Source organism: Dinoroseobacter shibae DFL 12 = DSM 16493 (assembly GCF_000018145.1).
GTDB classification, from domain to species: domain Bacteria; phylum Pseudomonadota; class Alphaproteobacteria; order Rhodobacterales; family Rhodobacteraceae; genus Dinoroseobacter; species Dinoroseobacter shibae.
The window spans coordinates 1-110,281 of record NC_009957.1 but is presented as its reverse complement, the minus strand read 5'-3'; the positions used below and the strand labels follow the sequence as shown (position 1 = coordinate 110,281).

At 60.6% G+C, this 110,281-nt stretch carries 118 protein-coding genes and 3 pseudogenes; 62 read left to right on the top strand and 59 right to left on the bottom strand.

The window, feature by feature from the left end; all coding sequences use genetic code 11:
• Nucleotides 1–44 precede the first annotated feature (44 nt).
• Genes DSHI_RS22920 through DSHI_RS20365 form a run of 3 tightly spaced genes read right to left on the bottom strand, consistent with a single transcriptional unit; the run spans nt 45 to nt 2,474 of the window.
• Complete coding sequence (locus DSHI_RS22920; RefSeq protein ID WP_222481198.1) at nt 45–350, bottom strand: SHOCT domain-containing protein; 306 nt, start codon at nt 348–350, stop codon at nt 45–47.
• Nucleotides 286–1,752 (bottom strand): ATP-binding protein, encoded by a 1,467-nt coding sequence (locus tag DSHI_RS20370; RefSeq protein ID WP_009807480.1) that lies wholly within the window; start codon nt 1,750–1,752, stop codon nt 286–288. The genes DSHI_RS22920 and DSHI_RS20370 overlap by 65 nt, the downstream gene beginning before the upstream one ends.
• Nucleotides 1,752–2,474 carry a response regulator gene (locus DSHI_RS20365; protein WP_007803380.1) on the bottom strand — a complete coding sequence of 241 codons (723 nt, stop codon included), beginning with the start codon at nt 2,472–2,474 and terminating at the stop codon, nt 1,752–1,754. Before DSHI_RS20365 ends, DSHI_RS20370 begins: the two co-directional genes overlap by 1 nt.
• Before the next feature lie 188 nt (nt 2,475–2,662).
• On the opposite strand from DSHI_RS20365, the gene DSHI_RS20360 reads away from it, so the two are divergent.
• From DSHI_RS20360 to DSHI_RS20330, 7 genes are all read left to right on the top strand, one after another.
• Nucleotides 2,663–3,136 carry a rhodanese-like domain-containing protein gene (locus tag DSHI_RS20360; RefSeq protein ID WP_008327269.1) on the top strand — a complete coding sequence of 158 codons (474 nt, stop codon included), beginning with the start codon at nt 2,663–2,665 and terminating at the stop codon, nt 3,134–3,136.
• A gap of 88 nt (nt 3,137–3,224) precedes the next feature.
• Nucleotides 3,225–3,662: an ion channel gene (locus DSHI_RS20355; RefSeq protein ID WP_012187040.1), complete on the top strand. Its 438-nt coding sequence runs from the start codon at nt 3,225–3,227 to the stop codon at nt 3,660–3,662.
• 161 nt (nt 3,663–3,823) lie between these two features.
• A complete protein-coding gene (locus tag DSHI_RS20350) occupies nt 3,824–4,273 on the top strand; it encodes a DUF6010 family protein (protein ID WP_012187041.1) in 450 nt (149 codons plus the stop codon).
• Between the two features lie 3 nt (nt 4,274–4,276).
• Nucleotides 4,277–4,939: a TVP38/TMEM64 family protein gene (locus DSHI_RS20345; protein ID WP_012187042.1), complete on the top strand. Its 663-nt coding sequence runs from the start codon at nt 4,277–4,279 to the stop codon at nt 4,937–4,939.
• A 1-nt stretch (nt 4,940) separates the two neighbouring features.
• A complete protein-coding gene (locus DSHI_RS20340; RefSeq protein WP_012187043.1) occupies nt 4,941–5,927 on the top strand; it encodes a cation diffusion facilitator family transporter in 987 nt (328 codons plus the stop codon).
• A 6-nt stretch (nt 5,928–5,933) separates the two neighbouring features.
• Entirely contained in the window at nt 5,934–6,926 is a 993-nt protein-coding gene (locus tag DSHI_RS20335) for a sterol desaturase family protein (protein ID WP_012187044.1), read from the top strand.
• Complete coding sequence (locus tag DSHI_RS20330; RefSeq protein WP_012187045.1) at nt 6,841–7,293, top strand: DUF411 domain-containing protein; 453 nt, start codon at nt 6,841–6,843, stop codon at nt 7,291–7,293. The genes DSHI_RS20335 and DSHI_RS20330 overlap by 86 nt, the downstream gene beginning before the upstream one ends.
• A 5-nt stretch (nt 7,294–7,298) precedes the next feature.
• Here the strand turns inward: DSHI_RS20330 and DSHI_RS20325 are convergent, their stop codons facing one another.
• The gene (locus DSHI_RS20325; protein WP_012187046.1) at nt 7,299–7,865 is read right to left on the bottom strand and encodes a Crp/Fnr family transcriptional regulator; all 567 of its coding nucleotides are present in this window, start codon (nt 7,863–7,865) and stop codon (nt 7,299–7,301) included.
• Between the two features lie 75 nt (nt 7,866–7,940).
• Between DSHI_RS20325 and DSHI_RS20320 the strand changes: the two genes are divergently transcribed.
• Nucleotides 7,941–8,369, top strand: coding sequence for a hypothetical protein (locus DSHI_RS20320; RefSeq protein WP_012187047.1), 429 nt, complete (start codon nt 7,941–7,943; stop codon nt 8,367–8,369).
• Here DSHI_RS20320 and DSHI_RS23165 read toward each other — a convergent pair.
• Together DSHI_RS23165 and DSHI_RS22460 are read right to left on the bottom strand one after the other, a co-directional pair.
• Nucleotides 8,341–9,295, bottom strand: a protein-coding gene (locus DSHI_RS23165) for an IS630 family transposase (protein WP_422703591.1) whose coding sequence is annotated in 2 segments (ribosomal slippage) — nt 8,341–8,955 and nt 8,957–9,295 — 954 coding nt in all. Because the reading frame shifts where the segments join, the coding sequence is not laid out codon by codon here. The two genes, DSHI_RS20320 and DSHI_RS23165, sit on opposite strands and share 29 nt — an antisense overlap.
• An 85-nt stretch (nt 9,296–9,380) precedes the next feature.
• Nucleotides 9,381–9,569 (bottom strand): hypothetical protein, encoded by a 189-nt coding sequence (locus DSHI_RS22460; RefSeq protein WP_157865443.1) that lies wholly within the window; start codon nt 9,567–9,569, stop codon nt 9,381–9,383.
• A 55-nt stretch (nt 9,570–9,624) separates the two neighbouring features.
• Here DSHI_RS22460 and DSHI_RS20305 point away from each other — a divergent pair.
• Nucleotides 9,625–9,771 (top strand): annotated as a pseudogene (locus DSHI_RS20305) (ubiquinol-cytochrome c reductase iron-sulfur subunit N-terminal domain-containing protein); the annotation flags it as partial.
• A 389-nt stretch (nt 9,772–10,160) separates the two neighbouring features.
• Here DSHI_RS20305 and DSHI_RS20300 read toward each other — a convergent pair.
• Both DSHI_RS20300 and DSHI_RS22030 read right to left on the bottom strand, forming a co-directional pair.
• Entirely contained in the window at nt 10,161–11,189 is a 1,029-nt protein-coding gene (locus DSHI_RS20300; RefSeq protein ID WP_012187049.1) for an IS110 family RNA-guided transposase, read from the bottom strand.
• A 102-nt stretch (nt 11,190–11,291) separates the two neighbouring features.
• Nucleotides 11,292–12,049 (bottom strand): IS5 family transposase gene (locus DSHI_RS22030; protein WP_085930427.1). Its coding sequence is split into 2 segments (ribosomal slippage): nt 11,292–11,728 and nt 11,728–12,049, totalling 759 coding nucleotides; the frame shifts between segments, so codons are not numbered across the junction.
• A 110-nt stretch (nt 12,050–12,159) separates the two neighbouring features.
• On the opposite strand from DSHI_RS22030, the gene DSHI_RS22025 reads away from it, so the two are divergent.
• A complete protein-coding gene (locus DSHI_RS22025) occupies nt 12,160–12,882 on the top strand; it encodes a hypothetical protein (RefSeq protein WP_012187052.1) in 723 nt (240 codons plus the stop codon).
• On the opposite strand, the gene DSHI_RS20285 is transcribed toward DSHI_RS22025, so the two are convergent.
• The 4 genes from DSHI_RS20285 to DSHI_RS20270 all read right to left on the bottom strand — a co-directional run bounded on the left by DSHI_RS20285 (nt 12,879) and on the right by DSHI_RS20270 (nt 15,884).
• Nucleotides 12,879–13,997, bottom strand: coding sequence for a Fic family protein (locus DSHI_RS20285; RefSeq protein ID WP_012187053.1), 1,119 nt, complete (start codon nt 13,995–13,997; stop codon nt 12,879–12,881). The two genes, DSHI_RS22025 and DSHI_RS20285, sit on opposite strands and share 4 nt — an antisense overlap.
• A gap of 69 nt (nt 13,998–14,066) precedes the next feature.
• Entirely contained in the window at nt 14,067–14,330 is a 264-nt protein-coding gene (locus tag DSHI_RS20280; protein WP_012187054.1) for a WGR domain-containing protein, read from the bottom strand.
• 49 nt (nt 14,331–14,379) lie between these two features.
• On the bottom strand, nt 14,380–14,997 hold the full coding sequence (scpB, locus tag DSHI_RS20275; RefSeq protein WP_012187055.1) for an SMC-Scp complex subunit ScpB: 618 nt from the start codon (nt 14,995–14,997) through the stop codon (nt 14,380–14,382).
• Between the two features lie 2 nt (nt 14,998–14,999).
• Nucleotides 15,000–15,884: a DUF1403 family protein gene (locus DSHI_RS20270; RefSeq protein WP_012187056.1), complete on the bottom strand. Its 885-nt coding sequence runs from the start codon at nt 15,882–15,884 to the stop codon at nt 15,000–15,002.
• A 126-nt stretch (nt 15,885–16,010) separates the two neighbouring features.
• On the opposite strand from DSHI_RS20270, the gene DSHI_RS20265 reads away from it, so the two are divergent.
• Complete coding sequence (locus tag DSHI_RS20265; protein ID WP_012187369.1) at nt 16,011–17,129, top strand: tyrosine-type recombinase/integrase; 1,119 nt, start codon at nt 16,011–16,013, stop codon at nt 17,127–17,129.
• A gap of 58 nt (nt 17,130–17,187) precedes the next feature.
• Nucleotides 17,188–18,084, top strand: a complete 897-nt coding sequence (locus DSHI_RS20260) for a recombinase family protein (RefSeq protein WP_012187368.1) — start codon at nt 17,188–17,190, stop codon at nt 18,082–18,084.
• Here the strand turns inward: DSHI_RS20260 and DSHI_RS20255 are convergent.
• Both DSHI_RS20255 and DSHI_RS22020 read right to left on the bottom strand, forming a co-directional pair.
• Nucleotides 18,068–18,463, bottom strand: a complete 396-nt coding sequence (locus DSHI_RS20255) for a PIN domain-containing protein (RefSeq protein WP_012187367.1) — start codon at nt 18,461–18,463, stop codon at nt 18,068–18,070. The genes DSHI_RS20260 and DSHI_RS20255 overlap by 17 nt on opposite strands.
• Nucleotides 18,453–18,680, bottom strand: coding sequence for an AbrB/MazE/SpoVT family DNA-binding domain-containing protein (locus DSHI_RS22020; RefSeq protein WP_012187366.1), 228 nt, complete (start codon nt 18,678–18,680; stop codon nt 18,453–18,455). Before DSHI_RS22020 ends, DSHI_RS20255 begins: the two co-directional genes overlap by 11 nt.
• Before the next feature lie 313 nt (nt 18,681–18,993).
• Between DSHI_RS22020 and repA the strand changes: the two genes are divergently transcribed.
• The 3 genes from repA to repC all read left to right on the top strand — a co-directional run bounded on the left by repA (nt 18,994) and on the right by repC (nt 22,607).
• Nucleotides 18,994–20,181: a plasmid partitioning protein RepA gene (gene repA, locus DSHI_RS20250; RefSeq protein WP_012187365.1), complete on the top strand. Its 1,188-nt coding sequence runs from the start codon at nt 18,994–18,996 to the stop codon at nt 20,179–20,181.
• The gene (repB, locus tag DSHI_RS20245; protein WP_012187364.1) at nt 20,178–21,194 is read left to right on the top strand and encodes a plasmid partitioning protein RepB; all 1,017 of its coding nucleotides are present in this window, start codon (nt 20,178–20,180) and stop codon (nt 21,192–21,194) included. The genes repA and repB overlap by 4 nt, the downstream gene beginning before the upstream one ends.
• Before the next feature lie 177 nt (nt 21,195–21,371).
• Nucleotides 21,372–22,607, top strand: a complete 1,236-nt coding sequence (gene repC / locus DSHI_RS20240) for a plasmid replication protein RepC (RefSeq protein WP_012187363.1) — start codon at nt 21,372–21,374, stop codon at nt 22,605–22,607.
• Nucleotides 22,608–22,738: 131 nt separating this feature from the next.
• On the opposite strand, the gene DSHI_RS20235 is transcribed toward repC, so the two are convergent.
• Nucleotides 22,739–23,941, bottom strand: coding sequence for a Fic family protein (locus tag DSHI_RS20235; protein WP_012187362.1), 1,203 nt, complete (start codon nt 23,939–23,941; stop codon nt 22,739–22,741).
• A 278-nt stretch (nt 23,942–24,219) separates the two neighbouring features.
• On the opposite strand from DSHI_RS20235, the gene DSHI_RS20230 reads away from it, so the two are divergent.
• From DSHI_RS20230 to DSHI_RS20190, 9 genes are all read left to right on the top strand, one after another.
• Nucleotides 24,220–24,705, top strand: coding sequence for a hypothetical protein (locus DSHI_RS20230; protein WP_012187361.1), 486 nt, complete (start codon nt 24,220–24,222; stop codon nt 24,703–24,705).
• A gap of 40 nt (nt 24,706–24,745) precedes the next feature.
• Complete coding sequence (locus DSHI_RS20225; RefSeq protein WP_012187360.1) at nt 24,746–25,684, top strand: ArdC family protein; 939 nt, start codon at nt 24,746–24,748, stop codon at nt 25,682–25,684.
• 23 nt (nt 25,685–25,707) lie between these two features.
• Complete coding sequence (locus DSHI_RS20220; RefSeq protein WP_012187359.1) at nt 25,708–25,917, top strand: DUF6330 family protein; 210 nt, start codon at nt 25,708–25,710, stop codon at nt 25,915–25,917.
• 87 nt (nt 25,918–26,004) lie between these two features.
• Nucleotides 26,005–26,394 carry a DUF3768 domain-containing protein gene (locus DSHI_RS20215; protein WP_012187358.1) on the top strand — a complete coding sequence of 130 codons (390 nt, stop codon included), beginning with the start codon at nt 26,005–26,007 and terminating at the stop codon, nt 26,392–26,394.
• A gap of 156 nt (nt 26,395–26,550) precedes the next feature.
• Nucleotides 26,551–28,533: a ParB/RepB/Spo0J family partition protein gene (locus DSHI_RS20210; protein ID WP_012187357.1), complete on the top strand. Its 1,983-nt coding sequence runs from the start codon at nt 26,551–26,553 to the stop codon at nt 28,531–28,533.
• A gap of 74 nt (nt 28,534–28,607) precedes the next feature.
• Nucleotides 28,608–29,300 (top strand): hypothetical protein, encoded by a 693-nt coding sequence (locus tag DSHI_RS20205; protein ID WP_012187356.1) that lies wholly within the window; start codon nt 28,608–28,610, stop codon nt 29,298–29,300.
• Nucleotides 29,300–29,953, top strand: coding sequence for a DUF6927 domain-containing protein (locus DSHI_RS20200; protein WP_012187355.1), 654 nt, complete (start codon nt 29,300–29,302; stop codon nt 29,951–29,953). Before DSHI_RS20205 ends, DSHI_RS20200 begins: the two co-directional genes overlap by 1 nt.
• Nucleotides 29,954–30,079: 126 nt before the next feature.
• Nucleotides 30,080–30,406 carry a type II toxin-antitoxin system PrlF family antitoxin gene (locus DSHI_RS20195; RefSeq protein WP_005668772.1) on the top strand — a complete coding sequence of 109 codons (327 nt, stop codon included), beginning with the start codon at nt 30,080–30,082 and terminating at the stop codon, nt 30,404–30,406.
• Nucleotides 30,403–30,921 carry a type II toxin-antitoxin system YhaV family toxin gene (locus tag DSHI_RS20190; RefSeq protein WP_012187354.1) on the top strand — a complete coding sequence of 173 codons (519 nt, stop codon included), beginning with the start codon at nt 30,403–30,405 and terminating at the stop codon, nt 30,919–30,921. The genes DSHI_RS20195 and DSHI_RS20190 overlap by 4 nt, the downstream gene beginning before the upstream one ends.
• Before the next feature lie 321 nt (nt 30,922–31,242).
• Here the strand turns inward: DSHI_RS20190 and DSHI_RS20185 are convergent, their stop codons facing one another.
• Nucleotides 31,243–31,962: a putative quinol monooxygenase gene (locus DSHI_RS20185; protein WP_012187353.1), complete on the bottom strand. Its 720-nt coding sequence runs from the start codon at nt 31,960–31,962 to the stop codon at nt 31,243–31,245.
• A 156-nt stretch (nt 31,963–32,118) separates the two neighbouring features.
• Between DSHI_RS20185 and DSHI_RS22015 the strand changes: the two genes are divergently transcribed.
• The 4 genes from DSHI_RS22015 to DSHI_RS20170 all read left to right on the top strand — a co-directional run bounded on the left by DSHI_RS22015 (nt 32,119) and on the right by DSHI_RS20170 (nt 38,967).
• Nucleotides 32,119–32,979: a LysR family transcriptional regulator gene (locus DSHI_RS22015; protein ID WP_012187352.1), complete on the top strand. Its 861-nt coding sequence runs from the start codon at nt 32,119–32,121 to the stop codon at nt 32,977–32,979.
• 376 nt (nt 32,980–33,355) lie between these two features.
• Nucleotides 33,356–33,502, top strand: coding sequence for an antitoxin PaaA2 family protein (locus DSHI_RS22455; protein ID WP_153218031.1), 147 nt, complete (start codon nt 33,356–33,358; stop codon nt 33,500–33,502).
• A gap of 269 nt (nt 33,503–33,771) precedes the next feature.
• The gene (locus DSHI_RS20175) at nt 33,772–36,282 is read left to right on the top strand and encodes a strawberry notch family protein (RefSeq protein ID WP_012187351.1); all 2,511 of its coding nucleotides are present in this window, start codon (nt 33,772–33,774) and stop codon (nt 36,280–36,282) included.
• 243 nt (nt 36,283–36,525) lie between these two features.
• Nucleotides 36,526–38,967, top strand: coding sequence for a TOTE conflict system archaeo-eukaryotic primase domain-containing protein (locus DSHI_RS20170; RefSeq protein ID WP_012187108.1), 2,442 nt, complete (start codon nt 36,526–36,528; stop codon nt 38,965–38,967).
• Between the two features lie 38 nt (nt 38,968–39,005).
• Here the strand turns inward: DSHI_RS20170 and DSHI_RS20165 are convergent, their stop codons facing one another.
• The 3 genes from DSHI_RS20165 to DSHI_RS20155 are packed head-to-tail and all read right to left on the bottom strand — an operon-like array spanning nt 39,006 to nt 42,441.
• The gene (locus tag DSHI_RS20165; protein WP_012187107.1) at nt 39,006–40,010 is read right to left on the bottom strand and encodes a tyrosine-type recombinase/integrase; all 1,005 of its coding nucleotides are present in this window, start codon (nt 40,008–40,010) and stop codon (nt 39,006–39,008) included.
• Complete coding sequence (locus DSHI_RS20160; protein WP_012187106.1) at nt 40,007–40,918, bottom strand: tyrosine-type recombinase/integrase; 912 nt, start codon at nt 40,916–40,918, stop codon at nt 40,007–40,009. The genes DSHI_RS20165 and DSHI_RS20160 overlap by 4 nt, the downstream gene beginning before the upstream one ends.
• Complete coding sequence (locus tag DSHI_RS20155; protein WP_012187105.1) at nt 40,915–42,441, bottom strand: tyrosine-type recombinase/integrase; 1,527 nt, start codon at nt 42,439–42,441, stop codon at nt 40,915–40,917. The genes DSHI_RS20160 and DSHI_RS20155 overlap by 4 nt, the downstream gene beginning before the upstream one ends.
• 124 nt (nt 42,442–42,565) lie before the next feature.
• On the opposite strand from DSHI_RS20155, the pseudogene DSHI_RS20150 reads away from it, so the two are divergent.
• The 5 genes and pseudogenes from DSHI_RS20150 to DSHI_RS20130 form a co-directional block, all read left to right on the top strand.
• Nucleotides 42,566–44,350, top strand: a pseudogene (locus DSHI_RS20150) (strawberry notch C-terminal domain-containing protein); the annotation flags it as partial.
• Nucleotides 44,351–44,471: 121 nt separating this feature from the next.
• Nucleotides 44,472–44,858 carry a DUF6878 family protein gene (locus tag DSHI_RS20145; RefSeq protein WP_012187349.1) on the top strand — a complete coding sequence of 129 codons (387 nt, stop codon included), beginning with the start codon at nt 44,472–44,474 and terminating at the stop codon, nt 44,856–44,858.
• A 1-nt stretch (nt 44,859) separates the two neighbouring features.
• On the top strand, nt 44,860–45,321 hold the full coding sequence (locus DSHI_RS20140) for a DUF6915 family protein (RefSeq protein ID WP_012187348.1): 462 nt from the start codon (nt 44,860–44,862) through the stop codon (nt 45,319–45,321).
• A gap of 100 nt (nt 45,322–45,421) precedes the next feature.
• Nucleotides 45,422–45,724: a hypothetical protein gene (locus DSHI_RS20135; RefSeq protein WP_012187347.1), complete on the top strand. Its 303-nt coding sequence runs from the start codon at nt 45,422–45,424 to the stop codon at nt 45,722–45,724.
• Between the two features lie 124 nt (nt 45,725–45,848).
• A complete protein-coding gene (locus DSHI_RS20130) occupies nt 45,849–46,577 on the top strand; it encodes a DUF736 family protein (RefSeq protein WP_012187346.1) in 729 nt (242 codons plus the stop codon).
• Between the two features lie 80 nt (nt 46,578–46,657).
• Here DSHI_RS20130 and DSHI_RS20125 read toward each other — a convergent pair whose 3' ends face one another.
• From DSHI_RS20125 to DSHI_RS20110, 4 genes are read right to left on the bottom strand one after another with little or no spacing between them, the layout of a single operon-like run.
• Nucleotides 46,658–50,008, bottom strand: coding sequence for an error-prone DNA polymerase (locus tag DSHI_RS20125; protein ID WP_012187345.1), 3,351 nt, complete (start codon nt 50,006–50,008; stop codon nt 46,658–46,660).
• Nucleotides 50,005–51,504, bottom strand: a complete 1,500-nt coding sequence (locus DSHI_RS20120; protein ID WP_012187344.1) for a Y-family DNA polymerase — start codon at nt 51,502–51,504, stop codon at nt 50,005–50,007. The genes DSHI_RS20125 and DSHI_RS20120 overlap by 4 nt, the downstream gene beginning before the upstream one ends.
• Nucleotides 51,431–52,018 carry an ImuA family protein gene (locus DSHI_RS20115; RefSeq protein WP_012187343.1) on the bottom strand — a complete coding sequence of 196 codons (588 nt, stop codon included), beginning with the start codon at nt 52,016–52,018 and terminating at the stop codon, nt 51,431–51,433. The genes DSHI_RS20120 and DSHI_RS20115 overlap by 74 nt, the downstream gene beginning before the upstream one ends.
• A complete protein-coding gene (locus tag DSHI_RS20110) occupies nt 52,008–52,688 on the bottom strand; it encodes an SOS response-associated peptidase (RefSeq protein ID WP_012187342.1) in 681 nt (226 codons plus the stop codon). Before DSHI_RS20110 ends, DSHI_RS20115 begins: the two co-directional genes overlap by 11 nt.
• Before the next feature lie 691 nt (nt 52,689–53,379).
• On the opposite strand from DSHI_RS20110, the gene DSHI_RS20105 reads away from it, so the two are divergent.
• The 9 genes from DSHI_RS20105 (at nt 53,380) to DSHI_RS20070 (ending at nt 65,519) form a co-directional block, all read left to right on the top strand.
• The gene (locus DSHI_RS20105; protein ID WP_012187341.1) at nt 53,380–54,309 is read left to right on the top strand and encodes a DUF2493 domain-containing protein; all 930 of its coding nucleotides are present in this window, start codon (nt 53,380–53,382) and stop codon (nt 54,307–54,309) included.
• A gap of 132 nt (nt 54,310–54,441) precedes the next feature.
• Nucleotides 54,442–55,458 (top strand): nucleotidyltransferase family protein, encoded by a 1,017-nt coding sequence (locus DSHI_RS20100; RefSeq protein WP_241389327.1) that lies wholly within the window; start codon nt 54,442–54,444, stop codon nt 55,456–55,458.
• A gap of 539 nt (nt 55,459–55,997) precedes the next feature.
• Nucleotides 55,998–56,204: a hypothetical protein gene (locus DSHI_RS20095; protein ID WP_007120662.1), complete on the top strand. Its 207-nt coding sequence runs from the start codon at nt 55,998–56,000 to the stop codon at nt 56,202–56,204.
• A gap of 561 nt (nt 56,205–56,765) precedes the next feature.
• The gene (locus tag DSHI_RS20090; RefSeq protein WP_012187339.1) at nt 56,766–57,359 is read left to right on the top strand and encodes a transposase; all 594 of its coding nucleotides are present in this window, start codon (nt 56,766–56,768) and stop codon (nt 57,357–57,359) included.
• Nucleotides 57,346–59,679 (top strand): relaxase/mobilization nuclease domain-containing protein, encoded by a 2,334-nt coding sequence (locus tag DSHI_RS20085; RefSeq protein WP_012187338.1) that lies wholly within the window; start codon nt 57,346–57,348, stop codon nt 59,677–59,679. Before DSHI_RS20090 ends, DSHI_RS20085 begins: the two co-directional genes overlap by 14 nt.
• An 8-nt stretch (nt 59,680–59,687) precedes the next feature.
• Nucleotides 59,688–61,688, top strand: coding sequence for a type IV secretory system conjugative DNA transfer family protein (locus DSHI_RS20080; RefSeq protein WP_044029496.1), 2,001 nt, complete (start codon nt 59,688–59,690; stop codon nt 61,686–61,688).
• 234 nt (nt 61,689–61,922) lie between these two features.
• Nucleotides 61,923–63,119: an ABC-three component system protein gene (locus DSHI_RS22010; protein ID WP_044029494.1), complete on the top strand. Its 1,197-nt coding sequence runs from the start codon at nt 61,923–61,925 to the stop codon at nt 63,117–63,119.
• Nucleotides 63,116–63,622, top strand: coding sequence for an ABC-three component system middle component 5 (locus DSHI_RS22450; RefSeq protein WP_099911246.1), 507 nt, complete (start codon nt 63,116–63,118; stop codon nt 63,620–63,622). Before DSHI_RS22010 ends, DSHI_RS22450 begins: the two co-directional genes overlap by 4 nt.
• Nucleotides 63,615–65,519 (top strand): ATP-binding protein, encoded by a 1,905-nt coding sequence (locus DSHI_RS20070; RefSeq protein WP_012187335.1) that lies wholly within the window; start codon nt 63,615–63,617, stop codon nt 65,517–65,519. Before DSHI_RS22450 ends, DSHI_RS20070 begins: the two co-directional genes overlap by 8 nt.
• Nucleotides 65,520–65,679: 160 nt before the next feature.
• Here the strand turns inward: DSHI_RS20070 and DSHI_RS20065 are convergent, their stop codons facing one another.
• Genes DSHI_RS20065 through DSHI_RS20000 form a run of 15 tightly spaced genes read right to left on the bottom strand, consistent with a single transcriptional unit; the run spans nt 65,680 to nt 77,144 of the window.
• Entirely contained in the window at nt 65,680–66,756 is a 1,077-nt protein-coding gene (locus DSHI_RS20065) for a TrbL/VirB6 family protein (protein ID WP_012187334.1), read from the bottom strand.
• 12 nt (nt 66,757–66,768) lie between these two features.
• Nucleotides 66,769–67,179, bottom strand: a complete 411-nt coding sequence (locus DSHI_RS20060; protein ID WP_012187333.1) for a hypothetical protein — start codon at nt 67,177–67,179, stop codon at nt 66,769–66,771.
• Entirely contained in the window at nt 67,176–67,370 is a 195-nt protein-coding gene (locus tag DSHI_RS20055) for a DUF4177 domain-containing protein (RefSeq protein WP_044029492.1), read from the bottom strand. Before DSHI_RS20055 ends, DSHI_RS20060 begins: the two co-directional genes overlap by 4 nt.
• On the bottom strand, nt 67,367–68,353 hold the full coding sequence (locus DSHI_RS20050) for an ATPase, T2SS/T4P/T4SS family (RefSeq protein ID WP_012187332.1): 987 nt from the start codon (nt 68,351–68,353) through the stop codon (nt 67,367–67,369). The genes DSHI_RS20055 and DSHI_RS20050 overlap by 4 nt, the downstream gene beginning before the upstream one ends.
• A gap of 4 nt (nt 68,354–68,357) precedes the next feature.
• Complete coding sequence (locus DSHI_RS20045) at nt 68,358–69,737, bottom strand: TraB/TrbI/VirB10 family type IV secretion system protein (RefSeq protein WP_012187331.1); 1,380 nt, start codon at nt 69,735–69,737, stop codon at nt 68,358–68,360.
• Nucleotides 69,734–70,429 carry a TrbG/VirB9 family P-type conjugative transfer protein gene (locus tag DSHI_RS20040; RefSeq protein WP_012187330.1) on the bottom strand — a complete coding sequence of 232 codons (696 nt, stop codon included), beginning with the start codon at nt 70,427–70,429 and terminating at the stop codon, nt 69,734–69,736. Before DSHI_RS20040 ends, DSHI_RS20045 begins: the two co-directional genes overlap by 4 nt.
• Nucleotides 70,430–70,431: 2 nt before the next feature.
• Nucleotides 70,432–71,085, bottom strand: coding sequence for a VirB8 family type IV secretion system protein (locus DSHI_RS20035; RefSeq protein WP_012187329.1), 654 nt, complete (start codon nt 71,083–71,085; stop codon nt 70,432–70,434).
• 16 nt (nt 71,086–71,101) lie between these two features.
• Nucleotides 71,102–71,911, bottom strand: a complete 810-nt coding sequence (locus DSHI_RS20030; protein ID WP_012187328.1) for a type IV secretion system protein — start codon at nt 71,909–71,911, stop codon at nt 71,102–71,104.
• Nucleotides 71,911–72,999, bottom strand: coding sequence for a transglycosylase SLT domain-containing protein (locus DSHI_RS20025; RefSeq protein WP_044029513.1), 1,089 nt, complete (start codon nt 72,997–72,999; stop codon nt 71,911–71,913). The genes DSHI_RS20030 and DSHI_RS20025 overlap by 1 nt, the downstream gene beginning before the upstream one ends.
• 55 nt (nt 73,000–73,054) lie before the next feature.
• Entirely contained in the window at nt 73,055–73,222 is a 168-nt protein-coding gene (locus tag DSHI_RS22655) for a hypothetical protein (RefSeq protein ID WP_012187326.1), read from the bottom strand.
• Nucleotides 73,219–75,582: a VirB4 family type IV secretion/conjugal transfer ATPase gene (locus DSHI_RS20020; RefSeq protein WP_012187325.1), complete on the bottom strand. Its 2,364-nt coding sequence runs from the start codon at nt 75,580–75,582 to the stop codon at nt 73,219–73,221. The genes DSHI_RS22655 and DSHI_RS20020 overlap by 4 nt, the downstream gene beginning before the upstream one ends.
• Nucleotides 75,572–75,850 (bottom strand): VirB3 family type IV secretion system protein, encoded by a 279-nt coding sequence (locus tag DSHI_RS20015; RefSeq protein ID WP_012187324.1) that lies wholly within the window; start codon nt 75,848–75,850, stop codon nt 75,572–75,574. The genes DSHI_RS20020 and DSHI_RS20015 overlap by 11 nt, the downstream gene beginning before the upstream one ends.
• On the bottom strand, nt 75,843–76,136 hold the full coding sequence (locus DSHI_RS20010; protein ID WP_012187323.1) for a TrbC/VirB2 family protein: 294 nt from the start codon (nt 76,134–76,136) through the stop codon (nt 75,843–75,845). Before DSHI_RS20010 ends, DSHI_RS20015 begins: the two co-directional genes overlap by 8 nt.
• Nucleotides 76,133–76,747, bottom strand: coding sequence for a lytic transglycosylase domain-containing protein (locus tag DSHI_RS22005; RefSeq protein ID WP_012187322.1), 615 nt, complete (start codon nt 76,745–76,747; stop codon nt 76,133–76,135). The genes DSHI_RS20010 and DSHI_RS22005 overlap by 4 nt, the downstream gene beginning before the upstream one ends.
• Nucleotides 76,748–76,790: 43 nt before the next feature.
• The gene (locus DSHI_RS20000; protein ID WP_012187321.1) at nt 76,791–77,144 is read right to left on the bottom strand and encodes a hypothetical protein; all 354 of its coding nucleotides are present in this window, start codon (nt 77,142–77,144) and stop codon (nt 76,791–76,793) included.
• Between the two features lie 215 nt (nt 77,145–77,359).
• Here DSHI_RS20000 and DSHI_RS19995 point away from each other — a divergent pair, with 215 nt between their 5' ends.
• The 3 genes from DSHI_RS19995 (at nt 77,360) to DSHI_RS19985 (ending at nt 78,385) form a co-directional block, all read left to right on the top strand.
• Nucleotides 77,360–77,608, top strand: a complete 249-nt coding sequence (locus DSHI_RS19995; RefSeq protein ID WP_044029511.1) for a hypothetical protein — start codon at nt 77,360–77,362, stop codon at nt 77,606–77,608.
• Nucleotides 77,609–77,732: 124 nt separating this feature from the next.
• The gene (locus DSHI_RS19990) at nt 77,733–77,990 is read left to right on the top strand and encodes a helix-turn-helix domain-containing protein (protein WP_012187319.1); all 258 of its coding nucleotides are present in this window, start codon (nt 77,733–77,735) and stop codon (nt 77,988–77,990) included.
• 167 nt (nt 77,991–78,157) lie between these two features.
• Nucleotides 78,158–78,385 (top strand): hypothetical protein, encoded by a 228-nt coding sequence (locus DSHI_RS19985; RefSeq protein ID WP_012187318.1) that lies wholly within the window; start codon nt 78,158–78,160, stop codon nt 78,383–78,385.
• 160 nt (nt 78,386–78,545) lie between these two features.
• On the opposite strand, the gene DSHI_RS19980 is transcribed toward DSHI_RS19985, so the two are convergent.
• Nucleotides 78,546–79,397, bottom strand: a complete 852-nt coding sequence (locus DSHI_RS19980) for a cation diffusion facilitator family transporter (protein WP_007803328.1) — start codon at nt 79,395–79,397, stop codon at nt 78,546–78,548.
• A gap of 63 nt (nt 79,398–79,460) precedes the next feature.
• Between DSHI_RS19980 and DSHI_RS19975 the strand changes: the two genes are divergently transcribed.
• Nucleotides 79,461–79,811, top strand: a complete 351-nt coding sequence (locus tag DSHI_RS19975; protein ID WP_007803330.1) for an ArsR/SmtB family transcription factor — start codon at nt 79,461–79,463, stop codon at nt 79,809–79,811.
• A gap of 188 nt (nt 79,812–79,999) precedes the next feature.
• Here the strand turns inward: DSHI_RS19975 and DSHI_RS22000 are convergent, their stop codons facing one another.
• The 6 genes from DSHI_RS22000 to DSHI_RS19950 form a co-directional block, all read right to left on the bottom strand.
• Nucleotides 80,000–80,746: a hypothetical protein gene (locus DSHI_RS22000; protein ID WP_012187317.1), complete on the bottom strand. Its 747-nt coding sequence runs from the start codon at nt 80,744–80,746 to the stop codon at nt 80,000–80,002.
• Between the two features lie 352 nt (nt 80,747–81,098).
• The gene (locus tag DSHI_RS19970; protein ID WP_012187173.1) at nt 81,099–81,410 is read right to left on the bottom strand and encodes a SpoIIAA family protein; all 312 of its coding nucleotides are present in this window, start codon (nt 81,408–81,410) and stop codon (nt 81,099–81,101) included.
• On the bottom strand, nt 81,382–82,347 hold the full coding sequence (locus tag DSHI_RS19965; RefSeq protein WP_007803480.1) for a cation diffusion facilitator family transporter: 966 nt from the start codon (nt 82,345–82,347) through the stop codon (nt 81,382–81,384). The genes DSHI_RS19970 and DSHI_RS19965 overlap by 29 nt, the downstream gene beginning before the upstream one ends.
• Nucleotides 82,337–82,900 (bottom strand): transglutaminase-like domain-containing protein, encoded by a 564-nt coding sequence (locus tag DSHI_RS19960; RefSeq protein ID WP_007803479.1) that lies wholly within the window; start codon nt 82,898–82,900, stop codon nt 82,337–82,339. The genes DSHI_RS19965 and DSHI_RS19960 overlap by 11 nt, the downstream gene beginning before the upstream one ends.
• Nucleotides 82,901–82,969: 69 nt before the next feature.
• Nucleotides 82,970–83,590: a cation efflux transmembrane domain-containing protein gene (locus tag DSHI_RS19955; protein WP_008327361.1), complete on the bottom strand. Its 621-nt coding sequence runs from the start codon at nt 83,588–83,590 to the stop codon at nt 82,970–82,972.
• Between the two features lie 82 nt (nt 83,591–83,672).
• Entirely contained in the window at nt 83,673–84,101 is a 429-nt protein-coding gene (locus DSHI_RS19950) for a MerR family transcriptional regulator (RefSeq protein ID WP_007803476.1), read from the bottom strand.
• Nucleotides 84,102–84,314: 213 nt separating this feature from the next.
• Between DSHI_RS19950 and DSHI_RS19945 the strand changes: the two genes are divergently transcribed.
• From DSHI_RS19945 to lnt, 10 genes are read left to right on the top strand one after another with little or no spacing between them, the layout of a single operon-like run.
• Nucleotides 84,315–84,881: an SCO family protein gene (locus tag DSHI_RS19945; protein WP_007803475.1), complete on the top strand. Its 567-nt coding sequence runs from the start codon at nt 84,315–84,317 to the stop codon at nt 84,879–84,881.
• Nucleotides 84,882–84,886: 5 nt separating this feature from the next.
• Nucleotides 84,887–85,309, top strand: a complete 423-nt coding sequence (locus DSHI_RS19940; RefSeq protein WP_007803474.1) for a disulfide bond formation protein B — start codon at nt 84,887–84,889, stop codon at nt 85,307–85,309.
• The gene (locus tag DSHI_RS19935; protein WP_007803472.1) at nt 85,306–85,965 is read left to right on the top strand and encodes a DsbA family protein; all 660 of its coding nucleotides are present in this window, start codon (nt 85,306–85,308) and stop codon (nt 85,963–85,965) included. The genes DSHI_RS19940 and DSHI_RS19935 overlap by 4 nt, the downstream gene beginning before the upstream one ends.
• 22 nt (nt 85,966–85,987) lie before the next feature.
• Nucleotides 85,988–86,458 carry a copper chaperone PCu(A)C gene (locus DSHI_RS19930; protein WP_008327335.1) on the top strand — a complete coding sequence of 157 codons (471 nt, stop codon included), beginning with the start codon at nt 85,988–85,990 and terminating at the stop codon, nt 86,456–86,458.
• On the top strand, nt 86,458–87,084 hold the full coding sequence (locus DSHI_RS19925) for an SCO family protein (protein WP_007803468.1): 627 nt from the start codon (nt 86,458–86,460) through the stop codon (nt 87,082–87,084). Before DSHI_RS19930 ends, DSHI_RS19925 begins: the two co-directional genes overlap by 1 nt.
• Nucleotides 87,081–88,454: a M23 family metallopeptidase gene (locus DSHI_RS19920; RefSeq protein ID WP_007803467.1), complete on the top strand. Its 1,374-nt coding sequence runs from the start codon at nt 87,081–87,083 to the stop codon at nt 88,452–88,454. The genes DSHI_RS19925 and DSHI_RS19920 overlap by 4 nt, the downstream gene beginning before the upstream one ends.
• Nucleotides 88,455–88,457: 3 nt before the next feature.
• Entirely contained in the window at nt 88,458–88,916 is a 459-nt protein-coding gene (locus DSHI_RS19915; RefSeq protein WP_007803465.1) for a DUF411 domain-containing protein, read from the top strand.
• Between the two features lie 22 nt (nt 88,917–88,938).
• A complete protein-coding gene (locus tag DSHI_RS19910; protein WP_007803463.1) occupies nt 88,939–89,721 on the top strand; it encodes a ZIP family metal transporter in 783 nt (260 codons plus the stop codon).
• A gap of 4 nt (nt 89,722–89,725) precedes the next feature.
• A complete protein-coding gene (gene lspA / locus DSHI_RS19905; protein ID WP_007803461.1) occupies nt 89,726–90,199 on the top strand; it encodes a signal peptidase II in 474 nt (157 codons plus the stop codon).
• Nucleotides 90,196–91,767 carry an apolipoprotein N-acyltransferase gene (lnt, locus tag DSHI_RS19900; protein WP_009807490.1) on the top strand — a complete coding sequence of 524 codons (1,572 nt, stop codon included), beginning with the start codon at nt 90,196–90,198 and terminating at the stop codon, nt 91,765–91,767. Before lspA ends, lnt begins: the two co-directional genes overlap by 4 nt.
• 261 nt (nt 91,768–92,028) lie before the next feature.
• On the opposite strand, the gene mntR is transcribed toward lnt, so the two are convergent.
• Nucleotides 92,029–92,487: a manganese-binding transcriptional regulator MntR gene (gene mntR / locus DSHI_RS19890; RefSeq protein WP_008327326.1), complete on the bottom strand. Its 459-nt coding sequence runs from the start codon at nt 92,485–92,487 to the stop codon at nt 92,029–92,031.
• A gap of 97 nt (nt 92,488–92,584) precedes the next feature.
• On the opposite strand from mntR, the gene DSHI_RS19885 reads away from it, so the two are divergent.
• Nucleotides 92,585–92,860, top strand: a complete 276-nt coding sequence (locus DSHI_RS19885) for a hypothetical protein (RefSeq protein WP_012187175.1) — start codon at nt 92,585–92,587, stop codon at nt 92,858–92,860.
• Here the strand turns inward: DSHI_RS19885 and DSHI_RS19880 are convergent.
• Nucleotides 92,854–95,208: a heavy metal translocating P-type ATPase gene (locus DSHI_RS19880; RefSeq protein ID WP_207287124.1), complete on the bottom strand. Its 2,355-nt coding sequence runs from the start codon at nt 95,206–95,208 to the stop codon at nt 92,854–92,856. The two genes, DSHI_RS19885 and DSHI_RS19880, sit on opposite strands and share 7 nt — an antisense overlap.
• Before the next feature lie 177 nt (nt 95,209–95,385).
• Here DSHI_RS19880 and DSHI_RS21995 point away from each other — a divergent pair, with 177 nt between their 5' ends.
• Nucleotides 95,386–95,673: a hypothetical protein gene (locus tag DSHI_RS21995; RefSeq protein ID WP_369817429.1), complete on the top strand. Its 288-nt coding sequence runs from the start codon at nt 95,386–95,388 to the stop codon at nt 95,671–95,673.
• Nucleotides 95,674–95,720: 47 nt separating this feature from the next.
• On the opposite strand, the gene DSHI_RS19875 is transcribed toward DSHI_RS21995, so the two are convergent.
• From DSHI_RS19875 to DSHI_RS22445, 3 genes and pseudogenes are all read right to left on the bottom strand, one after another.
• Nucleotides 95,721–96,386, bottom strand: a complete 666-nt coding sequence (locus DSHI_RS19875; RefSeq protein WP_007803448.1) for a L,D-transpeptidase — start codon at nt 96,384–96,386, stop codon at nt 95,721–95,723.
• 193 nt (nt 96,387–96,579) lie between these two features.
• Nucleotides 96,580–97,302, bottom strand: a complete 723-nt coding sequence (locus tag DSHI_RS19870; RefSeq protein ID WP_007803446.1) for a cytochrome c biogenesis CcdA family protein — start codon at nt 97,300–97,302, stop codon at nt 96,580–96,582.
• Nucleotides 97,290–97,409 (bottom strand): annotated as a pseudogene (locus DSHI_RS22445) (IS5/IS1182 family transposase); the annotation flags it as partial. The gene DSHI_RS19870 and the pseudogene DSHI_RS22445, both read right to left, overlap by 13 nt.
• Nucleotides 97,410–97,518: 109 nt before the next feature.
• Between DSHI_RS22445 and DSHI_RS19865 the strand changes: the two are divergent.
• On the top strand, nt 97,519–98,163 hold the full coding sequence (locus tag DSHI_RS19865) for a hypothetical protein (RefSeq protein WP_007803445.1): 645 nt from the start codon (nt 97,519–97,521) through the stop codon (nt 98,161–98,163).
• Nucleotides 98,164–98,170: 7 nt separating this feature from the next.
• Here the strand turns inward: DSHI_RS19865 and DSHI_RS19860 are convergent, their stop codons facing one another.
• From DSHI_RS19860 to DSHI_RS19840, 5 genes are all read right to left on the bottom strand, one after another.
• Entirely contained in the window at nt 98,171–99,508 is a 1,338-nt protein-coding gene (locus tag DSHI_RS19860; protein ID WP_007803442.1) for an APC family permease, read from the bottom strand.
• 48 nt (nt 99,509–99,556) lie between these two features.
• Nucleotides 99,557–101,845: a copper-transporting P-type ATPase gene (locus DSHI_RS19855; RefSeq protein ID WP_222864283.1), complete on the bottom strand. Its 2,289-nt coding sequence runs from the start codon at nt 101,843–101,845 to the stop codon at nt 99,557–99,559.
• Nucleotides 101,846–101,980: 135 nt separating this feature from the next.
• Entirely contained in the window at nt 101,981–102,901 is a 921-nt protein-coding gene (lgt, locus tag DSHI_RS19850; RefSeq protein ID WP_007803438.1) for a prolipoprotein diacylglyceryl transferase, read from the bottom strand.
• Between the two features lie 105 nt (nt 102,902–103,006).
• Complete coding sequence (locus DSHI_RS19845; RefSeq protein ID WP_007803435.1) at nt 103,007–103,393, bottom strand: DUF302 domain-containing protein; 387 nt, start codon at nt 103,391–103,393, stop codon at nt 103,007–103,009.
• A gap of 140 nt (nt 103,394–103,533) precedes the next feature.
• Nucleotides 103,534–104,142, bottom strand: coding sequence for an EF-hand domain-containing protein (locus tag DSHI_RS19840; protein ID WP_012187178.1), 609 nt, complete (start codon nt 104,140–104,142; stop codon nt 103,534–103,536).
• A 397-nt stretch (nt 104,143–104,539) separates the two neighbouring features.
• Here DSHI_RS19840 and DSHI_RS23160 point away from each other — a divergent pair, with 397 nt between their 5' ends.
• A complete protein-coding gene (locus tag DSHI_RS23160; protein ID WP_012187179.1) occupies nt 104,540–105,097 on the top strand; it encodes a hypothetical protein in 558 nt (185 codons plus the stop codon).
• Between the two features lie 76 nt (nt 105,098–105,173).
• Here the strand turns inward: DSHI_RS23160 and DSHI_RS19830 are convergent, their stop codons facing one another.
• From DSHI_RS19830 to DSHI_RS23025, 4 genes are all read right to left on the bottom strand, one after another.
• Nucleotides 105,174–105,839: a L,D-transpeptidase gene (locus tag DSHI_RS19830; RefSeq protein WP_012187180.1), complete on the bottom strand. Its 666-nt coding sequence runs from the start codon at nt 105,837–105,839 to the stop codon at nt 105,174–105,176.
• A gap of 42 nt (nt 105,840–105,881) precedes the next feature.
• On the bottom strand, nt 105,882–106,367 hold the full coding sequence (locus DSHI_RS19825) for a disulfide bond formation protein B (RefSeq protein ID WP_008327308.1): 486 nt from the start codon (nt 106,365–106,367) through the stop codon (nt 105,882–105,884).
• 140 nt (nt 106,368–106,507) lie between these two features.
• Nucleotides 106,508–107,770 carry a multicopper oxidase family protein gene (locus DSHI_RS19820; RefSeq protein WP_007803424.1) on the bottom strand — a complete coding sequence of 421 codons (1,263 nt, stop codon included), beginning with the start codon at nt 107,768–107,770 and terminating at the stop codon, nt 106,508–106,510.
• 125 nt (nt 107,771–107,895) lie between these two features.
• Nucleotides 107,896–108,477: a L,D-transpeptidase gene (locus DSHI_RS23025; RefSeq protein ID WP_012187183.1), complete on the bottom strand. Its 582-nt coding sequence runs from the start codon at nt 108,475–108,477 to the stop codon at nt 107,896–107,898.
• 179 nt (nt 108,478–108,656) lie between these two features.
• Between DSHI_RS23025 and DSHI_RS19810 the strand changes: the two genes are divergently transcribed.
• Both DSHI_RS19810 and DSHI_RS19805 read left to right on the top strand, forming a co-directional pair.
• Nucleotides 108,657–109,493: a DUF305 domain-containing protein gene (locus DSHI_RS19810; protein ID WP_012187184.1), complete on the top strand. Its 837-nt coding sequence runs from the start codon at nt 108,657–108,659 to the stop codon at nt 109,491–109,493.
• A 12-nt stretch (nt 109,494–109,505) separates the two neighbouring features.
• Entirely contained in the window at nt 109,506–110,270 is a 765-nt protein-coding gene (locus tag DSHI_RS19805) for a MauE/DoxX family redox-associated membrane protein (protein ID WP_012187037.1), read from the top strand.
• The last annotated feature ends 11 nt before the right edge of the window (nt 110,271–110,281 follow it).

The window sequence follows — 110,281 nt, the reverse complement described above, 5'->3', positions numbered from 1 at the left end:
TCGGTGGGCGTCGCGTCGGACGGCTTTGGCGTCCGCGGCGGGGTCTATTCGTCGAGCGTTGCTTTGCGGCGACGGAACTCTTCTTCGTCGATTTCCCCATTTGCAAAGCGGCGCCTGAGCGCTTCCTGCGCGTCCGAGTCCGGGGGACGGGTGCCATTGTCCCGCAGCCTGAACACCAGAAACACCACCAATGCGATCAGCGCACCCCAGAAGGCGAGCATCATGAAGCCGCCCATAAAGCCATAGCCACTGCCCCACATGTGCCCCGTCCAGGAGCCTGGTCCATCAGCCTGCGCCATGCTGGCGGGCAAGCTGGCCAGCAACGGCAGGATCAACGCGTTCAGTTTCATCTGTTTCTCCTTCGATCAGTTCGGTTTCATCCAACGGGATGGTGACAACAGCGCGCAAACCCGCGCTGTTCTGATTGACCAGCTGGATATCGCCGCCATGGGATTGGACGATTGTCCTCGCGATTGAGAGCCCAAGCCCATAACCGCCCGTTTCCAGAGACCTCGATTGCTCGAGGCGATAGAACGGATCGAAGACCTTTTCCAACTGGTCGACGGGAATGCCGGGCCCATTGTCATCGATGTTGAGTACGAGGTTCGAACCGTGGGTCGCCCAGCTGACTTTTGCGGCACCACCGTAGCGAACGGCGTTCTCAAGCAAGTTCCTCAGTGCCCTTCGGAACGCGTTGGGTCGAAGCCGCACGGCAACATCATCACTCGGGGCAAAGGTGCAGTGTGCCGCCATATCGCTGCACAAGCTGTCCAGAAAATTGCGCAGATCGACCACTTCGGCACCTTCGGATCCGGTAAGGCCGCGTGCAAAGGTGAGCGTCGCTTCGACCATACTCTGCATCTCTTCGACCGATGCGATGAGGCTGTCCCGCGTCTCTTCTTCGTCAACCAGCTCCGCGCGGACACGCATGGCAGTCAACGGCGAGCGTAAATCGTGGCCAAGGGCTGCGAGCATACGTGTACGATCACTGACAAACCGGGTCAGCCGTCGTTGCATGCGGTTGAATGCGACGGTCAGATCTCTGACCTCGGTCGGCCCTGTGACCGCCAATTCGCCCACATCTTCGCCCCGGCCAAGATGGTCCGCGGCCTTCGACAGGTGCCGCAAAGGACGCGTCAGGCGCGTCATTACAAACCAGAAGATCGCCACCAGAAGCAGTCCGGCGGAAATCCCGAAGGTCAGCATCGAATAGAAAGGCCATTGGATCGGCGGTCGCTCGAACCGCGTTCCGACATTCAGCCAACGCGCTCCCTTGATGGCGATGGACAGGTTCATTTCAACCGCTGTCAACTCTCCGCGCATCATCGCGAGATGCATTTCTGTCATCTCGTCCGAGAGATTGGGAAGAGGCCGCAACTCGCCCTCGACCTCGTGCAATTCAACGCGAATATCCCGGCTGTAGCTGTCATCCATCAGGGCGCGTATGCGCGCTTCCACGATGCCGCCGTCCGAATGACCGGTGTGATCCACGATCGGAGCGTCCGACAGATCGAACCGGATCAGAGGCGAATTTGCCGCGCGAAGGATCGAGTCCTGCAGATCCAGCGGGGCCTCTTCGATCAACCGCGCGACATTCGCTGCGCGACCCGCGGCCTCGAATCCTAAAGCTGCACGGATCGCAAGGCTGCGCTCGTCGGCGAACAGGAACAGGCTGATCACCTGGGCCACGACAAGTGCCGCGACCACAAGCAGGATCAATTGGCCGCTCAGAGATCTCATCGCACGGCGCATCACGGCGCATCCTCGACATCGGCAGCCAGACAGTATCCGCCGTTCCGCACCGTTTTGATGACACTGGGCCTAAGTACATCCGGCTCGATTTTGCGGCGGAGACGGCTGATCTGATTGTCGATGGTGCGATCCATCGGGCCTGCCGTCCGACCAGCGGTCAGGTCAAGCAACTGGTCACGGCTGAGCACCATCCTCGCGCGTTCCAGCAGGACCGCCAGCAATTTGAACTCGGAGGTCGTCAATGGGGTCTCGGTGGTGGACTCGTCAATCAGCACCTGCCGGTCGGTATCCAGTATCCAGTGCGCAAAAGAGACTTTCCTCCCAGCGAGGCTTCCGGCCACAGGTTCGTCGCGGTTGCTTCTCCGAAGAACCGACTTGATGCGGGCGAGCAGTTCTCGTGGATTGAACGGCTTGGCGAGATAATCGTCCGCACCGATTTCCAGACCCACGATCCGATCCGTTTCCTCACCAAGCGCCGTCAGCATGATGATCGGAAGATCACCCTCTGGCGCAAGTCTGCGGCAAACCGACAAACCGTCCTCGCCCGGCATCATGACATCGAGCACGAGGAGGTCGAAGTGACCAGTGGCCAGCTTGGCATCCATCTCCACGGCATCCCTGGCGACGGTCGTGCGCATTCCGTTCTTCTCCAGGAAGCGCGCGACGCTTTCGCGTATCTGAGCGTGGTCGTCCACGATAAGGATATGAGGTGGCGGTCCCATGGCGTCCTTCCTAGATCATCGTTGCATTCTGTTTCATGGGCAGAATTGTAGCCGTTTGTATCAGGTCAGTCCCTTGCTACAGATGGATACAAATCTGTGCCTGCACCGTGTCGTGCTCCCGGGTAGCGTCGCGCGTATGTTATGTGACCTTTGGGATCGCAACCGATCAAAGGATGAGGTTTTCGAATATGGCTCTTGATTTGAACCGGCGCCGTTTCGTTCTGGGTGCTCATATGACGGTGCTGACCGTCGCGGCGTCACCGCTGTTGGCGCAGAGCCGATCTGTCTGGTCGGCAGAGAATGCCTTTGACGCGCTTCTATCGGATACGGCGCGGATCATCGATGTCAGAACGCACAAAGAGTGGCAAGAAACCGGCGTAGGTGCTGGTGTATGGCCGATAAGCATGCACGCGTCCGGTTTTCCGGACCGATTGTTCAGGGCCAAGGAACTGAGCGGTGATCGCACTGTTGGACTGATCTGCGCCACTGGCGGACGCTCCGCATCGCTGCTTCGAGCGTTGAGACAAGCTGGTTATTCGGGCTACGCCGATATCTCGGAAGGGATGTTGGGATCAGGCGAAGGGCCTGGCTGGATCGCATCGAACTTGCCGACCGTTCCGGTGGATGTCGCCCTGAACGGGTTGCCCCCCGCGTTGGCCTGACCAGTGAAGAATCAATTGGTCCCGTTGTGCTAAAAGCCTGATGTATGGTCAAATTGACCTGTTTGAACAGGAAGACGGGTTTGGGTGTATGACCGAGTTGATGGCTATGTTTGTCGGAATATGCGCGGCGATCGTGATGGGAATTGTCCATCATTATGCGTTGTCGGGCATTCTGAAGTTTTCCCCGCAGCGGTCGGATGGCTCCGGCTTTCGGATCATCCTGACGTTTTCCGCGTTGCTGTTGCTGCACGTATTGGAACTTGTGACGCTCGCCGTGTTCAACACGATGGTGGTGGCAAGCGTTCTGCCGCAATCGTTCAGCAACAGCCCGCCGATGTTTCAGGATGTTCTCTATGTTACGGGCATCTCGTTCTCGACCCTTGGCTATTCGTCCATAGAGGTGGTCGGGCCCTTTCGACTGTTGCTGATGCTGCAATCGCTTTTGGGCTTCATGTTGCTGACCTGGTCAGCGACGTTTCTTTACTCAGCCTGCCAGCAAGTCTGGCAGAAGGCGAAAGATGACTGAAAATCGCCACGCGCGTCGGACATGAGCTTGGCGTCAGCGTCAAATACGTCCTGATATCGGTCCTTTGACCTCACCGTGGAACGGTTGAGTGAGCGCTGCGTTGCGCGCGTGGATGAATAGCCCTTGACCTTCCAGTTGCTGGAATCCCTAGGTACAAAGCCATGGCACAGATTTTCGAAAAGACAGGCGATCACGTATCGCACCATCGACACGGGGATATCTTGAAATCTCCCGTATGGGTTGGTGTGTTGTTTGTCTTGCTCACAATGCCGGCTCACCTGTTTTTGGATGAAAAGAGCTCGATAGCTCTTGCTTCGATCACGCTTGCTTTGATTGGCGGTGCCTATATCGGCTTTGGCGCCGCGGACGGCAGAGCGCGCGTGTTCTGGGCAGAGCTCGCCGTCGCCCTTTTGTTCGGCTCGGCAGCCTTTTTGGGGCTGATATGGCATTGGGCTTTCCTTCCCTTGGGCTTGGCCCTGCACGCCCTTTGGGACATGTCACACCACAATTCTTATCGTCTCGCCCGGATTCCGAACTGGTATATTCCATTCTGCGTGGCCTTTGACCTTTTGGCAGCGACGTTCTTCGTTCTGCTCTATGCCGTGTTTTGATCCATGATGATGCGCATCCTTCTTATTGCGGTGTTCCTGATGGGAGTCGTCGCATTGGCCTTCCCGGACGTCCTTGGCGTTGACATTCGCCTGCCTGATCGCGCGGAAATTGACCGCTGGATCGAGGCGGCAGGTCTTGCCGGACCAATGGTTATCGTGGCGCTTATGACAATCGCTATCGTCGCAAGCCCCCTGCCCTCGGCGCCGATCGCACTCGCCGCCGGAGCGGCTTATGGGCACACGTTCGGGACACTCTTTGTCGTTCTTGGCGCGGAACTCGGTGCGCTTGCCGCTTTTGGTCTGGCCCGCGGTCTCGGTCGTCCCTTCGTTGAGCGTCATCTCGGTCAGAAGATTAACACAGGCCTGTTCGGATCGCAGAACACTCTGACCTTCTTGGTCTTCGGCAGTCGCCTGCTGCCGTTTCTGTCCTTCGATATGATCAGTTACGCCGCAGGTCTGAGCAAGCTGCATCTTTGGAGGTTCGCGCTGGCCACGATGGCCGGGATTATTCCAGCGAGTTTTTTGCTCGCTCACATGGGCAACCAGGCGATGAACGGAGATGCCCGCACTGCCACATGGACCGCGCTTGCGCTCGGTGGCTTTACCGGCCTGTCGGTTCTCTTCGCCGCGACGCGAAAGACCGGTACACAAGGGGAGGAGAGCTGATATGGCCAGTCATTCTCACGCCGGGCACATGCCGAGTTCCGGCAAGGCCCTTGTGATTTCGGCCTGGCTCACCGGCGTCTACTTCGTGATTGAACTGGCCGTCGGGCTCTGGACTGGCTCGATTGCCGTCCTGTCGGATGCGTTTCACACCCTGTCGGCGGTTGGCGGCGTTCTCGTGGCCATCACCGCGCAGCGGATTGCGCGCCGTCCAGCGGATTCGACGCGCAGTTTCGGATGGTACCGCGCCGAAATCATCGGGGCGCTGGTGAATGGCGGCTTTCTTCTCGGCATGGCGCTTCTGGTGATCTGGATGGGCGCGATGCGGCTCGGAGACCCGATCCACCTGGCCACAGGCCCCATGCTTTGGGTCGCCTTCGGGGGCCTGGTCACGGAAGTGGTCTCTCTGGCGCTGATGTGGCAATCGAGCAAGGACGATCTGAATGCCCGTGGCGCGCTCTGGCACATCATCCAGACCTTTGTCGGCAGCCTCCTGATCATCGTCACCGCCCTTGTGATCGAGTTCACCGGCTTTCTGGCGATTGACCCGATTCTCGGCATGGCGTTCGGGGTGGTTCTCCTCTGGGCCTCTGTGGGCGTAATCAAGGAAGCGGTCCACATTCTCATGGAAGGCACGCCCGAGGGAACGGATCTCGACGCTGTAACAGCGGACCTGAACGGGCAGGACGGGGTTCTGGATGTTCACCATGTGCATGCCTGGACGCTGACCAGCGGCAAACACGCGTTTTCCGCCCATATCCGCCATCAGTCACCCGCCGAGGCCGCGGATTTGCTGAACAGGGCCTATCGGCGGCTGACGGAACAGCATGGGTTTCACATGGTCACGCTGCAGCTCGAAACAGAGTGTCTCGACGAGCGCCACGCGCGGGATCTTGATATAGTCCAGATAGCGGCTGCAAAGGCTGCGCAAGAAAAGACTGATGTGCGAGATGCGCATCCGCACCCAAGCCCTAACACAGAAGGGCCGTAGACTGTGATGGACATAATACTAGCCGCAGAGCCGGAGATTCGTCTGACGGCGTTTTTGAGTGTGCTGGCCGCCATGGCGCTTTGGGAACTCGCCGCCCCGCGTCGGCGGCGTGACATTCCGCGTGTCATCCGTTGGTCGAACAACCTGGCACTTGTCGTGATCGATACGGCGATCCTCCGGTTGTCTTTCCCAATCCTGGCCGTCGGTCTGGCGGTCCTGGCCGAGGAGCGGGGCTGGGGCCTGTTCAACATTATCGAGGCTCCTTTCGGGTTGGCTGTGATCCTGTCCATGCTGCTGCTCGATCTGGCGATCTATCTGCAACATGTCATGTTCCACGCCGTCCCGGCCCTGTGGCGCCTGCACCGGATGCACCATGCGGATCTCGACTTCGACGCAACCACTGGATTACGCTTCCATCCGATTGAGATCCTCATCTCGATGGCGATCAAGCTCGCCCTGGTGGCAGCGCTTGGTCCGCCCGGCGTCGCGGTTTTGTTGTTCGAGATCATCCTCAACGCCACTGCCCTCTTCAACCATGCCAACATCAACCTGCCGAGACCGGTCGACCGGTGGCTCAGATGGATCGTCGTCACACCCGACATGCACCGCGTGCATCATTCTGTCGATCCGCGCGAAACCAACTCAAACTACGGCTTCAACCTGCCGTGGTGGGACCGCCTCATGGGTACTTACGTAGCCCAGCCCGCGAAGGGCCACGAGGGAATGACGATCGGTATCGAGCAGTTTCGCACGACGCGCGACCTCTGGGTCGACAGGATGTTGATCCAGCCCCTTCGCGGGCCAGCAAGCGGACACGCCCTGGATACATCCGCCCTCACGCCGACAAGCAGGAACAGCCTCTGGACTCTCGAAAACACAGTTCTAGGGTCTCGGGTAACTCAAAAAGGAACACATGATGAAACGACGTACGTTCTTGCTGGCCGGAGCGGCTGCCACACTCCCCCTGCGAGCACTGGCCAACACGGAACCGGTCATTAAAGTCCTGAAAACCCCCACCTGCGGATGCTGCACCGCTTGGGTCGATCATGTCCGGCAAGCGGGCTTCGCGGTCGAGGCGCAGGACGTCGATCAGGATGCGCTTTATGCGTTCAAAGATCGGCTGCAAATTGCACCGGAACTTGCTGGATGTCACACGGCGGTCGTGGGCGACTATTTTATCGAGGGCCACGTGCCTGCCGCGGACATCACGCGGCTGCTAGCAGAGCAACCGATGGCGCGCGGTTTGACTGTCCCCCGCATGCCGATGAGTTCGCCCGGCATGGGCGGTCCCGGGGCCGGTGACGCTTTTGACACCTTGCTTGTTGGCTCCGACGGCGCGACCTCGGTCTTCGCGAGCCACAGCTGATCAGGTCATGGGTGCAGGTGATAGATCCCGCGGGACGGGTTCATGACCCGTCCGTCTTGCACAAGCTTTCGCAGCGCCCTGTAGGTCGCCTCATGGCTCAATTGTAACCGAGCGGCAAATTCGACGATGGAGCCTTCGAGCAAGCCTGCGATCAACCCTGCCATCACCCGGTCCTCTGCGCGCCGAATGCCGACGATCTCCAGCATCTGTCGCTGCGCCTGTATCTGTTGAGCCGCCTGACGGCCATAGGCGCGGGCAAATGCCGGGTCGGCAAAAGCGGCCAATACGGAAGCCTTGTCGATCCGGATCAGCGCCCCGGCCTCAACAATGACTGCGTCGCAATGATAGACCTCCGAAAACACCGAAGCTTCGGCAAAGCTTGTTCCGGCTTGGGCACGGTGGATGATGAACCGCTCGCCATCTGGACCGACCCGCTCGAGATGCACGCGCCCGGTTTGCACGACATAGAGACCGTGGGTGGGGTCGCCTTGGTGAAATACGGTATCTCCAACCGCGCCGGAGATTGGGCGCAGGGCTGAGCTCGGGATATGATCATAGGGGTTTGGCAACATATGATTGAAATCATATTACGATGCATCCGCCCCTGCTAGCGTAAACATGACACCACCCCATTGAAGGACCTGTCCATGCGTCTCATTCCCTTCGTCCTTGCCATAGTGATGGCCGCACCCGTGGCCGCGCAGCACGCCAATTCCGCGGCTGGTCACGACATGGGCGGACCGCAGGAAACCGGGCAATCGGCCTTTGCCGCCTTGGCGGAAATCGTAACGATCCTGCAGGCCGATCCCGAGACGGATTGGGAGCGGGTCGATATTGACGGATTGCGCCGCCATCTGGTCGATATGGACCTTCTGACCCAAGAGGCCGTGGTCGCCCGCACCCTGCGGCCGGAAGGGGCCCGGTTCGAGATTCGGGGCACCCCCCGTGTTCTCGAGGCCATCCGCGCCATGGTGCCCGCCCATGCGCCCTTTCTCGCGGCCGAGACCGGCTGGGACGTTGTGACAGAGGACTTAGAGCGTGTCGCGTTTAATCGGTTTTATATCCTGCGGCCTTGAAGAAGTTGTAGCATTCCTCGTCGGTGAAGAGGTCGCACACATGACCGACAGCCTGCCAAAGTTCATGGTAGGTTCGGGCTGCAGCCTTTCGGATCAGGACCTTGAGCTTTGAGAAGGCCATCTCGATCGGGTTGAGGTCGGGACTGTAGGGCGGCAGGAACAGGAACCACGCGCCGATATCTCGCATGGCCTTGGCTGCGCCGGGGCTCTTATGGCTCGACAAGTTGTCGAGGATGACCACGTCGCCCGGACCCAAGGTCGGCACCAGCTGGGTCTCGATATAGAGGTCGAACAACTCGCCGTTCATTGCGCCATCGATCACCCACGGGGCATCGAGGCGATCATGGCGCAGGGCACCGATGAAGGTCTGGGTGCGCCAATGCCCGAACGGCGCGTGATCGACCAGGCGTTGCCCGCGCGGGGCCCAGCCGGTGGTCTTGGCCATGTTCGTCTTGAGCGATGTCTCGTCGATGAAAGCCAGCCTTTCCAGATGTCTGGCCATGAAGGGCTGGCGTTTGCCGATCCATATGCGGCGCAGATCGGCCACGTCCTGACGCTTCTGCTCAAGGGCTTGCAGGTCTTTTTTTGTGTGACAGCCCGAGCCTGAGCAGCAGCCGACCGACCGACGAGCGATGAACCTTCACCCCGTGTTTCGCGGCCAGTTCCGCGGTCAACTCGTCAATCGTCAGATCGGGTTGCGCCGTGATCCGGCTCTCCACCCAGCCTTTGACGCTGGTCAGTTTGCCGCGCCCGGGATTGCCCTGAGGTTTCGGCGCGAGCGAGCCGGTCTCGCGCTTGAGCCGCACCATGTCGTTGACGAACTTGATCGACACGCACAGCCGCCGAGCCGCCTCTGTGTGCGTGTTGCCCTGCTCGACAAGCCGCACGGCACGTTCACGCAACTCAACAGGATGCGCTTTGCCCATCTCTGACCTCCATATCTGCCTGAAAGACATGGAATCATAGGAACAACATCAGGGGAATCCTGAATCTGGTCAGAGGCGACATGCTCTAGAAGATGGCGTGGCGCTCAGTGTCGATGGCGATGCCGCGCAGATTCAGGGACTTGGTTTCTTTGGTCTGATGACCATCGGGGCGCATCACCAGGAGCACCACCTCATGATGGCAAAAGGCGCGGGCCCGCACCATTAATGCGCCGACAAGGCCTGTTTGATGATCCGTAGAGAGGTGCGCTGACAAAACGTTACATCTCGCGTGTTGACCTTCCAGCGCGGGAGGCACGGACACATGCCCGATGATGGAAGCGTCAGAGAATACCGCCCGCAGGGATTTCCTGTATTACGCAACGGTCGGGGCAGGGGTCGTGGCAACAGGGGCTGCGCTCTGGCCACTGGTGAACCAGATGAACCCCTCCGCCGATGTCCGCGCCTTGGCACAGATGGGGTCTGCTCCGGTAGGGGGCAGGATCGTACGTTAGTGCAAGTGCCCGGATTTGACTTTCTAGGGTCAGGACTTCGGTAACGGGGTCGCCTCAGTCAAGCGATTTTCCGCAGTCAAATTGATCCGCCAAGGCGGTTCGCTTGGATCGGGCATGCCTGTGGCTGCTTTCTGGCTGCCTTCGGCTGAGGTCCTTTGGGTACATGCTTCGGTTCGTGGTCAGCGCGGTGGCTGCCAACATGATGCTGGTTCGATGTAATTCCGATGTGCCCATCTCATAGGCGTGCTTGACTTGTGTCAGCGACAGTCCAAACCACGGCATTATCGGAACCACGTCCCTGCGGGACCTCGACAGCCTGCGATCAGGCAGGCAACGGGTGGCGGCTCATCCGATCAGGCAAGGTTCGGCGCGGCATCTGGCTGGAAGGTTGTGCCATCGACCCAAATCCGATGGAGGATGACAGCGATGCGGCGTGCGAGGGCGACCATCGCGATTTTGCGACCACGCCGCTGCGCGAGCTGGGCTCCCCATGTTCTCAGCCATGTCGATCGGCCGCGATTCATCATGACGGTTGCTGCCTGGCACAATGTTCGCCTCAGATTGACGTCACCAGCCTTGGTGATGCCGCCTGACACGTCTCGTTCACCGGACTGGTTGCGTGAGGGCGTCAGGCCAACCCAGGGGCCAATTCTCTTTGAAGACCGAAAGCGGGCAGGATCATCGACCGCAGCACGGAATGTAAGTGCTACGACCGCACCGATTCCAGGCATCGACATAAGCCGTTGGCAAACCTGATCATCCCAGGCCAACTGGCGCACGCGTTCTTCGAGCCCGGCCAGTTCCTGCCGTAGGGTCGCCCGGGCCCGCAGCATCGGGTCTGTCGCGGTTTCCAGCATCGGGTTGCCATCTGCCAACTCCCGAATGCGTGTCTCAAACCTGCCACGGGAGATCGCGCCGACCTTGAGGCCAAAGTTCCGCAGGAGTCCGCGCAACGACATTTCCAGAGCGATCATGTTCTGCTGGATAGCCTTTCGAGCGCCAAGAACCGCCCGGGTTTCCTGAGCAGACACGGATTTACAGTGGACCGGGCGGAACCAGCCGAGATGAAGAAGGCGTGCAATCCCTTCTGCATCGCGCCGATCCGTCTTGATCGGCATCGCCTTCAGCGCTCCTTTCACTTGGCGCGTTTCCATGAGCACCGTATCAAGGCCAGCTTCGGTCAGCCCTCGGTGCAGCCATTGCGACAGAGGCCCAGCCTCCAGGCCAATCGCCGCGATGCTGCCGTCCAGATCATGCAGCCAGCGCGCCAGAACCTCGGGTTCGCTTTCAGTCTCTGCCTCTTTGATAATCTTGCCGTACTCGCTGATCACGCAGACCGAAGTCTTCGCAAGCGACACATCCAATCCGACAAACAATTTCATCCCGTCATCCTCCATGTGGGTTCAATACGGGAATGGCGACAGCGCGGTGCTAGTCTGACAAGTGGCAACGGCGGCGCGTGACGCAGGCCCCGTTACGGCATCTCATAGCCAGTAAATGACGAGTGCAGCAAGGGCGATTGCTGATAGGAAGACCTTTGGGCATCGGTCGTAGCGGGTCGCCACACGCCGCCAATCCTTCAGCCTGCCAAACATGATCTCGATCCGATTGCGGCGCTTGTATCGACGTTTGTCGTATTTGACTGTTGCCTTGCGTTGCTTTCGACCCGGTATGCAGGGGCGTATCCCTTTGTCTTGCAACGCTTCTCTGAACCAATCGGCGTCATAGCCGCGGTCACCGAGTAGCCAATCGACCTTCGGAAGGCTGCTGACTAACGCCCGTGCGCCGATGTAATCACTGACCTGACCAGCCGTAACGAACAGGTTCAGCGGGCGTCCTTGGCTGTCACAAATGGCGTGCAGCTTGGTATTCATGCCGCCCTTGGTCCGGCCAATCAGGCGTCCACGCCCCCCTTTTTGACGCCCAAACTGGTCGCCGTGCGATGTGCCTTCAAGTAAGTTGCGTCGATCATCACAGTCTTCCTCTCGCCGTGCTCGGCGGCAAGACCGGCCATCATCCGCGCGAAGATCCCCTTATCGCTCCACCGTTTCCAACGGTTGTAAAGCGTCTTGTGTGGGCCATAGGCAACGGGTGCGTCACGCCAGCGTAAGCCATTGCGATTGATGAAGATAATCCCACTGAGAACGCGTCGATCATCTACGCGCGGCTTGCCATGGGACTTTGGAAAGAAGGGGGCAAGACGCGCCATCTGCGCGTCCGTGAGCCAAAAAAGATCAGACATATTCACCACTCGGTTTTCGAGCCGTGAATCATGCCGCTACACGAAAATCAATGGGTCCTGACCCTAGGAAAAGGACTTGGCTCACCCAAAAAGCGCTCTAAAGTCCTCTTATGCAAGCCAAGATGCGAAACGCAAACACTCGATCCGGCTTTGCCTTGATTGTTGTGCTGTCCGGTTTGACTGTCCTGACCGCTCTGTTTGCCGTGACCAGTGCCATCATGATGGCGCGCTTGGAACGTTCACACAGCACTGCAGTTTTAGTCGGCACCAATCGTCTGAACCACGAAGCCCTCAGATTGGTCCTGCAAGGTGAAGTGCCTGATGCTTCTGCGGCTCTATTGCAGTTGGAGCTTGGCGGGGCGACTTATCAGATCACTCTTCAAGATACCGGCGGATTGATCGACCTCAATACGGCCGCCCCCGAATTGATCGACATGGTGGCGGATCATCTAGGTTTGCCGGAAGAAGCGTTAGATCGACTTCGTGATTGGCGCCGAACTCCGCACCGTTTGATCCGCACGAGCGATTTTCTTCGCGTCACAGACGCATCCCCCGCTTTGAACAGCAAGTTGGAAGAAATCGCGACAGTGTATTCAGGGCGACGCGGGATTGCACCTGACGTGGCGCCGCAAGCAGTCCTGGAACTCATTAGTGATCACGGCTCTTCGCGCGAAGCAGCACTCGAGGAGATCGACGGAGAGTTTGTGTCTGCTCCGTCTGGGGTGAATTTTCGAGTTGTCGTACAAGACTCAAAAACTAGGGCGGAATGGATAGCAGGAACAGTGCATCTGCCTCGAACATCAGACAACCGACGCGTTCTATGGCTGCGCTAGGCTATGATCCCGGCAAGTGACTTCAGCCAGTAACGCGTGTATCGGCGTTCGCCAGTGCGCGTGAGGGCACCAATCTCGACAAGTTCTTGTAGATCCCTTGTAGCAGTCGCGCGCGATATACCGGTGATCGAAATATAGTTCTCGGCGCTCAAACCACCCTTGAAGCCATCTGGTCCCTCCCGGAACATCCGCTCGATCACCTTGGCTTGCCGTTCGTTCAGTTGATCACGATGCCGGCCATAGAAATGCGCCTTGGCAATGAAGAAGCCCACGCGGCCCAGGGTGACCTGCTGCGCTTCAAGAACGGACTTTGCAAACCATACCAGCCAAGGCGTGACCTCCAGCGTCTTCTGGTGTCGCTCGAGCTGATCGTAATAGTCCTTTCGCTTTCGCTCGAGGGTGAAAGCCAGCGCGATCAGGCTGGGCTGGCCGATACTCTGAGCCAGGGACTTTTCGGCCAAGGCCCGACCCAGGCGACCATTCCCGTCCTCAAATGGGTGGATACTTTCGAAGTAGAGATGACTCAGGCCCGCACGCGTCAACGCTGGCAAGGGCTCCTCGGCACCCGGCTCGGTCCGATTGAACCAGTCGACATACCGGTCCATCTCTTCCGGAACCTGCACAGATGGCGGCGCCTCAAAATGCACGACCGGACGATCAAAACGGCCAGAGACGATCTGCATGGCATCCTCGTGCTGCCGGTATGAACCGATCGCCTCCAGGCGCTTGTCGAAGGCCAAGAGCATCTCATGCCACCGAAACAGGGTGCCGTGCGCAAGGGGCTCGGCATAGGTCGAGTAAACATCGACCATCATCTCAGCCACCCCCTGCTCGCGAGGTTTGTTCGGATAGCTGTCAGGCTCTAATCCAAGGTGCCGGCGAAGTGAGGATTGCACGCTGCGCCGGTCCAGCATCTCGCCCTCGATGGCACTGGTCTTCATCGCTTCATCGCTCAGCAGATCGATGCGGAGTTGATCACGCTCGGACGGGTTCACATGGTGGACGGCACCAAGGACTTCGCCTGAGGACAGCAAAAATCGCTGCTCAAGCGGTGCCAGTGCGGCCTCGTCATACCGGAATTCCGGCCAACCGGATATCTGCCAGTTCCATGCCATGAGTTATAGAGCCCTTTTTTATAACGCATGAATAGATCATTTTTGAGGTATAGAAGTCAATTCTATACCTCACGATTTCTCGACATCGTTCAGGCAAAGATACCCCCTTGCCACCTTGCTGCACAAAAGCTTCTTGCAGGCTTTGACAGCGTCGCCTTCCGATGCATAAGTGACCATCATGCTGCGGCCCTGTGTCCCGATGCGTCCCCAACTCCGGATGACCGATTGTTCCCCGAACAAGGTGGGCTGCACAGACAACCGATAGAACCGCGCCATGTTCCGGGCCGGATCGATGCGTTCGAGATCGACAGGGTCGTATGCGCCGCTTTGCATGGCCAGAGTCTCGCCTGTTGGGCCTCATCCGTCCAATGACAAATCTGAATCAATCCACCCTGACCGATTCAGCTTTTTGATGACCCAGCCCCGCATCCTCCAGCCCCTCCCGATCGGGCAGGTCCTGCAGGCTCTCCACCCCAAACACCGCCAAGAACCGCTCCGTCGTCACAAATGTATAGGGCGCGCCACGTCGCGGCGATCGCGGTCCGGTCCCGATCAAACCCTGCGCATGCAAGCGCCCGATAAGCTCGCGGCTGATCTCCTTGCCGAAGATGTCCTTGAGCCCGTCGCGCGTGATCGGCTGGTGATAGGCGATAGCGGCTAGGACCGCGGTGTCGAACTCGCTCAGATCCAGAAACTGATCCCCGATATCCGCCGCCGCCCGGATCGCGGGCGCATAGGCCGCCCGCGTCCGGAACATCCAGCCGCCGGCGACCTGGGCAATCTCGAAGGCCCGCCCATCCAGATCGGCGGCAAGGTCCTCGACCAGCAGATCGACTGAGGCGCCCTGCCCCACGATGCGGGCGAGGTCTTGGCGCGGGACTGGCGAGGCGGAGGCAAACAGCACAGCCTCGATCCGGCGTATCCATTCCCGCCAGCGCAGCTCAGGCGGCAGATCGGGCAACTCGCGATCCAGTTCGGGGTCTGAGCGATCCTTCGCCATCGCTACACCCCGTAGAGCCGGAAAGTGTCGCGCCCGGTCAGCTCGCGCACCGCACCGAGGTCGACCAGCCGGTCGCAGAGCCGCCGCGCGGCGCGATCCGGCAGGGGTAGCGCCGAGGGCGCCACTGCATCGCGGGTCAGGAACATCTCGACCGCATCGCCCGCCCCTTTTGCCCGAAGCTTGGGTGCGACTGCCTTGAGTTGCGCCGCCCGACGCGCGAGGTCCGCGGCCTGCCGAACGGCCTCGATCACCGAAGAGATGAGTGCGCGATGACAGGCCAGACGCAAGTCGCCGCCTTGCTTGCGCAGGTCGGCGCGTTTCAGGCCTGGGGCCAGCATCGGCACGAGATGATCCCAGCCGATTGCCAGAGCGAGGGCGGCATCCGCGAGGATCAGCGCTGCGAGGTCTTCGCGCGGCGCCTCGCGCAGCACCGCCTCGAGCACCATCACAGCCCGGGTCACTGGCGCGCCTTTCCCAGCATCGAGCCATGTCGCAATCTGGCCCGGCTCGATGGTCGGCAAGGCCCGATCGAGAACCTTGATCGACACCGGTCGCTCCGCCGCGCGCTGCCAAGCAAGATAAGTTTCACCGGCCGGCCCGGGCAGATCGCCGGGGCGCAGAAGGTATACGGCGTCGCGCAGCTCCCCTACCCGCTCCGGGCGCCCCGAAAACGCGACACAAGCCTCAGCCGCACGCAGCACCAGCCGATCCCGCAACAAGGGTTGGGGCACCTCCTTGTATCCCAACACTAGATGCAGTTGGCTCAGTGCGGCACCCGACAAAAACGCAACATCTTCAAGGGTTTCAGCGCGTGCAGAGGTGACCCAGGCGGGCATCCGGGGTAACGTGTCGCGGTCGCTGATATGATCTGGCCGGGTAAAAGTCATGTCTGAAGCCTACACCATCGCGGCGCTTTCTGCCAGAAAATAGCGATCTAACCGCCCCGACTTGCCGCTCTCCGCTATGTCCAATAAGTTTGCATTATCGGACATATTTGAAGTAAGCTCCATAGCATGGAAGAAACACCAGAAATTCAGCCCCCAGACGCCGAGAAATCGACCTCAGCGCCCTCCGATTCGAACAATCAAGCTCAGCGCGACGAGAGAGACCAAGTCAGCACCGACCCCATCGCCCTACCGGCCCATGTGGCCGGGTCCGGCACGCTCGACCGGCTTGTCGACACCGCCCGTGATTACGCGAGGGCCTCGACCGCCGAGAACACCAACAAAGCTTATGCCGCCGACTGGAAGCACTTCGCGCGTTGGTGCAGATTGAAGGGAACGGATCCCCTCCCCCCGTCTCCCGAAATGATCGGGCTCTACCTGACCGATTTGGCAGCGCCGGCGAAAGGCACCCCTGCCCTCTCCGTCTCTACGATCGAGCGCCGCCTGTCCGGCCTGGCCTGGAACTATGCGCAACGCGGCTTCTCGCTCGATCGCAAGGACCGCCATATCGCCAACGTCCTCGCTGGGATCAAACGCAGGCACGCGCGCCCGCCTGTGCAAAAGGAAGCGATCCTGCCCGAGGACATTCTCGCCATGGTGGCCACCCTGCCCTTCGATCTGCGCGGCCTGCGGGATCGGGCGATCTTGCTGATCGGCTTTGCAGGCGGTCTGCGCCGCTCCGAAGTCGTCAGCCTGGACGTCAGCAAAGACGACACGCCTGACAGTAGCGGATGGATTGACGTCTTCGAAGATGGCGCGGTTTTGACATTGAACGCAAAGACAGGCTGGCGCGAGGTGGAAATCGGACGCGGATCCTCAGAACAGACCTGTCCTGTGCATGCGCTCGAGCAATGGCTGCATTTCGCCAAGATCGATTTCGGCCCCGTGTTCACCCGCACGTCGAGGGACGGGAAGCGGGCGATGGACGAGCGGCTCAACGACAAGCATGTCGCGCGCCTCATCAAGAAGACGGTGCTGAAATCCGGCATCCGAGCCGAGCTGCCCGAAAACGAGCGCCTTGCGCTGTTCTCCGGTCACTCGTTGCGCGCCGGTCTCGCAAGTTCGGCCGAAGTCGATGAGCGCTTTGTCCAGAAACAGCTCGGACACGCCTCGGCCGAGATGACCCGCCGCTACCAGCGCCGTCGCGACCGGTTCCGGGTGAACCTAACCAAAGCAGCCGGTCTCTGATCGCACGCTCATTCGGTCGTTTATTGGTGATACATAAAATTGCAAACGGCCCGTTTTCATGTCCCTGATAGGCTATGCCCGCGTTTCCACAGAGGATCAGACCCCCCTGCCCCAGTCCGAGACGCTGCAATCGGCGGGCTGTGCCGAGATCTTTGAAGAGCACGCCTCAGGCGGCAATCGCGCGCGTCCTGTGCTCGCGCGGGTGCTCGAACGGGTCCAGAGCGGCGATACGCTGGTCGTCGTGCGGATCGACCGGCTTGCGCGGTCTCTGTCGCACTTACTGGAGGTGATCGAGCGTCTGGAGGCCAAGGGGGCGTTCTTCCGCTCGCTGCAGGACCCCATCGACACCGCCTCCCCTCAAGGAAAATTCACATTGCAGGTTCTGGGCGCCGCGGCGGAGTTCGAGCGCGCGCTGATACGTGAGCGCACGAAGGCCGGGCTTGTCTCTGCACGCGCCAAGGGCCGCGTTGGTGGCAATCCTGGGCTTCGCACCAAAGACCCCGCCGCGCTGCGCAAGGTGCGGCTGGCACGACAGGACGGCTACATGGAGCGCCTGAACGAAACCGCGCAGGATTGGGTGCCCCATGTGCGCCGCCTACGGCCGGATATGGCCTGGGAAGACGTGCTGCGGACTATCAATGCCCCCCTGCCCCAAGACCGCCGTTGGACGCAAAGCCGCCTGCTCCGTGCCGTGAAGGCATATGTGCGGGATGGGTTCCTGCCCGCTGAAGTGCTTGGACGCGCTGGACGCCGCAAAACCGACGATCGCCTGCCTGCGATTGTTGCGGCCATCAAAGGTTCGGACCCGGATATCACGCTACAGGCGATCTGCGACCGGTTGGAAGCCATGCGTGAGCGGACTCCACGGGGACGCACAAGCTGGCAACCGTCATCCGTCAGGATGCTGTTGGAACGGGCGGAGCGACTTGGGTTGCTGGTCAGGCAAATGGATTGACGATGCGCAGCCGATCCTCGACCAGCAATCCGTCGTGCATGTCCTCAGTCCACAAAGTCGTGCACCCAGCGATCAGCGCGGCAGACACGATCATCGCGTCATAGACCGATAACTGGTACTTCTCTGCCAACGCGCGACCGACTTGATGGGTTTGAACCGTTAGGCCCTCGACAGGGCATACGGACGTAATACCCTCAAGAAACGCTCCGGTATCTTCCCAACTGAGCCCAGCTTTCCGTCGGCAATTGACCATCGCTTCGTTCAGGACCTGAACGCTGATCCGGGGTCCCTGCCCCAGAATTTCCTCCGCCCTCTCAGCCTTTGGACCATCGTCGAGCAGGTAGAGCACAACATTCGTGTCTGCGAATTCAGCGCTCATGCGCGGCGTCGCGGCTTAGACGCGCATCCTTGGGCAGTTTTCTGCGAAACCGCCTCAGCCCTTGTAGAACTTCATCGGCGCGAGGTTGGCGTCTCACAAGAATGGTTCCATCGTCCTTTACCAGGTCGACCTGATCGCCTTCCTTTAAGCCGAGTTCCCTCACAAGATCCGCGGGTAGCCGGACGGCAAGGGAGTTTCCCCATTTGGCAACTTGCATCTTGTCCTCTCAGGCATGGATAAACATCCAGTAATGTATATCCAGAACTGCCAAGAGGCAAGCTCTGGTGCGCTCAAAGCCATGCTGGAGCCCTCCGACAAGAGTTCTCCCCTGTCCCTTTTCGTGAGATGCGGTGCGTTACACCATGCAGCAGGAAGCCTAACAGCCTTGTGTTCGGTGACGACTCGCCCACTAGATGTGGAAAAACCTTGCGCGAATCCGACTCTTGCGCCAATAGTCACGGAAACGAGGCAAAAAACGTCAATTTCCGTGAACACGCCAAAGACGCGATGTCTCGGAAGCGAGAGGGCAGATGGATAATACCTTTGTGCATGAGGATCTCAACGCGGTGATCCGCCAGCATTCGGAATGGCTGGCGAACCAGTTGCATTCGCAACGTGAGAGCCTGTTTCCACCCGATGCCGAGAAGACCATGCGCAAATTCACCTCTGGTGAGGCTGCGGCGCTGCTCGGCGTAAACGATTCCTATCTTCGCAAACTCAACTTGGATGGCAAAGGGCCTTCTCCCGAGCTTACCGCCGGCAACCGTCGTCTTTACTCGGCGCAGGATATCCAGGCGCTGCGTGTACTCCTTGAAAAAACCGCTCGCAAGCCGGGCGATTACGTTCCCGGACGACGAGAACGTGATCATCTTCAGGTCATCGGCGTGATGAATTTCAAGGGCGGGTCCGGAAAAACAACAACCTCTGCCCATCTCGCCCAACGGCTTGCCCTGCGCGGATATCGTGTGCTGGGCATTGATCTTGACCCACAAGCTTCCTTCACCGCGCTGCACGGCGTTCAGCCGGAATTGGACCTCGAAGATGGCGGCACTCTCTACGATGCGATCCGCTATGAGGACCCGGAGCCGATCCGGTCGGTCATCCGCAAGACCTATATCCCCAATTTGGACTTGATCCCCGGCAACCTCGAACTGATGGAGTTCGAGCACGACACCCCGCGCGCGCTGGCGCAGGGCAATGCCGGACTTTTCTTCTTCCGCGTGAAGGAGGCGCTGGCCCAGGTCGATGAGGACTACGACGTGGTCGTCATAGATTGCCCTCCGCAGCTTGGCTTTCTGACCATGTCCGCCCTGTCCGCGGCCACGGGCGTTCTGGTGACCATCCATCCAGAGATGCTCGATGTGATGTCCATGTCGCAATTCCTCCGCATGACAGCCGACCTCATGGACGTGATCGCCGAGAGCGGCGCTGACATGTCTCATGACTGGATGCGCTATGTTTTGACCCGCTACGAGCCGCAGGATGCGCCGCAGAACCGCATCGTGGCTTTCCTGCGAACAATGTACGGCGAAGCCGTGCTGAATTCGCCCATGTTGAAGTCCACAGCCATCTCAGATGCGGGCCTGACCAAGCAGACACTTTATGAAGTGGAACGCAGCGCGTTCACGCGTTCCACCTATGATCGCGCGATTGAGAGCCTGAATACGCTGAATGACGAGATCGCCGACCTAATCCAGAAAACCTGGGGGCGCACATGACCAGTGGCAAGAAGAAGCGCATGTCAATGCTGGACAGTCTCGCGGCAGCTGGGGCCCCCTCCCCTGCCCCTCAGACAGGTGCTGTGACACCGATGATGACCTCGAATCGCGCCCTTCGGTCCGCCCGCGACGCGGTCGATTCCCATCATGTTTGGGAACTGGACCCGGCGAGCATCGAAGACGGGCGTATGGCGGACCGGCTTGACCCGGCCGATGTACTGGATTTGCGCGATGCGATTGAGGCGAACGGTCAGACTGTTCCGATCCTCGTGCGACGTGCGCCGGGTGAAGATGATCGCTACCTTTTGGTCTATGGGCGACGCAGGCTGGAGGCGATCCGTCAGTCCGATAAGGTTACCAAGGTTCGCGCGTTAGTCACCAACCTGGATGACGACAGCGCTCTGCGTGCTCAGATTTCGGAGAACATGGGGCGGCGCGATTTGTCTTTTATTGAAAAGGCCCTGTTCGCAAAGGACCTTGTGTCGTCCGGCTTCGGAAATCAATCTCAGGTTGCAGAAATTCTTACCGTCACGAAGTCGTCCATATCTATGGCGATCGCGATCGCGGACATGGTCGGGCCGGATCTGGTACGCGCCATTGGCGCCGCCCATGGCATTGGCCGACCCCGATGGGAATCCCTTGGTCGGGCCATCGACGAAAATGGTCTGGACTGCGAGGACCTTATCGGGATCGCGAAAGAGGCACGTGAAAATGCCGAGACCTCCATGGTGGTGGATGACGTTGCCTCTACCAATGACCCGTCCATCCAAGCGTTCCTGGCCGTAGAAAAGGCTGTGACCAAGGCGATTAAACCGGCCAAGTCGCCCTCCCCTGCCCCACCTTCCAGCGTCCCGCTGAAGATCGGCGGCAAACGCGGCGGCACGGTCAAACGCACTGCCAAGGGCCTATCGATCGAGTTGGCGGGTGGAGACTTCGCCGATTGGGTCGAGACGCAAGTGCATGACATGATTGAAGACCTTCACGAACGCTGGAAGCAGCGGTCGGAAGACTGAGGAAGAGCAGAAATCAAAGAAGGAGGCACGAAAAGGCAAAAGAAAAGGTCCCGCAAAGCGACCACTCCACGAGACCCTAACTTGTTTCTAGCACCTTCAAGGTAGTGTCCGGAGCTATTTTCCGCAAGTCCAAAGTGATTCGCGGACCGGGATATTTTTGTCTTCGTGAATGACAAAATGGACTACACGCCCGTAACGCCGTTCCGGCGAACGATAGATGCTGCCATCCTGAAACATCAGGCAGCGACCCAAGAAGACCTGCCCCCAGCCGGCGCCAACAAGTGGGAGGTCCTGAGGGAGCTCGCTGCCGCTCGAGTCGCGTTCGGCTTGTCCGATCGGGATTTGACGGTGCTTCAGGCGCTGGTCAGCTTTCACCAAGCGACAATTCTCGGAGGCAATGACAGCGAATTGATTGTACATCCGTCCAACAAGGCGATTTGCGAGCGCCTGAACGGCATGCCCTGCTCGACGATGCGGCGCCACCTCTCCAACCTTGTGCAGACTGGCTTTGTTGTCCGGCGCGATAGCCCCAATGGGAAGCGCTATGCCCGCCGCTACGGCGACGAAAAGGTTGCGTTTGGGTTCGACCTCTCTCCGCTCGTTCGACGCTTCCAGGAAGTTTGTGAGGCTGCTGAGACCGTCCGGGCCGCAGAAGAGCGGTACAAGCGCCTACGTGCCACTGTGAGCCTCATGCGGCGTGACCTCGCAGGGCTGGCCGAGTACGGGCGCTCACTTCGTCCGGATCAGGGCGTCTGGGACCAATTCTCTGATCTTGCGGCCCTAATGGCCCGAGATCTTCGCAGAAAACTCGAAATGGAAGACCTTAGGCGCATCGAAGACGCTTTGGGGTCAGCTTTAGATCACGCCCGAAGCCTTCTGGATGGCTGTGAAACAGAAAATATGAGCACCAATGATGCTGTTTCTGAGCAGCATTATCAGAATTCAAATAAAGACTCTTATGATCTTGAACCTCGCTTAGAAAAAGCGCGGGGCGGAGGCGCTGTGCGCGAAACTCCAGAAGTTGCCAATAGTCATCTGTGTTCTGAAGATGAGGGCAACTCAACGGCAACTATTGACGATCAACTGATGCCGAACATACCGCTTGGTCTCGTCCTCGCTTCCTGTCAGGAATTCAAAGCGTATTCCGAGCAGCCCGTGCGCCACTGGCACGATCTGGTCCGGGTGGCTGATGTGGTCAGGCCCATGATGGGTATTTCCCCGTCCGCGTGGGACGAGGCGAAACGCTATATGGGTCCCGAAGAAGCGTCTGTTGTGATCGTTGCAATGCTTGAACGGTTTGCGGATATCCGATCACCTGGAGGCTACTTGAGAACCCTATCTTCAAAGGCAGCAATTGGGGAGTTCTCCTGCGGTCCGATGATCATGGCCTTGATGCGGCGGGATGCTGCATGATGAGTTCACAGCTGTGAACTCGGCTGACAAGTAGGATAGCTCGGGATAGTTCACAGCTGTGAACTTCTTTCCAACACGGTCAGAGGCTGCGCTCGCGGACTTGGCCAGAAACAGGGTGCTTCGGTTGCCAGTCACACGGGCATGTCACCGTCTCCAAAGAGGTTTGGAAAGAGCCGCTCTCGATAATCCAACGGAAACGCCAACCGAACCGGCGTCTTCGGCGAGGCGGACGTCAGGTATCCGGCGGCGGTCAGCTTACTCAGCGTGTTGCGAGCAGTACGCTCGGACGTCTTGAGCACAATCTGCGCATCGCCTCGTTCCAGTGCCCCATGCCGAAGAACCGCCGAGATTAGTTCCGGCGCTCGCTTGTCATCGATGGTATCTGCAACAAGACGACGATACCGTTGGTCTAGTCCGCCGAGATCGAACAATCTTGCTGAGAAGGTGATCTGGTCGAGCGTCACCTTTAGGAACCATTCACTAAACGTCTTCAGTGCCGCTTCTGACAGGTTCCCCCGTCCGTCGCGGTCTCCGCGGCGTGGACTGTCGGCCAGATCCATCATCCGTTTGTACTCGCCCCGATCGGTTAGCCCGCGGGCCAGCCCACGTGATACGGACCAGAGCCCTTGGCCACCAATCCCCGCTGTGAGGGCCATGGCATGAGACATCAGTCTGCTGACACGGCCGTTACCATCCGGGAAAGGGTGGATGTAGTTGAGCCGGTGATGCGCAGAGGCGATCGCGATGATCCGTCCGCTCGAAGACCGCGCCGCAATCTGAAATCGTTTGTCGAAATGGTCCATGAATGCCGCGACGCGCGACGATGAAGGAGGTAGGTGGCGCCCGACCGCAACTTCCCGATCATCATCCTGCCGCATGCGTCCCGGAACGATGGGCTCTTGTGTGCCGTCGGGATGTTCGATGACCCGAAACTCTTCCGGCATCTCGTCGTAGAAGCTCTTATGGACCCAAGTCAGGAATTCGACGGATGTGGGGCGGGGCAGGGTGCCCTTGCGATGCATCTCGTCGATGGCCCGTTGAACGATGACGTGCGCCCGGGCCTCAAGGGCGAGGGGACGGGTTTCTTCCTCAAGCTCGGCACCAGCCAGCGCCCTTTCGATGTCGCGGGGGCGCGTGTTGTGTCCTTCGATCAGGTTGGAGTAGTAGCAGTTCATCACACGGACGAGATCGGCAAGTTCGGCTGCGCTGTCAGGATGCAACCCTTGTCCCAGCCCGGTGGTTTCCCTCTGGATGTCGACCGAAAGGTCTGCCAGTTCTGTGGGAATATGCTCCTCGAAGAAGCAGGGTTCGATCCTGGCGGGTGTTTCCAGCATTTTTGCCGATCTTCCACGTTTGCAAAGTAATTGAAAAATAAACACATTTCGTACTTTCAAGCAAGGTTTTGCCGATATGCGTTGCCGATCTTGCCTGCCGATCTGGAATTGCTGCATGAAATCAATGGCTTCGGCAGAAGGGCCGGGCTTTTCGGTTTTGTTGTGTGCCCAAAGGGGCCGGAAAAAGAGAAAGTGTTCTTCGGGTTTTGTGACTGACGGATGAGGGCCTTTGGGGTCCCTCAGATGGGTCCGGGCCGGGTTCCGGTCTGCCGTTCCGGATGAAGGGCATTCCTATGCAATCAGGTGTCTTGCGCGTGCTCCGCGCAACCGCCGCCTCCTGGTGGCGGCATAGAGAGCTGCGCCGAACTGGCCAGTCGGCGCGGGCGCGGCAGCTCGAACGCGAGACTGTCTTGCGTGATCTCGGCTATCTCAGGCAGGCGGCGACATTGCCGAATGCCCATGTAATCTGCGGGGATGGTGGGACATTCCTCCATCTCGGTTGGACCACCGTGTCGACCTTCGCGCCGATCGAGCGCTTTCCCTTGGCCGCCCTCGCGGTCGCACTCGGGACGCCCTTCATCGATATCCGACCCGTCACCGATGGCATCGGCTTCGCGAACCTGCCCCGTGTGACACGAGGCAGATCGGTTGACGCTGACCATTCAGGTGCCGGCCAGTCTGTCTCGCTGACCACCTACATCGACATGGTCGAGCGGCTCGGCGCGAGGATCGTCAACGATCCGCGCCCCCGCCAGTCAACCTGACCCCTAAATTCTCTCACCACCACACGAAAGGACGCCCGCCATGGCCCGATCCCGCACGCCCAAATTCGATGCCTCCGAGGTCATCACGAACGAAATCATCCGCATCATCGAGCGCGGCGTCCTGCCGTGGCGCAAGCCCTGGACCGCAGGTGGCAGTTCTCGCCCCCTGCGCGTGGGCGGGGAACCCTACCAGGGGGTCAACAACTTCCTGCTGACCATGCGCACCGTCATGGCGGGCCATAGCTCGCCCTTCTGGATGACGCTGCCGCAGGCCAATGCGTTGGACGCGAAGGTGCGCAAGGGCGAGAAGTCCTCTGTCGTAGTCTACTACGGTCAAAGCCGGAAAGACGCCGGCGGCGAGGACGACCGCAGCGACGGCGATGATCACTCCGAGGAAGCCCGTATCTTCCGCTTCCAGAAATCCTACCGCGTGTTCAATGCCTGCCAGATCGAGGGCTTACCCGACAGCTTCTTCCCAGACCCGGAGCCGGTGCCCGAGCACCCGCCGTCCGAACCCATCCCGCACATGCAGGCGTTTTTCGACGCCATCGACATCACGACCGTCTTTACCGGCACGGAAGCCTACTACCTGCCACCCGTGGACAAGGTTTACATGCCGTCCATCACGCGGTTCGAGAATCCGCGGAACTTCTACGGGGTCTGGGCCCATGAGCTGGCCCATGCCACGAAAGCTCCCCATCGGCTGAACCGCGATTTCGGGCTCTCGAAGTTTGGCAACACCTCTTACGCGCGCGAGGAGATCGTGGCCGAGCTGACCTCCGTGTTCCTAGGGCAAACGCTCGGCTTCACGGCCCATACGCTCGAGATGAATGCTGCCTACCTCCACAACTGGTTGCGCGTTCTTCGGTCGGACAAGGGTGCGATCTTCAAGCACGCCGCGGATGCGCAGCGCGCCTGTGATTACCTGATCGCACGGTCAGAGGCGGGCAGGGCAGGGCGCAGCGCCGAGGCTGCTTGACCATACGGAGAACGGAGACTCGCATGTCACGTAAAGAACCCAAGACGCTGCGGGTGGCCTGCTTCAACGACGGCCGCCGCAAGATCATCTCCTTCAAACGCGGTGCCTATTGGTGGAGCGCGTCTGAGGGCGCGTATCCGCTCTCGGCAGCGCTCGAGAGCATCACGGACCAGGGCGGCTGGATCGAAACCATCCCCAACCCGAATTACAGACCCAAGGGGCTGTTCGGGTAGGGCACCTTCTGCTTCGGTCCTTCCGCCAAGCGGAAAAGAAAAAGCTGGCTTTGGGAAGGGTGTTTCAACTTCTCAAAGGAGATCCCTATGTCCATGATCGTTCAACCCCAGCCAGACAGTCCAGATCCGAGTGTGATCGCAGCGCAGAACGACGCGTTTCGCAAGCTCGCGTGCCTTGGAGTGGCGCCCGCGCAGCCCACCCAGGGCCGAATGCATGTCACCCGCTCGCTTATGGAGGCCGGTGACGGCTTCATGGCCGAGGCGGTGAAGGCCACCGGTGCGTTCGATACATTCGAGCCTGAGAATGATCCCGAGGGATGGCACGATTTTGGCGCGGTCGAGATCCGGGGCGAGACCGTGTTCTGGAAAATCGATCTCTATGAGGCAGATTCGGATTTCCGCTACGGGGCCGAGACCCCGGACAATCCTGCCACAACCATGCGCGTGCTGACCATCATGCTGGCGCGTGACTGGTAGGGTAGGAGGGCTTCCCAAAGTGTCGATCTGAAAACTCAAGGCCCACTGACCCCTCAAAGGGAAAGTGGGCCTTTTGTCTTGGTGATCCCTGAAGCCGGGGATTGGTCACGCGCGTGAGCGCGCGGGCCGCATCTCACCCACCTGGAAGGATATCCCATGACCGCAAGCTTTGCCCCTCTCACCGTCGCCATTGGCGATCTTGTCGCCCACCCCGCCAATGTGCGCAGCAACGCACCGGAAACCTATGACCCCGAGAACATCGCGCATCTCAAGGCCAGCATCGCTGTACTGGGCCTCCTGCAACCACTCCTCGTCCAGAAGCTCGACGGCAAATACGCCGTGCTGGCGGGCGGGCGTCGTCACGCCGCGCTGAAGGAGCTGATCGCCGACAAGGCCACCAAGGGGTTCACGGCGAAAACCAAGGTCGACTGCCGCCTTGTCCCTGAGGACTGCGACGTCACCACGGCTCTGTCGCTCGCCGAGAACATCACGCAAGCGCCGATGAATGCCATCGACGAATTCGAGGCCTTCGCGCGGATGATGGAGGTCGACGGCCAGACGCCCGAAACGATCGCCAAGACCTTCGGAACGACGGTTGCCGCCGTGAAACGCCGGTTGCGCTATGGCCTGATCCACCCCGACATCCGCGCGGCTGCCCGGGCCAAGACGATCACGCTCGATACGATGAAGGCTTTTGCTGAGCATCCGAGCCAGGAGGTGCAACGCGAAGTCTATGAGGCGCTCACCAAGGAGGACAGCTACCTGCAGGCCTACACGGTGCGGCAGGCGCTCAAGTCGCGTGGTGTGCAGGTCAGTGACGATATCGGGGCATTCGTGCGTGAGGTCTATGAGGCGCGCGGCGGGGCCATTGCGGCTGACCTTCTGGACGAGCACTCGGTGCTCGAGGATGCGGCGCTGGTCGAGACTATTTTGCTCGAGAAGCTCAGGGCCGCCGCCGAGGAGGCCCGCATAAAACTGGGCTTTGCCTGGGCCGATGCGATGGTGCGCTATGATTACGCGACCATGGCCGACTATGGCCGCGTCTATCCCGGCCCGATCGAGCCGGATGAGGCTGCCCAGAAGCGCGTGGATGAGATCACCGCTGAACTTGAGAAACTGCAACTCGAGATGGAGGATGAGGGGCTCGAAGACGATGCCTACAATGCCCTTTACGAGCGCGTGGACGCTCTGGAAGACGAAGCCCGCGATCTGCAGGAGGCCTATAGCGCCGAGGACCTCGCCCGCGCCGGTGTGATTGCGTCCTGGTCGAACGGGCAGGTGACGCTCCATATCGGCCTCGTGCGCCCCGAGGACACCGTGAAAGAGGAGGGCGCGCGCCGTTCCTCGACCAACACCACCGGGGAGGAAGCCCCCGACGCTGGAGAAATCACCTATCCAGCCTCGCTTGCTGAGGACCTCAAGACCGAGCGGGCCATGGCGCTCGGGGCCGCGATGGCGCTGCATCCGGAGGCCGCGCTCGATCTGACGCTCTTCAAGCTGGTCAGTGACGTTCTGGCCAGTGGCATGAGTGTCACGCAGGCGATCAAGATCGAGGCCCGCAAGGAATACCGCAGCCATGCCAAAATGGACGAGATCGACGAGACCTCGCTTGAGCAGGTGGCGGCGGCGCATGATGTGCTCGACCTGTCGTGGCTCGATGACGCCCGCTCTCCCGCCGATCAGTTTGCGGCGTTTCGCGCGCTGAAGCCGGGCGAGAAGGCCAAGCTCGTCGCCTATGCCACGGCCAGCACCACGCAGTCCTGTTTCGCGCGGGACCGCCAGCGCGACAGCCTGATGCATGACTTCGAGATCGAAGTGATGCCCGACATTCGCGCCCATTGGACGCCGAACGCGACGCTCTTCAACCGCTTCAAGAAGGCATGGCTCCTGAAAATCCTCGGCGAAGATCTGGGTCTGGCCCAGGAGGCTGTAACGCTGGCCTCTTCGAGCAAGAAGGAGATCGTCGCCTTTTGTGACAAGCTCTTCGCCGAGCCCTTCGCCACGCTCACGGATGCGCAGCGCGCCGCCGTGGCCTCCTGGTGCCCGCCGATGATGCAGACCGCAGGTGTTGCCTTTGATGAGGCGGAGCCCGCTGCGGAAATCCCCGAGCCTGACGGTGAGGTCGCGCAAGCGGCCTGAGCCACCACACGACCCGTGCAAGCCCTTCTGCCTGCGCGGGTCGACCCTCCCACACCCAACCGAAAGACATCTCCATGGCTATTCTCAAGTTCTCTGCTTCTGCAGTTGCGGCGCAGATCGCCCATGCGCGCGCCTGCAAGACGTTCCTCCCAAATTGGAACGGACCGGTGGACAGGCCCGCTCTGATCCTCATCGTCGGCAATGGCGTGCATCTGCGCTCGAACGGTATTGATGGCACGACCACCCGCATCGTCACCACTGAGCAGGCCGATCCCTCCTTCGCTTTCGCCCACGGCATGAACCCGTTTCGCGACACCGACTGGATGGCGCAGCGCCGCATGGCGTTTCGCGATCTGACCGGCCAGTTCTATACCGACATCCTCGACGACGTGCAGGTGCTCATCGACCGGGGGCAGGGGGCGATCCGGCTCGCCACCGATGGCCACAGCATCCGCGTCTTCGTGCGCCGGGCTTCGGACTATCTGATCGGCGGGACCTACGAAGTGCCCTCGGGCCTTGGAGGCACCTTCCGGGTCATCCTCAAGGATGCCTGCGATACCTTCGCGATTGTGCAGAACTGCGGCAATTCGGCGTTTTGGGAATACCAAGTTGATGAAGCAGCACCAATGTCCCGAGAGCGCGAAGCGTGGCAGGGTATTGGTGCTTCAGCTTATTCCCATAATCGCTGCGAGGATTTCGACGCCATGCAGCCCTACCGCGTGCCTCTCGATGCGCTGATGGAAATCGATGACCGGAGGGCAGCATAATGGGTTGGCTCTTCTACACCGATTGCCGCGTCAAATCCTACGCGGATGAGAAGGCGGAGATTGCCCGGCTCTGCACCTTTGAGAGCGACAGGCGCAAAACCGAACTGGTCAAAGCCTGCAAGGTCGGCTCGACCTGGTATGCGGCGGCAAGGGTCACTAGCCTCGACGGCACCCCTGTCGAGGGCACGACCTATATCACCGATCCTGACGGCTCGATCACCTTCGGCGCTGTCTTCCTCACCCGATACGATGACGGCTGCTGGGGCTACAAGGACATGGAAGAAAGCGCCGGCCCCGTCGAGTCCCGCGCGCCGCTCAGCCTTCTGGCGCTTCTCTCCGACCTGAAAGACCCTGACAGCTACGCCCATGCCTGGCGCCAGCGTTGCCGGGACTGGGCTGCGATCCCGGACTACGAGGAAGGCGACAAGATCAGGCTCGCGGCCCCTGTGACGCTCACCGATGGCAGCACCTGCCAGATCGTCACGGCGACCCACTACAGGCGGGGGCGGCAAAAACGCCGCTGCTACCGCATTGAGGAAACCGGCGTGCTCGTGCGGCTCTCTAGGGCCTCGCTTGCGGGCTCGGAGCTGCTCAGTTCCGCGAAAGGTGCTGCCAGCCCGGTGCTGGCGGAGTTCCTGGCGAGGCGAAATTAGGTCCTGCGCCGGACGGGTCATCGACCTGCCCGGCGACAGCAGATCCTGCGGCTTATCTTGACATGGCAATGCAAATGCATTACCTAGCGCAAGCAGCAAAGACCCCCATTCTTTCAGGAGACTGCCATGACAGCCCTCGCACAAGATGTCTCGAAGCTCACGGATCGGTATCAGACGACCGTGCCGGCGGGTGTGCGCAAGCAGCTCAAGCTGGGCAAGGGCGACCAGATTCGTTACTGCACCGAGCCGAGTGGCAGGGTCTATATCGAGCCCGTGCGCAGCGACGAGGAAGATCCCGTGCTAGGAGCCTTTCTCGATTTTGTCGAGGCCGATATCAAGGCGCATCCGGACCGCATTCGGGCGTTCGATGGGGCTTTGCATGACCGTCTTGCAGCACTGGTCGGAGACGTTGACGTCGATCTCGATGCGCCGCTATCGCTCGAGGATGAATGAGCGGCGATAGCGTGCCCGCCCAAGCGCCCCTTGTCGTAAACGGATGGTCGATTTATGCGCATCCGCTCTTTCTGGATCAGCTCGAAGGGCTGATTGAAGAGGTCGAGGCGCGTAAGGCACGCGATCCTAAGACCTGGCGCAAGAAAAACCCGACGAAACGGCTGGCCGCCATCTTCAAGCTGGTCACCGAGGCCATACCGGTAGATCCGGGTGCCGCCGCCTTTCGGCAAGGCGGCACACTCGGCGATCACCGCAAGCACTGGTTCCGTGCGAAATTCTTCCAGCAGTATCGGCTGTTCTATCGGTTCAACAGCGATGCGAAGGTCATCGTGGTGGCCTGGGTGAACGACGACAAGACCCTGCGCGCCTACGGCAGCAAGACGGATGCCTATGCGACGTTCAAAGGGATGTTGGAAGATGGCAATCCACCTGACAATTTTGACGCGCTCTTGAAAGAAGCAGCGGCGGCGAACAAGCGGTTCGAGACGTCCCTTGAAGCGGCGCCCGATCGGTAAGTGGGGTCGAATGCCCGAGGGGCGGAATCCCACGCTAAGGCTGCCAGTGAGTGGGCATTATGCGTTTCAATCGCCGTCATACTTGGGCCAAGTGAAATAGGCGACATTGGTGTGTCATATGGCTGGTACGATGAAATTCTCAGAAGTCCCTCCCTATCCGTACACCTGCCGTTCGCTGCATCGTGTGCGAACTGGTAAGATGCGGGACAAAGCGCTAATTCGCTGCAGTTACTCGAACGGCCGCTTCACGGTGAATCTAAATTCGTTCGGCAAAGCGCCTGATGCGTTGCACCAGGCGCCTCTTGTTCCTGTCACATCTCGTTACTTGATGGCGAGGATGTCGAAGTTGTGGACGTTAGCGACCACACCGTCGTCCCACCCGCCAGCGACCAACTCAGCTGCCCGTTCGTTCAGCAGCCCGGCGACTTGACCGGCAAAGTGTGCTTCACGGCCAGCATTGTTGGTGAAGATGTCGAAGATTGCGAAGGATGTTTCGTCAATCTGCAGCGCCGCCCAGAACAATGTGCCGGGTTCGGTTTCTCCGACGATGGGACCAGCTGCGGTCAGCAAGGCTGCCAATTCCGGCCCTCTGCCGGGTGCTGCTTCGAGCGTGATGTACGTGGCTGTCGTGGCCGAGTAGAGATCAACCGGTTCCCTCACCGACAGGACATCGGAATTGTTGATATTCGCGACAACACCATCGTCCCAGCCCCCGGCGACCAGCGCGTCGGCATTTTGGTTCAAAGCCGCGGCCACAGCGCCGGAGAAATGCGCATTGCGCGCTTCTTCATCCACGAAGATATCAAAGATCGCGAGCGTATCGTCGTCTTGTAAGGCAAACCAAAGCACGGTGCCTGGTTCGGTGTCCGCGACAATCGGGGCGGCTCCGGCCAGAAATTCGGCGAATGCTTCGGTCTGGCCTTCAGCGGCGGGCATGGCGATGTAGCTGGCAGTGTGATTTTCCATTGGGGTTTCCTGTGCGGCTGCAGATGTCGTGATCAAGGCCAAAGCGGCGAGTGTCTTGAGAATTTGGGCTTTCATGGTCGCCTCCTGATTGATAGGTTGTTGTGTTTGGTTTCGATGCACCCTTTTCTCATGCCGAATGCCTCAGGCACCAATCCCGAACTTCTATTCTTTGATAGACATGTGCTATGGTGAACCTCATGGCGGAAAGTGACGGAGACTGTGGCAGTGGAGATGAACCAGATCAGGTATTTTTTGGCTGTCTGCCAGCATCGCAACTTCACCCATGCCGCCAGTGCCTCAAATGTTTCCCAACCGTCCTTGACGACCGCGATCAAGAAACTTGAACACGAGCTCGGGGGTGATCTGTTTGTCAGGGACCGCGCGGGATGCAGGTTGACGGCACTCGGAAAGCTAATGCAGCCAAGGCTACAGAAAGCGCATGACGAAACGCAGGCAGCTAAGGCAGAAGCCGTCCGCCACACGCGACTAGAGCGGGTTCCTATTTCTGTCGGTGTTGGCGAAACGATTGGTCACAACCGGATTTCAGCCGCCGTGGAACGCTTCCGTACACGATTGCCGCAGGCCGAAATAGAGTTGATCGTGGCGTCTACCTCCAAGCTTCTGGCCGGATTGCGAGAGGGTGAATTTGACGTCGTTGTCACAGCGGCAACTGTCAGTGAAAACCTCTATCGAATAGACCAGCTCTATGACGAGGCCTATAAGGTTGTGGTGTCCAAGTCGCACCCGTTGTCTGGACGAAACGCTATTTCTCTTTCGACACTCGCTGAAACTGACATGCTCGATCGACCCAATTGCGAAATGCGCGATGCGTTGCATCGGGCATGTGCAGACCAAGGTCACGAACTCTACGCGGCCTATCGGTCAAATCGCGTGGATTGGTTAGTCGAACTCGCGCGGCAGGGATTAGGCGCGGTGATTTTGCCAACCACGGCAATTCCAGCAGATAGGGACCTCGTTTCGATACTCATCGACGGCCTTGAAATTTCGCGAACTGTTTCTGCTCTTCGTTATCGGCACCAAACGACGAGACCAGAGACAAATGATCTGATCCGTGAGATTGCGCGTGTGTAGGCGTAGTCTCATTGATGGCCGACATTCGCGCATAGTGCAGTAACTGGTACTTTCGGCTCGTTTGAGACCTTCGCGGCATCCCGCCCCAACGTCGGCAATGGTGTGAAGGGGCGTCTGTGCGCAGATGTTTTGGTCATCCCCATAATGTAGAGATCTCAAGAGTCTTATCGTCCGGGAAGTTTTGCTGTAACGTTCGATCATCGCGTGAACGGGGAATCCGAGTTGAAACAGCCTTCAGACCGCAAACAGGCTTGCGACAAAGTCAATCTGTCCAAGGTCCATTCTCCCTACCGCCGATCTCGGGTCGCTCTGAGCGTTGCAGCTATGCCGAGAGACCTAGGCGAGCTTCTGGATAGGCGCCTCGAGGACCATCGCCGTGACCGGTGAGATGACGTCCCATGATGCCTGGTTTCGGTCCAAGGTGAAGGAGGCACTGAATGACCAGCAGGCCGCGACACCGCATTCCAACGTGATGAACCTTGTGCAGGCGGTGATTGATGAGAAGCGCCGCCAACAGTCTTGAACAGTGCGTTCTGTTCTTACCTGGTACCTTCGTGCGTTTCGGGGTGTTTTGGTGGGTTGCCGCCGCTTCTTCTGTCAAAAAATTGTTTGCCGATCGGCTGCGTGACTTAGCCTTTGATTCCGACAAGGGCGGGTCGCGCTCGTGATCTGAAATTCTGCACTCACTCTCGTTGCCCAACCTCCGTCATAGCTTTCGGCGGAAACCCCAAAAAGTGTAGAGCGGGCTTTTTGTCCTTTGGAACTCAGACCCTGTTCCAAAGGAAAATCCCCATGGCCAAGCCCAAGACGGCGAACCCGACTTTTTCAATCTCCGACGCTGCTCTCATCTCTGCCCTCGCGCAGATCGGCCAGGAGGTCGACCACCAACCCCTGCGCAGTTCAGCGCTCGCGCGCATCATGCGCGAGACGTTTCATGGCAGCGATGCTGGCGGCGTCTGGGAGTGGCGCATGGCCTACGACCTGAAGCAGGCCGCCGCCATCCAGGTGCTGCTGCGTGGGGACGGCGCGGCATGTGACATCGCCACCGCAAAGCTGCTTGCCTCGCGGCTGCTGACGGAAACGCGACGGTCAGAGCAGCAGATCCGGCTGCAGCAGTTTTCCACGCCGTTGCCTTTCGCGGCAATGGCCGTGCGGGCGGCAGCCATTCGCAAGGGCGAGACCGTTCTGGAGCCCTCGGCTGGCACCGGCGCCTTGGCCGCTTTCGCCGCCCGGGCCGGTGCCACGCTTTTGCTCAATGAAATCGACCCCTTTCGCCAGAGCCTATTGCGCGCGGTCTTTGGCGGCGATGTGACGGGCCATGACGGTGAGCATATTGACGATCTGCTGCAGACGCCGGTTCTGCCCGACGTCGTGGTGATGAATCCGCCCTTCGCTTCCTCGGTCGATCGCTCGCGAGACAAGCACATCGCCGCCAAGCATCTCATTGCGGCAGCGAAGCGTCTCGCGCCCGGTGGGCGGCTGGTGGCGATCATGCCGCCAGGATTCACGCCCGAACGCGATACCGCGCATTGGTCCCGCGCCTGCGGTCTCCTGACGCCGCGCTTGGCGCTGACGATGCCGGGACAGGTCTATCGCAAACTCGGCACCTCTGTGGAAACCCAGCTCATGGTCTTCGACAAGGTGCAGGAAGACGGCGAGATGATCCGCGCCAGTGTTCGGGACTTGGATGAAGCCCTTCCTTTTGTCGACGCCGTGGCCGCAACCCGGCCCGAGATGCGCCCCGTACAAAGGGCAGTGGCGATCCCTCACGGGCGACCGACCGTTCCATCCTCTGCCCCGCGTAAGACCGCCGCTGCGCCTGTCGCCGCCTCCAAACCTCAGGCGAATGCCGTTGTCCAGCTCAGTATCAAAAGCCTTGAGGCTCCGCGCGACAACACGCCTGTCTCGGACATCTATGCGCGTTACCGCCCTCAGCGCATCGAGATCGCGGACGCGCAGGAACATCCCACGCCGCTCGTCGAGAGCATCGCCATGGCCTCTGTCGCGCCACCCGAACCTTCGGGTGCCGCCGGTTCGGAATTGCGTCTGCCCGCACGATTGATCAAGGAGGGACATCTCTCCGAGGCACAGCTCGAGACCATCATCATGGCCAATGATGCCCATGGGCGTAACCTGCCAGGACGGTTCACCATCGATGACGATCAGACCAAGCTGACGCGCGCCGACGATGACCCCGACGCACGGGCCTATCGCCTCGGCTATTTCCTCGGCGACGGCACCGGCTGCGGCAAGGGCCGCGAATGCGCGGGGCTCATCCTCGTGAACTGGCTGGCCGGGCGCAGAAAGGCGATCTGGGTCTCCAAATCCGCCACGCTGATCGAGGACGCGATCCGCGACTGGATCGATCTTGGCGGCTCGCCCGCCGACATCCAGCCGCTCTCCAAATGGAAACCTGACCAGCCCATCCCGATGGGCGACGGCATCCTGTTCGTGACCTACGCCACGCTGCGCTCGGCGGGCAAATGCGGCACCACGCGGCTGAGCCAGATCCTTGACTGGATGGGCGAGGATTTCGACGGTGTCCTCGCTTTTGATGAGGCCCATGCCATGCAGAACGCGGCGGGGTCCGAGCAGGGCAGGGGCGTCAAACCCTCCCAGCAGGGCCTTGCGGGCCTCCGGCTGCAACTGGCAGCACCCCGCGCTCGCGTCTTCTACATCTCGGCCACGGGTGCCACGAGCGTGCACAACCTAGCCTATGCCGCGCGGCTGGGGCTCTGGGGGCAGGGCCCCGAATACCCCTTCCCAAGCCGCGAGAGCTTCGTTTCTGCGATGGAAGCCGGCGGTGTCGCTGCCATGGAGGTGGTCGCGCGCGATCTCAAGACGCTCGGGCTCTACACGGCCCGCGCCCTCAGCTTCGACGGCGTGGAGTATGACGTGCTCGAACACGCGCTCACCCCGGCCCAGATCGAGATCTACGACGCCTATGCGGGTGCGTTTCGCACCATCCACCACAATCTCGAAGCCGCGCTGACGGCGACCGGCGTCAACGACGCCTCTGGCGAGACCAATGCCTCGGCCGCACGCGCCTCGGCCAAGTCCCGCTTCGAGAGCACGAAACAGCGCTTCTTCAACCATCTCCTGATGGGGATGAAAGCCCCAAGCATTATCCGCGCCATCGAGGACGACCTGGCAACGGGCCACGCGTGCGTCATCCAGGTGGTCTCGACAGGCGAAAGCCTGTTGAAGCGGCGGCTTGAGACGATGGACGCAGAAGATGAGCTCGTCGAGGGGGCCTTGACGCCGCGCGACTACGTCTTATCCAAAGCTTTGGATAACACGTAATATGCCGCGTCACCGTTATGCGGAGTTTTGGGTTTCAAGCTGTTGTTATGACGATTCATTTTTGGGTTTCCGCTTTGGATAATCATGATGCCTCTGCTCTTAACCGCAGAAGGACATCCCCCATGAACTCCCCCTCGAACTCTCCGCTCGGCGGTCCCGCCGACGAGCGGCCGGACCTGCTTACGCTTGTCGCTTTCGCGCTTTATGCTGGACTGGGCGGAAAGGTTTGGGTGGAAATCGCAAGTGGCGGACAGAAGCGACATTGAGGCGGAGTTGGCGCGGGTTCGAGCCCGTCTGGCCGATCTGGATGTCGAACGAGCGCAGCTTCAGCGTGAAGTTGCAGCGCTTGAGGCTCGCCTTGCTGCAGAGCACGTGCCGGCAGTGAGACAACCCTCATTCGAGAACGCCCCGGTTACGAATGCTTCACCGTCGCACCAAAAGGTCGAGCTGTTCCGCCGCCTGTTCGCCGGTCGGCCTGACGTGTTCCCAGTGCGGTGGGAAAACAGAAAAACTGACCGCTCGGGGTATTCGCCCTCCTGCGCCAACGAGTGGGTGAAGGGGATTTGTGGCAAGCCAAAGGTCAAATGCGGCCAGTGTCCCCATCAGAAGTTTATCCCGCCGGATGAAGGTGTCATTGAGAGACACCTGCGCGGCGACGATGGTCGGGGCGGGGATTTTGTCGCCGGCGTCTATCCGCTCCTGCTCGGTGACACATGCTGGTTCCTGGCGGCGGATTTTGACAAGGCATCCTGGGCGGAGGACGCCAACGCGCTGCTCGAAACCTGCCGAGTGAAGGGAGTGCCCGCAGCGTTGGAACGGTCGAGGTCGGGCAACGGGGGGCATGTCTGGATATTCTTCTCCGAACCGGTCTCGGCCCGTCTGGCGCGCCAGCTTGGATCGGTCCTGATCACGGAAACGATGGAACGGCGGCCAGAAATCGGCTTTGCTTCCTATGACCGGTTGTTTCCAAATCAGGATATCATGCCGCTCGGCGGCTTCGGCAACCTGATCGCACTGCCGCTTCAGAACACAGCGCGCAAAGCTGAAAACAGCGTCTTTGTCGATGCTAGCCTGCGGCCATATGACGATCAGTGGGCCTATTTGTCTTCCTTGCCGCGATTGTCGGCGGCAGCAGTGACCCAGCTCGTCGAAGCCGCCGAGCTTTCCGGGCGAGTGCTGGGTGTGCGCATGCCGGTAGAAGATGAGCAGGCGGACGAACCGTGGAAAATGCCTCCGTCACGCCGCAGTACGCCGCGACGCCTCGATGTACCTGTTCCGACAACCATCAAGGTGACGGTCGCAGACCAAATCTATATCGACCGTTCGGACTTACCTTCGGCCATGATTGCGCAATTGGTGCGGTTGGCGGCGTTCCAGAATCCCGAATTCTATCGCGCGCAGGCCATGCGACTGCCAACATTCGGCAAGCCACGCATCGTGTCCTGCGCCGAACTGCATCCCCGACACGTTGCCCTGCCCCGCGGTAGCTTCGACGAAGCGATCAGATTCCTGTCTGATCACGGTGCGACAGCCGATCTGGACGATTTGCGTGTAGACGGAGCTCGTTTGCCGGAGACGGTCTGCTTCGATGGCCAACTTCGCCAGCAGCAATCACGAGCGTTTGACGCATTGGCCGAACACGATACCGGCGTGCTTGCCGCCACGACTGCATTCGGCAAGACAGTGGTAGCCTCGGCACTGATTGCGCACCGCGCTCGCAATACGCTGGTCTTGGTTCACCGCCGGGAATTGCTGAACCAATGGGTCGAACGGCTTGGCTCATTTTTGCAGATCGATCCCAAGCTGATAGGCACCATCGGCGCCGGAAAACGCAAACTCACCGGTGTGATCGATGTAGCGTTGATTCAGAGTCTGGTTCGGAAGGGCGAAGTTGACGATATCGTTGCCGATTATGGCCATCTTGTCGTCGATGAATGCCATCACCTGTCCGCTGCGAGCTTTGAGCTTGTCGCCCGCAGATCGAAAGCGCGCTATGTCGCCGGGTTGTCGGCGACGGTCGCTCGAAAGGACGGACATCATCCGATCATCTTCATGCAATGTGGCCCGGTGCGCCATCAGGTGAGCGCCAAATCGCAGGCAGCCGAAAGCGGACTGCGCCATCGAGCGCGGGAACGTCACACGAGATTCCGGCTGCCAGAACCCCTCGCCATGGCCGAGCGCCCGTCAATGCCCGCGATCTATGCCGCTCTGGCGGAGGACGAGGCCCGAAACGATCTGATCTTCGACGACGTGCTGAAATCATTGGAGGCCAAACGCTCACCGATCATACTAACCGAGCGGAAGGATCACCTCGAGCACCTTCATCAGCGGTTCTCCCGATTTGCGAAGAACATCGTCGTGCTCCGTGGCGGCATGTCCGCAAAGGACCGGAAGGCCGCGCATGCGGCGCTGAATGTGGATGACGATGAGGAACGGCTGATCCTCGCGACAGGGCGCTATATCGGCGAAGGCTTCGATGACGCGCGGCTCGACACCCTGTTCCTGACGATGCCGATCGCATGGAAGGGAACGCTGGCGCAATATGTCGGCAGGTTGCACCGCCGACATGACGACAAGAAGGACGTGTTGGTGGTCGACTATGTAGACAGTTCGGTCCCGGTCCTCGCCAGAATGGCGGCCAAAAGAAGAACCGGTTACCGGGCTCTCGGCTATGTGATGGAATAGCGCCCCACAGAGGGCGGGACGCCATTTTACCGCAAAGGTCAAGCACGTTGCGCGGCGACGGCTAGGATCTGCATCAGCTTGTCCGACGGCTCCCGGAACTTGCCTGGTTGGATCAGAGGTGCGTGGTGCGCCTCCAGAAGCGCTAGCTTCTCGGTCGGGTCCGCGCGCAGATACATCTCGGTCGTCTGGATGCTGGCATGGCCAAGCCAGAGCGCGACCTTGCGGATATCACCGGTGGCCTGAAGCGTGTGCATGGCGCAGCTGTGCCGCAACACATGCGGAGTGACCTGCTTTGCGGCAATCGATGGCGTCGAGCGCTCGGCTGTCGCCACATGTTGCCTTAGCCGATATGCAAATCCGTCCCGCGTCATTCGGCGCCCATCACGGTTCAGGAACAGTTCCGGGCCTACTCGACCGGGCCTGACGGCCAACCACGCGCGAATGGCACATTGAGTCTCCTTCCAGAGCGGCAGCACACGCTCCCGGCGCCCCTTGCCCAATATCCGTACGTTGGAAAACGACCCGTCGGGAAAATCGTCCATCCGCACAGCCAGAAGTTCGGACGCTCTCAACCCTGCGGCATAGGTCAGATGCAGCATGGCGCGGTCCCGCAATCCGCCTGGCGTGTGGCGGTTCGGCGCGGCAAGCAAGGCGCGGACTTCTTCCTTTGTAAGATAATCGATCAGCTTGGCGTCTGTTCGCTTGGTCGGCATGGCCCGGATCATCATCGCCTGCTCAAGGCAGGCCGGTTGGCGATGTTCGACGAAACGGAAAAACGATTTAATCGCCGCCAGTCGCGCATTGCGGGACCGGACGGAATTGGCGCGTCCTTCTTCGATATGTTCGAGGAACGCCCTGATCGTCTGAATGTCCAGGTCTTCAATGAAAAGTTCCGATGGGGTTCGCTTGACCCGCCCTGTGACAAACCGCAGCAAGAGGGTGAACGCACAGGCATAGGCTGCGATGGTATGTCGGCTTGCGCCGCATTCATGGGGAAGATGGGTTTGCAGGAAGGCTGAAAGGTCGGGGGCGAGCGGGGTCATGCCGCACCTCCGATCCAGGTCTCCTCGGCGGTTGCCGCAATCATCTTCAGAAGAACCGGCGTAGCCTCAAGGTACCAGTAGGTGTTGGCAATATCGACATGGCCGAGGTAGGTGCTCAGAGCCTTCATGTGCCGCAACACTGCCTGCGGGTTGTTCCCACAGGCCTCAAGGGATCGCACGGCGAAGGTGTGGCGCAGATCGTGAAGCCGGGGGCCGGGCCCTGTCGGATTGCGGTACCCAAGCTTCCGGACGATCCGAACGAAGACCACATGGGCCCGTGTTTTTGTCGGGGCATGACCATGACCAAGAACGAAGAGATCGTCGTTCGCGTTACGCACGGCCGCGCGGGCTTCGAGATATCGTTCCAGCGCGGCACGGGTCGAAAAATGTATTGGCACGAGACGACTCTTGCCAAACTTGCCGCTCCGGACCATGAGGCCCTCCGCCGTAAGATCGTCGCACTGAAGGGACAATGCCTCCGAAATCCGCAAGCCCGTCGAAGCGAGCAGCCCGAACAGGTTATGATAAGTCAGCGGGCTGATCGGTGTCAGGCCGGGCACCAGAAGCGCTTCATGCATGATCCGACTGATTTGGTCCCGCGTCAGAATATGGGGAGCGGGCCGCCTCCGTCGTGACCGACCCAGCAGCCCCATCGCAGGTATCTCGTGCCGTGAATCTTCCGCGTGCAGGAACACCGCAAATGCGCGGGCGCGATCAAACCGCGCCTGCGCAGCATAAGGCGTCGCGGCGCCGCCGGCCCATTCCAGTATCAGCGCTGCCGTCAGATGCGTGATGGATCGCTCCGCAGCGAAATCCGCGAAGGCGCGCAAGGATGTCTCCTGTGCGGCGAACTTCTTTCCGAGTGTGCGGTTGAGTTGGACGAAGCGGTCTACATGGTGATGTATCATGACGCGTCTCCCGGCCACGGCTGAGCCACTTCTTCCAGCATCCCAACATCGACCTTAGCGTAGATCGCGGTCGTATCGCGCGAGGTGTGGCGCAGCGCTGCACCGATCAGGTCAAGGTCCGCACCGCCACGCAGCCAGGCGGAGGCCAGTGAATGACGAAAGACATGCGAACCAGTCGGCAAGTCGGTAAAACCTCCCCGGCTCAGGACGCGGGAAACGATCCCGGCGATCTCGGCAGAGGATCGCAGCGGGGTGAAAGGAGCCTGGACTCGGAGAAAGACCCTGTTCGACGCGACCACTGGACGCGCATCTTCGATATAGACCAGCAGCGCATCGCCTACATCCTGCGGCAGCGGCATCATAACGCCACGCCTGCCCTTGCCGTGCAATCGCAACCGACTCGTGCGCCAGTCGATATCTGACAGGTGCAACTGCCAGATGTCTCCCGCGCGCAAGGCCAACCGGGCGAGGAGGAGAAGTATTGCGCGGTCTCGGATCTCAACCGGCGTATCGGTGCGACAGGAGGCAAGGATCTCTTCGATCTTCGCCGTGGGGATCGTGCGGGGGACTGTAGAAAGCTTGCGCCGAACAGCAGATGGCACCGCATGCAGAAGCGACGGGGCGCATGCGCCTTGGACGATCGTAAAGCGCAGGAAGGCTCGCAACACGGTGACCGTCTTGCGCACAGATGATTGGGACCGTTCTTCACCTTGATCCAATATGATCGAACGGATGGCCGCCGCATCGTAATCCTCCGGCGTTGCCCCCAGGCTGTCCAGCCAGCGGCCCACTTCGTTCAAATAGCGCCGTACGGTCTCGGGTGCCACCCCGCGCTCGCGGCGCAACCATTCCGAAAAGCTGATCAGACGCGGGTCTTCTGCGGAGACGTCGTCAGGTGCTTGGGGCGGGAGCAGACCTTCGTCGATCAGGTGCCGGACAAGCGCATGGGCACCTCGCTTACGGTTCTTATAGTGAGACGCCAGAACCCTGTTGCCATGCTTGGTCATCTCCCCGCATCGGCATTCGTGCCACGCGAACTGATCGATGGTTCCTTCACCGATTGCGGTCAACGGGACTCGCTGTTGTAGGACCCATTCAGCAAAATGGGCGGCATGGCTGAGCAATGATGCGCGCGATACCTCGCTGTAGCCAGCGCTCTCGAGCTTCTTGGCAAAGGCCTCCAGGTGCTGTCTTAGCCGGGCAGTGTCATTTGGGATCGCAACTATGCCGGTGTCTTCGAGATATCGAAAAAACCGGCGAGTATAGGTGGCATACATCGGGCTCCGCAACTGATTGGGGCTGTAGCGACCGCAGCGGCAGTGGTGACGAAGAAAACTGTCTACAACCGACGCGTCGAGGTCACGGACAGAGACTTTCCGTGCCTGCGCCCACTTCAGAAAATGGCGGGCTGCGCTCAGCGCACCCTGGGAAAGCCCGGGATTGTCGGCGTGGTACGTGTCGACCAGAGCGAGGTTGTCAGCGCGGTCGCGCGCACGGCGTTGAGAGTTCGAGGGGGAGTTCATGAGGGGATGTCCTTCTGCGGTTGAGAGCAGAGGCATCATGATTATCCAAAGCGGAAACCCAAAAATGAATCGTCATAACAACAGCTTGAAACCCAAAACTCCGCATAACGGTGACGCGGCATATTATGTTCTGGGCTATCTCGAACAAGCCTTCCCAATCCATGCACAAAAGCTCGTGGAGATCGACGGTAACATGGTCGCGGAACCCTTGCGGGATGAGACCGGCGCGCTGGTCGTCTCGCGCGAGGCGCTCGCTCTGCGTGACGCGGCCATGATGGAGTTGATGACGCTGGCCCCGATCCCCTCGGCGCTCGACCAGATCCTCTGGGCCTTTGGCGACGAGGCCGTCGCTGAAGTCACGGGCCGGTCCATCCGGCCCCTCAAGGCCGAGGATGGCCACCTCTTCATCGAGAAACGCGCCGCCAGCAGCAATTCGTCTGAGACCCAAGCCTTCATGGACGGCGAGAAGGATATCCTGATCTTCTCCGACGCGGGCGGTACGGGCCGGTCCTATCACGCGGCGCAAACGGCGAAGAACCAGAAACGGCGGCGGCACTATCTTCTGGAGCCCGGCTGGCGCGCGGATGCGGCCATCCAGGGGCTGGGCCGCACGCATCGCTCTGCCCAGGTCAGCGCGCCGTTCTTCCGTGTCTGCACCTCCGATGTGCATGGCGAGAAACGCTTCACGTCGACGATTGCCAAACGCCTCGACCAGCTGGGGGCCTTGACCAAGGGTCAGCGCGAGACCGGCTCGCAGGGCATGTTCCGCGAGGAGGACAATCTCGAAAGCCCGATCGCACGGGCGGCGCTGCGTGGGTATTTCGCCGATCTTGCCGCCGGACGCGCTGAGGCGATGAGCTACGAGAGCTTCACCGACTGGACGGCCCTGCGGCTGATCGACAAGGACTGGGTGCTCCTTGAGGAGCTTCCCCCGATCCAGCGGTTTCTGAACCGGGTTCTGGCCCTTCCCATCCACATGCAGAACGCGCTCTTTGCCGAGTTCATGCGCCGGATCGCTGATCAGTCTGAGCGCGCGCGCGCGGCCGGCACGCTCGATCTCGGCGTGGAAACTCTGCGTGGCGAAAAGATCGAACAGGTATCCACAGAGGATCTCTGGACCTGCCCGAAATCCGGCGCCGTGACGCGGATCATTGGACTTGAAGTCACCGACCCGGTCCATGTGCTTTCGGCGGATGACGCCCTGTCGCGCAATTTCGATAAGCTGCCGATGGTCAACCGCGCGTCGGGTCGCGCGGCGCTCATCTCGGCGCGGCCAATGCAGATGTATGACGAGGACACTGTCACGCTGATGCGCAAGGCGGTGCGGCCAAACGGGTCGAGCTATCTCGAAGAGGCACGGTTTGAGTCCTCGGCTTGGGAAGAGATCGGCAAGCCTGAGTTTGCAAGGCTTTGGGATGAAGAGGCCGCGTCCCTGCCGAAAACCACCACGACCAAGCTCTACCTGCTGACCGGGCTGCTGTTGCCGATCTGGAAGGACATTCCGACCACGAATGAACGCATCTACAGGGTCACGCCTGACGGGGCGACGGCCATGATCGGGCGCACGTTGAGCGAAGAAGGGGCGGCCGCGCTCCGCGCCCGCTTCCTTGTCTCCAACCCGCAAACGCCACAGGAGATGTTGACCGCCGCCCTCGGCACCACCGCACCTGTTGATCTGGGCCGGGGTCTGACCCTGACCCGTCGCCGGGTCGCAGGCGAGATGCGCCTTGAGTTGTGCGGCGTTGACAGGGGCATGATTGATGGCCTCAAGGCCCTCGGCTGCTTCACCGAGATCATCGCCTTCCAGCTACGGGTGTTCCTGCCGCATGGGGACGGGATCGACACGGGAAGCATTCTGGCCCGGATCGTGGGGCAGGAAGTCGCCATGACGTCAGAACAAGCCGCCTGAAAAGTCAAAGCGGGCTTCCGGTCGGGCGGCGTGGATCGGGATTTGGCCGATCTGCGCTTTCCGGGCGCGCGCTGACCAATGCCAGGCCCGGCCCCCCAAATTCAGATAAGAGGACAGACCCATGACCAATCCCCAGATCGACTATGCCGCAATGGCGGCTCAGTGGCGTGCAGAGCGCGAAACCACTCTGAAGGCATCCCGAGCGGAGCTGCTTGCGCAACTACGCGCGCTTGGCATCAGCGAGGTCACCGCCGAATACGAAGGCTATGGCGATTCCGGCAATGTCGAGGATGTGACGGTGCAGCCTGCAGAGGTCCAACTGCCGGAGCCGCTTGCCACCGAGGTGGGCGACTTCGCCTGGTCGCTCGCCTATCACCATCACCCGGGGTTCGAAAACAACGAGGGCGGCTACGGCACGCTGACCTGGGACATAGCAGCCGACAGCATCACGCTCGATCATGCGGACCGCTACGTTGAATGCTCGCATAGCTATGACGAGGGGCTGTGAGATGGCGCATCCGCTTCATCATGCCGAAAGCTCGGCCCGGAAATTCGGCGGGGTGCCGTCTGACTATCAGGCTGTGCACGATTGGTTTGACGCCTCGAAAGAGCATCTCGCGCTCTTCACGCACCGAGCCATGCGCCACCACGCTCAAGGCCTGTTCGAGGCCGAACGTGTCTTCGGCCTGACCCTGACCAATAGCGCAGGTCGAGAGATCCCCGTGCGCTGGATCGGCGAGCAGCATGTCCGCGAAGACTGTCAGGGACGCATTCCGAGCATGGCGGACTGGCTTCGACGGATCCAGCCTGAGCCATGGATGGCAAATGGCCACATCGACCGGCATGTCGGCAATGAGCCCTGCGGCGACCCAAGGGTTGCCTGGGCCTCCGAGGTCGCCGCCGGAAGAACGGTTCTTGGCCTGAAGGATTGGATGGCGGCGCGCGCGACGCAAGCCACGCAAAGCGCCTGACAGCTCTTGGCCGTTTGCCAAACGAATACTGCATGGAAGCCCGGTTGGAAGATCGGGCTTCTTGCGTCGTTTCCCCACCATTCTTCTTGAGGAGGATCGCATGACACTCGAAGACATCAAGGCGGCCGTCGATGCCGGCCAGACCGTGCATTGGGCCAATACCGGCTACGTTGTCCACAAGGACCGGCTTGGGCAGTACCTGATCACCTATGTGCCGAACGGCAGCTGCATCGGTCTGACCGACCGGAGCGGGCACCGGTTGAACGGCAAAGAAGCGGAGTTCTTCATCGCGCGATCGGAGGACGGCGCGGAAAATCCGGGCAGCCAATCAAGACCAGACGGGCAGGAGGGGGGCGTAGCATCCGGAGGCGCGGGGGCACTCCCACTCGGACGGCAGATCTGACCCGTGGGCGGGACTGAAAGGAAAGCAGGCTTTCTGATTTGTGATCCCTCAAGGGGTCGAGAAAGCAATCCCGGATGCGTTGGCAAAAACGTCAGGCACCGGCCAATCCAAAAGGAACCATCCCATGTTCGCAGGAACCCTTACCCGCAATGTCGAGACCGCAGCCGCCGAATACACCGGCATGATCCATTCGACGCGCTTTGACATCGCCATCCAGCTCGAGGCACGGGCCAAGATGTCCGAACGCAGCCCGGATTACGACGTGACGGCGGTCAACAAGTCTGGCCGCAAGGTGCGCATCGGTACGGCCTGGAACGAGACCGGCACGACCAGCGGCAATCCCTACATCTCGATGCAGATCGATGTCGGTTTGGGCCCGTTCCGCGTCAATGCCGTGCAGACGAAGGAAGCGCGCACAGCCCAGAGCGGCGAATTCGAGATCATCCCGCTGGTCTCGAACGGCCTGATGAAATCCGGCTCGATCTCGGGCGAGCTCACCGCCATGGACGCCGACAACGCCTTCACCGGCTACATCGCCAACATGATGTTCGATCTGGAGTTCATGCTGATCGAGAACAGCTACAAGACCGAGGAGACCCACCCCGATTACCGCATCGAAGTCAGCTCGCCCCGGGGCACGCCGATCCGCGTCGGCTCGGCCTGGATGGCCAAGAGCAGCCGCACGGGCAATGACTACCTGTCGCTGCTGATCAACACGCCTGATGGCGACCTGCGTGTCAACGCCGTCCAGAACGAAGAACAGCGCGGTGGCCAGACTTTCTCGATCATTCCGTTCATCGACAGCGGTGATCAAGCGCACGATGCGGGCGCGGGGCTGTCGCTGGTCGCGTGACCTTGGTACGAGGCTTGAACATCTGAGTTGCAAGGGGAGCCGTGGTACCACGGCTCCCCTTTTCCTGCGTTCAAGAGGTACTAGTGAAAATCCCGGCTCGGAAACAGCTTCTTGGCCTGCTCACGCGGATGCCGGGCGGTTGATCCGCCGCCACTACTTGCGGGTTGGTGCGCTGCCTCAGCCTGACGATCACCTGCGTCGGTGGCCGGCCGCCCGAGGCTTGAGAGCATCGGCGAGATGTCTTCGATCCGCTCGGCAATCACATGAACGACCTGCCCCTCGCGTTCAATCCTGCCGGTGACCCGTAGCAGACGCCCTGCGATCACCGCCTTGCGGAAGGCCTCGTAAACCCGGCTCCAGACCACCACGTTGGACACGCCGGTCTCATCCTCCAGCGTCAGAAAGATGACACCAGACGCGGTACCCGGCCGTTGCCGCGTGATCACGAGACCCGTTACGGTGACCCGTCCGGTCGCCCGGTCCAGCCGTTCATGCGGCAGGCTTTCCGGCAGGCGCGGTCGGAGCAGTTCCATAGGATGGGCGCGCAGAGAAAGCCGCAGTGCCAGGTAGTCCTCAATCACCTCCTGGCCCAGCGTCATCGCCGGCAGCGCAACCTCCGGTTCCGCCCCGCCTTCACCATCGGCCCCGAAAAGGGGCAGGGGATTTGGCCCTCGCAATGCCCGGGCGGCCCATAGCGCATCGCGCCGATTGAGACCGAGCGAGGCGAAGGCATCCCCTTCTGCCAACCGTTCCAGTGCATCGGGCCTGACCCCGGCCCGGCGCCAGAGGCCCTCAACATCGGGGTAGCCATTGCCGCGGGCGGCCTCAATCCAGTTCGCATCCTCCTCCCGCATCCCCTTGATCTGCCGAAACCCGAGCCGCAGCGCCAGCGCCCCGTCACCGCGCGGCTCCAGGGTGCAGTCCCAGGCCGAATGATTGACCGAGATGGCCCGGATCTCGACGCCATGCTCACGCGCGTCGCGAACCAGCTGAGCCGGGGCGTAGAAGCCCATCGGCTGGCTGTTCAGCAGGGCGCAGGTGAACACGGCCGGATGGTGCCGCTTCAGCCAGGCCGAGATATAGACCAGCCGCGCGAAACTCGCCGCATGGCTTTCGGGGAAGCCATAGCTGCCGAAGCCTTCGATCTGGGCGAAGCAACGTTCTGCGAACCCCGCCTCATAGCTGCGGGCCAACATGCCCGATATGAACCGTTCGCGGAACGCGCCGATCGTGCCCATCCGCTTGAAGGTTGCGAGCGACCGGCGCAGCCGGTCGGCCTCGGCCGCCGAAAAGCCGGCCGCGACCACCGCGATCTGCATGGCCTGCTCCTGGAAGAGGGGGACACCATAGGTCCGGCCTAGTACTTCCATCATGGCAGGACCGAGGTCTTCGACCTTCTCCTTGCCCTGACGGCGGTTGATGAAGGGATGAACCATGCCGCCCTGGATCGGACCGGGGCGGACGATCGCGACCTCGCAGACCAGATCGTAGAATTTTCGCGGCTGCATGCGCGGCAAGAAGTTCAGCTGTGCCCGGCTCTCGACCTGGAAGACCCCGACCGCATCCGCCTTGCAGAGCATGTCATAGACCACCGGGTCCTCAGGCGGCACATTGGCGAGGGTCAGCTGCAGGTGACGGTGATCGTCCAGCAGCCCGAAGGCCTTCCGGATGCAAGTCAACATGCCGAGCGCCAACACATCGACCTTCAGGAGCCCAAGCGCGTCGATATCGTCCTTGTCCCATTCGATGACCGTGCGATCTTCCATTGCCGCGTTCTCGATGGGGCAGAGCTCGTCGAGTCGGCCATGGGTGATGACAAAGCCGCCGACATGTTGGCTCAGATGCCGGGGAAACCCGATGATCTCACCGATCAGTTTCGCCGCCAGCGCCACGCGCCCGTCTGCCGGATCGATTCCGGCGTCGCGCATCCGATCTTCTCCTGGTGCGCTGGACGACCAGCCCCAGATCTGCCCCGACAGCCGGGCGACTACGTCCTGGCTCAGTCCCATCACCTTGCCGACCTCGCGGATCGCGGCGCGTGAACGGAAATGGATCACGGTCGCAGTCAGCCCGGCGCGATGCCGGCCATATTGCTCGTAGATCCATTGGATCACTTCCTCGCGCCGCTCGTGCTCGAAATCCACGTCGATATCAGGCGGCTCACCGCGTTCCTTCGAGATGAAGCGTTCGAAGATCAGGGTGATGCTCTCGGGGGGCACTTCGGTGACGCCGAGCAGGTAGCAGACGACCGAGTTGGCGGCCGACCCGCGGCCCTGGCAGAGAATGCCCTTCGAGCGCGCGAAAGCCACGATGTCATGGACCGTCAGGAAATACGGTGCATAGCCCATCTCGCCGATGAGCTTCAGTTCCTTGTCGACCCGCGTGACGATCCGGGCCGGCGGCCCCTCGGGATAGCGCCAGTGCAGCCCCTCCCGCGACAATCGTTCGAGCCGCGCCTGCGCGGGTTCGCCGTCTCGCGCCTCGTCGGGATACTGATAGCGCAGATCGTCCAGCCGGAAAGCGCAGCGGTCGGCGATCTCCAGTGTCCGCCGGATCGCCGCCGGATAGCGATGGAACATCCGCGCCATCTCGGCCGGGGATTTGAGCCGGTGCTCGCCATTGGTCAGCCGGCGCTCCCCGATCGTGTCGATCGTGCAGCCCTCGCGCAGGCAGGTCAGGACATCGGCGAGCGGACGCCTGGACGAGCGATGCATCATCACCTCGCCGAGGGCCACGAGCGGCAGGCCGGTGTCCTGGGCGATCCGGGCCAGCTGGTCGAGGCGGGTTGGGTCTCGCCCGTCATAGCGGGGGGCCGCGCCAAGAAAGCACTGGCCGGGGAAGATGCGCAGCATATGCCGCAGGTCGCTTAAAGATGCCCGGGCCGGGTGCTCCATTGGGTCAGGCGGCAGCGCGATCAGCACCATGCCCTCGCCCCAATCCAACAGATCCTTGCGCGTCAGATGGCATTCGCCTTTCGTGGCCCGCCGCTTGCCGAGGGACAGGAGCCGGGTCAGCCGCGACCAGGCCGCGATGTCGGCGGGTAGGGCGAGCCAGTCGACCGGGCTGTCGGTCAGCACGATCCGGGCGCCAGGGATCAGCTTCGGCAACACCATGTCCGGCGGAATTCGGGGCGCATCGCCTGCCGGCATGTGCTGCATCGTCTGGCGGCTGGAATGATCGGTCACTTGCCGGGATCGGACCACTGGTCCGGCCTCGGCCCCGTCGCTCGCTGCACGGGCCTCCTCGCGCAGTCGGGCCAGCTCTTTCAGGGCCGAGAAGGCCCGCACCACGCCTGCCACCGAGTTGCGGTCGGTGATGGCGATGGCCTTCAGACCCAGTTCGGCAGCCCGCGTGACCAGCTCCTCAGGATGCGAGGCGCCGGTCAGGAAGGTGAAATTGCTCGTCACGCAGAGCTCCGCATAACCGGTCATGCGAACTCTCCCTGCGCGAACCAGCTCTGCGCGGGCCAGGCCGGCGCCTGTGGCGTGTGGTAGAGCCAGAGCCGTGCGCCCTCGCGGGTCTCCACCCGCCAGTAATCGCGCAGACCCGAGCGCCAGGCCGGATCGTCGAACCACCATTCCGGCGCGATCCGCTCCGGCCCGTCCGCACGCAGGGTAGTGAAAGACATGCGCCGCCAGGCGAACCGGGCTGGAGGATGTCCGGGCTGGCCCAGCCCCTTCGTGGTGACCGGCTCAGACGGAAAGATGATGATCGGCCGATCCGGTCCACGATGCGGTGGCGGAGGTTCCGCCGCGCTGTAGGCGGCGGGTGTCACGAGAAAACTCCGCTCGGGGATCTTGCTGGTGGCAGGCAGGAGCCGCAGGACCCGGTCGAAGCCCAGCCGGTTGCCGAGCCGGGAGAAGAGGTCGGCCAGCGCGTCCTCGCGGGCTATCGTTCGGGGTCCGCCGATCTGCTCGGGTGGCAAGTCCTCGGTCACATGGGCGACGAGGCGCATCGCCTCGATCCCGAACCCGGCTTCGACCTCCGATACGCCTTTCTTGAAGAGGGCCGCAATGCGCTCGGGATCGCGCATCGGCCGGGCCAGCCCAATCTCGACCTGCGCGGTCTCCCGGTCGACCCGGTGCAGTTCGAGCCGCAGCCGCCGTGCGCCACGATGATGTTGGGCCAGTGTGCTGCACAGCCGGTCGAGCAGGCGTGCAAGGCCCGACATGACATCGGCCTCAAGACCGATGGGGTCCGGCATCGTCATCCGCACCCCGAAATACGGCGCGTCCGCCTCCGGGGAGACCGGCTCAGGCTGAAGGCCGAGCGCCTGATCGAGCCGCAGCACGAGCCCCGGGCCGAACCGACGCGCGAGCGGCGCCCGCGGCAGATCGGTGAGATCGCCGATCCTGTTCAGCCCCATCCGGGCGAGTCCCTCGGCCACATCGCTACCGATCCTCAACGCCGAGACGGGCAGGCGCGCGATACCCTCCTTCGCCGCGCCCTCTGGCAGGATGCCGCCGCCATGGCGGGCGAGCGCCTGGGCTGCGCCACGGGTTTCGGCGATGGCGCTCGAGAGAGTCAGGCCGACCCGTTCCAGCCGCGCATGAAGGTCGCCCCGCATTTCGGCCTCGCCGCCGAAGAGATGTGGCACGCCGGAGATATCGGCGATAAGCCCGCCCGGGCCGTCCCGCGCCACCATCGGGGAATAACGCCCTGCCCACCGTCTGAGGCCTGCCAGTGCCGCCGCTTCCCGTGCAAGATCGGCCGGTCGCGTGATCAACTCAGGGCAGATGGCGCGGGCATCGGCCGCCGCCATGCCGGGATGCAATCCGCGCATCTCGGCGGCCTGGTTCAGACAATGCACATGTTCGGCATTCCCTGACCTGTGGATCAGGGCGAACGGTCCCTCAACGGGACGTCTCCGCAGACTCGTGTCGCTTGCCAGCCGCGGAAACCGGATGGACAGCAGCCGTCTTGCCATTCCAATGCACAGTCCAGGTTCTCAATGTTCCCTTTTTGTTCTTACTAAGGGCCCATTGATGCAGAGTCGAGTCCCGTCGTTCCGACGCATTCGGTGCGCAATGCCACCGCGTTTCGGCTGCATTGCTGCCCTGGCCTTCGCGGATCAGCATGAGTCCGGTGGTTCGACCGGCTTCCGCGGCCAGCTGCAGGCGTCGCCCGGCGATCAGGGAGAGGGGCTTTTCCGGCTCCGCGATCACCAGTCCGACCCCTTCGGATCGTAGCGCTTCCTCGGTGGCCCAGAGCAGGTCGGTCTCATTCGCGGGACGGATGAGATGCAGCCGCTCCCCGACGCCTTCGGGCAGACCCCGGAGCATTGGCTGGTGCGGGGCATGCCCGGGAATGATCCAGATCAGGGCCTCGGTATGTCGGGCGGCCTGCAGCAATGCGAAGCTGCGCCGGCCTGGACCTTCGGCCTCATGGACCCGGTGCCGGGCCAGGGCAAAGAGTTCGCTCGGAGCCGGATCAAACCGCATCCTCGCGCACCCCCTCGGCAACGATCTTCAGCCTCCCGTCCGGGAGGGGACGCTGGAGCTTCAGGGCCTCCTCGGCCGGCGCGGTCAGCCAGTGCCGCCATTCCTCGGGCTGCGTGAGGATGACGGGCATGGCTTTGGGGTGGATCGGCGCAACTTCGGCATTGGGCGGGCAGGTCAGGAAACCGAAGATCTCCGCTGTCACCTCGCCTTCCTTCAGCTTGCGCACCGAGGTCCATTCCGTCCGCAGCCCGGCGAAGAAGGCGAGCGGCCGATCCTCGTCCAAAGCGAACCAGACCGGCGAATTGCGCGGCGCACCCCGGCGCCCGTCGATTTCCGAAAAACTGGTGAAGGGCACGAGGCAACGATGTTCGACACCGAGCCAGCGCCGCCAATGGGGAGAGCCGACATTGCGGATATTGGTGACACCCTTGTCGGTGCGCTTGCCTTCGAGAAACTTCGCAGGGGTCGGCATGCCCCAACGGGCCATGGCCAGCTGCCACGCTGCGCTTTCACCATGTCGAATGATCGGTGCCGGATAATCGGGCCAGATACCAGGTTGAGGCGGCAGGTTCCCGGTGCTGTCTACAAGTTCCTCATTCTCCCCGAGCATGTCGTTAAACAGGTGGCGCATCGCGTCCTGGCTTTTGGTCTGGGAGTAGAGATTGCACATCTGTCGTACGCTTGGGAATCGAAATGGGGATTTAATCGAGAACAATGGCAGAACACAGATCGTCTGAAAAGTGTGACTTTTTCTCAACGATGCAGTTTTGGGGTAACGTGTGCCTGCCAAGAAAGTTCACGCTCAATCGCTTTAAACAAACGCGACCAATACCTCCCCCGCTCGGCTGCGCGTGTCGCAGGGGAGAACGGCCCTTCGGTCCGTCGCGCATTCGGCCATGCGGCCTCACCGCGGCGTCGCACCCAGGCCCCCGGTTTGCCCGCCTCGCGAGCACGTCCCTCCTCGGCCGCTCCGCCGGATTGCGCTCTGGTCTGTTTTGCGCGGCAAAACGATCCCGCCGCTTCATCCGTCTCCCGCGTCCGGTCGGGCCGTTTGCCTGCTCGGGTCGGGCAAACCTACCGTCAATACACACACACATGAGTGCGGAAGCATATCCTCCGGATGGCCCCCAAATCAGCCCGCGTCAAGGATCGCAAAACTTTTCGGCGAGGGCGGTACATATGGCTTGGGGCGGTCCCGTGCGTGAGCGCGGGCCTGTATCGGGTGCAGCGCGCGGAAAACTTTTGCGCCCGGCAAGCCGGCGGCTGCGCCGTCCCTGACCCGGGCAGATTCGGAAACCAGGCATTCGGCCATGCCCCCACACTCACGTGGTGGCTCCTCAACCGAATACTGGAGACCAGACATGGCTTACGACACCGCAAGCACCTACGAAACCATCGAGCTTTTCGGACTGACCGAGAAGGACGCACAGTTGCCTATCCCAGAAGATCACATCCTGACCGACCGCATCATCCGCGAGAGTTTCGAGGCTCTGCTCGGTCCGCTGCGCATGACCGGGCTGGAGGCAGAAATCGAACCGCTGGCCCATGGGCTCGCCACAATCCTGCAGCGCCGCAAGGTGGCACTTGGTAAGGAGGTCGACCGCACCGCCGACAAGATCGGCGCGCTGGCAAAATCCCACGACGGATCGGAGATCGCCGAGACCGCGCTGGAAGAGGCGCAGGCGCGCTTCCTGCAGCTGCGCGAGATCGTCGGGGCCATCGAGGTGATGAGCGAGGCGGCGGCGGAATGCTATGAGATCGAGACCGGTCACGCCTTCATCCCGCCCGCCGGGTCTCGCGCAAGCGTCCGGGCGCAAGAGACCGGGGCGGTCTTCGAGGCGCGGCAGCTGCTGGAGCAGCACGACCGCGAAACCGCCGAGAAGTCGAAAGTCGAGGGGGTGCCCCTGATCGTCTCGGGCGCCACCGACTGGACCGATGTCGATGTGATCTTCAACACGCTCGACAAGGTTCGCGAGCGGATCAGGCAGAACCGGAACCAGGAGATCTTCCTCTGCCACAAGGGTGGCAAGCACGGGGCTGAAATGATTGCGGCTCGGTGGGCCCGGGCACGCGGGGTCGCGCAGGCGCGCTTCGATCCGCGCTGGTCCGCACACGGGCGGGCGGCACCGTTCAAGTGCAACGACGAAATGCTGGACGACAAGTTCGCGGCGACGGGGGTTGTGCTCTTCGGCGGCAACGGGGTCGCGCTGAACCTCGGGCAGAAGGCGGAAGCGAAAGGCCTGACGGTCATGCGGGTTGCGGACCCGGCGAAGAAGGCGTCGCAGGATTGAAGAGAGAGGGTCGCCTTCGGGCGGCCCTTTCGTCGTTTCTTCTGGGTGTGGACGTTCTCCAAATTACTTTGCCTAGCAATTTCCTGTTTTGATAGGTATACGAATGCCAAGCAAAACTTGGAAATGATAGGCATGACCCCACTCAGCAGCATCGCGATGAGCGCCTATACCGACCTGGTGCGTCTTCTGAAGGACGACGCCTTGTCCGGTGTCGAAGGCAAGCCCACGCTCAAGGAGCGTGGGGATAAGGCCTATTGGTATGCCGCGCGCCGTGTCGGGACGGAGATGCGGTTCATCTATATCGGCGAAGACAGCGACGAGACGCGCGCGCGCATCGACCGGATCGAAGAGCTGCGCGCAACGGCCAAGGATCGGCAGGCGGAACGGTCGCGGCTTGTCCGGCTCTTGCGTGCGGAAGGAATGACGCCCATCGACCGGGCGACCGGTTCCATCCTGTCGGCCATGGCCGCAGCCGGAACCTTCCGGTTGGGTGGCACCATCGTCGGAACCAATGCATTTCGCCTCTATGAAGGCGAGCTTGGTATCCGTCTGCCAATTGGCGGTATGGCCAATACTGGCGACATCGACATCGCGCAGTTCGAGAAGCTCAGCGTTGCGTTGCAGGATCAGGTCGACCCGGGTCTTGCCGAGACGTTCTCAGCGCTCAAATTCGATCCTCTGCCAGCTCTTGACCAAGGTCGGACATGGCGATGGGCCCAGGGTGGCAGCGGCCAACTGGTCGAGTTCCTGACACCGGCGTTCGGGGATGAGACCATCCGTGATCTGCCAGCATTGGGCGTGAACGCCCAAGGATTGAACTATCTCAACTTCCTGATCGCTGAGCCGATCCACGCGGCGGCGATCTATAGATCCGGCGTTCTGGTGCAGGTGCCCCGCCCGGAGCGTTATGCAGTCCACAAACTGATCATTGCCGACCGGCGCCGCGATGGGGCAGGGAGCCTGAAATCCGCGAAGGACCGCGAGCAGGCGGCTTTCCTTATCGAAGCGATGGCCGAGGACCGGCCCGATGATCTGGCTCGGGCCTATGCCACCGCAATGGAGGTTGGGCCGCGCTGGCGGGAACACATCGGCAACTCGCTGAAGCGAATGCCTGATACCAGGGGGATGCTCGACAGCTTGGGCGCGTGATGGCCATAACCGGGTCGCCTTCGGGCGGTCCTTTCGTCAAATCTCATGGCGCGTGCGATCGGTCACACTTGATCTGCATCTCACGGCGTCCAGCACCGTCATCCCTCTACCCAGCCCGTCAGAGTTCGGCCCATCCGCATCGGTACGGGCTGGGGATGGTGCGCACCTAGCACATCGTCAGCAGCGCAAGACGCGAGGGGTCGAGACGTCGCACTTGAGGCTGAAGCCCTGCTCGACCCTCGGGTGGTGTCGCGGAACATCGCATCCACGCGGGCGGGCGTCATCAGCACCCCGGCCAGGTTCGGCAGGACGTGGACGCGGATGGTGGCGACTGCGTGATGGCACAGGTCAATCGGGTCCCTCCTTTTTGCTATGCATGTGGATCGCACGGGGTCGGCCCGTTCGTGCCCTCAGCTCACGCTTCGGCAAGCACAAATACGGTTTCCACGGCGGGGCCGCGGACCCTCCGCATTTGCGCTTGCGACCGGTCCTTTTGCCCCCGTGCTGGGTGATCCTCATCGCAATAAGGAGTAACCCAAATGACCAACCACTACGTCGCCACCGTTCCCGTCAAGTTCACCGATACCGATGGCCAGGAGCGCACCCGATTCCAACGCGTGGGCGCCATGTTCCGCAACACCCGCAACGGGGACGGCTCGGAGTTCTTCAGCCTCAAGCTCGACTTCCCGGTCGCGGTCTCGGAGCTGGTGATGTTCCCACCGAGCGCGAAAGATCCCCAGGACTAAATCCTCTGGCGAGGATGGGCCGCCCCAGGACGATCTTGGGGCGGCCCGATCCCTGTTCCAGGGATGCCGTGTCCGGCGGTCAGTTCGCCCGAGGTGACCTCCTCTTGGTGCCGGTCGCTGCGCGCGCAACGGACGATCGCCGCTCGGAATGATCAGGCCGCGACAGACCGGCCAGTCAGCCTCAAGGGGGCCATCCACAAAAACCTATCGGCCAAGGCCTCCCGGTTTTTGCGGCAGAGATTTGGCGGAGCCAAATCTGGCCCTCCTTGACCCTGCCTGTCCGCCCTGTCGGTGGGGTTTGCGCCCGCCCGCGGTTCCGTCCGAACACTTGGTGTTCGGCCAGACCTGCGGGCGGTGCTGGGGAAGGGGGCCTATTGGACAGGTGGGTCGCCCGGTGGCGAGGGGGCAGGCCCGCGTCCCTGCGGTCTGCGGGGGAAGCGGACACCAAGGCTGCCTGAGCCCGAATGCAACGTAAGTATATAATTGACAGCGCGGTATATTATCGTAAGGTGGGGGCAGCCTTGGTGGAAGGTGGCAGGAAATAGGGGGTCTTTCTTCCGCATGTCCCGAACAAAACGCCTGACAGAGATCGAGAAGATGCAGATCGTCCGCGAGGCCGCGGAGGGTGTGTCGACGTCTGAGCTGGCTGAGCGTTTCGAGGTCACATCGCGGGCCGTGCGCTACGTTCTGAAAGCCGATGCCGAGCGCCAGACGGATGCCGCAATTCCGGTCTCCGCTGTCAGTGTGAAGGTGACGACCGCGGAGCTGGCAGCCCTCGACGCGGTGCTGGCCGCGGCCGGGATCGAGAGCCGGGCCGAGGGTCTGCGGCGGCTCATTCAGGCGGCAGGCGGGGTGTTCGTTCCGGACGCGCAGATGGCGGCCGAAATGGCGCGTTACCGCGCCTCTCTGCACGAGGTCGGCAATGGGGTCGCGCAGATCGCCAAGCAGATGACGCGGGCCAACCAGATGGGGCAGGGGGCTAATGGTGGCACGCGTGCGGAGTTCTCCGAATTGCGCCTCGCGCAGATGCGCGGACTGGCGCGGTTCATCCTCGACTCCGCTGACGAGATCGATCTGCTCCTGCGCCGCCGTCGCGACGCGATGCAGCTCGAGGCCACGGCCGCGCTGAGGGAGTTTGCGCATGCGGCTGAATGATGCTGTCGATGCCGTCACGGGCGAGGTTTTCCGGGACGGCTGGAGCCGGATCCGGGGCTCGATGCAGGGGCTGCATGTCGCCAAGCAGAGCCAGCTTGTGCGCGCGGCGGCAGGGCATCGGCCAGCGGTCTTCAAGGCGATTCGGGGCGGCGGTACGCATACCAAATCACAGCTCACAAACCAGCTCGAGTACCTCACCACCAAGTCCACCCATATCGTGGACAGCAGCGGGTTCTTCGATGGCAAGGCGAAGCTCGAAGCGAAGGACATCAAGGACCTCACCGAGCGTTTTGCCAAGCGGTGGGATGCGGGCTTCAAGCCCAAGCTTGGACAGACGACCCATATGCTCATGTCGTTCCCCATCGGCACGCGCGGGGAGGATGTGCGCGACATCGCGACGGATGTGGCCGAGCGGTTCTTCCAGACCGACGCGGGGCATTTCGACTACATCATCGCGGTGCATGAGGACCGCGATCACCCCCATGCGCATCTGGTGCTGAACCGCCGCTCACAAGAAGGCGAGTTCTTCTTTCTGGGGCGCAACCACCGCTTCAACTATGACGACTTCCGCCTCGCCATGGTCGAGGAGGCGGAAAAGTATGGCGTGCGCCTGGAGGCCACGCGCCGGGTGGATCGCGGGGTTGTGCATTACCCCGCCCGCACCAGCGAGGTCTATGCGGCGAAACAGGAGGGGCGCGCACCCCGCGAGCGCGAACGCGTGGGGCAGGACCTGACCCGGACGCTGGCGGAGATCGCCAACACCAGGACCGTCTACCATTCGCTTGCCGCAGAGGCCTCCCGGGAGGCCCGGGAAGACATCGCCGCGGCACTCTTCCGCGCGGGCGAGGTGCTGGCGCATGGCGGGCAGCTGGACCGAACAGGAGATGTTTATATGGCCGAGGATCAAAGCTTCGAGGATCTGAGAAGCCTCTATGCGGAGAAGCTCGCGCGGGTGCAGGGCATGATCGCCGAAAAGTCCGACGCCGAACGTCCCGTGCTGGAAAAACGCCTCATCGAAATCCAGACGCAGGTCCAGCACATGCAGCCGCTCGGATTACGTTCGAGCACACTGTCTGAGGTGCCGTCGGAGGGCGGGGTCTACTCAGAGGCGAACATCGACACCAGTCAGCTGGACCGTCTGGCCGAGACGGACTTGCGGTCGCGCATAGACACCGCCCTGCGCGGAACCGGGATCAGCACATCGGAAGTGGTCGCCCGGATCGAAACCGGCGCCTCGAATGCCGCGCTTGAGCATCAATGGATCGCCGATGATCTCTCCAAGGTGGCCGAGGCGCGGGATCTGAACCTCGAACGCCGCGCCGACCTGGAAAAGGCGCGTGACATCCTGAATGACGTGCATGTCGAGCTTGGCACGCTTCTGGAACGGGAGAACGTGCTGCGCCGGGATGGGGTCGTGGAGGAGAAAGCGGTCAGCGAGCGGTTCCATTATCACCTGGACGCGGTCCGGGCGATGGAAGGGACAATCCGTCAGGAGATGCGCGCAGACGGCCTGACCGCGCAGCAGATCGAGGACCGGGACTGGGAGGTTGCCTCACGGGCGGAGCGCCGCATCGAGGCGGAGCAGCGCGCGTATCTCGAGGCCCATCCGGACCTGCTCGCCCGTCCGGACGATGTGATCGACCGGTCTGAACCCTACAGGGAGACCATCACCGATGTAGCCCGCGCCAAAGCGATCACCCGCGAAGTCGACCGCATCATGGAGGGACGCGACCTCCGTACGCCCGTTGCAGATGCCGTCACGGATGACTTACGCGCGCGCTATCCGGACATGCCGTCTCACCTCGCCCGTGGGCTCGGCGCGACCTATGCGGCCGTCGTCGAGATCCGGGACACGGAGGCCATCAATCAGGTCCGCCGCGAAACCGAGATGCGTGAGGGGCTTGGGGTTGGCACGCGTGACGCACCCCTCGCAGCCCGCAGTGAAACTGCGCCGCAGTCTGACCGTACCGACCGTCTCGCAGGCGAGATTGTGCGTGTCCTGGACCAGCAGCGGGCAGGCGAGCTGTCCGCGCCCTTCGAGACCGAAGGGGAGCGGTACGCCTTCCGCGAGGAGATCGCGCGCGTGCTGGATGACCGCCAATTGGGCCGCCTCACATCCGGCGATGCCGATGCGCTGGACAAGGTTCTCGAGGACCGTCTCGACCGGCTCTATGTCGCCAAGGTCTACCTGCAATCCGATGCGGCGACGGCCAACACCGAGGCCTTGCGCCAGGTGGTCGATGAACTTGCCGACGCCGAGTATGAAAAACACCGCGCGACAGACGTGGATGGCGAGACCGAGCGGGGCCAGGTCCATTGAGCGCCGCCATGGGAAAAGTCCGGATCGCCACGGGCGTCCTGCTCGTGACGCTGGTGACAGGGGCCATGGGCTATACCATCGCCTCGGCGGTGCTGACCTACCAGGACCTTGGCTTCGGGGCCGAGATCGACTTTGCCTATATCGCGCAGAACTATCTGGCGATCCTCGATCGCCGCCCGGAGGACGCCCAACTCATCCACCTGATCATCGGTAGCTTCGCCGCCGCCGGTATGATGCTGAGCCTCGCCCTGTCGGGGTCCGCGCTCACACGCTTTGGCCAGACCCATTGGCAGACCTCCCGCGAGATGAAGGCCAATGGGTTCTTCGGCGCGCCCGGGACGGGATTCATCCTCGGTAAACTTGGGGCGCCGGGCTCCCGCGCCAACTACATCTGCTCGACGGTCTTTCCCCATGCGCTGATCGTGGCCCCCACGGGTCGCGGCAAGACCACGGGTTTTGTCATTCCGAACCTGCTCACCTGGCAAGGCTCTGCCGTGACGCTCGATGTGAAGGGCGAGTGTTTCGAGGCCACGGCGCGGCACCGCGCAGCCCAGGGCGACAAGGTCTATCGCTTTGCTCCCACGGATTGGGAGAGCAAGCGCACCCATCGCTACAACCCGCTCCTGCGCATCTATCAACTGAAAGATCCTGCGCGCCAGCAGATGGAACTGCAGCTCTTGGCGACGCTGTTCCTGCAGAGTGACAACGACCGGGTGCAGGGCCTCCTTAAGGGCGGGATCGATCTCTTCGTGGCGGCAGGGCTTTTGGCCTTCCAGCGCAAGCGCCCGACCTTGGGCGAGATTTACCGCATCGCTGCCTCGGGCGGGAACAAGCAGAAGGAGTATTTTGCGCGCGGCCACGAGGTGGAGAACAGGGCCGCCAAGCTGATCTTCACGCGTCTGGCCTCGACCAACAACGACACGCTGACCTCATACGTTTCGCTCCTGATGACCTCGGGGCTCGATCAATGGCAGAACCCTGCGATCGATGAGGCGACGGCGGTGTCGGACTTTGATTTCCGGACGATCCGCAAGAAGCCCTTTTCGGTCTACCTCGTGGTCCAGCCGCTGATGGTGAAGCCGCTTGCGCCGCTGATCCGGCTGTTTTTCTCCGATCTTCTCTCGGCCATGCAGGAAAAGGACCCCGGGCCGGATGAGCCTTGGCCCGTGATGATCATGCTCGATGAGTTCAATCGCCTTGGCAAAATGCCGATCGTAGTCGAGAGCATCGAAACCCTGCGGACCTATCGTGGCCATCTGGCCGTAGTGACACAAACCATCCCCGCCCTCGATGAAATCTACGGCGAGAACACCCGCCGTGCGCTGCAGGGCAATGCCGGCGTGAAACTGTACCTGACGCCCTCGGATGAGAAAACTGTCGAGGAACTGAGTAAGGCGGTTGGCAAGACCACGAAGACCGTGGTCACGCGCTCCCAATCCATCGGCAAGAACCCCTTCGAAGGTCGCAGCCAGTCCACAAGGACCGAAGAAAGCTCTCTGCTCCCTGAAGATGAAGCGCGCCGCCTTCCGCTCGATGAGATCGTCATGGTCATCGATGCCCAAATGCCGGTCCGTGCGAAGCGGATCCAGTATTTTGACGATCGGCTGTTCAAGGCGATCCACGCGGCGCAGACCGGCGAGTTGCCGTTTCCGGAGCCGGGGGGAGGGGGGCCGCAAGGCAATCTGTCGTTGAGTATGCGCGCCATGCCGATGACGCCGCCACCGGACGGCCCGCGTGGATCTGAAGCAGATGTGGAGAGGGCACGCGAGGTCGTTGACGGTCAACCGTCAGGGCAATCTGATGTAGTTCCAAAGAAGACCACGCCTGTCGTTCAAGCCGTTATCGCCGAGGAACAGCGCCAGATGGAGATGGATTTTGGGGGACAGCTTGCGGATGTCGAGACAGTGGGGGTGGATGATGATGCGCAGATGCGCTCCGCCGTTGATGGGTTGGACGAAATGGAAGCGATGCTGCAAGAGGACGGTGGTGAAAGGCTGGTTGCTCGATAGCGTGGTGGGCATCGCCTGTCTGTCAGGGAGGGCGGGTTCCTGACTGTCGCTGCGGACACGTTATATACATGGCGTGCTTCAAAAAGAAGACATTTGTTGTAGTCCTTTCTTGAATCTTCTGGCTGATCGCTCTCCTTGCGCCAAACTGGCGAACTTCGAAATGGGCAATTTACGGTCTAGCTCTCCACTATATGTTGTGCGAGAGTTAGGAAAACAATCGAGATAGATGTTCCAGTGCCCGAAGAAGTTTCGTTCACAATTGTTCATAACCCAGAACAAGCACTGCTCGATGTGGTTTTTGTACATGGGCTGACCGGAGACCCGAAAAAGACCTGGACATCGAAGGCGGGCTACTGGCCAGACTGGATGGCAGAAGATCACCCTGACGTCCGTGTGTGCACGTTCGGTTATCCGGCCAGCAAATTTAAGAAATGGATCAAAAAAGAACTCGATATCTTCGAGCTCGCCAAACTGGCAACAGAAATTCTATGTGGAAAAGGCGTTTGCAAACGCCCCATAATCTTTGTCACGCACAGCCTTGGTGGGATCATAACAAAACTGTTATTGAACCACTGCCATGGCTCAAGCGACGAGCAAGCCGCCGCACTTGCCGCTCGGACGTTGCGCGTAATGTTTTTGGCAACACCGCATTCAGCTCCCCCGTTACCGCAAGTCGTGAAGAAAGAACTCCCTGGCTGGTCTTCGTCTCATATCACTGCGTTGTCAGGTGAGACCACTGTGCTTGAGTATATCCGAGACACCTACGGTAAATATGTGGCAAGCAATGAAAACCTAAAGAACGTTGCATATTACGAGTCACAGAGACTTTCTGGTGTCGTTCAAGTAGTTCCCATGAACTGCGCCAATCCCGGGATCAGCGGCACCGATCCAATTCCCATTGAGGCTGACCACATCAACATTTGCAAGCCTCAATCCAAGGAAAGCGCCATTTATACCAGTGTGAATAGACACATCGAACAAGCCAAGAAGTTAGCAGCGGACACACCGGAACTTAGCGATCACGATACCCAGATCGCTGCGGAAGGGTATTCTGAAAAGGCAGACTATGACCGCAGAGATTTGTGGGAAAAAATGAACGCTGCGGACCGCGAAAACAGATACACCTATGCGAACAGCCGTCAGAACAGTTTTGCACGTAAGTATATGAGTCTTGGTTTGCAGCCAGGCACGCGTTCTGACTACGATCTCCTTTTGAGTGAAGTTGAGCAGCGCTTTCAGGCGCAAGTTTACTTCCCGTTGGTCTGCAAAGGGGCGACAGAAGAAGAAATCGACAATGCGGTTCAGGAAAAAGTCATCGAACCTCTCGCCAACAAAAAGATCGGAGCTACGACTTTTGGTGCTACCAACATCCAAAGCGCCATCTATTTCCTCACAGAGCAGTGCCACATACGTTGGGATACTGAACGATGAAGTCCCGTCTTTGGTATCCTCAATTGGATGTTGCCTCAGCAGCACGAAGGTTCCTTAGAATTCTTGATGGCTGGCAAGGTGACGCGCTCTCAATCGAGCGGTTATTTGTATTAGACTATTTTGTGGCTACACCTGCTTTGATCGGCGACATCAAGATGACAAATACGTATCGCAATAGATATGGCGAGCTGGGCCTTCCTAAAAAGAAGGATGAGTTTGTTGTTTTTCCCCCCGCGACTTTGCTTTTTCACTCGATGACCCCCATACAAAAACGCGCGCTTGTCTCTCTCGTCGCAAAGGAAATCTTGAGTAAGGAAAGTTATGATGTTGGCGCTGTTGCCTTGACAAATATTGGCCGACGGACTGCGAGTGATTTGTCAAATGTTCACCAAGGCGAAACCGAAACAATCGCTCTTGATTTCATGGTCAGCCTAATGGCGACAGATGAATTTGCGTCAAACTCGGACCTAAGAAGTAGAACAGGGCTGCGTTACTATGACTGACTTTGACCATAGTTTCTTAAGGTTGGACAGGCTTCGCGTAATGGCGCGCGGCAAACCCGTTTACGACCAAGAATTTCACGCCGGGGTCAATATTATCCGAGGAGAGAATAGTGTTGGCAAATCCACCATTGCTGACTTCATTTTCTTTATCCTTGGAGGTGAGTTTAAGGAATGGAAGCCAGCGACAGCACGTGTCGAAGAAGTTCAAGCTCAGATATCGACACCGCGTGGAAAGCTGTCATTAAGGCGCGAAAAGGTCGAAGGGCGGCCTCCAGTCTGGGTGTACTTCGGAGACATTGAAGCTGGCGGTGAGCACGGTATCGAAGGTTGGGAGAAGTACCCGATCTATCGCGGCCAAAGCAACTTGAGCTTCACGGAAGTTCTGTTCCGATCTATGCTTTTGCCGGAAGCGCAAAGCGATGGCGCTTCAAACATCACAAGCCACCAACTTATGCGTTTGTTGTATTCTGATCAACGAACGCCCGCGCCCCGATTGTTTCGCTTTGAGAGCTTCGACAAGGCGACGATCAGAACGGCGGTAGGAGACCTCATCTGTGGCATCCGAGGCTTTGGCCTGTTTGAAGTTGAGCTTTCAATTCGGGAACTCGAGAGTAAGTTCGCTGCGGTTGATAGCAAATGGTCTGCATTGCTGAATTCCTTCCCCGATCAGATCGGCGTTACCGTTTCGGCGATCGAGAGCGAAATTGACGGGCTAGAGAATAAGAAACGCAAGCTTACCGCAGAAATTGAAGGCGTTGATGACGCGGTGAGCAGCGACCAAAATGCGAGTTTCTTCAAAGACAGAAAACAGGCCATAGCAAAACTTCAAGCACTCCGCCAAAGCTTAGCTACCACATCGCGCAAGGTGGAGAGCAGCAAGCTTGAACAGATGGAGTTGAAAAGGTTTATTGATCATCTCACCCAATCACTCTTGATACTTGAAAGTGCGGAGCGAACCGCGCAGGTGCTTGGCAGTATTGAATTCTCGCATTGTCCTTCGTGCCTACAAACCCTTTCGAGTAAAGTGGATGACGACACCTGCCATTTGTGCGGGCAAGAGATTGACCAGGAGGTGTCAGCTAGCCGCTACAACTACATCCGTGTTGATATTGAGCTTCAGATCAAAGAATCGCGCCAACTTTTGGCACAAGAGCTTCAAGGCTTCAGCGACGCGAAACGGCACTATGGCAAGTTGCAGGGAAATTATGAGCAGCTCACAGCGGAATTCGCGTTGAAGTTCGAGATGAGCAATTCGCCCCGCGAAGCATTCTTGGCAGAACGGTACAGTGCGATTGGCCGGATTGATAAGGAGCTCGAACAGCTACGGCGCAGTATTCAGAGAGCGACGGAGCTAGACGAACTTTCAGCAGAAAAGGAACGCCTCAATGCAGACCTTACCCGCGCAAAAGATCAAAGAACGGCGTTGCAGAAAGCCGCAACAAGGCGTCGAAGCAGCGCTTTGCGCCTTGTATCCTCCAAGGCTGCAGCCATTCTTCGCATGGATGACAGTGGCGCGCAGGAAGAGTTTAAGGTCGCAGACCATGTCGACCTAAGTTTTGAAGATGATGCGATCTTGCTGGACGGTTTGGCGAATTTCTCGGAAAGCAGCAACGTCTTCCTAAAGAACGCAGCCATTCTTGGTCTCCACCTTGCGGCATGTGCGGACAAAGACTTCTTCCACCCGAGGTTCGCCCTTTTTGACAACATTGAAGACAAGGGTATGACGCCATCACGGAGCCACCGTTTTCAGGAGCTCATTGTAAAGCTCACGACGGAAACCCCATTACCCAACCAGGTCATATTTACGACTTCAATGATGAATCCAGAGCTTGAGTTGGACGATTACATAATTGGCCCCCACTACACTGAGGACAATAAGACGCTAGATTTCGGTTGAGCGACGTTGATGCTTTCTTTGGCAAAACCGCTTCAACGATCAGGGCCGTTGACGGTGTTTTCTAGACATTTTGCTGCAAGCTAGCGTACCTACCAAATGACAGCTTCGACGAGTCGCAACGCGGCGACCTCGGTGCCGAATGGATGGTCGCTTTGGTCTGTCACCGTCGACCAAGTCGTGCCAGTCTCGCAAGCTGCGCCAGCATTTTTGATCCCGAGTCTGCGGATCCTGTGCTTCCTCCGGAACCCTTCTGCCCCATGCCTTGCCTTGCAGGCATCTGCTGCACGCCAAAGAACTGCCGCGCCCTGAGGGCTGCGTATTCTGCGCCACTGGCCCCGCCGATGAGGTAGCGATTGTAGGCCTGCTGACCTCCCATGGCGGCGCGGGCAAAGCTGTAGCCGCCGCCGAGACCTCCGGAGAGGGCGGGCATCATGATGTTGCCGGAGATCGCGCGGACGATGAAGGGCGTGGCGATAATGAAACCCTTGGCCATGAGCACCATCATGAAGAAGGGGATGAGCGCGCCGATGTTTGAGGCCCCTTCGGGATCGCCTAGTTCACCGATGAGTGCGGAGGAAACGCCTGTGATCGTTGCGAACACGCCTGCGACGACGATGGGGTATAGCGCAAAGGAAATCAGCGCGGACAGCCAGCGCGTGAAATAATCCTTGGTGACCTCGAAGAGGGTCAGGAAGATCATCACCGGGGCGATCCCGATCAGGAGCGCGATCATCAGGCGGGAGGCCACGAGGATGAAGGCGGCCAGTCCGCCGAGGATTGAGAGCAGAAGAACACCGACGATGTCGAGCATGGCGCCGGCCATCCAGTTCAGTTCGGACCCGGCAGCGTTCAAATAGTCGCCCAGTTCCGCGATCAGCCGGTCGAATTCTTCGGCGAAAGTTCCAGAGGGCCCCGGACTGCCGCCGCCGACGGAGGCTATCAGCGCACCCGCGATACTGTCGATCCCATAGAGAATGGCTGACGAGAACGCGTTGAACTGCATCCAATTGGTCGCGAATATCCCGATGAGCCCGATCTTGACCGCGAGCCAGAAGGCTGTGTGCCCATCCATGGCCCGATATTGATAGATCATGTTGATTCCGACGAGGATCACTACCAGCGTTGTCCCCAAAACCAGGAGCGTGCCGACCGTTGCTGCAACCGCACCAAACTGGGTCTCAGCGGCGGTGTCGAGATAGGCTTGGGAGGTTTCAACGAAGTAGGTGACGACACTCATCGCGGGGCTGCCTTACCAATTACCTGCGGCGTCGCAGATGGCCTTGGCGGCAGTTCGGGCGGCGTTGGCGCGGCGGTTGTAGCCGTCCGAGGCTTCGAGCATTTCCCATCGTTCGTCGCTCGCGTAGCTCTCCCGAAACACGGCCTCGGCCGCGTCCCAGGACGGGAACCGGATCTCGCAATCGCAGCTGCCGGTCTGGACGATGCGCTCGAGGTTCTGGGCGCGGTAGATGTCCTGAACCAGAACCCGCTGATAGGCTTGGCGGAGCGGGATTTCCTGCATCCAGACGGGCTCGGCGGGCCGGTCCGGACAGACGTCAAAGCTGCGATCGAGGGTTGGCACTAGGTTGCGCTCGGCAACGGCGAAAGTAGGCGTCAGGCTTAGGGCCAGCGCGGCCAAGGCGAGGTGCTGCGCCTGCCTCATGCCGTGGCTCCGGTGGCTATGGTTTCACGCTTCAGGAAAACGGTGTGTCCTACATTGGCGAATTCCGAAGTGCTGATCGACACCACCTCCCACCCGTCTGCGCCCTTCTCGTTCAGGCTGGCCTGCATGTCGGCAAGGCTGGTTTTGCGGGTCATGGGAAAAGACAGGATATTGTATTCAAAGGTCTTCATGGGGAAATTCCAATCTCAGTTGCTCCGGGGAGGTAGAATTCCGTGATGCCGCGTTTTCCGTCATGGCGACCGGCCTGGATGATCACATCGATGGAATTTTCGATGTACTGGATCATGTCGGCATAGGTCATCGGGATCTCGGTTTTCAGTGCTGCGATCGCAAGCCGCTGCACGGCCAGTTGCGGTGTTTCGGCATGCAGCGTGGTCATGGACCCGCCGTGGCCGGTGTTGATGGCTTCCAGAAAGGTCATGGCCTCCTTGCCGCGCACTTCGCCCAGGATGATCCGGTCGGGGCGCATGCGCAGCGTGGCGGTGAGAAGCACATCGGCGGTCTGGAATTCCGCGTCGCGATTGGCGATGAGGGTCACTGCATTTGGCTGGGTCGGCAGCAGCTCGGCCGCTTCTTCGATGGTGACGATGCGTTCCTCGGCCGGTACGTGAGAGAGGATCTTGCGCGCGGCGACGGTCTTGCCGGTGGAGGTGCCACCCGAGACGATCATGTTGAGTTTGTTCTCGACGCAGAAGGCCAGCGCATCATCGATCAAACCCGCGGCCACCACGGCGCGCAAGGCGCGCTTTTTTTCGACGCGCAGGTCTTCGAGCTTGCGCTCTTTGCCAAAGAGAAAGTCGAGCGCAATGCCCTCGAGCGGCAGGCTCGAGAAGAACCGCAAGCTGATCGACATGGCCGAGAGCACGGCGGGCGGGGTGATGACCTGTGCCCGGATCGGGCGACCCTTGTAGGTGATCGATACCGAGACGATGGGGCGGTCCTTGCTCATCGTGGTATTGGCCGAGGAGGCGATCTGGTTGCCGAGGTCCCTGACCTGAACGCCCGTCAGCCTTTGATCCAGCGCGCGCATGAAGTGATCGCCCTGGAATTCGCCCCAGCAGGTCCCGTCGGGGTTGATGCAGATCTCGATGACATCGTCGCGGGCGGCGGCTTCGATCCGGTCGAGGGAGGTTTCGAGATAGCTCAGCGACATGGGCTCAGAATATCTCCAGATCGCGGTCGACCATGACAGTGACGCGCGCGCCTTGGTCGACATAGATGACGGGGCCGATGGAGAGGTAATCGCCGATGACGCTGTCCGTCGCATCTGCCAGATCATCGCCCACGTCTTCGAGAGCGTCGGCCGCAGTCTCATCCTGGACCTCGGAGGCGGCGGCACTTGGTGCGGCGGAAATCAGCGAGATCAGGGCGGCCGACCCGAAACGCTCGGCAAAGCGCGTGTCCACGAAACCGGTGACGCCAGAACGGCCCAGTTCATCACCTCCGAAGGAGCTGATCTGAACGGTCTGGCCCGCGGGCAGGATGATCCGGTCCCAGGCGATCGTAACGCGGCGCTGCGCGATATCGACGCCAGCGCGGTAGCGTCCGATGAGACGCGATCCGCGGGGGATCAAGAGGCGCACGCCATCGACGCTGTAGACATCTTCGGACACCACGGCACGGGTCTGGCCGGGCAGGGAGCTGTCAAGGGCAGTTTCCATGACGGCTTGGATCATGGTGCCCTGGATGATGGTGTTGGAGGGATTGGCGATCACCTCGGCCTGCGTCACCGTCGAGGGCAGCGCACCGTTCAGCACGAAATCCGTCACCTCGCCAAAAGTGCGTTCGGTCAGAGCCGTTTCATTCGCTCCGGACGTGCCGCCAAATGCGATAGTGGGCGAGGTGATGCGCCGTTCCTGGAAGGCGCGTTCCTCCGCGGCGCGGCGCTCCAGCTCGGCCATGCGCCGGGCTTCTTCCTCCCGGCGCAGTCGCTCTTGCTCGCGTGCGCGCAGCTCATCTTCCGTGGGGCCCGCTGGGGCGGGTTGGGGTCGGCTGGCCTCGAGTTGGGCCAGTTCCAGATCCATGCGTAATTGCTCAAGGCTGCGATCCCGCGCCGTCAGTTCGTCCTGGAATCGTTGCTGTGCGGCTTCCGAGGCGGCTTGTAGCGCCGCAATCTGAGCGGTCAGCGCGTCGATCGCCTCTGCGGCGGCGGTGTCTTCCTCGACGACCGGTTCGGGGGCGTTGCGCAATTCCTCGATCTGAGCCTGCAGCGCGGTGATCTGCGCCAGAAGCTCCGCGTTGGGCTCGACGGGGTCTGGTCCGACGAACACAACCTCGGGCTCGGGCGGGGGCAAGGTCTCGATAGCGCCAAAGCCGTCCCCCTCGTTTTGGAAGACGTCCGGGGTGGCCGTCGGCAAGGCTTCCTCTTCGTCGGGCTGTGAGAGGAGATAGAGCAGGGCACCACCTGCGCCGATGACGAGGACCACGATCAGCGCGAGAAAGGGCGACCGGCGCTGCGCCGCTATGGGCGCGCGGGCACTGCCTTTCTCAAGGGCGGCGAGGCGTTTTTCCAGCTCGGTGTTCCCGGTATCGCTCATGAGGTGGCCTCCGCGGGCGGGATCGCCTCGATGCAGACCACCTCTTCGCCCAGTCGCAGGACCCATTGGCGGTTCACGCCGCTGACGCGGATCACGCCGTCTTCAGGAGTTTGCGTGTTGACCGTGCGTTCACGGCCGCCCGCGTAGCGGAAGATCGCTGGCACAGGGGCGTTTCTTGGAAAGGCGAAATAAGTGAACGTCCCGTCATCCCAGATGCGCGTTGGCGTGAACTCGGTCCTCGCGCTGGCGCCGTAATTGTAGTTCGGCGCTTGGGCGGCGATGGCCCGGGTCGGGCGCGCAGCGTCGTCAGGGTAGCGGAACTGCACCACGTAGAAGGTCGGGCTGCGGACCTCCTCGACGTTGAAGTAGTAGCTCCGGCGGTTCGTATAGACTGTCACATTGGTATGCACCCCGCGCGCCACAGGCTTGATCGCGAAGGCCTGACCGCCCGGGACACCGTCGATCTCAAACCCTTCCGTGTCGCCCGCGATGATCGAGCGGATGCTTTCGCCCTCGCCGAACTCGATGGTGGTCACGTGGGTGAGCGAGACATTGAGACGATAGACTTGGCCCTCTTGGTAGGTGGCCAAGCGCACGCGGCTGTCATTTGGACCACCGCGCGGGATCGCTTCGGCAGAGGCGAGGCCGGGCAACAGGGCAATGACAAAAATAAGCGATCTTATAAACAACAACGTCAGTTCTCCAATCTGTCGGAGCGGATGGAATATTCGAGCACGGTAAACCCAAACGGATTGGTCCAGACCTCGTCGATGGAGCGACGGGTTTCGGGACGGAACTCGAAGAGAAGCGTGGCGGTGAAGAGCCCGGTCTGGGTGCCGTTGATGGAGGTCAGCCGCTTGCGCAAGCGCACGGTGGCGCGGTTGGATCCGATCCGGTTGATGCTGAGAATTTCCACGTCGAGCCGGGCATTGGGGCCATAGACGGTCGGTGGATAGTTTTCATTTGCGCTGTTCCATATCTGGCGCAGCCTGCTCTCGGCGGCCCCGTCCGAGCGGCGCAGGACGCTGCGGATGCGCAGATCGTTATCGAGCTGATTGTAGATCTCCCGGTCGGTCACATAGCGGAAGACCTCCGCCTCGATGATCGCCTGGTTGGCGGTCACCGAGGAAGCGCCCACCGAGGCCTCGGGGAGTGCAAAGCCGGTAGCGGGATCATAGGGGACAACGACGGGGGGCGGATCGACATCGAGGATCGAGACAGCCGCGGCACTCAGACAGCCGATGATGCCGAAGACAAGACCTGCCAGACCAAGGCGTTGCCAGAGCCGTTCGCGGCGCAAGGCACCGTAGACCAGTTCTTCCTCGATGATCTCTTGTTCACTCGCCACGTGTCACACCCCGCAATCACTCGGCCCGGAGGTCCGGCAAGGTGAAATCCATGAAGCGCTGCTCTTCGGCGATGGTGGCGGCATCGATCACGCCGCCCGTGCCATCGCCCACGGTTTGAATCGCTTCCAGCTGCCACATCGCCACGAGGGCGATGGCCAATTCAGCTGTCACGCGCGTGTTGAGATCGACGCTTTGCTTGAGCTCTTCCATGTCGTCGATGAGCCCGACAAGGCGGTCTACCCGCTCGAGCGATTGGCCGGCATCCTCATAGCTGTTCTGGGCCGCCGCCGAGACGAGCGCACCGGTCGTGGCCTGCGTCGCCACGCGGTTGGCCCCGGGATTGCCGCTGGTGGCCATTTCCGAGAGGGTGTCTTCATCGAAGCCGAGATCGGCCAGCACCCGGTCCATCTGGGTTTCGATTTCGCCTGCGCCAGAACCGGACAGGCCCGAGAAATCCCCAGTCTTGATCGCCTCAATAGTGGCGAGGATGTCCCCGAACTCTTGGTCGAGCAGGCCGTTCAACTCGTCTTCCATTTCCGTGCGGATGATCTCGGGAAGCTCGGCAAGGCGGGTGAGTGCTTCATAAGTTCTTTGCAGCTCCGCGAGTTGATCCGTGAGTGTGGCAAGCTGTTCACGGAGCTGCGTCAGCTGCTCGTTTTGCAGAATCTCGTCTTCGATCATCTGCCGGAGCTGCTGGATGTTTTGCGCGATATTCTGGGTGTCGACGACCGGCACACCTTGCGCCACGGCAGCGGACAGGGTGCCGAGATGCAGACCGATCCCAAGCGTCGTGGCCAATGCCGTCCTCACGAGCAAATCTCTCATCAGTCTATCTCCCTGATCGTGAATTCCATGAACGTGCCTTCGGCCATACGCGCACTGGCCTGGGCCAGCTCTTCGGCGGAAAGGACGCGGGTGCGCGCCGCCTGAAGCCGGATGCGGGCAGCGACGAGGCGCACGAGTTCGGCGCGGGCATAGGTGTTGAGTGCGATGCTTTCCTGCACGTCTTCAGTCTCGGAAATCCGTTCGACGATATCGCGGATGCGCAGGGCGGCTTGGCGGATCGCGGCTGGTGAGTTGCTGCCATAAAAGGCCGCCCCATGACCCGTGAGCGAGAGGTTGGCATTGGCGAGAAGCGTGGGGTCGATCGTGCCAAGCGCTTCGATCCCGCCGATACGGGTCAGATAGAGATTGTAGCGTTCAGGGATGACCGACACGTAGTGCTGGGTCTCGCGGAAGGGTGGCACGCCGCCATACTCGAAAACCCGGCCGGGTCCGGCGTTATAGGCCGCGAGGGCGTTGATGATGTTGCCATCGAATGTGTTGAGCTGGGTCGCGAGATAGCGCGCGCCACCATGCACCTGCAGATAGGGGCTGTCGTAATATTCCGGATTGATGCCGAGATCGCTGGCGGTGCCCGGCATGATCTGGGTGAGACCATAGGCGCCAACGGGAGACCGTGCCCCAATCGTAAACCGGCTTTCCTGCCAGATGAGGGCCTGTAGAAGCGCTCGCCACTGGACGGGTGAGAGCCCTGCGCGGCCAACTCCCGCAAAGCCGCTGGTTTCCTGGGCGACGCGGATGATGAGCTGCTCGATGGTCTCGGACGCGTCGCCGAACATCTGCGCACCGCCGGGATTGGGATCTATCTCGCCCGTGCCATAGACGGCTTCCACGGCGCGGTCGGGATTGCCGCTGCCGCTTTCCAGCCCCGAGACCATGGCGGGCAGGCCCTGACCGCCGAAGCTGGTCTGGGCATCGAGGATGCGTCGGAGGGTTTCCAGCTGCTCCCGTTCGATCTCGGCGATGAGTTCGCGCACTGCAAGTTTGTCGGCCTGGATGGCAAGGTCTGTCTCTCGATCCCCGGTCTCGACGATGTCACGCGCGGTCAGCCCACTGTCATTGGTCGGCACACCTTGGGCGAAGCCGAGACCGGGCAGCAGGCAAAACGCGAGGATATGAGGCAGGCTAGACGTCAACGTCGCCCTCCGGCGCGCCGAGCGGTGCGAAGTGGCAATCCTGGGCTGTCGCTGCCGTCGAGGCGAGAAAGGAAAAGCAATTGGCCTGCGGCTCCCGATACTGGGTGCAGGAGGTCAGCGCGCCGAGCGCAGCCAAAGTGATAAGAATACGGATCATGAAAGCCTCCAGAAGTCTGGGCGGTCGCGGTAATCGGCGCCGACGAGCGCCTCGCCTTTCTCCATGCCGCCGAGGATGGTGAGCGTGGGACCAAGGGCGCTCAGATCGGCATCGACGACGATCGAGCCCTGATCGTCGCGGATCAGCGCCAGGCGGCTGTTGCTGCCCGTGTTGAGAAGGACGTCGAGTTCCTTCTCCGTGAGGTTCAGCATGGCGTAATCCGCAGGCTGCGCGCGGATATTGGGCAGCAGGATCTGCGTCGGCACGGCCTCGACGATGGTCTTGCCGGTCCGGGTGCGCTCGAGCTGGCTCGCGTATTGCGTCATCATCACCGCGACGGTGTTCTGCTTGCGCGCGGTCACCAGCCAGTTCGACAGCCGCTCGGCGAAATACGCGTTATCGAGGGCCTTCCAGGCCTCGTCGATCACGATGATGGTGGGGCGGCGATCCTCGATCTCGCGTTCGACCCGGCGGAAAAGATAGGAGAGAACCGCCATCCGCTCCTTGTCGGCCTCGCTGTCGAGAATGCCGGTCAGATCGAAGCCCACGACATCGCCTTTGAGCGAGAAGGTGTCCTCGAGGCTCTGCCCGAAGATCCAGCCATAGCGGCCGTCCTCAGACCATTCGAGCAGGCGCTGGTGCAGATCGCCGCCATCATCGGTGGACACAAAAAGCGATGCGAAATCCCGCCAGTTCCGCAGGGCCGGATTGGAGGCCTGGGCATTCTGGCGCACGACTTCCTGGATGCGGTTGGTCTGTGCGGGCGTCAGGGGCTTGTCGGCGCGGTAGAGAAGCGTGGCAAGCCAGTCCGAGAGCCAGGCGGTCCCCCGCGCATCGGTTTCGGTCCAGAGCGGATTGAGACCCGTGGGCTGGCCTGCGTTCAGGGACGCGTAGCGCCCGCCATTCGCGCGGACCGCCATCTCCATACCAAGACGGTAATCGAAGACGAAGATCCGCGCCCCTGCTCGACGGGCTTGGGTCATCAGGAAGGCCGACAGCACCGATTTGCCCGACCCGGGTCGTCCCATGATCAGGGTATGGCCGCTGGTCGGTTCTTTGTCGGGCGAGCCTTGCTCGTGATAGGAAAACCGATAGGCGCTTTGCTCGGGCGTAGGCAAATATGTGACGACCCGGCCCCAAGGGGTAAGTGCTGCGGGTTTGCCGAGCTGTGTCCGGTGAAAGGCCGCAAAATCCGCGAAGTTGCGATTGGTGACGGCGCTGGCACGCACGCGCTTGGGCTGGTTGCCGGGATGCTGGCTGAGGTAATGGGCCTTTGCGGCGACCCGCTCACCGATCATCTTCACGCCTTCGGTCGCGGCGGCGTTCACGATTTCGGCGCTGAGCGTCTGCAGCTCGTCCAGCGTTTCGCAGAAGAGCGTCACGACCATGTGATGCTCGCCGAAGCTTTGGCGCTTGGCCTCGAGATCATCGGCGGCGATGTCGAGCGCTTCCAGGAGCGAGAGGGCCGCGTCCTGGCTCGCCTGCATCTGGCGCTTTTGCCGCTTGATGCGGCCCGCCATGAGGTTCGAATTGATCGGTGTGAAGGAATGGGTGACGATCATGTCGACCGGCAGGTTCAGCATGTCGAACATGGTGCAGGAGGTGCCTTCCGAGTATTCCCCGATGGTGAAACTCTTGCCGTAGCGATGGCCCACGACGCCTTCCGAGAGCTCGAAATGATCGCCTTGAAACGTCACTCGCGTGTTGGCGACGTTGAAGGACAGGAAGCCATAGGTGTTCGCCGGATAGAGCGGCAGTTCCTGGCCAGTGTTGAGGGCCCCTAGGAAGCCAATCAACTCGCCGGACTTGGCCGAAAGCACACGTGGGTTAAGCTCCGTCAGGCCAGACAGGAACACGTTCACGGCCTCGCCCAATCGGCGAAGGCGCTTCTCGGTCGCTTCCTTGAGGCGATCCGGCGCGCTGCGGTTCAGGAATGGCAGGACGCTTTTTGGAGGCGGGCGATGGATGATCGTAAGGGTGAGCGTCTTGTCGCGCAGCCCGCTGGTCTCTAGCTTCTTGCGCCAGAGCCGGTCGACTTCTCCCGCGAAACTGTCCTCGCGCAGCGGCTCGAGGTCCGGCGTGATCGCCTTCGAGACCTTATGGACGTAATAGCTGAACTCCGGCCCCAATTGCGCAATGATCCGGGCAAAGAGCGCGGTCACCTTGTCGAGATAGGCGTCATCGGTCGTATAGCTATTGACCCCGTCGAGCCGGATGCACTGGAAAAGCTCGTTGACCCGGGTCCGCACGGTCTGGTGATCGACGAGGCTCACATAGGGCAGCATGTGCGCGAGGCGGGTCTCGCGCGCATACCACTCCGGCGTCATCGTGCGGAGATCAAGCGCGGCTTCACGGGGCATAGCTGTCCCCGCCGTGGATGGAGCGGTTCCGCGTGGGCGGCGTCTCTTGCAGCGCCGTCATCATCACGTCGATGAAACGCGGATCCCAGTCCGCGGCCTTCCAGAGAACCGGGTAGAGCAGGGCGGCTACGCCCAGCACCGCAATGTGCTGGACCCAGACGAACAAGAGCACCGAGCCGAAAAGCCAGACCATCGCGTACATGATGGGCAGGCCCAGAAGCTTCGGAGGGCGCACGAGGCCCAGAAAGAGAGGCGCGCGCTCAGCCACCGGCGAAAACCGCGGCGACGATGGTGGGAGCGGCCGCAACACCAGCGATCCCGACGAGGACCCAGAGCGCCTGACGCAGATCGATGATATTGAAGAACCAGCTCAAGAAAACGCCAAGGACCGCGAGTGTGGCGATCACGACGCCGAGCGGGCCGGTTAGAGCATCGACAATGCCCTGCAACAAGCTTTGGATCGGGGATAGATCGATGCTTTGGGCAAGGGCGGGCTCGGCAATGAGCAGGAATAGCGCCAGTGAGGCGACAAAGAGGTTTGAAATCTGTCTCATGAATTTGATCCTTCCAATCGGGCCACGACGGCCATGACACGGGCCACGTGGTTCTGGGTTTCTCTGTAGGGGGGAATGCCGCCGTACTGGCGCACAGCGTCCGGCCCGGCGTTGTAGGCCGCGAGGGCAAGACGCGGATCGCCAAACGTGTTCAGCATCATCGCAAGATAGCGGGCGGAGCCGTCGAGGTTTTGAAGGGGATCACGCGGATCGACGCCAAGATCGCGCGCCGTCGCGGGCATCAATTGACCAAGGCCAATGGCGCCAGCACTCGAGACCGCATCCTGCCGATAGGCGCTCTCGACTTCGATATTGGCACGGTAGAGCGTCAGCCAATCACGAACCGAGAGGTCTGCGCGGCGCAGCGCAGGGTGCCCGGCATAGCGAAGGGCGGTGGCTTCTATGGCATTTAGAACTTCAGCGCGGGGTAGGGGAGCAGGCCGCGCAAGGGCAGCAACCTGAACTTCGTCTGGCCCAAGGTCAGTCTCACCGAGTATCGCCAGCCCATCAGCCGCCGACCCCTGTCCAATGCCATCATTGTAATTGCGGGCAAAGCTGTTCTGGGAGCGGGACGGGGTCAGAGAGCCATCGCTCTCCATGACCAGCACCATTTGCGCAGTGGCGGGACCCGCGAGATACCAGAAAAGGAGAAGGCTACTTGCTGCTGCCCTTGTCGGTCGCAGCCAGCTTGTGCGTCGTCCGCTGGCCTTCTTCGAGCGGGACATCGGCATGGGAGAAACCGATGCCGATAAGGAAGGAGACCACGCCCGTGATGGTTTTGAATTCGCGGATCTTGATGTCGTTGTAGGTCGTTCGGGTTCGGGCCGTGACCAGCAGCTTTTCCACACCCTCGTCAGAGACGACACGCATGATCCAGACCCCGTAATAGCTCGGGCCCTTCTTGTGTGCCGATTCCTGGCACAGGATTTCAGCGCTATAGCCACTTTCCACGAGTTCGCGGAAACGTGCTTCCGTAACCACATTTGGTGCTTCGATGTCCCAGTTCATGGCCCGGCTCACGCTTTCTTCAAACGCGCAACATCCGGGCATTCCCACTTGAAGCCCAGAGTTACGATAGTATATTATTAACTGCAAGGATATATTGCAGCGATACGGCTGTATCTCGGTTGCTCAAACTCTAGGCATGGCCATTGGCGTCTATCAAGGAAATAAGAGGTTCTAGAAACCTACGGTTGAGACGCTTCCTCGCTGCGCAAGTTTGGATACTCATTTTCCTCGTTGAGGAGGCAAACAGTGCAGGAAGCTGTCTCGCCCCGGTCCGGCCCTTCGTGCCAAGCGATTCGCAGGCCGCCCGGGATTATGCCGACATCATCCGACGGGACTTTGAGGTCTACATCGCGGACATTCAGGACTACTTTCGCTGCCTCGAGCAGGAGCGTGCGCGCGCCTTCGAAGAAGCCCGCGAAGTCAGTCAGGATTACGGTCGGTTTCTCGAACTGGTGGGGGATTGATGGGCCTCTGGGCATGCACCAGACTTGCACCCCTTGGAAACCAGACGCCGATAACATCCTCAAATATCTACTTTTTAGATAACGGATTTCATCCGCTAGCGACGTCACAAAAGGTATGTGACGCGTGGCGAAAACAATCAGAACAAATGGCCAGTTGGCGCTCGTCCGTGCGTTGGTTGATGCACGTCAGAATGCAGGTCTCAGCCAGCAGCAGTTGGCGGCGAAGCTCAATCGCCACCAGTCGTTTGTGGCACGTCTCGAAAGCGGCGAGCGTCGTATCGACGTCGTGGAGTTTACAGTTCTGGCGAGGGTCATTGGCTTTGACAAAAATGAAGTCCTGTCGATTGTCGAAGCTGCCACGGAGTCCGACCACAAGATTTGAAAACAACGAAATTTTGGGAGGCACCGCATTGGACGTCCCCACGTGAAGTGAGCTCCTTCAAGGAAGAGTAGCCAGCAAACATCCACCAATTGCGTCATGCTTTGCAGGCGAAGCCTGAGAACACGATGCCGCGATTGCAGCGCCAAAGTGCAGGAAGTCAGTAAACAGTGGACGATGATAAAGGTGAAGGCGTTGCGATCGCCAATCTGATCGGGACCGACGGGCGTAGCGTTGTTGGTTGGGTGTATCGCTGGAGTACGAGTGAGCTTGCGGTGATGTGGGGCGTCCATGGGTCCAAGCCGGTATCGGAAGCCCGGCCGGATCTGACTGAGGAACAGAAGCAGGAAATCGACTTCGACGGTTTGAAGCGGATCGGAAGCGGCGACAGCAAATAGGCTTCTCAGGTAGCCGCCAGTTCATATTGATGGATACGGTACGCCAGCATACCAGAAATTGGGGCCGCACGCGGCGAATGCGGACTCTGAGCCCAGACTCACCGATGCTGCGGGGCGCGCGAATGTCGGCTTTCGTTCGGCGCGTCGCACCATGATGGAGTTAGTCAGCTTCCACCAAGTCACTCCGGGCATCGCGGATGATCATCCACGACGAATGCAGGAAAAGCCCCGCGATCGCGAACGCGACGATCAGGTCGGGCCATGCACTGCCAAGCCACGCGACCAGCCCGGCGGCGATGACCACGGCGAGGTTGCCGATGGCGTCGTTGCGAGAGAACAGCCAGACGGCTCGCATATTGGCATCACCCTTGCGGTGCTTTAGCAGCGGCAGCACCGCGAGGATGTTTACGATCAGCGCACCTACCGCGAAGGCTCCCATCAACCCGGCTTCTGGCGTGGTCTGGTTGAGGACACGCCAGAGCGTGCTGCCGACAACGCCAAGGCCCAGAAGGCCCAGAAACACGCCTTGGATCATCGCCGACCGCGCCCGCCATGTCAGGCTCCAGCCGATGGCGAGCAGGCCCAGAAACGTGATCGCACCATCGCCCAGAAAATCGAGCGCGTCTGCCTTCAGCGCCTGCGAACCGGACAGGAACCCGCCGAACATTTCGACCACGCCGTATCCGAGATTGAGCGCGACCACGATCCAGAGCGCGCGGCGATAGCTCGGGTCCTTGTAGGCCGGATCGGACGATGTATCGCCGTCCTCGATCTTCTCGAAACCGTAGCCGGTCGCGTCGAGCGCGGGCCGCACTTTCGGCAGATCGCCGTCCGCGATCCGCAATGTCATGATGTGGGTGGCGGCGGACACTTTCACGTCGCCTTCGGCCACGCCCGCAGACCGGGCCGCGCGCTCGATCTCGGCGGCATCTTTCGCGCAGTCCATGCCTTGCACCCGCATTCGGATCGGGGAGGAGGCTGTCGCCAACTTGCTGTTATCGGGCTGGCTCATGTGCGATCCTTTTTGTGGTGGCGGGCGAAAAGGTACGCTGCTAACGTATCAGTGGATAATGATATGACAGCGCAAAACATTCAAGACGATCTTTCGGCACCCGATACACTGGAACTGCGGGCAAAGCTCTTCCGGGGCCTAAGCGATCCCAGCCGTCTGACGATCCTCGATGCGCTGGTGTCGGACGAACGCAACGTGCAGGAAATCGTCGGGCATACGGGTTTGGGTCAGCCCAACGTCTCGAACCATCTGCGCTGTCTGCTGGAATGCGGGCTGGTCAGTCGCCGCAGCAAAGGCCGTTTCGTTCGGTATCGTCTGGCGGACAGGCGGGTCGCCGATCTCATCCGTGATGCAGATCAGCTACTTGCCTCGACAGCCAACGGAGTTGATGCCTGCCAAAGCTATACGGACTAACCGGCGCGACCTGCTGCAATGTCCTATCGGTGCGCCAAACCTGAAGCAGCCATCTGCGCATCCGCAGCGAATGCACCCTTTGTCCCGCTCAGCTGACCTTGGCATCGACAGTAGCGAACGACCGGTGATTGAGTAACTCCGAGCACTTAGGTCAGCACGGATGAATGCCAACGCTGTCTTTGACGGCGCTAGTAGTTCACCTGCTCAAAACCGTAGTTGCCTTCATAGTCACGCCAGTCGACAAATACTGAGCGGTGATAGATGCCGGGGCAATTTTGCCCCCATCTTTCGAGACCAATTTGAGCGGTGGGGAGGGCGGTGATGGAAGTTCTTTGCCAAGCGAACTCACCTTGCGTTCCATATGTGCCAAGAACAACGTTGGCGCTACGTTCGCAATCTCCTTCGCTTCCAGCCTGGTATTGTCTTGCGTACTGGATATTAAAGACGCGAATAGACCGCACGAAATTGAACTCAGGACCGCTGATATCGATGTCCGCGCGATCTTGAACAAGCCGGAGGGCTCTATCGGCGAGTACGAAGTCATTAGGGGCATCTGGAGTGCGCAAAGCAGCCTCAATCGGGGTAGCGACATCTTGCGCTGGAAAAGACTGTCGCGGTTCAGTGCGGTTGTTCTGTAAGAACGCTTCAAAGATGCGGTTTACACTGTTTGGTGCTGGAGCGGTCTCATAGGACGCACCCATTGGACAGCGCCAAATTTGGAGCGGCGGCTCCACTGGCCAGGGCGTAATCCGCCGGATGAATTCGGCGCGAGCCCGAGCACAAGGGACAGAAGCGGGCCAGCCACCAGAGAGACACAAGAGGATTGCGCAATCGATCGGGTATGTCTGCGCTCGGGCGGACATCGGTAGTGAAAGGCCTGTCACGGTTAAAGTGACTACGACCGAGGGGAGAAGCTTCTTGAGTAAATGACGCATGCTGAGGACCCTCTGTGACAGACCTCAGCATACATACGAAAATATACTATCGCAACACTAAGTATAAAGACGCATAATGAAGTTTATGTTAACCAACTGGCGCCCTGAGCCGCTAAAACATTACGATTTGATAATGCCCCGGCAAGGGCAGTGCCACCGTACCAAAGTTACTCCTTTGCGAAAGGAGCGACCATGTTCAGAACTTTCGGATTGCTCTTGGGTCTCGCAACTGCTGTAGTTCTTTTGTTTATGGTTTCGAACAGATGCTGTCTTCTGCGAAGGCATCTGATTGAAAGCTACTCTACCTTTCACTTGCCCAGGCGATTGCCGCCTTCATTTCCGCCGGGTCGAACTAACGGAGTTCTGCCGTGGTCAGCACGTCGGCGAACCTGGTTCCCCACTCCAACAAAGCCCCTTCGCCCACCACAGCGACGCGGCGGAAGTCATTCCTATGGGCTGTGTCGATTTTCAGAACTTCGAGCAGAGCGGACGGCCCATCGTAGCCTTCGAACCTCGTGAGATCGAGAACCAGGCCGGGCTTACTTGTCTCTTGCAGGCGCTCATGAAGCAGGGCGTGCATCCGTTTCAGGTCGCTTTCGCTGAGCTTGCCCTCGCAGGCGAGGCCAATCGTGTCGTCATGAGCTGTCAGTGTCTCGGTGAACATGGTTTTCCTCCTCTTTTTCCGGTTTGCCGTGACCGTAAAGGTCAGCGTTTTCGTGTGCGCGGTCTTCGTGCTCAAATTCCAGACTCGAATGACCGATGCTGAAATCGTCCTTCAGCCGGTCCTTGATCGCGGCCTTGATCTTTTCGATTTGACCCCAGCCGTCCGCTGTCAGCACGACGTGGCAGTCCAGAGCCGCCTCGTGCTCCTGCATCTGCCACAGATGCACGTGATGAACGTCCGCGACACCATCCACACCCCGCATCGCCTGAACGACGGTTTCATTATCGATGTCCGGTGGACTGCCGAGCATCAGCGTCCGAATCGGACCGCCGATCTCGGTAAATGCGAGGTAGAGGATGTAGAGAGCGATGCCGATGGTGATCGCCGGGTCGACCCACCGCATGTTGTAGAGGAGGATGAGCGAGCCGCCGATGATGACCGCCACGGAGGCCAAAGCGTCCGATAGGTTGTGCAGGAAGAGCGCACGGATGTTCACGCTGCCTTTCTGCATCGAATAGGTGAGCAGCGCCGTCAACGTGTCGACGACCAGTGCCACACCGCCCAGGATCACCACCGTCCAGCCCTGTACCTCTGGTGGGTCGATCATGCGCATGCCACCCTCGTAGATCAGGTAGAAGCCGATCAGGATAAGTGTCGTGTAGTTGATGAGCGCTGCGACGATTTCTACCCGCCCATAGCCGAAGGTCATGCGCTTGTCCGCCGGGCGGCGAGCGATCTTACGCGCGAAGAAGGCGATCACCAGCGACGCCATGTCCGAGAAATTGTGGAGGGCATCCGCGATCAGCGCGAGGCTGCCGGAAAGGATCCCGCCGACGATCTGCGCGACCGTCAGGAGGCCGTTGGCCCAGATGGCGATGGAGACGCGACGATCACCGGATTGAGGATCGATGTGGGCGTGGCCGTGATCATGCGGCACGGTTCGTCTCCTCATGGCGGTGGTTCGGCCGATCGAATCCGGGGACCGGCGGCAAGATTCCGCGGCGGATGCGGCGAACCCTGGCATTCATCCAGTGACGGATGACGTGGCGATAGAGCAAGTCGCGCACAAATCCGAAGTTCTGGCGGTGATTGACCCATCCGTCGCCCAAGTCCACCTCTACCCAGGAGTGGAGGATTTCGGACGGCGCGAGGGGATAGACGAGTTCCGGAACGACGCCTCTCTGAAGCGCCTTGTGGATTGTGAACCCGTGCAGTCGGCAGCGAACTCCCACGCCACGCAGCAGGGCCATGAGGAGCGTGCCCTTGGTGTTGCACTGCCCGTGGCCATCTGCGAGGACCTCGGACGCCGGAATGTCGTCGGCGCGGTTGTAGCCGAAGGTAATCTCGTTCCTGACGAAATCGTAGATGGCCCCAATTCGGTCGTCGCTGGGAAGGTCTGCCCAGCCGCGCTCCTCGATCAGTTTTGCAATTGAGGTCGCGTCAAAATCCAGCAGCCGGGTTTTGGCCAAATGAGGGTCGGCGGGGTTCACGGGATACCTCCTCGAATCGTTCACGAGAATATGTAGTTGCTACAGTCACTGTAGCTTCAAGCCCCGATTTCAGGCCGAGTCCTTGGTTACCTGATCGTCATTGTGCACCGCCTTGTGGTGTTCACCATGCGCGTCTCTCAGGATTCCGACGCCACCCCAGGCCGCGATGCCGGCGACAATCACGCCCACGACAAGGTCCGGCCAATTCGTTCCGAGCCAGGCTACGAGCCCGCCTGCGACGACGATTCCGAGATTGGCCGCGAAGTCGTTCCAGCTGAACGTATTCGCCGCTCGGATGTTTACGTCTGGATCGCGAAGCCGTGCCAGCAGCCAGACGCAAAGTGCGTTGATGGCCGCCGCTACCAGCGCCATGACAATCATGATCGTGCCAAGAGGATCCGATCCGCCGACGTAGCGGCGCCACGCGTCATACAGGATTCCAAGGGCGAAGAGGATCAGCAGGCCGCCCGAAACGTTCGCCGCTCCGCGCTTCCACTTGGCGGAGCGGGACAGCGCGAAGAGGCTGATCGCGTAGACGAAACTGTCCGACAGATTGTCGAGGCCATTGGCGATAAGCGCGCTTGACTCGCCGAATGCGCCCGAGGCGAAGAAAGCGACTGCCAGCCCGATGTTGAGACCCAGCACGATCCAGAGTGTGCGTCTTTCCGTTGCGTTTCTCTGCTCCGCCATGCCGGGTATCCAAATTAGTGAATTGCCAATGAGTAACTAACACCGGGCTTTTTGCGTTCCGATCAAAGGTCGTCGAAATTGCTCAGGCGCCGATCTCTTCATGGTCGGTCAGGCATTCGGAATGGTCGCGCAGTACCTCGAGCACACGGCAATCAGAAGTCTGTCCGCCGCTGCACTCATGCACCATCCGCTTCAATTCCGTCCGCAGCGCCTCGAGCCGCGCCAATCGTTGCTCGACCTGTTTGAGTTGCCGACGGGCTATTGCATCCGCCTCAGCGCAGGACTTTCCCGGATGATCGCTGAGATCGAGGAGCTCACGGATCGCGTCCAACGAGAACCCCAGTTGCCGTGCGTGCCGGACGAATGACAAGCGGTCGAGTTCGGCGTCGCCATAGCGTCGTTGGCCCCCCTCGGTCCTGCCGGGCTCAGGCATAAGTCCGATCTGCTCGTAATACCGGATGGTCTGCACCTTTGTTCCGGTCTTCTTCGCCAGCGTCCCAATCGTCAGCATTTCCGCTCCCCACATTACCTACAGTGGGTGTAGCTTTATGCGGTGCGCATCACAAGCTTCACCCGAGTTTCACAGATCGGTGATTGTTGGCCGATCGATGACAATCACGCTTGAACCTACAGTAGCTAGAGGATGTAAACGCACACAAAATATAGAATCAGGTTCGGGCGGAGCGGCGTGAGGCTTTCAGGTCTTCAGAAGGTATTGTGGGTGTTGGCGGGCGCGGCGGCGTTCGTTTTCATCTGGCTGTTGCTATGGTCCGACTACCGTGCCGATCTTGCCCGCACCGAGAGTGAACCACCGTTTCTTGCTGATTTCGAACTGACCGATCATCGCGGCATGGTCCAAACGGACGAAGATTTCGCAGGGCGCTGGATGCTGGTCTTCTTTGGCTTCACCAATTGCCCCGACGTCTGTCCGACAACACTGTCCGAAGTCGCGGCCGTGATGGAGGGCCTGGGCGATGAGGCAGCAATGGTTCAGCCGATTTTCATAACGATTGATCCGGAGCGGGATACGCCGACTGCACTTGCCGAGTATGTGCCCCTGTTCGACGCAGGGATCATCGGGCTGACCGGTACACCGGAGCAGATCGCCGCGACATCCGAAACCTTTCCGATATTCTTTGAGCGGATCGAGCAGGCGACTGCGCCGGGCGGATACACGATGGGTCACACGTCGCATCTTTTCCTTTTCGACACGCAAGCAGGCTTCGCGGACTCCTGGCCCTACGGCACGCCCGCCGAAGAGATCCTCGCCGATCTGAGACAGAGGATCTGATCGTCATGACCCGACTTTCCGGAGAGACGGCCCTTGGCCTGGCCTGGATCATCGCGCTCACCGCGTCGCTTGCCGTGCTCTTCATCGGCGAGGTTCTGGGGCAGACACCTTGCGTGCTCTGCTGGTTCCAGCGTGCCTTCATGTTCCCCTTGGCCATCATCCTCGGGCTTGGGCTGTGGTGGCAGGATCGGCGCGTGGGTCGCTACGGGATCGCGCTGGCTTTGGGCGGTGCCGCCGTCGCGCTTTGGCACTTGGGCCTCTATGTCGGCGTTATCCCCGAGCGTATCCAGCCCTGCACGGCGACCGGCCCATCCTGTACCGACGACAATCAACTGGTCTTCGGCATTCCGATTCCTTTGATGGCGCTCGTCGCCTTCGCGATGATCGGTCTGCTGTCGGCTCTCTCACTGAAGGAAACACAAAAATGAAACGACGCGGCCTCATCCTGTCCGTTCTCGCGCTCGGGGTCGCCGGTTTCGGCGGTGCCGCCTGGTATGCCACCCGCCCCGACCCGATTGCCGCGTCCGATCCCATCGACCCTGAAATGGCCGACGCGCTGATCCGACCCTATTCCCCGATCCTCGGGCCCGAGGATGCGCCCGTAACCATCGTTGAATTCTTCGACCCGGCCTGCGAGGCATGCCGCGCTTTCTATCCGGTCGTCGAGGATATCATGGCGGAGCACGGAGACGCGGTGCGCGTTGTAATCCGCTATACGCCTTTTCACGGCGAGGCGTCGGTAGAAGCGATCCGTGTGCTCGAGGCGGCGCGCATGCAGGACGTGTTTGAACCTGTGCTCGAGGCAGTCTTGCGAGAGCAGCCCAGATGGGCGTCTCACGGGACCCCGGCACCCGGATTGATCCTTGAGATTGCAGCAAGCGGAGGTCTGGATGTCGAAGCTGCCCGGACACAGATGCTGGCCCCCGGTGTTGTGGCGGTGCTCAACCAGGACCGCGCCGATGTCGAGACAGTCGGGGTCCGCCAAACGCCCACGTTCTTCGTGAACGGCAAGCCTCTCGATCCGTTCGGTGAGGCCGAATTGCAGAGGCTGGTGGCAGTGGAAGTTGCGGCAAGCCAAAGCTGATTTGCGGAGGCAGGAGAAACGAGTGGTGAAGAAGTTGAGATATACCAATGCATTGGCCGTGCTTTTGACGGTTGCAGGGCTGTCGGCCCCCGCACTGGCCGGTTCGGAGGATGTCGTGGTCGAGAATGCGTGGTCCCGCGCCTCGATCGGCGTCAACAGGCCAGGTGCCGCCTATATGACCGTGCGCAACACGGGTGAAGACGCCGTTACGCTGACCGGACTTGCGACACCGCTGGCAATGATGCCCGAGATCCATGAGTCGAAAACCAACTCCGATGGCGTCAGTTCCATGGCGCCTGCAGGCGAGATCACGATTGAGCCCGGCCAAAGCGTGGCATTGGAGCCGGGCGGGTTGCACGCCATGCTCATGAAGCTGCAAGAGCCGATGACCGAAGGCGAGAATTTCCCGCTGACACTGACCTTCTCGGATGGCGGCAAGGTGACGGTCGAGGTCCCAATCCTCGGAATCGCCGCGCGTGGACCGGAGGGCTGATGCAACGTCGGCAGCTCCTTCTATACGGCGCAGCCGGTGCCGGCGTTCTTGGCCTGACGCTCTTCGTGGGCTGGTGGCGGGTGGACGGGCCCGGTGCGCCTGAACCAAAAGGGCAGCGGCCCCTGCCCCTATCGGCGATGGAGTTCCGGCTGACCGACCACGAGGAAAATGAGGTAGGGCCTGGCAACCTGATCGGTCGTCCCACAATGGTGTTTTTCGGGTTCACCTACTGCCCGGACGTCTGCCCGACGACCCTATCGGATATTTCCGGCTGGCTTGAGGAACTGGGCGACGAAGCATCAGAGATGAACGTGGTCTTCATCACGGTCGACCCGGAGCGGGACACGGTCGAGGCCATGGCCGAATATGTCGGCTATTTTCATCCGGTCATTCGTGGCTGGACGGGGCCGGAAGACCAAATTGCCCGCGCTGCAGAAGGGTTTCGTGCCTCATTTGAGCGCGTCCCGACTGAGGGCGGCGGCTATACGATGAACCATACGGCAAGCGTATTCCTGTTCGATGCCGAGGGTGAGCTCGTCACCATGATCGACTATCACGAGCAAAGAGAATTCGCGGTGCCGAAGATCCAGCGCGCACTGACAGAAGACGTAGAGGGGGCAACATGAAGATAAGAACTGTCTTGGCGGCCGTTGCGGTCGCAGGCGCATTTTCGGTGACCGCCATCGCCATCTCTGGCGTTCTGTCCAAAGAACCGGTGCCCCCTGCGATTGCTGAAGCGACCCTCTGGACTCCCAATCCGCTTGCGCCGCCTCGGATTACCGAAACCAATTCGGTCCGCCCTACACTCGCCCAGGCGGATATCGCATTCGAGTTCAGACCCCGGCCGCTCCTGACCGTTTCCCCCGCTGATACCTCCTTGCCATCTATCGAGCCCCCGCTGGTCACCTGGTCGCGGGAGATTGCGTCCGGCGAGACGCTTGATGCGGTCCTTTCCGATGCGGGGCTGGATGCTTCGGATCGCGCCGAAATCGCCTTGGCGATTGGCACGGAATACGATCTGCGCCGTCTGCGTCCGGGTCACATCATTACGGTGGTTTCCACAACGGACGACAACCCGCGTCGTGTAGAGCTCGCCGTCGAAGACGGTGTCCGGATAGAGGCGGTCTTCGGCGAACAGCTTGCCGCCCGCGTGTTGGACCCGGATCCCGAATTGGTGACTTTCGCCGGCGAGGCGGTGATCGAGAGCTCGATTTTCGCCGCCCTGAACACGGCAGACATCCCCGCCCGTTTTGCGGTGGACCTGGCGCAGATGCTGGGCGGCACCGTGGATTTCCGTCGTGATCTTGCGGGTGGCGAGACGATGCGCCTCCTTTGGCGCGAGGCCCGAGACGGGAACAAGAGGATTGGTCAGCCCGAGCTTGCCTTTGCCGCACTGGATATCGATGGCTCGGTCTATGAAATCGTCTGGCCGAACGACGGCAGCGGCCAAGCGACGATCTATGTCGACGGAGAAGTCCTGCGCGTGTTTGCGCAACCGGTCGAAGGTGCACGGCTGAGTTCTGTGTTCGGGCGCCGCACCCATCCGGTCTACGGCAATGTACGGATGCACACAGGAGTCGACTTCGCGGCGGCGCGCGGCACGCCGGTACAGGCGACGGCGCCGGGCCGCGTTAGCTTCATCGGCCGACGCGGTGGGTATGGCCGGGTCGTCGAGATCGCTCATGGCTCCGACACCCTGACGCGCTATGCGCATCTGAGCGCCGTACCGGACGGGCTCACACAAGGGCAACGCGTGATGGCCGGAGATATGATCGGGCGGGTCGGTGCGACGGGTACCGCGACAGGCCCCAACCTACATTACGAAGTGCTGGTGGACGGTCGCCCAACCGACCCTCTCTCTGACGACCGATTGGCAGAGGCGGCCGAGCGTGAAGCGGACGACACGGCCGCGCTTGAGCGACTGCGTGAGGCGCGTTCACTTCTTGCTGAGAGGCTCGCCAGCGAATTTGCACAGACGACAACCGAAAGGCTTTGATCCATGAAACGATTTACTCCCGCCCTTGCCATCGCATTTGCCTTGCTTCCTGCGGCGCAGGCCGTCGCAGAGGCGATTCAGATCGACGTCCGGAAGACAAACGGCTGCGGCTGTTGCCTGTCCTGGATGAAGCACCTCGAGGAGAATGGCTTCGCGCCGATGGGCGAGGACATGTTCGGAGGATCTCTTGTGCGCTTCAAACTCGACAATGGCGTGCCGCAGCGCATGGTCTCCTGCCATACGGCTTTGGTCGACGGCTATGTGATCGAGGGCCACGTGCCGGCGGCTGACATCCAACGCCTGCTGGAGGACCGGCCAGACGCGGTAGGCCTGGCGGTGCCGGGAATGCCCTACGGGTCGCCCGGCATGGGACCGGAGGACGACCGGGAGGCTTACGATGTCTTCCTGATCCACGAAGACGGATCGACCGAGGTCTACACCAGCTACTCGGCTCCTGACTGAACTCGCGGCAGAACCTTAACAATTGGAACCCCTCTCCCCCATAGCGCTTGGCTTTCTTGGAAGCCTGGCCGCCGGATCGCTGACCGCGGTCGGGGCGGTCCCCGTTCTTTTTGGGCGCATCCCGTCCCGGGCCACGCGCGATCTGCTGCTTGGCTTCGCGGCGGGTGTCATGCTCGCGGCTTCGTTCTTCTCGCTGATCATCCCGGCTCTCGACGCAGCTGAAGGACAGTTCGACAACGGTGCTCTCCCGGCGGCCATCGTATGTGTTGCGATCCTGCTTGGCATGGGCGCGATCGCTCTGATGAACGAACGGCTACCGCATGAACATTTCAAGACGGGGCGGGAAGGTCCCGACGCCGCATCGCTGCGGCGCGTCTGGCTTTTCATCATCGCGATCACTATCCACAATTTTCCCGAAGGGCTTGCCGTCGGCGTCGGGTTCGGGGCTGACGGTTTGTCGGGCGGGTTGCCACTTGCGATCGGTATTGGATTACAGAATGCCCCCGAAGGTCTGGCGGTGGCGGTTTCGTTGCTCGGCGAGGGCTATTCCAGGCTTCGCGCCTGGGGCATCGCCGCTCTGACCGGTCTCGTCGAGCCCGTCGGTGGACTTCTCGGCGCAGGGATTATCAGTCTTTCGCAACCGCTGCTGCCCTGGGGTCTCGCCTTCGCAGCAGGTGCGATGCTCTACGTCATCAGCCACGAGATCATTCCGGAAACCCACCGATCCGGCCATCAGAACAGGGCGACGCTCGGCCTCGCCGTTGGTCTTGTGATCATGTTGTTCCTCGACGTCTGGCTGGGATAAGCTGATGAGAACTTGCCTCTTCGTCGGTCTGCTTGCTGCGCTGATCGCCTTTCTTGTCGATCAGGCAACGAAGGCAATCGTTGTGTCCAATGCGACTGTTCTTAGTTCCGGCGTATCGGTCTTTCCCGGCTTCAATCTCATCTACCTGCGCAATGACGGAGTGACCTTCGGGCTTCTCGGCGGCGCGCCGTGGTGGAGCCTTGTCTTACTGGCGCTTGGCATCTGCGTCTGGCTGGCGTTCATGCTGGTCCGTACCAGCAGCCGGGTCGAGGCCATTGCCTATGGTGCGATCATCGGCGGTGCACTCGGCAATATTCTGGACCGCCTGCGCTATCGTGCGGTGACGGATTTCCTCGATTTCTACATCGGGACGGCGCACTGGCCTGCCTTCAACATGGCCGATGTTTTTGTGGTTGGCGGCGTGATGCTGCTGCTCATTGCGCCGTGGGTTGGCGCTCGACTTCAGACCGATTCATGAAGCCGGGATTGCCGCAGTTCGTTAGTGAGGACCTGAACCTGTTCCAGCGCATGGGTCTTGCCCTTGCTGCCGGCGGATTGACGGTTTTGACTCTTCCGCCGTTTTCTTGGCTCATCGCGGTCCCTGTCGCCTTCTCCGTGCTCTTTATCGTTCTCCGGAACATCTCAACCTCGCGCGCTTTCCTTGTCGGTTGGGCTTTCGGACTGGGCCAATTCGGGATTGGAATTTCCTGGATCGCCGAGAGCTTTTACGTCGATGCCGAACGTTTCGGCGCACTGGCGATTCCGGCGGTCGCGGGTCTGTCCGCCGGACTTGCCATCTTCCCGGGCATGGCGGCGATGCTTTTTGCCGCCATCATGCAGCGCCGAGCTGTCGGCGGCATTGCGGCGGGCCTGCTGTTTGCAACCTGCTGGGTGGCCACGGAATGGCTGCGGGGTCATGTCCTGACAGGGTTTCCCTGGAACCTTGCCGCTTATGCCCTTGTCGACTATGCCGCCCTGCGCCAACCCGCCGCCTGGGTCGGAAGCTACGGTTTGGGCTTTCTCACGGTCTTCATCGGCATATTGCCAGGTGTGTTGACTGTGGCGGCGCCAAAGAGACGCGCGCCTGTTCTCGTGCTCTTCGCCGTTGCTGTGGCGGGTTTCTGGGTTGGCGGTGCGCTTCGGTCAGGGCAGGACGTGCCGCCGACAGACGTTGCTTTGCGCATCGTCCAAGGCAATGTGCCACAAGTCGAGAAGTGGGTACCGGGCAGCCGCCAGCGAACCTTGGAAAAATACCTGGGCTTGTCCGCGCAACCCGGACGTTTCGATTTGCTGCTTTGGCCGGAAACGGCCTTCCCCGGCTTTCTGGACGAAGATGCTGCGGCACGCGCGCGGATATCTGCAGCTTTGCCAGACGGCAGGATCCTACTGACAGGTGCGCCTGACCGAGTGGAGGGCGATGGGGGAACCAGATATTTCAACACGGTTCAGGCCTATGACGGCAGCGGCGAGGTTCTGACGGGGTATGCAAAACATCATCTTGTTCCGTTCGGGGAATATGTGCCCCTGAAAGGCTGGCTGCCCATCGAGCGGCTGACCGAAGGGTTGGGCGATTTCACGCCGGGACCAGGGCCGCGCACGCTGGCGATCCCTGGCGCGCCTCTGGTCGCGGTGGCGATCTGTTACGAGATCATCTTTCCGGGCCACGTGGTCGATGACCTTTTCCGCCCCGACTGGATATTCAACGCCACAAATGATGCCTGGTTCGGAACCAGCATCGGACCCGAGCAGCACCTCGCCTCCGCGCGGATGCGCGCGGTCGAGGAGGGACTTCCCGTGGTCCGGGCGGCCAACACTGGGATATCCGCGATCATCGACGCCAATGGAAATGTCGTCGCGCGTCTTGATACCGGGGAAACAGGCACCATTGATGCCGGCCTGCCGGGCGCGCGTACTCCAACGCCCTATGCGCGGTTCGGCGACTGGACCTTGTTGGTTCTTGTTTTTGGGTGCTGGGTCTTCGGCTGGCTGGCCAGTTTGCTCGGACGAGATCCCGATGCGCGGCATTTTGGAACGGAGGTATCCTGATGCTTGTGATCGTGAGCGCTATCGGAGGCGCGATCTGGGGTGGCTATCTGGCACGACGGAGGAGGGGGAATCACCTGGATATCCTCCAATATGCGGTAGCGTCTGCGATCGCCTTCGGACTTGTCGCCCTGTTTGCAACCATCGTGCTGTCGCGGGTTCTCGGCTAGCGAGCTTCGAAATTGCGCAAACGTGTCAGCGGCTTGAAGACCTGATAGCTCGAGGTCCCGATAGAGAATCGCGCGAATGTGCATCTAGGCGAGCTCATTTCTGATTGAGCCGTCGCTCGAACGCCTCCAATGTCGTCCCGCTGACGTGATGCTCGATCCCTTCCGCATCGCGTTCCGCGGTCTCTTCGTCGATTCCCAGGCTCAGAAGAAAGGCGACGACGACCCTGTGGCGGCGTCGACAGATCTCCGCGAGGTCCTGCCCGGCATCGGTGAGGAATATCGCGCGGTATGGCTCCCGCCGGACCAGACCAGCAGCCTTGAGCCGCGAGATGTTCTTGGTCACGGTCGGCGGCTTCACGCCAAGCCGCTCGGCGATCTCGACCGGTCTGGCCTCCCCGCGCGTCTCGATCAGTTCCGCGATCAGTTCGACGTAATCCTCCGCCATCTCGCTTTCATGTGCCTGACGCACGGTCGCAAAGCCATCGGCCTGCGCCTCGGGAGCCCGGTCGACCGCTTCGAATGGCTCACGCCCTTGTGATTGTAGCTTTGTCATACTCGGGACTTTGCAGCGAAACAGCGGGATTGACAACTTGTTTGCTTCGGGTAGATAAGTTAGCCATGTCTAACTTTTTACTTTGGAGGCCGTGGTGATGCGAAATATTATGAGAGTGCTGCTCGCCACACTCGCAAGTGCGCTCCTCCTGTCCGGACCTGTCGCCGCGACGCCGGCCAAGGAGGCGCCTTGGCTTCCCGAGGCAGCGGCCTACCGTCTGACGCTCTTTCTTGGAAATCTCGAGCCTCTGCCCTGGGACGACATCGAGACCGCCTGGACGGAACCCTACCGGGGTTCGGAATTCTCTGTCGGGGCGCTGGCGTGGCTGGACCGCAAAAGCGATATCGAGCTACCGAAACCGCCGGATCAATGACCGTGCGCCAGTGCTCCTTTCGCCATCTGCTCGCCCACCGGTTCTCCGCCTGAAGGCCCGGCCTCAACCTGATGGCCGTTCAGGAGCCGAAGTGCGTTGGCGACCACCAGCAGAGACACGCCTACATCCGCAGCAATGGCGCCCCACATTGAGGCCATACCGAACGCGGTCAGCCCGACGAACAGCGCCTTGGTCGCCAGCGATATGCCGATATTCTGGTGGATGATCGTCATGGCACGGCGCGAATGGCCGATAAGCCAGGGTACCTTGCCGATGTCGTCGGTCATCAGCGCGATGTCGGCCGTCTCGATCGCGGCATCCGATCCGACAGCGCCCATGGCGATGGCATAATGCGCCCGCGCCATGGCCGGTGCGTCATTCACACCGTCGCCGATCATCGCCACCATGTCGTGGCTTTCGACGAGTTCCTCAATGGCCGTCACCTTGTCTTCTGGCAAAAGTTCGGCGCGCACCTCGTCGATGCCGACTTCGGCTGCCACCGCGCGCGCGGTGCGTTCGTTGTCGCCCGTCAACATCACGATGGTCTTCACACCCTGCGCATGCAGACGCGCAACGATCCCCTTTGCATCTGGGCGGATGCGGTCGCGAAGCTCCAGTACGCCGGTCACGCCGGTCTCGTCACCCACGGCAACGAGGGTGCTCCCTGCCCCTTCGATCCGATCCCGCAGATCCGCCGGAATGGCATTGCCGAACCCCTTCTCTTCGGCGAAGCGATCCGAGCCGAGCCAGATAGCGCGCCCGTCGGCGCGTCCTTCCAGACCGCGCCCGGGCACGGTACGGGTGTCCTCTGCGGCAGACACGGAAACACCATCGGCTTCGGCGCGCGAGAGGATGGCGCGTGCCAGCGGGTGTGAAGACCGCGCCTCCAGGCTTGCTGCCAGCGCCATGAGATCGCGTGCGGAAACGCCGACCAGTGGGTGAACCGCCGCCACCTCAGGCTCGCCCATGGTGATCGTCCCGGTCTTGTCCATCGCCAGTGCCGTGGTCCGCCCCGGCGCCTCGACATAGGCGCCGCCCTTGATGAGCACCCCCGCCCGTGCCGACGCGGTCAGCGCTGCCACGATGGAGACCGGCGTAGAAATGACCAGCGCGCAAGGACATGCGATGACCAGAAGGACCAGAGCATTGTAGAACCAGTAGTCCCAGGCGCCGCCGAGCAGCAGTGGCGGCACCAGCGCGATGGCGATCGCCAAAGCCATCACGATGGGTGTGTAGATGCGCGCGAACTTGGCCACCCACTGTTCGACCGGCGCGCGGCGGGCATGGGCATCGCCCACCATGCGAATGATTTTCGCGAGCACCGTGTCCGAGGCGGCCTTCGTCGCCCGCACCGTCAGTGTGCCCTCGCCGTTGATCGTGCCGGCATAGACCTCGTCGCCTGGTTCCTTGGGCACTAGCGCGCTTTCCCCAGTAATTGGGGCCTGATCGACGGCCCCTGCCCCGTCCACGACCTCACCGTCGAGGGGGATCCGGTCGCCGCCGCGCACGATAAACCTTGCATTGACTGCCACGGCCGCGGCCGGAACGTCGGATTCAGATCCGTCGTCGTAAAGAACCCGCGCCGTTGGCGGCGCCAGATCGAGGAGCGCGGAAACCGCATTACGCGCCCGCCCCACGCTCCAGCTCTCAAGATAAAGCGAAAGCGAGAAGAAGAAGGCGACCGTCGCGGCCTCAAAAAACTCGCCGAGGCCGATGGCGCCCGCGACGGCCACCACCATGAGCAGGTTCATGTCGGGGCTAAGCCTCCGCGCCGAAGACCAGGCCTTGGGCGCGACAAGCCAGACGCCAAAAAGAATCGCGACGGCGAAGATCCCTGCTTCCACCATAGGCATAGGCACCTCGCCATGGCCCGCAAAGAGCCCGAGCGCGCCGCCCATGCCGGTCTCGACAATGTGAAAAAGGAATCCCGCCGCCCAGAAGCCGCCGCTCAACGAGGTAAAGCGCTTCTGACGTGCCAGATGCGCCGCCTGGTCCTCTGCTGCGTTGTCGGCATCCCATGGCTTGGCGCTCATGCCGGTCGTTGCGACCAACTGCGTGACTTCGTCGTCTGGTATCCTCTCGGCGCTATCGAGGATGGTCATTCGCCCGTTGATCACGTCGAATGCCAGGTGTTCGGTTCCGCCCACTTTCGGCCCGACAACCCGGTTCAGGATCGCCACCTCTTCGGCGCAATCGAGCCCGGAGACCTGAAAGCTCCTTCCGCCAGACGGCGCTGGCGCCGTGGACGCGACGTCCTTGCTGGCGTCGCAACAGGAGTTGCCTCTTGGGTCAGAATGCTCTTGATCACCCGGATGGCCGTGATCGTTGCGGTTGCCGTCGGAAGACATGGATTGACCTCAGGATTCATTGATTCCACATTGACATAGCCCCTACAGTAACTAGAGCTTCAAGGGCAACAAGTGGATATTCGTCCAGCAAGAAAGGCGCCCTGCGGAGGCTTGAAGCTAGCCGCCCCCTTGAAACGACGCGGTTGGAGCAACGCTTGCCGGTACGAAGCGATCAGAATGAGTGAGGTAGACATGCAGAAACGAAACGCGCCGATTATCGCAGCGACATTGGTGCTTGCTGGCTGCGCGGTGCCAACGCTGGACGACGGCGGCGCTCGCAACGAAGTGGGAAGTGTTCCCGAGGCCGTCATTGCCCTTGCTGCGCCTGGTCAGGATCTCACCACGGCGCGGCTTCGTCCCGAGGATGGCTGTTATTGGTATGAACACAGCGGTCCGGTGGAAAACACCTTGGTTCCGCTACGCTCGGCAGGTGGCAACCCCATCTGCACTTCGCGCCAGTCCTGATCAGCCCATAGATGCGTCAAGCCCACGCGTAACACATGATGCGCCAGTCAACTTCTCGGGGTGACGCTGTCTTCCGCCGAGTACAGGAATGCCGTCGAGCCAATCTCGACGTTGGGATAGAGATCATTGATGTGTGCCATGACCATTCGGACGCAGCCGGAACTCGCACGGCCGCCAATGCTTCTTGGATACGGTGTCCCGTGAATCCTTAGATAGGTGTCTCGGTCGCCGACGAAGAGATAGAGGGCTCGCGATCCGAGCGCGTTTTCAGGTCCGGGTTCCATACCGTCAGCGATATCGGCGTAGAGCTCTGGGTCGCGGTCGATCATGTTTTGTGTCGGCTGCCAATGCGGCCACCTGACCTTGCGCTTGATCGTATAGGTGCCCGGTTCGTAAAGTTTACCGCGCGCGATCGCCACGCCATAGCGCATCGCCGTGCCGCCTTCTTCGATGTGGTAGAGATAGCGCGCAACAGCATCGACATGGATATCACCGGGTACAAGTCCGTCCTTCGCGAGGACCCGCTGTGGCAGGAAGCGAGGGTGAAGGCCCCAAGGGTTGGACGTGGCCGGGTCGTAGCCGGGAGGTGTAACCTGTGCGTCCCAAGCTGCCTTCTGCGCATCGGTAGGCCACGTGTCTGCAAGGAGCGGGCTGGATATCGATGCCGAAAACAGCGCGGTGGTCGTCTGGATGAAATGTCGTCTTGTCAGCATATAGATTGCTCCGTTCACGCATTGGACGGCAAACCGAACCTTACCCCGAACGCAGTGTTGTTCGCCCGGGAAGGAGTGAGGCGTTATTGGCAACTTGCTCCATGGTGCCGTTCTTTGTCGGTGGCTTAACTCCTAAAGCTACTAGAGGTTCAAGAAAATTTTCTGTTATCAATAGACGCTGCTACTAATGGAGCTATCCGATCCGTCCCAGAACCGGAAATACGTCGAGCATCCAGTATGACAGCGCGCTCAACTGCCCTGTCATCATCGCCAGCCCCATCAAGATCATCACTATGCCCGCAAGCTGGTGGAGGCGGCGGCCAACCCGGCCGATGGCCCGCAACCGTCCCGCGATCTGGTCGGTGAATCCGGCCACGATCAGAAACGGTATTCCAAGGCCGGCGGAATAGACGGCAAGCAGCATGATACCTTCGCCCATCGTGGCACTCGCCGCACTGGCTGTCAGGATCGCGCCGAGGATCGGGCCGATGCACGGAGTCCAGCCGAAACCGAAGGCAAGACCGAGGACATAGGACGCAGCGGGTTGGCCCCCGGGGATGTTGAGATTGAATCGGAAGTCGCGTTCCATGACCGAAACACGCGCGGCTCCTATCATGAAGAGCCCGAAGAAAATGATGATGCCGCCCCCAACGAGGTTGAGTTCATACCGCCACCGAAGCAGGGCCTGACCCATTGCAGTCGCGGATGCGCCAAGTCCCATGAAGATGGTGGAGAAGCCGAGGACAAAACACAGGCTCAGCCAGACCGCGCGCGACGGCGAAGCGCCGACCACCCCGCCCTCAGCGGCTGTGCGCCCGGTTACGTAGGAGACATAACCTGGCACAAGAGGTAGCACGCAGGGGGACAGAAATGATATCGTGCCGGCTAGGAGGGCGGCGGTGAGGGCGCGCGCCAAGTGATGTCTTCGTCGACCCAGATCAGCAGGGACCCCCGCTTGCGCAGCGATGCGTTGTAGCTGGACCAGTTGGTCGTACGATAGCGGGCGGGAGATGGGTTGCTCATGGAATGCGGCTAACAGCATGGGTTCGCGAAGGGAATCCTGAGGCGTCAGACTTGTGCAACAACGCCCCGTATCATCGACCTAGTGGTGCCCACATGGCAGGCTATTTCAATGGATAGATTTTTCTCTATCAGTATGCCCGCGGCTCAGTTTGTTAGAAATGTCCTGCTGTTCAGCTTCGCTGCATTACTGCCGGTCCTGTTGTTCTACGTCTTACTGGCTCCGGGCTTTGCTCCGGCTCTTGCTGCCGGCGGACCGGCACTCATGCGCTTACTAAGGCAGGTTGCGACCAACGGTTTGCCCGTGGTTTTTGCCGTCAACTATGTCAGTTTTTTCCTTTTCGCTATGACAAAGCAACCAAAGGCGGGCTCAAGAGACACGGCGTTTTTCGTGCTGGTCGATGTCTTGCTCAGAGCCCTTCTCTTTCCAGGTCTCCACGTGCTGATATACGTTCTATCTGCCGACTGGTTCGGGTCATTCGGCGGCAATCGTTCAACCGCTTTGGCGGTTGTATCCCCGACTCTTGCGCGTTCGGCGTTTTTCGAGAACATCTCCGGCGTTTACCTCTATGCGACTATGATAAGCGCGTTGCCGCTCTACGTCTCGGCTTTCGGGCGGTCGGAATTTCTTGGACCGGTTGTACGTCGCTTGCCCATGAACACGGGCGTGATGCTGCTTGCCCTGGCTGCGTTTGCCTTGTCGGTCGGGCTGATCACGATCGGCGCACAAGGCATCGCATCTCTTCAGGCCAGGTGATGGCAGGCTAATCACCGTGGGCGTGGGCGGGGGCGGGGGCGACTTGCGGTGCCACCCATTGCGACAAGTAAACGCGCTCGAAGGCGAACACAGCGATCATCCCGACAGCGGCGTAGAGAACGATCATCGGGTCGCTTTGAAGCTTCATCACGGTGAAAGCTGCCAGTACTATCGCATCGAGCGCCAGGGCAGTCAAAAGCACGATACCGAAGGCGCCGACGTCTGCTCGACGATAGCGGAACACGCCCCAATGTATGATCATGTCCATGACGAGGTAAAAGAAAGCACCGAGGGATGCGATCCGGCCTAAATCAAAGAGCACGGCCAACGTCGCGGCGATGACGACAGTATAGACCAGGGTGTGGCGTTGGATGGGACCTGGCATACCGAAGTGGCTGTGCGGGATCATTTCCATGTCGGTCAGCATCGCCAGCATACGCGACACCGCGAAGACGCTGGCCAGAACGCCGGACGCCGTTGCGACAGCGGCCAGGATCACCGTGAGTATGAAGCCGGTTTGTCCAAGGGCGGGCTGCGCCGCTTGTGCCAGCGAATAGTCACGCGCTGAGATGATCTCCTCGATCGTGAGACTCGAACCGACCCCGTAGGCGACCAACAGGTAGACGACGACGCAGATTCCGATAGAGAACATGATCGCTCGGCCAACATTGCGATTTGGTTCAGTGATCTCGGCTCCGCTGTTGGTGATCGTGGTGAATCCCTTGAACGCAAGGATGGCCAGCGCCGTAGAGGCGATGAACCCCGTGAGCCCGTAGGATTGTGAGGTCTCGGACGCCGCGGCGAACGCAAAACCACTGGACCACAGGGCCGCGATGCCAAACAGAGCTATGCCTCCGATCTTGATCGCGGCCATGATCAACGAGAACAGCCCGACCGAGCGGTTTCCGGCCATGTTCACCAAAAAGGCGAAAACGATCACGGCCACAGCCAGAGCGGGGACCAATGGGCCACCTTCGATATCGAAAGGGCGCAGGACATAGGTGGCGAAGGTTCGCGCGACGAGGCTTTCCGCGATCACCATGCTGAGCGCCATCAGCAGTGCGGCCCCGCCCGCGATGGCTCCGGGGCCATAGCATTTCTGCAGGATCATGGCGATGCCACCCGAGGACGGCCATTTGTTCGACATCCTGATGTAGCTGTAGGCGCTGAAGCTTGTGACGACCGCGCCGGCGATGAATGCAAGCGGGAAAAGCGGGCCGGCGAGCTGCGCGATTTGCCCCGTCAACGCAAAGATTCCAGCGCCGATCATCACGCCTGTCCCCATCGCAACGGCTCCGCCCAGACTGATGGAATTTTCGCGGTACGTTTCTTTTTCGCTCTGCATAAATGGCCCCCTTTTAATTTTGGTTCATCCGAACGCTGTTGCGCGCTTCTAGATACGAACGCCGCGAAGGCGCAGCGAATTGAGCACCACCGAGATTGACGACGCGCTCATGGCGAAGGCAGCAAACATCGGACTGATGAGGATGCCAAAGAAGGGAAACAGAACTCCCGCCGCGACCGGCACGCCGGAGGCGTTGTAGATCAGCGCGAAGAACAGGTTCTGGCGGATGTTGCGCATCGTGGCCCGGGCGAGCCGCCGCGCACGCACGATACCATCAAGGTTGCCCTTGACCAGCGTGACGCCCGCGCTTTCGATGGCCACATCGGCGCCGGTGCCCATGGCGATGCCGACATCGGCCTGCGCGAGCGCGGGGGCGTCGTTGACGCCATCCCCGGCCATGGCGACCTTGTGGCCCGCCTCTTGCAACTCAAGGATGATCCGCGCCTTGTCCTCCGGCAGCACGTCGGCCCGGATCTCATCGATTCCGAGCCGCGTGCCGATGGCCTTGGCCGTGCGTTCGTTGTCGCCGGTCGCCATGATGACGCGGAACCCCAGTTCATGCAGATCCTCGATGGCTTCTGGCGTGGTCTCCTTCACTGGGTCGGCGACAGCAACTAGACCGGCGATCTCGCCATCCAGCACAACGAACATGACCGTCTCGCCTTCGTCGCGGCGGGCATTGGCCTTGGCGGTCAACGCGCCCGCCTCGAGCCCCAATTCGCGGATCATCGCCAAATTGCCGAGCGCGACCGCTTTGCCGTCAACGACCCCCTTGACGCCCTTGCCAGTGACCGCCTCGAAGTCCCGTGCCTCGTCCATTTTGACATCTCGCTCCTCCGCACCCCTGACGATCGCTTCGGCCAAGGGGTGCTCCGATCCGCGCTCAAGCGATGCGGCGAGACGCAAGACCTCGGCTTCGTCGTGGCCGGGTTGCGGGAGTACGTCGACAAGCCGCGGCTTGCCTTCGGTCAACGTGCCGGTCTTGTCGACGATCAGGGTATCGACTTTCTCGAACCGCTCCAGCGCCTCGGCGTTCTTGATCAGCACCCCTGCCTGAGCGCCCCGTCCTGTCGCTGTCATGATCGACATCGGTGTCGCCAGGCCAAGCGCACAAGGACAGGCGATGATCAGAACCGCCACCGCCGAAATCAATGCGTAGGAAAGCGCAGGCGCGGGCCCCCAGATCGCCCAGGCGATGAAGGACAGGACCGCGATACCGATGACGGCCGGAACGAAATATCCCGCCACCTTGTCGGCGTATTTCTGGATCGGGGCGCGCGAGCGCTGCGCGTTCGACACCATCTCGACAATTTGAGCCAGCATCGTGTCGGACCCGACACGCGTCGCCTCCATCACCAGACTGCCGGTGCCATTGATCGTCGCGCCGGTCAGCGGGTCGCCCTCGGTCTTCTCGACCGGCACGGGTTCACCGGAGATCATGCTTTCGTCGACCGAGGACCGGCCGTCCAGAACCACGCCATCGACCGGCACCTTGTCACCGGGCCGCACGCGCAGCCGGTCCCCGACTTGCACGTCCTCCAGCGGGATTTCCTCCTCGGATCCGTCGTCCCGGATGACCCGCGCGGTCTTTGCCGCCATGTCGAGAAGCGCGCGGATCGCCTTGCCGGTCCCCTCGCGGGCGCGTAGTTCCATCACCTGGCCGAGCAGCACCAGCGTCACGATCACCGCCGCCGCCTCGAAATAGACGCCGACATGGCCTTCGGAGTCTCGGAACCCATCAGGGAATATGTCCGGTGCGAGAACGGCAACGACGCTGAAGAGCCAGGCGGCAAGAACGCCCATGCCGATCAGGGAGAACATGTTGAGGTTCAATGTGCGGAACGAAATCCATCCGCGTTCCAGAAACGGCCAGCCGCACCACAAGACCACTGGCGTTGCCAGGATCAATTCGATCCATTGTGTGGTGCTTTCGCCAAAAAAAGTCCGGACTGCGGGGAAACCGACGAATGGCCCCATCGTGAGGACAAGGAGCGGGATCGTCAGGACTGTGCCGACCCAGAACCGCCGTGTGAAATCCACCAGTTCGGGATTTGGACCTTCATCGCCCGGCACACCGGATTCCAGTTCCAATCCCATACCACAGATCGGACACGCGCCCGGATCAGGCTGCCGCACCTGAGGGTGCATCGGGCAGGTGAAAATGGGACCATCATGTCCTGTAGGAACCAGATCATATCGGCCATCGGCCGGCGTGGCACCCGCGTGGTGTTCGTGATGATCATGTGCTGAATGGACCTCGAGCTCCGATTCCGGCACGAGGTGCATCCCGCATTTCGGACAGTTGCCGGGCTCGTCCTGCCGCACCTCAGGGTGCATGGGGCAAACGAATACCGAAGAAGCTGCTGTGGTTTCAGAACTGTCGGGAGTGCTCATTTTGCGGTCCTTTCCGAGAATGCTTCTCTTGCCTAGGGCTTCCATCCGCGGGAGGGTCAAGAGAGATCAGTACGGCGATTACATTGCGGCTCTGCGGGGTGGCGCTGTCCGGCCCCGTTCCCGCCGGGCGAACACGATCAACGCCAGCCCGACCAGCGCCATTGGCATGGAGAGCAACTGGCCCATGGTCAAACCCCACTCACCAAAATGAAGCGCATGGCCGATCGGGTTGTCCGCCGTCACAAATTGTTGGTCCGGTTGCCGGAACATCTCGACGAAACTTCGGGCAAGACCATAGCCGGTCAGAAACACGCCAGCCAAGGCACCGGGCATTTTCAGCCAGCCCCGGCCCCAAGCGAGATAAATGAGCAGTATTCCAAGAATGAGCCCCTCCAATACCGCCTCGTACAGCTGGGACGGGTGTCGGGCGCAGAGGCCGCTAACCCCTGGGCAGGCCTGCGCGACTTCGCCGGGAAAGATCACCGCCCAGGGAACGTCCGTTGGACGCCCCCACAACTCATTGTTGGTGAAGTTCGCCAGCCTTCCAAGAAACAAGCCTGGTGGTGTTGCCAAAGCCAGCAAGTCGCCAGTGCTGAGCAATGACGCGTTCTGTCTAAGGCAGAACAGCAAGGCCGCGATGACAACTCCCGCGAACCCCCCGTGGAAAGACATGCCGCCTTGCCAGACCATCAGAATTTCCAAGGGATTGGCGAGATAATATGCGGGCTGGTAGAACAGTACAAAGCCCAGGCGACCACCAGCAATCACGCCGATGATGATCCACGTCAGAAGATCTTCGATCTGCGTTCGGTCAAGCGGCGGTCCAGCTGACGTCCAGAGCGCGGGACGGCTTATGGCACTCGAACAAATGCGCCAGCCAATCAGGATACCGAAGATATAGGCTAGCGCGTACCAGCGGAGTGCGAATGTGACCCCCCCGATGTCGAAGGAGAAGAGGTCGGTTCCAATATCCGGAAATGGCAATCCCGCTGGCAGCACTGGGTGAGTTCCTCATCAGGAATTTACGTGGGGATTAGATGGCATTGATCGAGCACCGCTAAAGGCGCTCGATCTGCGACAGGGCATCCAACGCCCATCCCGCCATCACGCGGTGTCGAGGGCGTCCCGAAGGAGATCGCGGACTTCGCCGGCGACCGCGTCCAGGTCTTGGTTCTGCACCGCCTGCATCGAAGCGACAGGATCGACCGCGCTGACCTCGGTGTCGCCGTCCAGTTGCCGCAGGATAACATTGCAGGGAAGCATCGCACCGATGCGAGGCTCGATCTCGATGGCTTTGTGCGCCATGCCCGGATTACAGGCCCCCAAGATGCGGTAAGGCGGCATGTCCGCATCAAGTTTCTTTTTCATCGTCGCTTTGACGTCAATCTCAGTCAGAACGCCGAAGCCCTTGTCTGCCAAAGCATCCCGAACACGCATCTCTGCGTCATCGATTTTGGTGTCTTTCAGGACGCGATCATAGGTATAGGCCATGGGAATTTTCCTTTCCGTGTCTCTATTTGTTGGCATACCGAGGCTAAACGGTTCAGGTCGCGGTTCGGTTCAATGTCCCGACCGCGAATGGTTTTGGGGTTGTGAGGACGGGTGCCGGAAAAAAACCGGCACCCATTGGCTCAGTTGTCCTGCATCATGGAGCCGTTGCCCATGCCCTGACCGTTGCCAGGCCGCGCAGGCGCATCTGCCATATTCGACCGCATCATCTGCATCCGCTCCATCCTATCGGCAGGAGCGGCCATCTCTTCCGGCGTCACCGCGCCGTCGCCATCGGCATCGAGGTGTTGGAAGCGATCCACCATCATTTCGCGGATCATCGCGCTGTGGAGAGCTTCAAACTCGGTAATCGAGAGGCTTCCATCCCCGTCGCTGTCAAACTCGGAAAGCTTGGCCTGCAGCTGCGTGCGCATTTCTTCCGGCGTCGTTGTGCCGTCTCCATCAGTGTCGAACATTTGCATCATGCCGCCAGCCATGCCTGGGCTCATCATACCACTGCCCATGCCTGCGCCCATCATGCCTGCGCCCATCATGTTTCCGTGCATGCGCTTCATCATGTCCATCATTCCGCCCATGTTCCCCATCATACCGGGACCACCGTTCTGCATCATGCCTGGTCCGCTCTGGGCGCCAAATTGTCCCCCACGCCCGTGGTTGGCGTCCGCGAATGCGGCACCGCCAAGGGCGGTTGCAGCCAGGGTCATTGCAGCGAGTAAAGTGTTGCGTTTCATTTCGATCACCTCGTGTCAGTGTTGCGATACCCAGCATATGGGGGGCACCTGCAGATGCGGAATGCCACGCGAGCCGGTGTTTTGTATCGCGAGGTCACAAAGGCGGGGTCTGTTACAAATTGCGACAAATCAATTCGGGGCGAACGCTCCTCTTCATCTGAAACATGCGATATCCAGAAAAAAAGGTGTCGAGGATCCGTATACCAACCGAAACCGAACCCATGTTTCGGTAGAGGTGAAATCCGGAAGAGTTGATGTCGAGATTGCTAGAGGCCCTGAATATCCCGAAAATTCAATCATTCAACCCATGGCAGGAGGCTGCAGGGTGCTCTTTTTGAACCGCATTTTCTCAGTTCTAACCTTGGTAATTTTGGCGGGGTGCGGTGCAGGAAACGACATGCGCCCGGATGCTTCAGCCGAAGTCATCAGTAGCGCATCCTACCGTCACGATGGACCGGCCGCGCTGACGTTGTACACCATGATCAACAACAGGTCCGGGGCGGGTGCGCATAGCAGCGTCATGATTAATGGGTCGCAGCGTGTTATCTTCGATCCGGCAGGAACGGTCCGGCTGAGCGCTGTACCGGAACGGGGAGATGTGCTTTATGGCATTACTCCACAAGTGGCCGATTTTTATGCGCGGGCTCATGCTCGCGAGACCTACCATGTCGTCATACAAGAGATCGATGTGTCTCCCGAAGTCGCGGAGCAGGCTTTGCGCCTTGCAATTGCCAGCGGCCCAGCCGCTTCCGGTTTTTGTAGTGCCAGTACCTCCGCGGTACTCAGACAATTACCAGGATTTGAATCCATCGGACGCACATTTTTTCCAAAGCGCCTGATGGCGGATTTTGGCAAGTTGCCGGGCGTGCGAACCACAAAGCTGTTCGAGAACGATGAGGACGACAAATCCGTAGCGATCGCACAGTTCGAAAGTTCACTTGCGACACAGCCGTGAGTGTTCGTCCAACAATTCATTGGAAGATGTCCCTGCACGACGCAGTCCTCGGCGTGTGAGCCAAAGATGCAATAGGTTAGCTTCGAGCGGTAACGCTGTCTTCGGCCGAGTAAAGGAACGCCGTCGATCCGACAGCGACATTCGGATAGAGATCATTGATGTGGGCCATCACCATGCGCACGCATCCCGAACTGGCCCGGCCGCCAATGCTGCGAGGGCTCGGCGTTCCGTGAATTCGAAGGTACGTATCCCGATCTCCGACGAATAGATACAAAGCCCTGCTGCCCAAGGCATTGTTGGGGCCGGGCTCCATACCGTCGGCAAACCGCTCGTAAGCCTCCGGATCGCGTTCGATCATTGACTGCGTTGGCGTCCAGTGCGGCCATTCGACCTTTCGGCGGATCGTATAGGTGCCGGGTTCATAGAGATCGCCCTTGGCAATCGCCACCCCGTATCGCATCGCGGTGCCACCTTCCTCGATATGGTACAGATAGCGCGCGATCGCATCGACGTGAATGTCACCCGGGCGCAAACCGTCATTCGCCAAAACGCGTTGCGGCAGCAGCCTGGGATGCAGCCCCCATGGGTTGGTTGTTGCCGGGTCATAGTTGGCGGGCGTGATCTGCGCATCCCAAGCTGCTTTTTCGGCTGTTGACGGCCAGGTCTTAGCGAATGCTGGCGAACTCAGAGACGCTGAAAACAGCGAGCCGGAAAGTGCAAGGAAGTGTCGTCTTGTAACCATGAAGCGAAGCCCTTTGTTTGTTTTCGATGAATGCGGGACGATTCAAGAAACGTCCGCGACCCCATGCCACCGAACCTTTTGATGTCTTGCGATCGCGACCAACCAGAGGCAAGCAAGGACACCGCTTAGGATCGCGTTCCAACTGGCCATGGACAACGTCAGAAATTCCCAGACAACCTCACTGCACAGAACAAGATTGGACGTATTTGAACTGGCAGAGGGCAGCAATTCCGATACCGACATTTGGGAAACATCGAGGCCGGATCCCGTGCAAGAAGTCGGTCCCTCCCACCAGCCGCGCTCGACACCGGTATGAAACACTCCCAACGCGGATGTGCTGAGTACCGACAGGGCACCGATTATCAGGATTGGCAAAATCGGCAGAGCAAAGAGCAACAGAGCGCCCATTCCAATGGCGATTGCGTGTGGGTAGCGTTGCCAGATGCACATTGCGCACGGCGCGTACCCAAGAGCCTGGAAAACGAAGGCCCCCAACAGCAAGGCGGCTGATCCTGCCGCCGCAGTCATGCCGAGAGATTTTGGTGTCAGGGTCAATGAACGCTCCCATTGGCAGTCGATGGACCTGTTTCTCGCTTGTCAGGTTACGTAGACGGCGAAAGGCCTGTTATCATTCAGAGATTTGTAACGGTATGTATCCGTCTCGACCCTCAGCCGACTCTGATCCACGTTGCCATACCGTCGGCTTGGTGGCTCAACATGTGGCAATGCAGCATCCACGATCCCGGATTGTCCAGGACGACGAGAATATCCCGCGTCTCGCCGGTATCCAGATAGGTCGAGTCCCGGTATGGACCGGCTTCACCCGCCGCATCGAGTTCCCAGAAATGGTGGCCATGCAGATGCATGACGTGTGGGAACCCGGTTTCGTTGCGGATCGAAATGCGCGCGGTCGTCCCCTGCGCGGCGGATAGGAAAGGCCTTCGAGGCAGGCCGGATACGTCATTGAGCGCCCATGTCCCTGTGCCGTTGTGGGACGCGCTTCCCGCACCTCCCTGGAGCACCAGCTCCGCGGTTTGGCCGGGGTCTTTCGGGGCGGGCATTCGGTTGGCGGGCAATGCGGTGATGGGCGCTTTCGCGGGCTCACGGGAACCGGAAACAGCGATTTCGCCAAGGCTCAACGTCTGTTCTCCAAAGCTGTCGTCGAATCTAATAGGCCCGGTCGCATCACCAATCACATCGCATCTTTGCCCCGGAGCGAGAAGGATCGGTTCGAGCGTCCGAGGATGCGCCAGAGGCATGCCATCCAGTGCAACGATCTTGCCTATCAAACCATCCAGGCCGACACGGTACACCCTGTCGATAGAGGGATTTATGAGACGCAGTCGCAGACGGTCGCCTCGTTTCACAGTCTTGCCGGTTCCATTGAAAACAAGTGCCGTGACCGTATTGCCGATACGGCCCTCGGTTGCGAAGTGGGCCGGGTTGAACGCTTCGTCGTACTGCCCGGACTGATCCAGCAAGACATCGAAGAACTGAACAACGATGTCATGGTCGACAGCCGGCGCATTTTGCTCCTCGACGATGAAGGCGCCGAAAAGACCGCGGCTGACCTGATCGTAAGACAGGTAATGCGAGTGATACCAATACGTGCCGGCATCCGGGACGCCGAATTGATAACGATACGAGTCGCCCGGAATGACCACATCCTGAGTGAGGACGTTGACACCATCCATCCGATTTGGAACCCGCAACCCATGCCAGTGAACGAGAGCGCCCTCCTCCAATCGGTTATCGAGGGTAATGCGGGCGGTTTGTCCTTGTCGCATTCTGACTTCTGGGCCCGGCAGACCACCGTTGAAGCCCAACATCGACACGTCGTACCCAGCAAGGTGCGCCTTGATCGATTGGGGCGCGAGGATCAACTCGTGTGTCGCTGCTGGCAAGCGGGTACCAGCCAGCGCAACGGTCATCCCGCCAAGGAAAGACCTCCGGCTCAAAGACAATTCCGTCACCTCATGAATGATAGACTGGCTTTCGCCAACTGCCGCACTTGTGCCATTTCCGGAAGAGGAACTTCAAGGCGACAGAACACTCCTCACGCCGTTGTCACTTTGGGATACAGGAAGACGCGGGCGCCGATTTCAACGCGTTCGTACAGATCCTTCACATGTTCATTCGTCAACCGCGCGCATCCATTCGACACGGCAGACCCAATTGTCTCCGGGGCGTTCGTTCCATGAATGCGAAGATAGGTATCGCGTCCCTCGGCATCGTAGAGATAGAGCGCGCGGGCCCCGAGCGGGTTGTTTGGCCCGCCTTTCAGTCCATCCTTGTACTTTGCGTATTTGCGTGGCTCGCGCCGGATCATGGCGTTCGTTGGCCGCCACCATGGCCATTTGGCCTTGCGCGCTACCGTGAACTCTCCGGGTTCGTACAAACCTTTGCGCCCTACCCCGACCCCGTAGCGGATCGCCATCCCGTCCTCGAGCATGAAATAAAGGAAAAAATCGTCGGGAACGACGTGGACATCGCCTTTAACCCAGTCACCACGACGGGTGTTTACCAATTGTGGTTCGAACCGTTCGGGCAATTTGACTTTGTGGGCCCAGGCAGTTGTGGGCAGAAAGCAACCCATCGCTCCGGCACAAATCAATTCTCGTCTCGTGAAATTCTGCATGGCGCGATCTCCTCGGACCCATGAAAATTCAGTGCGCGTCAGGGGCAAAGAAAAGAAGCCGTGAACCGGGGCAAACGACGCGCCTTTGTTGCCTTGAAACTACGAAAATTCGTGCTTTTGGAACTCTCCAGCGCTGGAATGTTGTTGTTTTACAGAGAACTGCAAGGAGGTGACTGGAAATGCACTACTCACGATTCTTTATGATGATCGGAACATCGACCGTGGTCATGTTCGTTCTGATGTACCTGAACACCTATCTTTGGGGCCATATCTTCTTTTCGGAGACACGCCTTTACATGGCCATCCTGATGGGGGCGACCATGGCCGTGATCATGTTGGCGTACATGTTGTCCATGTATCAGAACACCAAAGCCAACATCGCGATTTTCGTTGGCGCAATAGTCCTTTTCGCGGCGAGCCTCTGGCTGGTTCGCGGGCAATTCACGGTGCAGGACAGGTCCTACATGCGCGCCATGATCCCGCACCACTCGATCGCCATCATGACGTCGACTCGTGCCGAGATCACCGACCCGCGCGTCCGGGGGCTCGCAGACGACATTATCTATGCGCAGGACAAGGAAATCGCCGAAATGCGCTACCTTATTGCTGACATTGGAGCAAACGGCGAAGCATCGGCCACGCGAAGCGAAACGCCGGCGCAGGTTGTGGATGCGCAACAGGCGCTTCAAACGGAGGTCGTGTCGAAGGTCGATCCTGAGTTTCTGACGGAAGACGAAATCGCTGCGGTGTTCCCGAATGGCGGAAATTGCCGCTTTGCTTACACCTCGGACAGTCCGGCTGTACTGGTGACTGGTGAAACCGGCGAAGGGTCTGCCGCCGCAATGAAGATCAGCGGTGATCTGGTGCGCCTGAATGCGCAGGGCGAAAATGCATTTTCTGAAGGCCCGCTGTCGGCCGAGATCGCAGAGACGAACGGTGACCTGACCGATCTGATCGTCAGCGCGGGAACCGACTACGAAGCCGGGTTCCGTGGTCAACTTACGTGCAGCGGATAAGGAGGAAAGGACATGCCCCGCGACACAGACAGTAAATCCGCGCAGCTTTATCGCATGGTCATGCCGGGCCATGTCTGCCCCTACGGTCTGAAATCGAAAGACCTGCTGGAGCGGCAAGGCTTCGAGGTGGAAGACCATCCGCTTGACACCCGTGAAGACACCGATGCTTTCATGGAGAAGCACGGGGTCGAGACGACGCCGCAGACTTTCATCGGGGACGAACGGATCGGCGGTTACGATGATCTCAGGGTGTTTTTCGACATTGACCCACCCGAGGAAGAGCAAAGCGACACGACCTACCAGCCGGTCATCGCGATCTTTTCCGTTGCCGCGCTGTTGGCATTGGGCCTGTCTTGGCACCAGTACGGGTCGGTCCTTACCTTGCGGGGGTTCGAATGGTTCATTTCGCTGTCCATGACCATTCTCGCGATCCAGAAATTGCAGGATGTCGAAGGGTTTTCGACGATGTTCCTCAACTACGATCTGCTGGCGCGCAAATGGGTGCGATACGGCAAGGTCTACCCGTTCGGCGAAGCGTTGGCAGGTGTCCTGATGACTGCCGGCGCGCTGCTGTGGCTCTCGGCGCCTGTCGCCCTGTTTATCGGCACGGTCGGCGCTGTCAGCGTGTTCAAGGCTGTTTATATCGACAAGAGAGAGCTGAAATGCGCCTGCGTCGGCGGTGACAGTTCCGTCCCGCTGGGGTTCATTTCGCTGACGGAAAACCTGATGATGATCTTCATGGGTATCTGGATGCCGGTCCGCGCGATCTGGTTCTGAGGTACAGCCCC

Excerpts from the sequence above, each read along its gene's own strand:
- DSHI_RS22920 (WP_222481198.1), bottom strand. The coding sequence starts at position 350 with ATGAAACTGAACGCGTTGATCCTGCCGTTGCTGGCCAGCTTGCCCGCC.
- DSHI_RS20370 (WP_009807480.1), bottom strand. The coding sequence starts at position 1,752 with ATGCGCCGTGCGATGAGATCTCTGAGCGGCCAATTGATCCTGCTTGTG.
- DSHI_RS20365 (WP_007803380.1), bottom strand. The coding sequence starts at position 2,474 with ATGGGACCGCCACCTCATATCCTTATCGTGGACGACCACGCTCAGATA.
- DSHI_RS20360 (WP_008327269.1), top strand. The coding sequence starts at position 2,663 with ATGGCTCTTGATTTGAACCGGCGCCGTTTCGTTCTGGGTGCTCATATG.
- DSHI_RS20355 (WP_012187040.1), top strand. The coding sequence starts at position 3,225 with ATGACCGAGTTGATGGCTATGTTTGTCGGAATATGCGCGGCGATCGTG.
- DSHI_RS20350 (WP_012187041.1), top strand. The coding sequence starts at position 3,824 with ATGGCACAGATTTTCGAAAAGACAGGCGATCACGTATCGCACCATCGA.
- DSHI_RS20345 (WP_012187042.1), top strand. The coding sequence starts at position 4,277 with ATGATGATGCGCATCCTTCTTATTGCGGTGTTCCTGATGGGAGTCGTC.
- DSHI_RS20340 (WP_012187043.1), top strand. The coding sequence starts at position 4,941 with ATGGCCAGTCATTCTCACGCCGGGCACATGCCGAGTTCCGGCAAGGCC.
- DSHI_RS20335 (WP_012187044.1), top strand. The coding sequence starts at position 5,934 with ATGGACATAATACTAGCCGCAGAGCCGGAGATTCGTCTGACGGCGTTT.
- DSHI_RS20330 (WP_012187045.1), top strand. The coding sequence starts at position 6,841 with ATGATGAAACGACGTACGTTCTTGCTGGCCGGAGCGGCTGCCACACTC.
- DSHI_RS20325 (WP_012187046.1), bottom strand. The coding sequence starts at position 7,865 with ATGTTGCCAAACCCCTATGATCATATCCCGAGCTCAGCCCTGCGCCCA.
- DSHI_RS20320 (WP_012187047.1), top strand. The coding sequence starts at position 7,941 with ATGCGTCTCATTCCCTTCGTCCTTGCCATAGTGATGGCCGCACCCGTG.
- DSHI_RS20300 (WP_012187049.1), bottom strand. The coding sequence starts at position 11,189 with ATGAAATTGTTTGTCGGATTGGATGTGTCGCTTGCGAAGACTTCGGTC.
- DSHI_RS22025 (WP_012187052.1), top strand. The coding sequence starts at position 12,160 with ATGCAAGCCAAGATGCGAAACGCAAACACTCGATCCGGCTTTGCCTTG.
- DSHI_RS20285 (WP_012187053.1), bottom strand. The coding sequence starts at position 13,997 with ATGGCATGGAACTGGCAGATATCCGGTTGGCCGGAATTCCGGTATGAC.
- DSHI_RS20280 (WP_012187054.1), bottom strand. The coding sequence starts at position 14,330 with ATGCAAAGCGGCGCATACGACCCTGTCGATCTCGAACGCATCGATCCG.
- scpB (WP_012187055.1), bottom strand. The coding sequence starts at position 14,997 with ATGGCGAAGGATCGCTCAGACCCCGAACTGGATCGCGAGTTGCCCGAT.
- DSHI_RS20270 (WP_012187056.1), bottom strand. The coding sequence starts at position 15,884 with ATGACTTTTACCCGGCCAGATCATATCAGCGACCGCGACACGTTACCC.
- DSHI_RS20265 (WP_012187369.1), top strand. The coding sequence starts at position 16,011 with ATGGAAGAAACACCAGAAATTCAGCCCCCAGACGCCGAGAAATCGACC.
- DSHI_RS20260 (WP_012187368.1), top strand. The coding sequence starts at position 17,188 with ATGTCCCTGATAGGCTATGCCCGCGTTTCCACAGAGGATCAGACCCCC.
- DSHI_RS20255 (WP_012187367.1), bottom strand. The coding sequence starts at position 18,463 with ATGAGCGCTGAATTCGCAGACACGAATGTTGTGCTCTACCTGCTCGAC.
- DSHI_RS22020 (WP_012187366.1), bottom strand. The coding sequence starts at position 18,680 with ATGCAAGTTGCCAAATGGGGAAACTCCCTTGCCGTCCGGCTACCCGCG.
- repA (WP_012187365.1), top strand. The coding sequence starts at position 18,994 with ATGGATAATACCTTTGTGCATGAGGATCTCAACGCGGTGATCCGCCAG.
- repB (WP_012187364.1), top strand. The coding sequence starts at position 20,178 with ATGACCAGTGGCAAGAAGAAGCGCATGTCAATGCTGGACAGTCTCGCG.
- repC (WP_012187363.1), top strand. The coding sequence starts at position 21,372 with ATGGACTACACGCCCGTAACGCCGTTCCGGCGAACGATAGATGCTGCC.
- DSHI_RS20235 (WP_012187362.1), bottom strand. The coding sequence starts at position 23,941 with ATGCTGGAAACACCCGCCAGGATCGAACCCTGCTTCTTCGAGGAGCAT.
- DSHI_RS20230 (WP_012187361.1), top strand. The coding sequence starts at position 24,220 with ATGAAGGGCATTCCTATGCAATCAGGTGTCTTGCGCGTGCTCCGCGCA.
- DSHI_RS20225 (WP_012187360.1), top strand. The coding sequence starts at position 24,746 with ATGGCCCGATCCCGCACGCCCAAATTCGATGCCTCCGAGGTCATCACG.
- DSHI_RS20220 (WP_012187359.1), top strand. The coding sequence starts at position 25,708 with ATGTCACGTAAAGAACCCAAGACGCTGCGGGTGGCCTGCTTCAACGAC.
- DSHI_RS20215 (WP_012187358.1), top strand. The coding sequence starts at position 26,005 with ATGTCCATGATCGTTCAACCCCAGCCAGACAGTCCAGATCCGAGTGTG.
- DSHI_RS20210 (WP_012187357.1), top strand. The coding sequence starts at position 26,551 with ATGACCGCAAGCTTTGCCCCTCTCACCGTCGCCATTGGCGATCTTGTC.
- DSHI_RS20205 (WP_012187356.1), top strand. The coding sequence starts at position 28,608 with ATGGCTATTCTCAAGTTCTCTGCTTCTGCAGTTGCGGCGCAGATCGCC.
- DSHI_RS20200 (WP_012187355.1), top strand. The coding sequence starts at position 29,300 with ATGGGTTGGCTCTTCTACACCGATTGCCGCGTCAAATCCTACGCGGAT.
- DSHI_RS20195 (WP_005668772.1), top strand. The coding sequence starts at position 30,080 with ATGACAGCCCTCGCACAAGATGTCTCGAAGCTCACGGATCGGTATCAG.
- DSHI_RS20190 (WP_012187354.1), top strand. The coding sequence starts at position 30,403 with ATGAGCGGCGATAGCGTGCCCGCCCAAGCGCCCCTTGTCGTAAACGGA.
- DSHI_RS20185 (WP_012187353.1), bottom strand. The coding sequence starts at position 31,962 with ATGAAAGCCCAAATTCTCAAGACACTCGCCGCTTTGGCCTTGATCACG.
- DSHI_RS22015 (WP_012187352.1), top strand. The coding sequence starts at position 32,119 with ATGAACCAGATCAGGTATTTTTTGGCTGTCTGCCAGCATCGCAACTTC.
- DSHI_RS20175 (WP_012187351.1), top strand. The coding sequence starts at position 33,772 with ATGGCCAAGCCCAAGACGGCGAACCCGACTTTTTCAATCTCCGACGCT.
- DSHI_RS20165 (WP_012187107.1), bottom strand. The coding sequence starts at position 40,010 with ATGACCCCGCTCGCCCCCGACCTTTCAGCCTTCCTGCAAACCCATCTT.
- DSHI_RS20160 (WP_012187106.1), bottom strand. The coding sequence starts at position 40,918 with ATGATACATCACCATGTAGACCGCTTCGTCCAACTCAACCGCACACTC.
- DSHI_RS20155 (WP_012187105.1), bottom strand. The coding sequence starts at position 42,441 with ATGAACTCCCCCTCGAACTCTCAACGCCGTGCGCGCGACCGCGCTGAC.
- DSHI_RS20145 (WP_012187349.1), top strand. The coding sequence starts at position 44,472 with ATGACCAATCCCCAGATCGACTATGCCGCAATGGCGGCTCAGTGGCGT.
- DSHI_RS20140 (WP_012187348.1), top strand. The coding sequence starts at position 44,860 with ATGGCGCATCCGCTTCATCATGCCGAAAGCTCGGCCCGGAAATTCGGC.
- DSHI_RS20135 (WP_012187347.1), top strand. The coding sequence starts at position 45,422 with ATGACACTCGAAGACATCAAGGCGGCCGTCGATGCCGGCCAGACCGTG.
- DSHI_RS20130 (WP_012187346.1), top strand. The coding sequence starts at position 45,849 with ATGTTCGCAGGAACCCTTACCCGCAATGTCGAGACCGCAGCCGCCGAA.
- DSHI_RS20125 (WP_012187345.1), bottom strand. The coding sequence starts at position 50,008 with ATGACCGGTTATGCGGAGCTCTGCGTGACGAGCAATTTCACCTTCCTG.
- DSHI_RS20120 (WP_012187344.1), bottom strand. The coding sequence starts at position 51,504 with ATGGCAAGACGGCTGCTGTCCATCCGGTTTCCGCGGCTGGCAAGCGAC.
- DSHI_RS20115 (WP_012187343.1), bottom strand. The coding sequence starts at position 52,018 with ATGCGGTTTGATCCGGCTCCGAGCGAACTCTTTGCCCTGGCCCGGCAC.
- DSHI_RS20110 (WP_012187342.1), bottom strand. The coding sequence starts at position 52,688 with ATGTGCAATCTCTACTCCCAGACCAAAAGCCAGGACGCGATGCGCCAC.
- DSHI_RS20105 (WP_012187341.1), top strand. The coding sequence starts at position 53,380 with ATGGCTTACGACACCGCAAGCACCTACGAAACCATCGAGCTTTTCGGA.
- DSHI_RS20100 (WP_241389327.1), top strand. The coding sequence starts at position 54,442 with ATGACCCCACTCAGCAGCATCGCGATGAGCGCCTATACCGACCTGGTG.
- DSHI_RS20095 (WP_007120662.1), top strand. The coding sequence starts at position 55,998 with ATGACCAACCACTACGTCGCCACCGTTCCCGTCAAGTTCACCGATACC.
- DSHI_RS20090 (WP_012187339.1), top strand. The coding sequence starts at position 56,766 with ATGTCCCGAACAAAACGCCTGACAGAGATCGAGAAGATGCAGATCGTC.
- DSHI_RS20085 (WP_012187338.1), top strand. The coding sequence starts at position 57,346 with ATGCGGCTGAATGATGCTGTCGATGCCGTCACGGGCGAGGTTTTCCGG.
- DSHI_RS20080 (WP_044029496.1), top strand. The coding sequence starts at position 59,688 with ATGGGAAAAGTCCGGATCGCCACGGGCGTCCTGCTCGTGACGCTGGTG.
- DSHI_RS22450 (WP_099911246.1), top strand. The coding sequence starts at position 63,116 with ATGAAGTCCCGTCTTTGGTATCCTCAATTGGATGTTGCCTCAGCAGCA.
- DSHI_RS20070 (WP_012187335.1), top strand. The coding sequence starts at position 63,615 with ATGACTGACTTTGACCATAGTTTCTTAAGGTTGGACAGGCTTCGCGTA.
- DSHI_RS20065 (WP_012187334.1), bottom strand. The coding sequence starts at position 66,756 with ATGAGTGTCGTCACCTACTTCGTTGAAACCTCCCAAGCCTATCTCGAC.
- DSHI_RS20060 (WP_012187333.1), bottom strand. The coding sequence starts at position 67,179 with ATGAGGCAGGCGCAGCACCTCGCCTTGGCCGCGCTGGCCCTAAGCCTG.
- DSHI_RS20055 (WP_044029492.1), bottom strand. The coding sequence starts at position 67,370 with ATGAAGACCTTTGAATACAATATCCTGTCTTTTCCCATGACCCGCAAA.
- DSHI_RS20050 (WP_012187332.1), bottom strand. The coding sequence starts at position 68,353 with ATGTCGCTGAGCTATCTCGAAACCTCCCTCGACCGGATCGAAGCCGCC.
- DSHI_RS20045 (WP_012187331.1), bottom strand. The coding sequence starts at position 69,737 with ATGAGCGATACCGGGAACACCGAGCTGGAAAAACGCCTCGCCGCCCTT.
- DSHI_RS20030 (WP_012187328.1), bottom strand. The coding sequence starts at position 71,911 with ATGAGAGATTTGCTCGTGAGGACGGCATTGGCCACGACGCTTGGGATC.
- DSHI_RS22655 (WP_012187326.1), bottom strand. The coding sequence starts at position 73,222 with ATGATCCGTATTCTTATCACTTTGGCTGCGCTCGGCGCGCTGACCTCC.
- DSHI_RS20020 (WP_012187325.1), bottom strand. The coding sequence starts at position 75,582 with ATGCCCCGTGAAGCCGCGCTTGATCTCCGCACGATGACGCCGGAGTGG.
- DSHI_RS20010 (WP_012187323.1), bottom strand. The coding sequence starts at position 76,136 with ATGAGACAGATTTCAAACCTCTTTGTCGCCTCACTGGCGCTATTCCTG.
- DSHI_RS22005 (WP_012187322.1), bottom strand. The coding sequence starts at position 76,747 with ATGGTGCTGGTCATGGAGAGCGATGGCTCTCTGACCCCGTCCCGCTCC.
- DSHI_RS20000 (WP_012187321.1), bottom strand. The coding sequence starts at position 77,144 with ATGAACTGGGACATCGAAGCACCAAATGTGGTTACGGAAGCACGTTTC.
- DSHI_RS19980 (WP_007803328.1), bottom strand. The coding sequence starts at position 79,397 with ATGAGCCAGCCCGATAACAGCAAGTTGGCGACAGCCTCCTCCCCGATC.
- DSHI_RS19975 (WP_007803330.1), top strand. The coding sequence starts at position 79,461 with ATGACAGCGCAAAACATTCAAGACGATCTTTCGGCACCCGATACACTG.
- DSHI_RS22000 (WP_012187317.1), bottom strand. The coding sequence starts at position 80,746 with ATGCGTCATTTACTCAAGAAGCTTCTCCCCTCGGTCGTAGTCACTTTA.
- DSHI_RS19970 (WP_012187173.1), bottom strand. The coding sequence starts at position 81,410 with ATGTTCACCGAGACACTGACAGCTCATGACGACACGATTGGCCTCGCC.
- DSHI_RS19955 (WP_008327361.1), bottom strand. The coding sequence starts at position 83,590 with ATGGCGGAGCAGAGAAACGCAACGGAAAGACGCACACTCTGGATCGTG.
- DSHI_RS19950 (WP_007803476.1), bottom strand. The coding sequence starts at position 84,101 with ATGCTGACGATTGGGACGCTGGCGAAGAAGACCGGAACAAAGGTGCAG.
- DSHI_RS19940 (WP_007803474.1), top strand. The coding sequence starts at position 84,887 with ATGACCCGACTTTCCGGAGAGACGGCCCTTGGCCTGGCCTGGATCATC.
- DSHI_RS19935 (WP_007803472.1), top strand. The coding sequence starts at position 85,306 with ATGAAACGACGCGGCCTCATCCTGTCCGTTCTCGCGCTCGGGGTCGCC.
- DSHI_RS19925 (WP_007803468.1), top strand. The coding sequence starts at position 86,458 with ATGCAACGTCGGCAGCTCCTTCTATACGGCGCAGCCGGTGCCGGCGTT.
- DSHI_RS19920 (WP_007803467.1), top strand. The coding sequence starts at position 87,081 with ATGAAGATAAGAACTGTCTTGGCGGCCGTTGCGGTCGCAGGCGCATTT.
- DSHI_RS19915 (WP_007803465.1), top strand. The coding sequence starts at position 88,458 with ATGAAACGATTTACTCCCGCCCTTGCCATCGCATTTGCCTTGCTTCCT.
- lspA (WP_007803461.1), top strand. The coding sequence starts at position 89,726 with ATGAGAACTTGCCTCTTCGTCGGTCTGCTTGCTGCGCTGATCGCCTTT.
- lnt (WP_009807490.1), top strand. The coding sequence starts at position 90,196 with ATGAAGCCGGGATTGCCGCAGTTCGTTAGTGAGGACCTGAACCTGTTC.
- mntR (WP_008327326.1), bottom strand. The coding sequence starts at position 92,487 with ATGACAAAGCTACAATCACAAGGGCGTGAGCCATTCGAAGCGGTCGAC.
- DSHI_RS19885 (WP_012187175.1), top strand. The coding sequence starts at position 92,585 with ATGCGAAATATTATGAGAGTGCTGCTCGCCACACTCGCAAGTGCGCTC.
- DSHI_RS19880 (WP_207287124.1), bottom strand. The coding sequence starts at position 95,208 with ATGTCTTCCGACGGCAACCGCAACGATCACGGCCATCCGGGTGATCAA.
- DSHI_RS21995 (WP_369817429.1), top strand. The coding sequence starts at position 95,386 with ATGAGTGAGGTAGACATGCAGAAACGAAACGCGCCGATTATCGCAGCG.
- DSHI_RS19875 (WP_007803448.1), bottom strand. The coding sequence starts at position 96,386 with ATGCTGACAAGACGACATTTCATCCAGACGACCACCGCGCTGTTTTCG.
- DSHI_RS19865 (WP_007803445.1), top strand. The coding sequence starts at position 97,519 with ATGGATAGATTTTTCTCTATCAGTATGCCCGCGGCTCAGTTTGTTAGA.
- DSHI_RS19860 (WP_007803442.1), bottom strand. The coding sequence starts at position 99,508 with ATGCAGAGCGAAAAAGAAACGTACCGCGAAAATTCCATCAGTCTGGGC.
- DSHI_RS19855 (WP_222864283.1), bottom strand. The coding sequence starts at position 101,845 with ATGCACCCTGAGGTGCGGCAGGACGAGCCCGGCAACTGTCCGAAATGC.
- DSHI_RS19845 (WP_007803435.1), bottom strand. The coding sequence starts at position 103,393 with ATGGCCTATACCTATGATCGCGTCCTGAAAGACACCAAAATCGATGAC.
- DSHI_RS19840 (WP_012187178.1), bottom strand. The coding sequence starts at position 104,142 with ATGAAACGCAACACTTTACTCGCTGCAATGACCCTGGCTGCAACCGCC.
- DSHI_RS23160 (WP_012187179.1), top strand. The coding sequence starts at position 104,540 with ATGCGCCCGGATGCTTCAGCCGAAGTCATCAGTAGCGCATCCTACCGT.
- DSHI_RS19830 (WP_012187180.1), bottom strand. The coding sequence starts at position 105,839 with ATGGTTACAAGACGACACTTCCTTGCACTTTCCGGCTCGCTGTTTTCA.
- DSHI_RS19825 (WP_008327308.1), bottom strand. The coding sequence starts at position 106,367 with ATGACTGCGGCGGCAGGATCAGCCGCCTTGCTGTTGGGGGCCTTCGTT.
- DSHI_RS19820 (WP_007803424.1), bottom strand. The coding sequence starts at position 107,770 with ATGACCGTTGCGCTGGCTGGTACCCGCTTGCCAGCAGCGACACACGAG.
- DSHI_RS23025 (WP_012187183.1), bottom strand. The coding sequence starts at position 108,477 with ATGCAGAATTTCACGAGACGAGAATTGATTTGTGCCGGAGCGATGGGT.
- DSHI_RS19810 (WP_012187184.1), top strand. The coding sequence starts at position 108,657 with ATGCACTACTCACGATTCTTTATGATGATCGGAACATCGACCGTGGTC.
- DSHI_RS19805 (WP_012187037.1), top strand. The coding sequence starts at position 109,506 with ATGCCCCGCGACACAGACAGTAAATCCGCGCAGCTTTATCGCATGGTC.